Here is a 111615-nt window from a genome sequence, read left to right as displayed (position 1 = left end):
GCCTACTGGTTCTCGGACCGGTGGAAGGAAGCCTGGACCCTCACCATCGTCATCGCAGCCCTCACAACACTCCTCAGCAAAGCCGGGGTCTGGTTGGCCCTGATGATCGGGGAATTGACCTACTCGATCAATTACTATCATGACGCCGCCAACACCGCGCCACTTAGGACGCTGCTGACCGATGCGGGGCTCGTCGTGGTCCTGTTTGTGCTCAAGGATGCCGGCCTCGTTGGTGCGAGAAGTCTGGTGTCAAAGACTTTGCACCGCAAATGGCGCGGTTGGTTGAACAGCCAGTTCAATCAAGCGCTGCTCGATGGCAATCATAGCCATTTCCACGCCCAGCATGGTTCGGCCGGCAGCGGGGGCCCCGCACCGGACAATATCGACCAACGTATCCAGGAATCGATCAAAGGCATGACAGGCGGCGCGATCGGCCTCGCCATGGGCGTGCTTGGCGTTGCCACGTCACTCTATTTTATCGGCGAGAACCTCATCGAGACCTCCGTGGAGGTGGCCGGGCTGGAGTTCCTCGGGAGCTATGGCAGCGCTGTCCTCGCGCTGCTCGCCATCGCCACCTACGTGCCGTTCAACACCTGGATCGCGGTAAGACTTGGAAGAGTGCTGGAGCGGCTGAATGTGCGGCTGCAGCAGGCCGAGGGCAGCTATCGCGGCGAATTGACGACCTTTCTTCGCCGCAGTTTCCACGTCGCCGCGTCAAGCGCAGAAGACGTGCAGAAGACGGTGAACAACCGGCTCTATGGCGACATCGATCGGACCTGGGCACGGTTGAATATCGTCAACGTCTCTTACGACGCATTCGAGGCGGTCCACAATTTCATGGGCTTTCGCATCGTCGCTTATGCGCCCGGTCTGGTTTCCTTTATTCACAACAAACTTGACCTCAAAGGCTACGTGACCGGCGCCGAGATGATCAATCAGCTGATCGGCCAGTGTTCCTGGCTCATCCGCGTGATGCCCGACATCGCGACCTTGCGCGCCAACAGCCAGCGCGTCACCGAATTGGCGAACGCCATCGAGAACGTCCAGCAGCCGCAGGAGTTCTACAGCCAGACCGGCCGCTCCGACTTCCACTATGCCAGCCAGAACCCGGTCTTCGGCCTGACCATCCAGAAGCTCGAACTGGCGCATCAGGGCGAAGATGCCACGCCGTTCCTGAGCGCTGCCAATCTGCGCTTCCGGCGTGGCGAGTGGACGTTCCTCAAGGGCGAGTCCGGCTGCGGCAAGACTTCGCTGATCAAGGCGATCAACGGCCTGTGGCCCTATGGCCGTGGAACCATCGTCTTCCCCGACGGCGTGAAAAGTTTCTATGCCGCCCAGGAGGTCAAGCTGCAGCAGGTGTCACTGAAGCAGCTGGTGTGTCTGCCCGGCTCCGAGCAGGACTATAGCGATGCGCAGGTGGCGTCTGCCCTGCACAAGGCCGGCCTTGGCGACTTCATCGAACACATGGCCGACGAAAGCCGCGAGGGAAAGATCTGGGATCAGATGCTTTCCGGCGGCCAGAAGCAGAAGCTGGTGGTGGCCCGCATCGTGCTGCAGCAGCCTGGGCTTCTGTTCCTCGACGAAGCGACCGGCGCGCTCGATCCGGATGGCAAGATCGCTTTCCACCAGGCGATCAAGGACAACTGTCCCGATGTCACGGTGATCAGCATCATGCACGAGGCGATTGCGCCACGATCAGCCACGGGCGAGGAATTCTACCACAGCGTGGTTGCGATCGCCGACGGTGTCGCCACCAAGAAGCCGCTTGCTCCGAACCTGCCGCGCGAACTCACCACCATCCTTACGCAGCCGCGACCGGTCGAAGACAAATGGCTGCGCTTCTCGCGCCGGCTGAAGCAGAAATAGCAACCACACCAAGCTCTTGCCGGGTCGCAACAGTGCGGCAACGACGGCGGTCGATCACAGTCTCGCGATTGGGCCTGTTCCCGGCAGTTTTCCGCCGTTCCTGCGATTGACTCGCCAAAACGCGCTCCTATGTTGCGCCCGGCTTGCAGCATTCCAAATCGAACCCGCAAGCAGAAAGGTCACCGCGCCATGCCTGGCGACAGTCACAGTCGAACGCAACCGCCGTCCGCCTAGACGTGACCTAGTGGCTCACGTCCTGCCGGACGGCAAGGAGTGAGCCATGAACGAATTTTCCCCCGTCGTAGCGGGCGACGATGCCGTCGCGATCGCCCGTATCCTTGCCAATGATCACGTCGCCGATGTCGTCGAGGCCCTGAACCGGGAACCTCGCGAGGACGCGATCGAACTGCTTTGCGAAGTGCCGTTCGAGCGGCTGGTCGAGATCTTCGACCAACCGGAACTCGACGGCGCGTCCGAACTGGCCGAGGCGCTGCCGCGCGCCAAGGCGTGCAAGCTCCTCACCGCCATGTCGGTCGACCGCGCCGCCGATATCCTGCGCGAGCTGGACGAGCCGGCGCGTTCCGAGCTGGTCGGCGGGCTGGCACCGCCGCTGCGGGCGACGCTGCTTTCCATTCTCGGCTACCCCGAAGGCAGCGCCGCCTCGATCATGACGACCGAGTTCGTCAGCGTGCCTTCGGATTGGACCGTCGGCCGCACGCTGGACTACATCCGCAAGGTCGAGCGGACGCGCGAGACCGTCTACGCCATCTACATCGTCGATCCTGAGACGCATGTGCTGGCGCGTTCGACCGGCCTGCGCCGGCTGATCACCGGCGAGCCGGACGATCCGATCCTGTCGGTGGCGCCGGACCGCGTGCCGGTGACGGTGACGCCGCTGACCGATCGCGAGACCCTGGCGCAGACGATCTCCAAATACGATCTGCTCGCGGTTCCCGTCGTCGACCACGGCAAGATCCTCGGCATTGTCACCATCGACGACATCATCGACACCATGATCGAGGAGACGACCGAGGACGTGCACCGTTTCGGCGGCATGGAGGCGCTGGAGGAGCCCTATATGAAGATGAGCTTCCTCGCCATGATCAAGAAGCGCGGCGGCTGGCTATGCGCGCTGTTCATCTCAGAGATGCTGACCGCCAACGCCATGCAAAGCTATGAGGGCGAGCTGGAGAAGGCGATCGTGCTCACTCTGTTCATCCCGCTGATCATGAGTTCGGGCGGCAATTCCGGCTCCCAGGCAACCTCGCTCGTCATCCGCGCGCTGGCATTGCGCGAGATCGGCCTTCGCGACTGGTGGCGGGTGGCATTGCGCGAACTGCCCACCGGCCTCGTGCTCGGCGGCATGCTTGGCGTGGTCGGCATCTGCCGCATCGCACTCTGGCAATATATGGGCTTCTACGACTATGGGCCGCATTGGCCGCTGATCGCCACGACGGTGGGAGCAGCGCTCGTCGGCATCGTCACCTTCGGTTCGCTGTCGGGCTCGATGCTGCCGTTCGCGTTGAAACGGATCGGCTTCGATCCGGCGAGTGCTTCGGCGCCGTTCGTCGCCACGCTGGTCGATGTGACCGGCCTGGTGATCTATTTCTCGGTGGCGCTGGTCATCCTGCGCGGCACCCTGCTGTAGCAGCCGCTAGACATCCTGCCGCCGGCAATGACCGGCGGCGGGTTCGCCTTGCTCAGGCTTCACCTCGAGGAATGATGCCGGGCATCAATCGACGCGCACGCCGTCCTTCACGCGGTAGGTCGGCTTGTACATGGTGACCAGTTCTTCCGCCGCCGTCGGGTGGACGGCCATGGTGCGGTCGAAATCGTCCTTGGTGACGCCGGCCTTCAGCGGAATGCCGAGAAGCTGCGCCATCTCGCCGGCGTCAGGTCCCAGAATGTGGGCGCCGAGCACTTTTCGCGTGGCGCCGTCGACCACCAGCTTTGTCAGCATCTTTTCGTCGCGGCCCGACAGCGTATGCCGCATCGGCCGGAACGTGGCGCGGTAGATCTCGATGTCGGAGTAGCGCTTGACGGCATCGTCCTCGGACAGGCCGACAGTGCCGATCTCCGGCTGTGAAAACACGGCGGTCGGGATCGTGTCGTGGTCGGGCGCCGTCGGATTTCCCTTGAAGGCGGTCTCGATGAAGCACATCGCCTCGTGGATCGCCACCGGCGTCAACTGCACACGGTTGGTGACGTCGCCGATCGCCCAGATGTTGTCGATGTTGGTGCGGGAATACTGGTCGACAACGATGGCGCCGGTCTTGCCGAGCTCGATGCCGACGCCTTCCAGGCCCATATTCTCGGTGTTGGGGATGCGGCCGATGGCGAGCATGACCTGGTCGACCGTCAACACCTTGCCGCCGGTGACCAGCGCGTCCAGCCGCCCATCCGGCCGCTTGCGCACCCATTCCGACACGGCGTGGCAGAGGATCTTTATCCCCTTCTTTTCCATGGTCTCGTGCAGCATGCGCCGCAGATCCATGTCGAAACGCGACAGGATCTCCTTGCCGCGGTAGACCAGCGTGGTGTCGACGCCCAAGCCATGGAAGATGTTGGCGAATTCGACGGCGATGTAGCCGCCGCCCTCGATCATGATCGCCTTCGGCAGCCGCTTGAGATCGAAGACCTCGTTGGAAAAGATGCAATGCTCATGGCCGGGAAGTGCTGGATGCGGCGCCGGCCGGCCGCCGGTGGCGATCAGGATCTGGTCGGCGGTGACGGTGCGGTCGTCGCCCAAGAGATGCACGACATGCGGGTCGACCAGCATGGCGCGCGAGTGGAACGTCTCGCCGCCGGCGCCCTGCACGTTTTTCTCGTAAATAGCTTCCAGCCGGGCGATCTCGCGATCCTTGTTGGCGACCAGCGTCGGCCAGTCGAAACTCGCCTCCGGCACCGTCCAGCCATAGCCGGCGGCATCAGTGAAGTGCTCGGGAAATTGCGAGGCGTAGACGTAGAGTTTTTTCGGCACGCAGCCGCGGATAACGCATGTGCCGCCATAGCGGTATTCCTCGGCGATGCCGACGCGCTTGCCGAGTGCCGCCGCCACGCGCGCCGCCCTCACCCCGCCGGAGCCGCCACCGATGACGAAGAGATCGTAGTCGTAACCGGCCATGCTGCCGCTCCTTGCCTCAGAAATGTTTGAGACAGGTAGGCTGCATGAGGCCAAAAGAAAAGCCCGGTTTGCACCGGGCTTTCTTGGTCCAGCGGCGACGATGCCGGTTAGTTCTTCGGTGCTTCCGGCTGGTCGCCGTCAGCGGGTGCGGCGCCGTCAGCAGGTGCCGCACCATCAGCCGGGGCAGCGCCATCGGCGGGTGCCGCGGGAGCCTTGGCCTTCGCGGCCGCGGCCAGCGTCTCGCCGACCTGCTGGGCGAGATCGCGCGCCAGGCCATTCTGCCAGATGTCGGCCGCCTTGACCAAATCGCGCGTCACCGTCGGGCCGCTGTCGAGCAGCTTCTTGCCAGCTTCGGAATTGTAGAAGGCAGCGATGTCGGTGAGGTCCTTTTCGGAGAACACCTTGGCATAGGCCAGTGCTGCCTCCTTCTCCAGGTCGGCACGGCGTGAGGCCAGCGCCAGCGCCTTCTCGCTGATGGTCTTGCCGATCAGCTCCTGCATGTCGGGGTTCTTCTGGATAAGCTGCTGCTCTAGCGCGGCAGCCGCCTGCGGCAGGATGTTGTCGAACGGGTCGGTCGCGTGGATGGCAGCGACCGCGGCGCGCGCCGCTTTCAGATGCGATTCGGTGACATCCTGCGAAAACGCCGGCGCGGTGAACGCCAGGACAGCCGAAGCCGCCAGGATGGCGGAGAATTGGCGAACCCGTTTATGCAACATCATGATCGGTAGAACTCCCTGGTTTTCGGGCGGCATGGACGGTTTGGATGCCGTCGCCGCCGGCGATGATGGCCGCTGACGCCAGCCCGATGAAAAGACCATGCTCGACCACGCCGGGGATGGCATGGAGAGCATTCGAAAGCGCTCTTGTATCCGGAATGCGGCCAAAAGATGCATCGAGGATAAAATGGCCGCCGTCTGTAACAAAAGGCTGGCCCCCCGTCATCCTCAATGTAATAGGCCCGGAAAGGCCGAGACTTTTGGCCGCTGCCGCGACCGCGATTTCGGTGGCGCGCAGGCCGAATTGATTGACTTCGATGGGCAGCGGAAAGCGGCCGAGCGTCTCGACCATCTTCGACTTGTCGGCAATGACGATCATGCGCCCGGAGGCCGCCGCGACGATCTTCTCGCGCAGCAGTGCGCCACCGCCGCCCTTGATCAGCGTCAGCGCCGGATCGACCTCGTCGGCGCCGTCGACGGTGAGATCGAGATCGGGCGTCTCCTCCAGCGTCGACAGCGGCACGCCGAGTTCCCGGCAGAGGGCCGCGGTGCGCTCCGAGGTCGGCACGCCGATGACGGTCAGCCCGGTGGCGACCTTCTCGGCCAGCAGCCGCACGAACTCTTCCGCCGTGGTGCCGGTGCCGATGCCGAGCCGCATGCCGTCGCTGACATGGGCAAGGGCTGCCCGCGCGGCCTCGACCTTCAACTGCCTCGCATCCATGCTGCTGCCCCGGAACCTTGTGTCTCGGGCTCCTAACATTTTTGCCAGTCTGGTCAAAGCCCTTGGCGGCAGCGGAACGCCTGGCGATGCGCAGGGTGGGATGCGTGGGCCTTCCGTAGGAATATTTTCTTGGATGCCGTTGCCCGATGGCGGCAGGTATGCTACATTTCCGTTTAGAGTGCTGACTTGCGTCAACGACCCGCCGCCGAGGCGGGTTTTCATTTCTTGGCGGCTCGCCACGCCTGCTTGCCTCGACGCGCCGCAGCGGCTATCGCCTGCCGACAAAACAATCGCCACAGGATAGGCCATGACCAGACCGATCATCGTGTTCGACCTCGACGGGACGCTGGTCGACACGGCGCCGGACCTGCTCGACAGCCTCAACCACAGCCTTGCCGCCAGCGAGCTTGCCGCTGTCGACGAGGCCGGCTTCCGGCGCTTTGTCGGCCATGGCGGGCGGGTGATGATCGAGCGCGCGCATACCGCGCAGCAGAAATCGCTTGGCGTCGAGGAGCACGACCGGCTGCTGAAGCTGTTTCTCGATCACTACACGCTCAACATCCCCGGCAAGTCGCGTCCCTATCCCGGCGTGGTCGAAGCGATCGCCCGCTTCGAGAAGGCCGGCTACCTGCTCGCCATCTGCACCAACAAATATGAGGGCAATTCGAAAGCGCTGATCGAGGCGCTCGGCCTGTCAAGGCATTTCGCCGCGATCGCCGGCCAGGACACGTTCGCCTTCCGCAAGCCCGATCCGCGACATCTGACCGAAACCATCAAGCTGGCCGGCGGCGATCCGCATCGCGCGCTGATGGTCGGCGATTCGCAGACCGACATCGACACCGCCAAAGCCGCCGGCATTCCGGTGGTCGCCGTCGATTTCGGCTACACCGACCGCCACGTGCGTGAATTCGAGCCGTCGGCGGTGATTTCGCATTTCGACGCGCTGACGCTCGACCTGGCGGAACGGCTGATTGCAGCGGCAAGCGGTTGAGAGAAACGGGCGATTGCGCCGCCGCCCTGCCCTCGCCTATTTCAGGCACAGAAGGCAGGCGCATCGCCTTGACTTCACCAGCCTGCCTCCCTTATATCGCGGCTCGCTTGGCCTTCGGGCAACGAGCGGGCGATTAGCTCAGCGGGAGAGCACACCCTTCACACGGGTGGGGTCGCAGGTTCAATCCCTGCATCGCCCACCATTTTTTCGTGGAATTCCCATCATATTTGCTCTTCAGCGAGGTTTGTCGGCTTCGGCCACTCGGGACGGATACTCAATACCGGGGCCTTTTGTCGGAGACCACGACCAGCCTCCCTCCAACATTCTGGCAGCGTCTGCAGACAAGCTTCGATGCCAACCGCTTTTCGGCGATGAAATCATAGTGCGTTCCGTAGGTCTCGATTAGGCCATCGAGATGGAGCGAGCGTAGATGACCGCATCGGGGATTGCCGCAATATACGCTGAGGCCCATGCCTTGATCGCGAAGCTCGCCAAGCTTTGCGGGCTGAGCGATCGACAGAACAATAGCTGCCGGGTCCGCCGGATTTGCCACCACCACGAGGATAGGTCTTCGAACCGCTGCCCGATCAATGGCTCCGATTGCCTGGACTGCCTTATCTTGGGCGACGCCGATGAGGGAATCGATCTCTTCCATCGCCGCAGTATGGCCGCAGACAAACAGGGCCCTTCGCAGCAGGTGCAGTGCATCTCTCGTTTCGCAAAGTGTCGTCCGGAGGGTGAGAGGCATTTCGCGCTCAATTCTTCATGTAGCTGTCGGGAAGACATTCGGCTTCAAGTGCCGCTGCTATGAAGGCTCGGTGAACGTCCCTTGTGCTGCAGCACCCCGTCCGTTCCCCCACCAAGGCAGCAAGCGCGGCCAGAAACAGTGGGCCATCGGATGGCCAGTCGTTCGCCAAGGCGTCGGCCATTTGAGGCAGCGTAGCAAGGACTGAGATCGTGCCGTCCCTGTTCGCGATCGGGATCCCCGAAAACATGTTAGGCTGGCTGTTTGTCACTGCATAGCTCCCGCTGGGGCGGGAGAATGTTATGCTCTCTCAAGCACCAGCGCCCGTACAATGGCTGATGACAAAGCTGTTTGAGCACTTAAATAAGTCCATGTCCATTAACTATGACGCACAAGACGAGCGATATTCGAAATTTAATATCGGGTCGTATTTACTTGATCTGGCGTCTGCTCGCGTCGAGTGACTCGACTCATCGCTCCAGCATCGGAGAAAATCCGCGCAAGCGGTATCTATCACTGCGGCACGAGGCTCGAGTCGGGACTGCCTCAGCAACTACAACTCGCCCCCCTCGCCACCAAAATTCTTCTGGGCGAAATTCAGGGCCCTTGAGTAGCTCGTATAGCTCTGGAACTGGCAGACATTGGAGCCGCGGCGCACTTTCATCTGTTCGAGATCCCAGAACGAGACCTCGATGCGGTCGTCGGCGCAGTAGACCGTGTATTTTTCAGGCTCCAGCGCGCGCGCCTTCTCAAGCGGGATGGAGACGGCAGGAATGGAAAGCGCGGAAAGTGCAAGCATGACGGCGTGACGCGCGCGCATGGAAAAGCCCAGAGTGAAAACAGCCCGTAGTATCGCCGCTGCTTTGAAGCGGTGCATCACGGCTTTTTGACGAATGGCCTTTTTCCTGCAGTCCGGGCTTCGGCCGTGCCTATATGCTGATCCAGATCTCCAGTGTGTTGGCGCCGATAACAGGGACAGCCCTTGCGGTCACCGGTTGGCCGGCGGCGGTGAGGTCGGCGGCCAGCAGTTCGGCGGCACGCCGGTCGGCATCGACGTCCGAATTATAGCGAACCTCGTTCTTGCCGGCGGCAGCGGCCACACGTTCCTCGCCCGGCGTCGGGATGCCCCAGCCCAAGGCGCGCATTTTGGCGGAGAGCGCCTGGGCATCCTCGCGCTTCATGCCGGCGAACTGGACGTAAACCGTCTGCGGGCTCCGCTGGATATGCAGCCGGTCGTTCAACGTGTTGAGCGCTTCGCGGTCCTGGTCGCCGATGATTGCCTGCCCATCGACCTCGGACAAATGGAGATCGGCGACGGCGCGGCGCGCGGCGGCGAGCACCGGCAGCCAGTCCGGGCGGCTCCACAGGTCGGGCGTAACCCCGAGCAAGGTTTCGAGCACGTTGCTGCGCCCGGCAGGCGTCAATCCGGTCATGTTTTGGAGGCCGGCCATCTCGACGAGAGCCGCCACGATCTTTCGCCGTTCGGGCACCGGTAGGTCCGGATTACCGAGGACGGCACTGAGTTCATCCTGTACCCGCTGCGCATCATTGCCGCTGTCGAGCAGCTTGACACGTTTCGCCAGATCGTCGGCCGCGGTTCCGTTCGGGCCTGCATTCCTCACCGAATCCGTCCATTCGATGAGCGTGCCAAAATTGAGGCTGGTGCGTTTCTCGAGTTCGACAACCGGAAGCCGGTACTGCTCGACGTCGAATGCGCCGGCAGCATCGCCCGGAACGAGGAACGCATCGACGACAAATTCGGGGTCCTTGGTCTCCCCTTTCACAGCAGCCGGCACGGCAGAAACGGCAAGTTTCCAATAGGCATAGGGGACTGGCACGCCGTCGATCGGCTCGTCGGCCGGCCTGAAGACCGGGCCGCTGAAAATGGTCACCCGGTCGGCCAGCGGATTGTGCTGCGTGCGCACCCAGTTTTCGAGTGGGGCCCACAGATTGCCGTAGAAAGCGCGCGCCTGCGGCATCGTGTTCGGCAAGATACGGGTATACTGCGCCAGTTTGAGCGCTGCCGCGGCCGGATCACCTGCGAATTCGGGACCCCATGCAATGTCATTGGCGCTTGCCAATCGCGCCGGCCGCCAGTTTCGATCCTGACCAAGATACCAGTTGAGATCCGGCTGCTCTGAAGTCGGTAGGCGGACATCGTACCGCAATCCGCTGCCGCCGGTGATCTGGAGGCTCACTCTTTGCGAGCGGTCCAGGTTGACCGCTGAATAGATGGCCATGCGGTGACTTCGGCCCATGACCAGCGAATAGTTGATGTAGGCCAGCGGCGGCGTCGAGACGTCGCTGGCCAAATCGCCTGCTAGCCTGGGCAAACCGATCGTGGCCTGGATAAAATCGGTCTTGTATCCCGTAAGGCCGCTGGGCAGGTTGTCGGTAACTTTGCCGAGCAGCGGTTCGAGTGCACTCTGCAGCGGTGCCGGCAACTGGGCGAGAGCGACCGCGCCGCTATCGACCTGACCAGCCAATTCCACAAGCACGGTCTGGCGCAGACTGGGAGGCAGCTCGTCGATGGCCATTTTGCCAAGTTTGAGCTGTTTGATCACCAGCACGGTCGCGGACCGCAAGGTGCCCTGCAGGGCTTGCTGCTCGGCGAGCCTTTTGGCGGCGTCATCGACACTCTTTCGCGCGACGTCAAACGCAGCCTCGGCCTGCTTGGACGCGGCCTCGGCCTGCGCGCGCGCGCGTTTTGTCTCTTCAAGGGCGGCGCGAAGGTCCATGTTGAGCGCATCTGCGTTTTTGAGCGCAGCGTCGGCCGTCCCGCGCGCAATGATAGCTTCATTTCTCTGGTAAAAAGCGAAACAGGTCACCGCTGCGAGGATTGCCCCCAGCGCGGCAAACGCCAGGATCAGCTGGGTCTTGCGACGATCGCGCGATTTCCTCTCCGTCTCCGCCTTGACGCTCGCCTCGACAAACTCGGCGATATCTGGACCTTGCGGAAGTTCTGACGCCTCATTCAGCGCATCGCCACGCAGCAGGTAGCCGGCGTAACCGGTGGACTTCCATTGCCGTGCCTGGGCGGCAACGCGGATGCGAAAGCGCTCGGTCTGTTCGTCCGGGCTCAGTTCGTCGTCGGATGCGAAGCCGTCGCCGGACGCGGCGATGTCCTTGGTAGTGACGGTGGCCGAATCGGCGCCGACTCCGGCATCGGTGATTTCATGCGGTGCGGATTCGTCGTCGACCGCGACGGCGATCGGCTTGGCGGTTTCGAGGCCACCTGCGAAAGCCGCGAGACGCGCCGGGCTGACATCGGCGGAGGTGATGCCCGGCCGCGTGACCAGTTCGGCGGACCAATAATCGAGTATGCGCTGCGCCGCGCGGCGGTCGGATTCGCGCGCAATCGTGCTGCCCCCGCGCCTCGCCTTGGCGAGGAAGTCACGGATGGTGCGGGCATCGGGAACCGTATTGTCGATGCTGGCTTCCGTCGTCTCGGCGCCGGCCTTGTCGCTGCGCTTCATTGAGGGATCGCCCGCTTCGTTGGCGCTGGCGATGCGCATCAGCTCGAGATGCGCGATGCGGATGTCGCTCAGCGAGACAAACTCGGCCGAGGTTTCGGTGCCTGTCACTGTTTCTTCGCTCATGACCCAAGGTCCTCAATGATCTTGTGCAAAGGCGTGCTGACGCGGACGATCGAGGCGCATTCCGTTTTCAGCGCCAGATCGACCTGGACGAAGCGTTGCTGGGCCTCGTCCCGATAGGCTTCGAAGGCAAGGATGAAGGCGGTGTCGACGGTCTCGCGCGACAGCTGGTCGTTGACGTCGGTAGAGTAGCCGGCGAGCATTGCCCGCCATTGTCCGTTCGGGTCGAGATCGGCAAGAACCTTGACCTTCACTTCCAGATTTCGCCACAGCGGCGAGAACTGGAACGGCAACGACTTGTCCGCCGCAGCACCCCCTTCTATCGGCTCGATCATGTCGGTGAGGCTGGCCAGCTTGTTGTCGATGTCCTGCCAGAGCTTGTGCTCGACCACTCGCGCATAGATGGTCGAGGAGAGTACCTTGATCGCGTCCTGCGCGGCTTTTATTGCCGGCACGGAAGGCTCATCGGCAGGAAGTTTGCCGGCTATTGTTTCGAGCCCCGCGGCCAGGATGCCGAAAGGCAGATTCTTGGCGGTGACGAAGATCTGCTGATTCAGCCGCGAGGGTACGACGCGCAGCACGGTGCGCACATCCAGCAAGGCGTCGTAGGCGTCAGCCGACGTGTCGGGGATTGCGCCCTGCAGTTTCGTCGCGGCGGACCCGAGATCGTCGAGCCACGCCTGCTCGATGTCGCGAAGCGCCGGTCCGGGGGGCAATACTGTGATCTTGTCGCCGGCGGATGCGCAGAAGAGTCTCAACTGGTTGAGGAATTTGCGCAGGACGCGGACTTGATTGAGATCCGCGCCCATGTCCCGCCCGGCGATCATGAGGCTCTGGAAGCTGCCGATGCCATATTGAAAGCTCTGCAAGCCGTCATGCAGGTTCTTGTAAGTCGCAAGAACATCGATCTGGCTGGTGACGGCGGTGAGCCCATCGCCGGCGGCGAGCACCGCCTGGATGTCCTTGGGCTGCTGGTTGACGGCGTTGAAGCCGGCAACCGCGGTGTTGACCCGATCGTCGGTGGTCAGGCCCGGTAGTTCAGGCGTCGGCTTCGCACCTGTTGTCAGTTCCTGGAGGTAGGCGGTGCACAGGGCCGCGCATTGCGGATTTTGCGCAGCGACGGTGGCCATCAGCGGCTGCGACAGTTTGTTGGCCTGCGCATAGTCAAGGATGCTGAACCAGACTGTGAGAGCCGGCCCCTGCAGGTTGACCGCACCGGCGAGAATACCGGCGTCCTTGGTCACCCTCAACCAATCGGTAGGCAACGGGTAGAGATCAGCCAGTTGAAGCCTGAGGTCGAAATAGGCGCTGATCTCTGAACTCCCCTGGCGCTCGGTGTGGCCTTATGGTCCGTCACATCCGAAAGAATTCACATGGCATAGTCTTAAATCGTCGCGCATCTCGTTACACCATCGGTCTGCGTACATCACCACTATACAGGCTTGGCCGCGAGGTCCTGGATGATGGTGTCGATCGCGATGCCCTCATTGCGGTAGTACGTGCTCTTGGTAGCCGCGTTGGGTTCAGTGAGCCAGCCGCCGCTGTGATGCAGCGCAATCAGGTTCCAGTCGGTGTCGAAAACTGGCGAGCCCGACGAGCCCGGCAGCGTGTCGGTGAGATATTGAACGCGGCCGCCGCCGACGAAGGCCACGACATTGGCCACGAATGAAATCTGTTTTTGCGCGCCGCCGGGGTGCTGGATGATGTTGACACGGTCGCCGACCTTGACGGTCATGGGCTTCATGTTCAGCTCGCCCCATTTGGACGCGTCGCCCTTGATACGAACGGCCGACCAGTCATTGTCCTTGGAGGTGCGAAGCGGCACGGCGGTGTCGATGCTGAATTCCTCGAATGGCGCGTCGAGCCCGGCGACAGTCCGCTGATAATTGAACTGGACCACGGCGCCCGCCATGGAAGCATCGTCGGGCAACACGTGGTTGTTGGTGATCAGGATCCCGCCCGCGGTCATGAAGCCGGTGCCGGAACTGCCATCGGCACGCTTGATGCGCACCACCGATTTCGCCCTGATAACGCCGAGTTCAAGATAACTGATCGGCACCAGCGTGCTTTTGTCACCAAGGATCTTTTCGAGCTGGCCCGGCGCGCCGCTCCACTTGGTGGTGGCGGGCCCTTCGACCGGTGGCGGCGGGGCATGCTGCTTTGCCTGCAGCAATGCCTCGTCGCCGGGATTCTCATCCAGCGCAAAGGCCACGAGGGCGTCGGCCTTGGTCTCCTGCTTTGCGCGCTGGACAATCGCAAACCAGTTGTTGATCGCCTTGTTGTCAAAGGCGATTTGCGACGTGGCCAACCCAACCCCTTTGGCGACACGCACGCCGTCGCCGATCATCGGGTAGAGATTAGCGAGGATCCGGTTGAGGCTGGTCAGCTCGGATTGCGTCCATTCGGTCATTGGACGTCTCTAGCCCTTCTTCTTTCGCTTCCGCGACCCGGCCCGCATGGCAATCTCGGCACCGCGCACCGTGTCATATTGATCGGCGTCGATCAGCGACTGGTCGAAGGTGACGCCGGTCATTTCGGAGATTTCGGAGAGTGGATACATGGCGCCGATGAACTCTTCGGAGACCGTGAATTCGAGCTCCGTATCGGTGAGGTCCTGTTCGAGCACAAAGCCGTAGCTGGCGAGGCCGTCATTGACGCGGGCGACGACCACCTTCCAGAAGCGGCGCGGCACCGGTGCGCGAAGGCTGGTGCCTTTGGGACCTTTGCCGGCGAAAATGCGGTCATCATCGGCCAGAATCGGGCCGGCGAAGACACAAAGCCGCTCGCTCGCCGCCTCGGACAGGACGTGGTTCTCGAGGTCACCCCAGTTCTTCTCGCCGCTGTCGGAGCGGTTGTAGCCTTCGACCTGGGGCGAGCAGTTGGTGACGTGGAAGGAGCAGACATTGCCCCGGAGCAGAAGTTCGAAGGTGCTGCCCCAGGCCACATCATCGCGCCTGACGATATGGCCCTTGTCGAAGGCGCCCTGATCCTTGACATAGAAGACATCGGGGATCTGGTACTTGTCGTCGAGCCGCAGATCCGGGAACCAGCGCTCGCTGAACAGGCCGCCGCGCGAATAGTTGCGGCCCTTTTCCGGCTCGCGCAGATTGCTCTCCTCGGTGACGTTGGAGGCGGTGAACAGGGCCAGCCGCCGCTTGGCGTGCATCTTGAGCGAGAAGTTCTGGTAGTCGAGCCGCGTGCCGCCGGCCTTGAGCGGCGCCAGCACGGACGGGTCGGTGGCCTCCGGCATCGGCACCACGACCGGCGCGAGCTTGGTGCCGCCGGAGAGGAATTTTTCGTCGTAGCCCTCATAGCCGTCATAGTCGGCGACCGATTTGGGAACGAACGCGCCGCCGGGGGGCGTCGGTTTGGCCGCTTCGAGCTCGACCGATTCCGTAACCGCTTCATGGGCAGGAGTTGCGCCGAGCGAGACGGTGATGCGCAACGGCACTTCGAAGGTGACACTGCCGCCGGGCGAAACGACGACGCCTCCGCCGGTGGGTGGCGGCGCCTGGGTGACGACACCCGGGATCCGCTTTACGCCGCCGACCTCTATCAGGTTTACGCCCTCGGCCGGCGAGGCGCTGTCGGCCTTGTTCCACCAGGCGCCCCAATCGTTGGGGCCGCCGCTGGCGGCGCTGGTGAAGTTGAGGCCGAGGTCGACGACACGCTGGTCTTTGGCCAGCGCGCCGGTGGGCACGGCGTAGTTGCGCTCGAGATAGCGGCCGGCGAAATGCAGCGCCACGACCTCGCCGGTGGCGAGGTTGATCATGGCGGTACCGGAGTTGCCGCCAGTCGTCGAACAATCATGTGTGGCCGCGTTGACGATCTTGCCGAAACTCTCGGTGCCGAAGCCGCCCTGCAGCATGCCCGGCTGCAGGCGCTTGACCTGGAAGCGGTTGCGCATGAGGTCGTTCTGGACATCGACCGCGTTGCGGTTGTCGAACGCCGGATAGCCGATGGCGACAACTTCCTGACGCAGCATGTCGCGCGCGTCGGCGACGGCAAGCGACAGCGGCTTGATGTTGTCGGGGAGGCCCTCGACTTCGAGGATCGCCATGTCCCAATAGGGATGGATCATCCGGACATTGTGGATCTTGAAGACGTTTCCTGCTGCCGAATCGCGCTTGAAGTCGATACCGGCGGCACGGCCGTTGATGAATTGCAGATTGCGGTCGCCGAGCCCCTCGGCAAAGATCTGCGCGACATGCCGGTTGGTCATCAACAGGTTGCGGCCGACGACGAAGCCGGTGCCGCCATAGGGGATGTTGGTGTTCCACAACAGTTCGATGCGCCCGATCGCCGGCAGGGCGGCTTCGATGCGCTGTTTCAATGCGGCCTCGCTGGTCAGCTTCGTCCACAGCGAGTGACCTGGTGTCGGAGCCCCGTCGAAAGTCAGCGTCGTAAAGGTGCCGTCCTTGATGTCGTAGACGGGTCGCAACTCCGGGATGATTATGGCTTCCAGATCGGCAAGCTGGTCGGGCGCGACTTCGGCCCCTCGCGCCAGATTCTCCGCACCCGCGCGCGCAGATTCAAACGCCGCTTCCGTCTTGCCGCCGTCCGTGGGCGCAAGCGATTCCGAGGCGCCATCGGCCATCGTCTCCATGTTTGCGAGGACCGATTCCGTCCCCTCGCCCCCGGTGACGAGATCGAGATATTGACGGATACGCTGCTCTCTGCTGACCGGCATGGTCGCCCCTCGCCCAAAGGTTCTGCCAAAGTAAAGAACTGTATTGCCCCATTTTAGACTGGCGCAATTCTGGATGGCACGCAAGGAAACAAATCAACACGCGTCTAATATGACTGAGGCGTGACGCTGGCATTTCTCTTCGCCCGCAGTCGCTCGCGCGATGTATGACGCTCGCATTATTTTAGCCCCGCCGTATGTGATCTCGATCACAGACGCTCACGCCGCTTGCGCCCACCAATCGCAGCGGCGGAAACAGGCATTGCGGCTCATGCCGCCTTTTCGCGATTTCGACAGTTCTGCAAGGATCAGCAGGCACCAGGAATTTTCATCACCTAATTCTTTTCATCAGTTGCCGTCTGCACGCCTCCGGCTCCTCCCGCCGGGCGTGCAGACGGCTTTCCGCCTGGCGCAAGCCAGCACTGGGCGCAACCACCGCTCAACGCCTTTAGAAGGCGTAATGGCAAGGGATGAACACCGGGCTTTGATGCGGTGCACTCTTGCCGTAAACTTTGCTGATTGCGGCAATTGGGAAGTTCAACATGGCTTTTGGCGGCGCGAACGACAGAAACGATCTGCCGCGCCTGGCGCGCATCGATCCAAAGCTGTTCGATATTCTTTTCAGCGGTTGCAAGGTCGAGCGCTACGCCGCGGGCCAGCATCTGTTTGTCCAGGAAGATGCCGCCGACCGCATCTATGGGGTGATGAGCGGCACGGTGGAAATCTCGATCTATTCGCCCGGCGGCCAGAAGCTGGTGGCCAATATCGAGCTGTCGCGCAGCCTGGTCGGAGAGATCGGCGCGCTTGACGGACGGCCCCGCACCGCCACCGCCATCTGTCTTACCGCGTGCGAGCTGGTCTCGCTGAGCAGGACACAACTCTTTGATCGCATTGAAAGAAATCCGCCACTGGCGCGCGCGATGATCGAACTTCTGTGCGCCAGGCTGCGCTGGGTCAGCGGCGAGCTCGGCGATCAGGCCTTTTTCGGCATCGAGGCAAGGCTGGCCAAGCGCCTGGTCTTCCTGGCCGAGGTGATGGCCGACAGCGCCGGCTGGATACCGATCTCGCAATCGGAGCTCGGAGAGTTCCTCGGTGCCACGCGCGAGTCTGTCAACAAGGCGCTCAATGACTGGCGCGCCCGTTCGTTCATCGCCATCAAGCGCGGCGGCCTGCGCATCACCGACACCGGCGCGCTGCGCCACATCGCCGACTCGCACGACGACGACTGACGCCGAATCAGAGCCGCGAAATCAGGTAGCGCAACGCCGAGCGACTGGGCATGAAGAAATACCCGCCTCCCTTGGTGGTGACGAATTGCGGCATGTCACGGAGCGTCGTGACCTTTTCCCATGACGGAATGGTGAACCTGCCATCGCCGTCGCGCGACCCAATCGTCGGGTCTTTTTCAGCGACGAGGCCTTGGAACGTGGCCGACGAAACCCAGGTTTGCTGGATGAATTCGTACTGGCGCTCGATGTCGGCGTTAAGGCACATGAAGAGCAATCCCTTTTCGACCTTGCCATTCTTGCCGTCCTGCTTCTGGTAGGTGCGGCCGACCCGCAGGATACGATGGCGCTTGCCGATATTGATCTGCGTATCGCGGTCCTCGCCCAGCGAATCGCGCGGGTTGGAGCGGCGTATGTGGGCACCAAGCGGGCACCGATGGCCTTGCGGATCCTCGGCGCCAGTGGCGAAGTTGTTGTCGATGATGCGCCCCGGATGATCAGGGTTGCGCACCAGCGAGCTACCGTTCTGCCAGCGGCCGAGCATCTTGGCGGCAATCCAATCTTGAGTGATGGCTTGGTTGCCGAGTTGGCTCGCGACCAAGGCTGCAGCCTTTTTGCAGTAGTCGTTGAAAACGTCGACATGCTGTTCGAACTGGCGAATAACCAGGAATGAGCCGTTGCGGCCGAAATCACGCGGCGGTGGCGGCAGGCCCGGAATCAGCCGGCTACGGCGCACCTGCGAAAGGATTCCGGTCCGATCGCGCGATGCGCTTACCGAGGGCGAGGCTGGATAGAACCCATGCTCGTCACGATAACCGAACAGGAACTCGCCGGGCGCGACCAGATGCATGGGCGCGGCGCCCCTGCTGGCGCGGGTCGTGCCGCGGACAATCGGCTGCGAAATCCCGTCCGCGAAACCGAAATGCTCGTAGGCTGGCCCACGTTCCGCCCGGTCGGACGATTTCGTATTCGTGTCGGTCGGACCCCGATTTACGGCGAGCGGCAGTTCGGCGACGACCTGCATGCCCGCACCGGTCGTCTTTCGTTTCACGGCCGCAATCTCGGTCTTCAACCTTCCCGGTTCTTCGGCATAGCAGACGATGACCACGTCCACCGGGTTCTCCAACGACCCCCACTCCCATTCGTCCGGGCCGTCGCGGCCTCGGTCGTCCAGAATGCGCCCACGCTCGGGATTGCCCATGCCATGGCGAAAGGCGATCGGAAATGTCTCCAGTGGATCGTCCCCCACACTCTCGTCGAGCCCAAGCTGCCGCAGGCCATCGGGACCAAAGGCTACTATCATGGCTCGCCCGGCGGGCCTGCCTTCGCCGAAACTCGTCTGCTCGACAACGAAATCGAGCCAGGCTCTGCGCTTGGGCGCCGGCAACTTGTCCGGCACCCGGATCGCAAGCATATGCGAATAACCGAGAGGGCCGAGCGGGCCGAAGAAGATGGACTGGATCTCGCCGGTTTCCAGCTGCTGCTCGAGAGGTGCCGGAAAAGCAGAGCTGATATTGGCCAGCAGCGAGGTGGTCTTTTGAACGGTTGTTGTTTCGCTCGCCGGGCGCCGTAGCGAACCGAACAAGCTCAGCCAGTCGCGCGCCTCGTTGCCGACGGCGGAAGCAATGCCGCGCCTGATCCGGGAATTGATCCGGATGCGCGTTGTGTTGATTTGGGGATAGGCGGAGTACCAGAACAGTGTCGGCACCTGCTGGCGCCGCGCCCAGCGCTTGAAGCGATCGCCGTCGCGCGCGCCGTCAAGGAACAGCCATCGTGTACGTGGATAGCCTACGGTGTTGCTCCACACTCCGGTCAGGCCAGCGGATGCCTTGGCGATGAAGTCCTCAAGATAACTTTCCCAGCTGCCACCGTAGTTGGAGAAGAACATCAATCTGTTGGAGCCGGGCAGGAGTATCCAGCGGGCAAAATGGATGGTGTTGATGGTGTTGAGGAAGCCTGGCTTGAACACCTTCTGGGCAGCTATCGAGATCAGGTAGAAGGAAAACCTGAGCGCGAGCCGCCGCAAGATGCCAGCCTTCATCGTCGAAATCGCGGTCAGATGGTTCTGCGCCGCGTGGTCCTCCTTGACGAGTATCGCGTTCAATTCAGATATGCCGATCGATGTGCTTTCCGGCTGATCGCTGTCCTCGCGGCGTCGCAGCGCCAGCAAGCAAGCAAACACCAGCAGCACCGCTGCCACCAACACTCCAAGCCCCGACAGCAGAAGTGAGGTGATTGCTACGGCTATGGCGGTGAAGGAGATTTCGTGGGAACTGATGTCGGTGGATCTGCCGAACACCACACTATAGGTCATGTACCAGCAAGCAGCCCAGATGATCGCCACCGTGGCGAAGACCGGCGGGACCAGCAAGGTCGTCATCAGGGCACGACCCCAATGGCCCGGCGGCTTTTCCAGCAGGCTTTCGGCCGGCTCGAACGCCCAGGCAAACGTCCCCAATGACTGAAGATGCTGGCGCGCTTCGGCGAGCACGGCGGGAGCGTTGCCGGTGCCTTGGCGTGGCCGCTCCACGATGCCGCGCACAGCTTCGAAAAGCTCTGCCTCGGCCATGATGCGCTGGACCGAGTGACCGGGCGTGCCCGAAAACACCAGTCCGGCGTTGCTGCCGAAGGACGGCGAGATGTCGACATTGTGCTTGCGCAGGAAATCGTTCAAGGCGCCGCCGTCGCGCAGGTCGCAGACGTCCTTGAAGATCGGCCGCAGCCGGTGCCCGATGGCATGCGTCACGGCATTGATGACATCATCGATGCTGCCGTCGCCGGAAATCTCGAGAACCAGAGCTCCTTTTTCCTGCCCGGAATCAGCGTCCGTCTCGCCCGTACCGACTACGGCCAGGCTGGTGAAATGGATGGTGCCGACAATGTCGAGCGCGGTGCGGATCTCTTCGCCGGCCGGGTTGCCGAGGCTGGCAATCTTGTCGCGGACAGAGTCCAGCGATCCGGACCGGGTGACCGGACAGACCACCGTCACCATCGACTGCGTAACTATGCGGCAGAGTGCTGCCGGTTCGAAATCGACCTTGAGGGTTTCGGGATAAGCGCCGATGCGCGTCATCCGCCCGGCCTTGCCCGACATGCGGCGCAGGTTCTGCTTCTGGAACAGAGCGCGCAGGCTTTCGCCGATCTGGATCCTGGCGATCTCGGCGCCGATGCACTGATGGATCCCGTGGCCGAAGACCATGTAGTCGCGATGCGGGCGCGATGTATCGAATTGGTCCGGGTTCTGCACGGCGTCTGCGTCGAACATCGCCGACAGCGTGGCCGGCATCACCACGGTGCCCGCCTTGACGAGGCGCTCGCGTCGCGTGCCCTTGCCGATGATCGCGTCGCGTGCGGTGTAGCGCCACGGGCCGATCCAGATCGGCTTGAAGCGCATGGCTTCAAGGACGGCCTTGTCGAGCTTGCCGGTGTCGTTTTCGGCAAGTGCGGCGTCGACGGCTTGCCGTGCATCGGGCCGCGACAGGATCACGTCGAGGCAATTGCCGCTGGCCAGAACATTGGTCGGGACGAAGCCCGCGATCATGCCCAGCATGATCGAGTTGAGGTCGTCCCGCGACAAGCGGCCCTGGTCCATCTGGGAAACCAGCCTCGCCAGCGGCTGCTCGGTCTTCAAGCCCCGGTCCCTGACCGACAGGATGGAGCGGTCGATGACTTTGAGAAGACGATCGCCCGCCACCACTGCGAGCTCGCGCATGACGGGGCTCGCCCCCGGGTCCGAAAAGAACAGCGCGCTGAGCGCGATCGACCAATCGGCGAATTCCGATTCGTCGTCGATCTCGATCCCGAAATAATCGCGGCAGATGTGCACCGGAACGAGCTTCAGCAATCCGGAGATCGCATCGAAACCGGGGCGGGCGCGCATCATGATCTCTTGCGAATGACGCGCGGCGATCGGCCTGACGACGGCTTCGACTTCGGCTGGCGGAAAGGCGCTCAGCACCGACGATTTCATGCGGCGGTAGTCGGCGCCGTCCTGCATGCCGAGGATGAAATTGGAGCCTCGCGCGAACTCGGTCATTTCCGGGCCGTACGGGGTCTGGAATTCGTCGCCGCGCTCCAATATGTCGCGGACATCGGCGTTCTTGGTGACGAGCAGAACCCCGAACAGTTTGCCGGTCGGGCGGAAGCGCCGCAACAACGCCAACCACACGCGCGGATGATCTTCGACGATAAATTCGGCGATGCGCGCAATCATGCCTGTCTTGCGGATCCGGCCGAGATCGAAAGGCGGCATTTCCGATAGCGGTCGCTGGTTTTTCTGGGCCTCACGAATGCCGTCGAAATACTTCAGTTTGGTCATGCGCGTTCAAGCCCCCCGGCTGTCCACGTTATTGCGATGCCGGCCCTTCAACGCCTAGGTTTGCATCGATTGTACGTATGTGAATTTTTTCACAGTTAATCCGTGTTCGGCCAGCATTGAACGCCATGCTCATTTGGCCAGTTGGAAATTGGCGACGAGGAACTCGTTCGCGGTCTTGTCGGTAAACGGTATCCAGCGCACGCGCTCTTCGGAAAAATCGGGATGCCGGGTGGCGAAAATGGCCATCTCGCGCCGTGCCTGTTCCGGCCGGCCGCTGCGCATCAGGGCGCCGATTTTCAGGAACCTGGCGTAGAAATAGCCCGGAGACAGGTTGAGCGAGCGGTCGGCGGCGGCGATCGCCGCCGGCCAGTTCTCGACGAAACTGTAGGCTGCCGTCAATTCCCCCAGATTGTGGAAGCGGTAGAGGTCGAACGGGCTCAGTCGCTCGGTGTCGAGAAAGAACGGAATCGCCGACGCGGCATTGCCGAGCAGCAACTGGGCGCTGCCCATGGCCGAGCGCGCAAAGGCAAAGCTCGGATTGATGTGGATCGCTTCCTCGAGATGGTCGACCGCCGATCGCGGTTCGCCTCGCATGATGTCGACGGCGCCGAGGTGGGCGTGCGGACGCGCATCCAGGCTGTCCATCAGCAAGGCCTTGCGGGCAAACTGCTCGACCTTGTTCAAATCGTCGCTGTCGCCGAACCGCAGCCATGCCCGCCAGAAATACCACCACGCCAGTTCGTTGAGCACAGCGCTCGAATTGGGGTCCTCGCGGTAGGCCTTCTGGAAGAATTCCAGCGCCATTTCGGTGTCGCCGCGGGTGCGCCGGTTCATATGCCAGCGTCCGCGCCGGACCAACTGCCAGGTCTCCAGGCTCTCCCAGGGCACCTGGAAGGTGCGCGCCTGCTCCGCCCGGTCGACCTCCTTGTCGAGGATCGAAACGATCTCGGCGCCGATCTGGTCGCGCAGGTTGAAGATATCGACCAGGTCGCGATCGAAGCGCTGCGACCAGACCAGCCGCCCGTTGGACGCGTCCGCCAGTGAGGTGTTGAGGCGGATCTGGCCACCATTGCGCATCAGCGTGCCGCTGACGATGTAGCGCGCGCCGAGCGCGTTGCCGATCACCCGCGTGCCCAGCGTATCGTCGCGAAACTGGAAGCTGGAACCCTTGGCGATGACCGAGAGCCACTTGGTGTTGGAAAGACCGTAGATGATGTCCTCGGCAATGCCATCGGCCATATAGCCGATGTCGTGCTCGCCGCCATTGCCCTGAAAGGGCAGCACAGCGATCGCCGGCGGGCCCTTGGATGACAGTTTCTGCTGGGCGTTGACCTGAGGGATGGCTGCGAACGATGCCGCCGGCGAGGATCCGTTGCCGCCGCGCCCGGCGATCAGGACGCGCACCGGCAGGGCAATGTTCTTCAGCATGAATTCGCCGAGATCGGTGAATTCGGCCGCCGTCTTGTCCTTCACATGGTGCCAGGTCGTCTCCGAAACGGCGAGACCGTCACCCGGCGCGAACTCCTGAATGCGAGCAGCGATGTTGACGTCGTCGCCGTACAGTTGCCCGCCACGCACGATGACGTCGCCGGTGTTGATGCCGGCGCGAAACGGCATGCGCATGTCGTCGGCGACCGAAGCGTTGAGCGCGACGATGCGGCCCTGGAAATCGAAGGCCGCGCGCAAAGCCTCGATCGGGTTGCCGAATTCGGCCATGATGCTGTCGCCGGCGTCGCCGAACGTGCGGCCGCCAAACGTGCCACAGCTGTCGGCGATGATGTCGCGCCGCTCCTCGAATGCCGCGACAGCGGACTCATCGTCGATGCCCATCAGCCGTGAAAACCCGACGGCATCGATAGAAATGATTGTCGCCAGCTGACGGGTGTAGTTCCGTACAGCCATGTTGGAGCCCCGGTCCCTTCTGGTTCTGGTCTAGCACAGGCGACGACCCGTTGCTGAAACGCTTCGCCGTGCGCTGAGAGAAGAAGATCCCGGCAGGTCTGGCGCGCCATGCCACCCTGCCAGGACCAGAAGTCTAGCAGGGTCTAGGCGAAAGCTCTACCACCATCGGGTTGTCCGGCGCAGGTCACGGCAGCGGCCATGGTTAGCCGCCGGTTACCGCAAATGCGTGGGGGAATTCGCCCCTCTGACCTCGTTTGCCGTGGGCGGAACAAATTGGCCTGCGAGCGAGTTTCCGGTGCGATCCATGCCAACATGAAATGAGGGCAATCATGCGATATCTTGTTTTGGCGACCGGCGCTGCACTTCTTCTCGCCGGCTCAACGGCCTTTGCCGCGGATGATGACAGGCCATTGCCGCCGAAGAATGCCCAGAAACTGTCGGCAATCATCGCCAAGGTCGAACAGCGCGATGGCTTCCTCTATGTCAAGGAAGTCGACTGGGACAAGGACGGCTACACCGTCACCTATTACACGGCCGACAAGGCGAAAGTCGAAATCACCTTCGATCCGGTGACCGCCGAACCAAAATAGCGCTGCTGCCCCTTCGGCAATTCCTTACAGCGAAACTTTTTGCCTAGAGTGATGGGCAAACTGGTGCGTGAAAGTGGGGCGGTCATGCTTTCTTCCAGCCGGGGTTCCAAATGGCTCGTGCCCGCCATTGCCTTGGCCTGCGCGATGATCTGCGGGACCGCGGCGCGTGCCGAGGGGCCGTCCTTCGATTGCCGCAAAGCCAGCCTGCCGGCGGAAAAGGCAATCTGTGCCGATCCACAGCTTTCCGCCATCGACGCGCTGGTCGCGAAGGCCTTTACGGGTTTCGAACCGGCCTTTGGCGGCGACAAGCGCAAGATCGCACGTGCGCTGATCGCCGACAGGAATGCCTGCGGGCAGGACGCCGCGTGCATCGTCAGCGCCCAGAACAACGCCCTGCAGACCTACGGCAATGCGCCATCCTGGGTGCAGGACTACAACATCGCGTTGATCGGCAAGAAGGCGCTCGACATCGCTGCACGCCATTCGGGCAGCCCCGACCAGCCCCTGCCCTCGTCGATCGGGCAATGCGCCTTCACCCACATCACGGCGCTAACGACGCGGCTCGGCGACGACCCGCTGGAAACCGCCAGTCCTGAAGCCGGCAGTCAGGCGCGATTCAGCAATGATGGTGCTGGCGTCTCCTATGAGCGTGAGCCTGGCCTCGCCAGTTCGAAGGTCGGCGACCCGGTCATAATGTGCCTGATATCGATCCCGCGCGACTGCCCGGAGGGCGACGACCGCGGCCGGGTCTATTACGGCGTGGACCTGACCCTCAAGGGCATGTGGGTGCTGCCGGATTCGCAGCATATGTGCGGCGGGGCCTGAAGATTCGCCGCAAAGCACTGCTGGATGCACTCTTGCGCCGATACGCCTTTGATGGCTGAGTGCGCGCAACGATTGCAGGGCACGGGGGTGCATGGCGATGGTAAAGCACGTTTTGAAGCGCATCCTGATGATGTTTGCCGGCTTCTTCGTTTCGGTGCTGATCGGGTTGATCGCGGTGGTGGTGATCTACAGCGCGCTCGCCGCGCTGCCCAACGCGCCGGACTATTTCGGCGCCATGGGGGTGACACCCGTCGTGGTGCTTTTGTGGCCGCCGCTCGGCATGTTCGTCTATTTCCTGACGATCATACTGACCGGTCTGCAGACGCTGATCTTCGCACTGATTGCCGAATTCTTCGCGCTGCGCAATTTCCTGGTCCACATGCTGTTTGGCGCTGCCGCTGCCGCGGCCGGCTTCTTCCTGATCTGGCCAGGTGCCGAGGAGGATGTCGAGCGTTGGGCCGATATCGGCATCATTGCCGGCGCCGGCCTGGTCGCGGGTCTCGTCTATTGGCTGATCGCCGGCCGTGACGCCGGCTTCCGGCGTCCGCTCATCCAGCGCTGATCGCACGAATCGCGCGACCGTCTATCGAACAAAACCTAAAGAAACCAAAGAGATAGGAATGGTTCCTCGTTTGGACGAACGAGGAACCATTGTGGGATCAGCTCGTCGGCGAACGCACCGCCTCGGTCGCGTCCAGTGCCTGCATCAGCCGCGTGTCGCGGTCGTAGACGTCGTTGAAATATTCGACGTTGCCGGACAGATCCGGCCAGGCGGTGAAGTACGCGACGTAGACGGGAATCTTGCGCGTCACGTCTTCGGTCGCATGGCCGTGCTTCAGCTTCTCGGCGATGTCGTCGACCGAGGTGCCGAGCACCGCCGCCGCCATGCCGCGCGGGTCCTGCAGGCGAATACAGCCGTGGCTCAGCGCGCGCATGTCGCGCTGGAAGAACGATTTTTGCGGTGTGTCGTGCATGTAGATGGCGTGCTTGTTGGGGAAGAGGATCTTCAACTCGCCGAGCGCATTGGCTTCGCTCGGCTGCTGGCGCACGCTGTAGGGAATGTTGGCACCGTAGGCGCCCCAATTGACGGAGGACGAAGGAACCCGCCTGCCGCGCGAATCGGTCACCTCGTAGCCGGCACGGTCGAGATAGCCCGGATCGCCGCGCAGCCTGGGCAGCATCTCATTGACGATGATCGACTGCGGCACGCCCCAATAGGGATGGAAATCGACCTGCTTGATCTCCTTGAAGAAGAAGGCGGTCTGGTTGGTGGTCCGGCCGATGACGACACGCGTCTTCAGCTTCTCCTCGCCATTGTCGATATAGCTGGCGGTGAAGGCGGGCTGGTTGATGAAGACGCGCGGACTGCCGAGATCGGACGGCATCCAGCGCAGCTCTTCAAGTGCTACCTGCACCTTCTGCAGCCGGTCGGCCTTGGAGGCGCCGGCGAGCGAGGCGACGGTGCGCGGGCCGATGACGCCATCGCCCTTCATGCCTTCCTTCACCTGCACGGCCTTGATGACCGGCACCAGTTCGGGAACATAGACGTCGCTGGTGCCGAGCCGGGCCAGGATCTCGCCATAGGCACCGCCCATCTCGTCGTCGAGATTGCGCGCGATCAGCGTCAGCAGCTTCGGCAGTTCGGCGCTGGTCTCGCCGGGCTTCAGCAACAGCTTGGGATCGACGACGATTTCGTTTTCGGCACTGGCCTGCAGTGATTCCAGTTCGACGCGCAGCGCCTGATATTCCGCATTCTGCGGATGGCGCGATTCGAGATAGGTGCGCACTTGCTGGGTGTGGGCGAGCGTCTTCAGCACGCCTTCCATGTCGACCGGCTTCGGCGGAAATTCATAGTAGCCGGTGATGCGGTTGGGATCGACGCGGCCGCTCTGCGCATCATGGGCATAGCGCAGCACGCGCGCCGACAGCGCCATCTCGAAGCGCACGAGTTCCTTCAGATGCGCGTCGGCATCGATCGCCGATGCGTTGGCAGCCGGTATCTCGACCGAGTAGTCGGCCGGCGTGAGGCCATAGCTCGCCGCCTCGCCCAGCACCCGTACCGCATCCTTGGCGCGGGCATTGGGACCCGCGTCGGCTACCCAGATGAAGTCCGGATTGGCCGAGTAGTAAGCGATCAGCGCCTTGGCGACGTCCGGCTCGGCATAAAGTTCGTAGTCGCTGAGGCCTGCAACCGCTTCGCGGAAGGCGGTGCTTGTCGCTGACGGCACAAAGGCAGCGTCCTGAGCTGTGGCCACCTGGGGCGGTGCCGCCACCAATGTGGTGAAGTCGACGCGTACCAGCCGGTCGGCCTTGTAGGTGTAGTAGCTCGGGCTGCTGATTTTGGTACCACCGCCCGACACTGCGGGCTTCGGCTTGCGCTTCGGTGGTGGTGGGAACTCGCCCTGCGGATCGTGCCTGACGCCGCCGCCGAACAGCATGTCGAACAGCCCCTGCGCGCCTGCCTGCGGTACACCGAAGGCCAGCGTTGCCGCAACCGCAAGCGGCATCACAGTGGCTTTATTTCCGAGGAATTTCATTAATCACCCGCTCCGGCTGCAAGCCGGCTCCTGTTCCGCGCCGCTAGACGATCTTGCCAACCGCATGGCGGATGTAAGGCGCTACTATACTGATTCATACTGATTTCGTTAAGCTTCCATAAATTTTGACGGGCCTGTTGCAGAACGGTTTCACAACATAGTGACGGCTGGAGCGGCGTTGCCGCCGCCCCAGACCGGTCAAAGCGGGCTGTTGCGTCAGGCGTTGGCGCCGCCGTCGATGGTCAGCGCCGCGCCGGTGACGAATCGCCCTTCCGGACCGGCGAGCCACGCAACCATGCCGGCGATCTCGTCAGCCTTGCCGAAGCGGGGCGTCGCCATCTTCTGCCGCTGGTGTTCGGCATGCGGGCCTTCGGCCGGGTTCATGTCGGTGTCGGTCGAACCGGGGTGAACGACGTTCGCGGTGATGCCGCGCGAACCGAGGTCGCGTGCCAGCGCCTTGGTCAGGCCGACCAGCGCCGCCTTGCTGGTCGAATATGCGCTGAGGCTGGTGTCGGTAACGCGCTCCGCCAGATTGCTGCCAATCGAGATGATGCGGCCGCCCTCGCCCATATGAGCCGCTGCCGCTTTCGAGGCGACGAACGGGGCTCTGAGATTAACCTCCATGGTTTCATCGAAGTCGGCCAACGACATTTGCTCGATGGGGGCGGCACGCCAGATGCCGGCGCTGTTGACGAGGATGTCGAGCCGGCCGAAGGCATTCACTGCCTCGGCGACCGAACCTTCGATTGCCGCGGCGTCGCGATTGTCGGCCTGGATGGCGATGGCGCGGCCGCCTGCCGCAATGATCTCGGCAACGACCGCCTGGGCCGGCGCCTCGCTGTTGACGTAGGTGATGGCGACATCGGCGCCATCGGCCGCAAGCCGCTTTGCAATCGCAGCACCGATACCGCGGCTGCCGCCGGTGACAAGCGCTGCCTTGCCGTTCAATCCGTTCGATGACATGTCATTCTCCTTTATGTAACGATCAATACATAAATACCTGGCAGCCTTGCCCGGCCAGGTCAACTGAATTATGTATCGATCAACACAGAAAAGAGCGCCATGCCGGAAAGAGGCCGTCCCCGCACCTTCGATCGAACCGCCGCCTTGCGGCAGGCGATGGAGCTGTTTTGGGCCAAAGGCTATGAAGGCACCTCGATGGCCGAGTTGACCGCGGCGATGGGGATCAGCTCACCCAGCCTCTATGCCGCCTTCGGCAGCAAGGAGGCGCTGTTTCTGGAAGCGACCGACTATTACACAAGGACCGAAGGCACCGAGATCTGGACCGCGCTGGACGAAGCGCCGACGGCCTGCCAGGCGATCGAGAATTTCCTGCGCCAGACAGCCAGGGCCTATTCGCAGAACGACCGACCGCAGGGCTGTCTGATCGCGCTTGGCGCGTTGCACAAGGACTCAAGCAGCGGCGCGATCTGCGATGATCTGCGCCGCCGGCGCGCCGAAAACCATACCCTCTTGCTGAGACGACTGGAACGCGGTGTGGCGGAAGGCGAATTGCCGCCAGGCTTCGACAGCGATGCGGCGGCGACCTTCTATGCGACGGTGCAGCACGGCATGTCGATCCAGGCCCGCGACGGCGCCTCGTGTGACGCGCTGATGGCTACCGTGGCCGGAGCGATGGCGGCGTGGCAGGGGCTTGCCGGAACGGCGTGACAAAGCGCTGGCGTTGTGCTGGAAATCCGGTGAGCGGCTGAAACGTGCCGGGAGGGATTGTCCATGAAAAAAGGCTATCGCGAGCTGCTCGACGAGGCCAATGCCGAGATCGAGGTGGTGTCGCCTGAGGAAGCGGCCGGGCTGCTCGACGACGAAGACACCATTTTTGTCGATCTGCGCGATCCTCGCGAAGTGGAGCGGGACGGCCAAATTCCCGGCGCCAAGCATGTCACGCGCGGCATGCTGGAATTCTGGATCGATCCCGAAAGCCCGTACCACAAGCCGTTCTTCGCCTCGGGCAAGAGCTTCGTCTTCTTCTGCGCCGGCGGCTGGCGCTCGGCGCTGGCCACCAAGACGGCGCAGGATATGGGGCTGTCGCCGGTCAAGCACATCCTCGGCGGCTACACCGCCTGGAAGGCGGCCGGACTGCCGGTCGAACCGGGCGGCAAGAAGAAATAACCAGTCAGGTCAGTGCAAGGATACTGCGTCCTGGTGACCGGTCACAAAGCCGACTGCACGTTCGACGACGCCTTTGTCGGCGAGAATGCGGCGGTGGCCGAGCCCGTCGGCCCAGTGCAACCGCACATGGCTGCCGGCGCCGGCATAGCGCCTGGCATGGTCAGCAGGAACCTCGCGGTCATCGGGCGCGTGGATGACCAGTGTCGGCACCGGCGCTTCGGCCAGCTGGCGGTCGCCGGTGAATTCGTTGAGCGGCCGGCCGGACAGCCGCTTCACCTGATCGGCCATGGAAACCTGCGAACGCGGGCCGACATTGAGCATGCGGCTGAAGTCGGCAAAGATCGCCGGCAGGGAGCTGGGTGCTGCGACCAGCACCAGCCGCTGGGCCGCCACCGGCTGGATGCCGGCGATGGAACCGGCAATGGCGTTGGCGGCGACGGCGCCGCCGAAGGAATGGCCGACGATCGCCTTAAACGGCCCGAACCAGTCGCTGGCCACCCTGGCCGCCTCGACCGCATTGACCATGTTGAGGCGACGGCCCAGCGACTGGCCGTGGCCCGGCAGGTCAAGCGAGGCGACCCGGTAGCCGGCATTGCGAAAGCCTTCGATCAGCGCACGCATATATTCGGTGCGCGAGCGCCAACCATGGATGACCAGCACTGTGCCGGCGGACGCCCTGCCCGGCTCCGGCCGGAATTCGTGCACCATGACGCAGCCGGCCTTGGTCTTCAGCCGGTGGTGGCGCGCCTCGGCCATGAAGCCGGCGGCGCGGTCGACGGCGCGCCGCTCGCCGTCGCTCAGCGCCTTCACGCTGGGCGTGCGGCAGAACAGTTCAAAGGCGGCGCGGCCGCTCAGGCGCGGCGCCACATGCTCGGCGGCGCCGAACACGCCCCGGATGACCTTCAGTCCAAATGATGCCATAGTGGCGATCCATCCATTCCGTTCAAGCATGAACATAATAGTTCAAACATGAACATTAAACAAGAGCTGCCCTGGGACAACCCGCGCTTTCGCAACTGGGTCGCGGTGGCGCGCGCTTGCCATGTGCTGGAGCGTGCGCTGGCGGTGAAGCTGGCGCCGCTGGACCTGAAGCCGGCGCAACTCGACGTGCTGATGAACCTCTATCGCCACCCCGGCATGTCGCAGCACGATCTCGCCCGCAAACTGCTGGTCGGCCGCTCCAACATCACTATGCTGTTGCCGCAACTCGAGGCGCGCGGCCTGCTCGTCCGTGAAGGCGACGAGAAGGACAAACGCGTGCTGCGGCTGACGCTTACCGAGGCCGGCACGGAGCTGCTTATGAAAGCGCTTAAGGTGCATATGGCGCTGATCGAGAAGGCGATGAGCCAGTCGACACCGGAACAATGCGACATGATCGGCGAACAGATGCGCAAGATCTACGATGTGCTGAAGGATACCTGAGCGGTTCGATCCGCACCTCGCACCTTACCACATCGTCTTCTTCGCCCGCTCCGGCCATTCCTTATCATAGGTTTCCGCGTCGATATTCTTGTGGCTGGTAACCTCCAGGATTTTTCCCGGCGTCGGCAGCGACTTCGGGTCGACATGCTTGGCCGGGTTCCACAGTTCCGAGCGAACGATGGCTCGGGCGCACTGGAAATAGACCGAATCGACATCGACTACGGTGACCGATCGCGCCGGCTTGCCTTCGACGGTGAAGGAGGCGCACAGCGCGGCGTCAGTGCTGATTCGGGCGCGGCCATTGACACGCAAAGTCGTGCCCGAGCCCGGCACCAGGAACAGCAGCCCGACGCGCGAATCCCGGATGATGTTCTTCAGCGAATCGGCGCGGTTGTTGCCGCGCCGATCCGGCATCATCAGCGTCTTCGGATCATGGATGCGCACGAAACCGGCGAGATCGCCACGCGGTGAACAGTCTAAGCCCTCCGGCCCACTCGTTGCCAAAGCGACAAAGGGCGAAGCCTCGATGAAGGCGGCATATTCGGGAATGACATGGTCGAGTTCCTTGACCGTCGACGCTTCGCCGGGCAGGCCGTAGAGCGCTTCGAGCTGTTCAACCGATGTGATCTCAGACATTTTCCCGTCTCCGAACCTTTGCCGGCGCTACTCCCAATCAATGACGTTTTGACGACAACGGCGAGCTAGCGGTCGCGGCTCAGCCCCTTCTCCTGGAGTTCCGCAAGATAGGCATTCCAGCGCTCTTCCTTTTCATGGCCGAGCGTATGCAGATAATTCCAGGTGAAGATGCCGGTGTCATGGAAATCGTCGAAGGTGATGCGCACGGCGTAGTTGCCGACCGGCTCGATCTTGAGGATGGCGACGTTGCGCTTGCCCGGCACCGTCACCCGCTGCTCCGGCGAGTGGCCCTGCACTTCGGCCGAGGGCGAGGCGACGCGCAAAAGTTCGGCCGGCAGTTCGAACGGTTGGTGACCGGGAAAGGTGACGGACAGCAGTTTTCTGTCCTTCGAGACCCTGAGTTCCTTCGGCGCCGTCATTGTCGTCCACCCTGCATCGATCCACCCTTCCCTACGCTGCTTCGCTCAGCCGGAAAAGGTCATTTAGACGCTGCCGACATCGGATGTCGGCCAGGGAATGTTACCAAAGATCATGAGCGGCTATCTTGAATGGTGGGTTGGTTCGTATCACATAGCCGTATATAACGGCGCCACTAGCAGCCATTGGAAACGCTTGACGCATGGACATGATCGATCCTTTCGGTCGCACGATCAGCTACTTGCGCGTGTCGGTCACCGACCGCTGCGATTTCCGCTGCACCTATTGCATGGCCGAGGACATGGCATTCCTTCCCAAGAAGGACCTGCTGTCGCTCGAGGAACTCGACCGGCTCTGCACCGTCTTCATCGAAAAAGGCGTGCGCAAACTGCGCCTCACCGGCGGCGAACCGCTGGTGCGCAAGAACATCATGCATCTGGTACGCCAGCTCTCGCGGCACCTGAAAAGCGGCGCGCTGGAAGAACTGACGCTGACCACCAATGGTTCGCAGCTGTCGCGTTTTGCCGCCGAGCTCGCCGATTGCGGCGTCGAGCGCATCAATGTCTCGCTGGACACGCTCGACCCCGACAAGTTCCACGCCATCACCCGCTGGGGCCATCTCGACAAGGTCATGCAAGGCATCGACGCCGCGCAGGCGGCGGGGCTGAAGGTCAAGCTCAACGCGGTGGCGCTGAAGGATTTCAACGACGCCGAGATTCCTGAGATGCTGCGCTGGGCGCATGGCCGCGGCATGGACCTCACCGTCATCGAAACCATGCCGATGGGCGAGATCGACGCCGACCGCACCGACCAGTATCTGCCGCTGTCGCTGCTGCGCGCCTCGCTGGAGCGGCAGTTCACGCTGAGCGACATCCCCTACAAGACCGGCGGCCCCGCCCGCTACGTCCATGTCGCCGAGACCGGCGGCCGGCTCGGCTTCATCACGCCGATGACGCATAATTTCTGCGAAAGCTGCAACCGCGTGCGGCTGACCTGCACCGGCACGCTCTATATGTGCCTCGGCCAGGAGGATGCAGCCGACCTGCGCGCGCCGTTGCGTGCGTCCGAAGGCAACGAACTGGTCGCCACCGCAATCGACGAAGCGATCGGCCGCAAGCCGAAAGGCCATGATTTCATCATCGACCGACGCACCAGCCGCCCCTCGGTAGCGAGGCATATGAGCGTCACCGGCGGCTGATTTTCCGCGTTCTCGTGCGAAGGATGACTCCACTTTTTGATCGGAGGCATGGCATGAAGCGTTTTTTGTCAGGTTTGGTATCGGCAGCATTGATCGCGGCAAGCAGCGCCGCTGCCGCGCCGTTCACCTATACCAATGCGCGCTTCGGCACCGTCTGCACCTTTCCCGACGAAATCTTCACAGACCGCCAGCCCGAGCCGGACAATGGTGACGGACAGCAATGGCTCAGCGCCGACGGCGCCAGCCTGATCTGTTCCGGCATCTTCAACGTCAGTGAGGACACTCCCAAAACCTTCGTTGCCGAGGAGAAGGCCAGCAAGGAGGCGGGCTACGAGATCAGCTACAGCAAGACAGGCAAGAACTGGGCGGTGCTGTCGGGGCTCAAGGATGGAAAGATCTTTTACGAGCGGCGTCTGTTCGGCAAGGAAGGCGTCATTCACACCATATGGATCGACTATCCGCCGGCGGTGAAAGCGAAATACGATCCGCTGGTCGGCGCCATCGCCGGCAGCCTCAAAGCCCGTTGAGCATTTTCGGACACATCCCAGAAAAGTCCTCTGCGCAAAACGGCCGGCGGATTTACCGCAAGCGCGATCAGGCCTAGCTTCCCGCCTGTAGCGGTTCTTTGCTCACTGGGGGAATACGACATGCGCAAACTCTTACTTTCACTTGCGGTGGTTGGGCTTGCAGCCGTGCCGGCAGCAGCACAATCGATCGGCGGCAAGTACACCGTCGCCGGCACCAATTTCGACGGCTCGAAATATGGCGGCGAAGCAACCATCACGCTGACCAGCGAGACCACCTGCACCATCCACTGGGAAACCGGCGGCTCCTCCTCGGACGGCATCTGCATGCGCAACGACAATGCCTTCTCCGCGGGCTATGTCATGGGCGAAGAGATCGGCCTCGTCGTCTACAAGGTGGAGGATGACGGCTCGCTGCACGGCCTGTGGACGATTGCCGGCAAGAACGGCAGCGGCACCGAGGTGCTGACGCCGAAATGACGCTCCCGATCATCTGATCGGCCCTCTGACAGATTTTACAGGCCACGGGTGAAAATCCGTGGCCTATTTCTTTGACGTTGCTGTCTTGCCGCCGACTGCTACAGGCTTGAGCGGTTCACCGTTTCACCGAAACGTCGAACCGCTCCATTCTTTGTTTTCACGCAATTCCGGACGGAAAACCGTTTCACACTTTTCCTGGAATTGCTTTTGCAAAACCGGTAACGCCCTTGCCTCTTTCTCCAAATCTTCGCGGTGCGCTGTTCATGATGGTGGCCATGATCGGCTTCACCCTCAATGACGCCATCACCAAGTTCTCGTCGGAATCGATGAACATGGCGCAGGTCATGCTGGTGCGCGGCGCCTTTGCGTCGGTGCTCGTGGGCCTGCTCGCCTGGCAGCAAGGCGCGCTCGCACGCCCGGGCTCGATGCTGCAGCCGCTGGTGGCGTTGCGCGTCGTCGGCGAGGCCGGCGCTACCGTCGCCTTCCTTGTCGCGTTGGCGCATTTGCCGATCGCCAATGTGTCGGCGGTGCTGCAGGCACTGCCGCTGGCGGTGACGATGGGCGCGGCCCTTGTGTTTGGCGAAGGCGTCGGCTGGCGGCGCTGGCTGGCGATCGCCGTCGGTTTCGGCGGCGTGCTGATCATCGTGCGACCGGGCTTCGAAGGGTTCAGTGTCTATTCGCTATGGGCACTCGTCAGTGTCGCCTGTTGCGCGGTGCGCGATCTCGCCACCAAACGCATACCGCAGGCCATCCCGACCTTGCTGGTGTCGACGGCAACCGCGATCGCCATGACCATTGTCGGCGCAGTGTTGCTTTCGCCGATGGGCGGCTGGACGCCGATGTCGGGCAAGGGAACCGCGCTGCTGGCGCTGGCGGCGGTGCTGGTGCTGATCGGCTACCAGTTCATCATCATGGCGATGCGGGCCGGCGACATCTCCTTCGTCGCGCCTTTCCGCTACACCGCATTGTTGTGGTCGATCCTGCTTGGCCTCAGCATTTTCGGCGACATCCCAGACCTGCCGATGATCGTCGGCTCCGCCATCATTATCGGGTCCGGTCTTTACGCGCTCTATCGCGAGCGGGTCGTCGGCCGGCAGAAGCCGGCGGCCGAAAGCGCTGGACCCGACATGGCGCCGGACGGCATATAGGGTCATGAGCCGAGACATTGCAGGGATCATCCTGGCCGGAGGCCTGTCACGGCGCATGGGCGGCGGCGACAAGACCTTGCTCGCCCTTGGCGGGCGTCCGCTGCTCGGCCATGTCGTTGCCCGTTTGGCGCCACAGGTCGGATCGCTGGCGCTGAGCGCCAATGGCGATCCGGCACGCTTTGCCGCAATCGGGCTTTCGGTTCTCGCCGATACGGTCGAAGGCCATGCCGGACCGCTGGCCGGGATCCTCACCGGCCTCGAATGGGCGGCGGCAAACACCGCGTGCAAATCCTTGGTGACGGCCGCCGGCGACACGCCGTTCCTGCCGGCCGATCTGGTCGCAATGCTGGCCTCCGCCGCAGCCGGTCGGCCGGGTTCGGTTGCGGTTGCGAGCTCCAGCGGCAGGAGGCATCCGACCTTCGCGCTGTGGCCGATCGAGATGCGTCAGGCCTTGCGCCATTTTCTGGTCGACGAGGACAACAGGCGCGTCTCGGCCTTCGTCGAGCACCATGATTTTGTCGAGGTGGAGTTTCCCTTGTCCACTCTTGGCGGCAGTGAGATCGACCCGTTCTTCAACATCAACACACCAGACGACCTTGCGGTGGCCGAACGTCTGTTGCAGAGCATCGGGCCATGAACATCTTCGGCATCACCGGCTGGAAGAATTCCGGCAAGACCACACTGACCGAGAAGCTGGTCACCGAGCTCGTCCGGCGCGGCTGGACGGTGTCGACGGTCAAACACGCCCATCATGAGTTCGACATCGACAAGCCGGGAGCCGACTCCTTCCGCCACCGCCAGGCGGGGGCCACGGAAGTCGCGGTGGTGTCGGGCGTGCGCTGGGCGCTGATGCACGAATTGCGCGGCGAGGACGAGCCGACGCTGGAGGCGATCCTGTCGCGGCTGGCACCGTGCGACATCGTGCTGGTCGAAGGCTACAAGCGCGAGGCGCATAGCAAGATCGAGACTCGGCGGCTGGAGGCCAAGGACCGCTCGCCACTCTCGGCAAATGACGCGCATATCGTGGCGATTGCCGCCGACTTTGCGGTCACGGGCGAAAGCCTGCCGGTGTTCGATCTCGACGACACCGGATCGATAGCCGACTTCATCGAGCGTGCCACCGGCCTCAAACCCTGAGGCCCCTGCCCGAGCCCGGTTCAGCCGCCCTCTTCAGCTGTTTCATTGTCTGACCCGGCGTCAGCATTGGCTGGACCTGCAAATCCCGCAAGCAACGGTTTTACAGTTGCTTTTCTCCCGAAAACAGTGGGAGTATCGCGCCAGCGGGCGGTCAAAAGCACCGCCCCACAGAGCCGTTTCGGAACGACGGCCGGGAGCCATAAAGAGAGGACTATCATGCGTATTGCACTGCGTATCGCGCTCGCCGCATCGGCTGCGCTGCTGACGCTCGGCGTCGCCCAGGCTCAGGAAACCCTGAGGATCGGCACCGAAGGCGCCTACCCACCCTTCAACAATTTGACCTCCGATGGCCAGCTCGTAGGCTTCGACATCGACATCGCCAAGGCGCTCTGCGACGAGATGAAGGTCAAGTGCACCTTCGTCGCCCAGGATTGGGACGGCATCATTCCGGCGCTGCAGGCCGGCAAGTTTGACGCTATCGTCGCCTCGATGTCGATCACGCCCGAGCGTCTGGAAAAGGTCGATTTCACGCACAAATACTACAACACGCCATCGGCGATCGCCGTTCCGAAGGACTCGACCCTCAAGGGCGTGACCAAGGAAGATTTGGCCGGCAAGACCATCGGCGTGGCAACGACGACGACGCATTTCAATTATGCCTCGAAGACCTATACGGACAGCACGATCAAGGGTTATCCGAGCAGCCCCGAAGAGCAGGCCGATCTCGCCAATGGCCGTCTCGACGCGATCGAGGACGATATCGTCGTGTTGCAGCAGTTCCTGGATTCGCCTGATGGCGCCTGCTGCAAAATTCTCGGCCAGCCCTCGCCGCAGCCGGTCGAGATCTTTGGACCGGGCGCCGGCATCGCCGTGCGCAAGGGCGAGACGGATCTGGTCAACAAGTTGAACGCCGCCATCGACGCCATCCGCGCCAATGGAAAGTACAAGGAAATCAACGACAAATACTTCAAGTTCGACGTCTTCGGCGCTGAGTCCTGATCACCTGAAACAAGGCGGCAGGGGAGATTTCTCCTGCCGCCTTGCCCTGACAGAAGTGGAGACAAGACCCGTCAATGCCAAGCCAGAACATATGGATACTTCTGAGTTGGGGACCCGATGGCTGGATTGACGATATTGCCTATGGCGCACTGGTCACCATCGCGCTTGCGCTGGCGACACTGCCCATCGGTCTGACGATCGGCTTTTTCGTCGCCTGGGCCAAACAATCCGAAGAGCCGTCGCTGCGGCTTGCCGCCAACATCTACACCACCGTCTTCCGCGGCTTGCCGGAACTGGTGACGCTGTTCCTGTTTTTCTTCGGCGTACCAATCCTGTTGCAGCACCTCGTGCGATATTTCCGACCAGATGCGACCATCGACGTCAACAGCTTCGTCGCCGGCATGATCGTGCTGTCGCTGATCTTTTCATCCTATGCCAGCGAGGTGTTTCTTTCAGCCTTTCGAGCCATACCGAAAGGTCAGTACGAGGGCGGCTATGCCATCGGCCTGTCGAACTGGCTGACCATGCGCAAGGTGATCTTGCCGCAACTCCTTCGCATCGCGTTTCCCGGGCTTGAGAACTGCTGGCTTAGCCTGCTCAAGGATACGTCGCTGGTATCGGTCGTCGGCCTCGCCGAGACGCTGCGCAATGCTTACACTGCTGCCCGCGTTACCAAGCACGCTTTCCTGTTTTATGGCGTTGCGGCCATGGTCTTCCTTGGTCTGGCTGTCGTTTCATCCTTTGCTACCAGCGCGATCCTGCGCTCGCTCGGCCGGCGAGAGGCGCAACGATGAGCGTCACCGCCACCCTTGTAGAACGACCGCCACCACGGGCGCGCGGCTGGCCGCGCAGCCGTGTCATCGGCTATGCGATGGTCGGCTTCTGGATCCTGTTTGGCCTCGGCATCGTCAGCTATCTGATCTTTGCCTGGAACGCCGACTTCTTCGCCAAATATGCCCTGGCCTATCTGAAGGGCCTGCAAACCACGCTGTTACTGGTTTGCATATCGATGGTGCTCGGAGCGATCCTGTCGGTGCCGGTCGCTTATGGGCGCATGTCCAGCAACCGGCTCCTGTCCGGCCTCGCCTATTGCTATGTCTATTTCTTCCGCGGCACGCCGCTGCTGGTCCAGACCTATCTGGTCTACTACGGATTGGGATCGTTCAGGACTGAGCTTCAAACGGTTGGTCTCTGGGATTTTTTCAAAGACGCTTTCAATTGCGGTGTGTTTGCCTTCGCACTCAACACCGCCGCCTATCAGGCCGAGATCCTGCGCGGCGCCATCGAAAGCGTGCCAAGAGGCCAGTGGGAGGGTGCTGCCTCGCTTGGGCTGCACAAGTTGCAGACGCTGCGAAAGATCATTCTGCCGCAGGCGTTGATCGTCGCCTTGCGTCCCTATGGCAATGAGTTGATCCTGATGGTCAAGGCTTCGGCCATCGTCGCCATCATCACCGTTTACGATTTGATGGGTCAGGCCAAGCTTGCCTTTGCCAATTCGTTCGACATCCAGGCCTATATCTGGGTCGCTCTTGTCTATCTGGTGATGGTCGAGATCTTGCGCCATGGCGTTGAATGGATCGAACGCCGGATCACCATACATCTGAAGCGTTGACTGGTTCCATGTGCCTGTGCCAGTCGATCTGCCCACGCGCGTCTTGACGAATTGAGTGCAGGGCCTAGAGAGCTTTGCCAACAATTCCGTTTCCATCTGAAGGGCAAACCTATGGCATCTGTGGCATTTCTCGGTCTTGGCGTGATGGGCTATCCCATGGCCGGGCACCTCAGGAACAAAGGCGGCCACGAGGTCACCGTCTACAACCGCACCGGGGCGAAAGCCGAGCAATGGGTGGCCCAGCATGGCGGCAAGCTTGCCCTGACGCCGGCCGAGGCATCCGAGGGCCAGGATTTCGTCTTTTCCTGCGTCGGCAATGACGAAGATCTGCGCTCGGTGACGACCGGAGCCAACGGCGCCTTCGCCGCGATGAAGAAAGGTTCGATCTTCATCGACAACACCACCGCTTCGGCCGAGGTCGCGCGCGAACTGGCCGAAGCTGCTGAAAAGGCCGGCTTTTCCTTCCTCGACGCGCCGGTCTCCGGCGGCCAGGCGGGCGCCGAAAACGGTGTGTTGACGGTGATGGTCGGCGGTGACCAGACTGCCTTCGACAAGGCCAAACCGGTCATCGATGCCTTTGCCCGCATGGTAGGGCTGATGGGGCCATCGGGCGCCGGTCAGCTCACCAAGATGATCAACCAGATCACTATTGCCGGGTTGGTGCAGGGACTGGCCGAAGGCATCCATTTCGGCAAGAAGGCCGGGCTCGACATTGAGAAGGTCATCGAGGTGATCTCCAAGGGTGCTGCCGGGTCCTGGCAGATGGAGAACCGCCACAAGACGATGAATGCCGGCAAATATGATTTCGGCTTTGCCGTCGACTGGATGCGCAAGGACCTCGGCATCTGTCTTGATGAAGCCGACCGCAATGGCGCGAAACTGCCGGTGACGGCGCTTGTCGACCAGTTCTACAAGGATGTGCAGGCGATGGGCGGCAAGCGCTGGGACACGTCTTCGCTGCTGGCGCGCCTGGAGAAATAGGCTGGGATGGTCGAGCTATCGCCCCAATCCAGCGCCGACGACATCGTCGCGCATTTGCGGTCGATCGGCTCGGAAGAAAATCGCTGCGGCATGCTGCGCTACGGCATCAAGATCGAGCGGGCGCTCGGCATTTCGCATGGCATGCAGCGGCAGATCGCCAGGAAGATCAAGCGCAACCACGAACGAGCTTTCGAGCTTTGGCAGACCGGCATCATGGAGGCGCAGTTCATCGCCTCCGTCACGGCCGACCCGAAGCGCTTTTCCGCAGCGGATGCAAGGCAATGGGCGGCATCCTTCGATTCCTGGGACATTGTCGACGGCGTCTCCGATCTGTTCGTCGACACGGACGCCTGGAAGGAACTGATCGAAGAGTTCGCGGCGGATGAGCGGGAGTTCGTCCGACGCACGGCCTTTGCCATGATGGCCTGGTCCGTCGTGCACCGGAAGCAAGAGCCGGCAGCGACCTTCCTCGGCTTCCTGCTGATCATTGAAGCGCATGCCACCGACAGCCGCAATTTCGTGAGGAAGGCGGTAAACTGGGCGCTTCGTTCGATCGGCAAGGGATCGGTGGAGATGCACGGTGCTGCCCTTGTCGTGGCCGAACGCCTGGCGCAGTCGACGGACAAGACGGCGCGCTGGATCGGCAAGGACGCAGTTCGGGAACTGACCAATGCCAAGACGCTCGAGAGGATCGCCGCCAGAAAAGCCTGATCTCGCCAAACTGTGTTTTGCCGAGGTAACGCAGCAAACGCGTTCCGATTTCGAGAGCCTCTTCGAAACCCAGGGCGGTTCAAAACATTGCTGGTGCCTGGCGTGTGCCGGGTGCTACTGGCGCAGGTCTTGAACCTTAAGTTCCCTCCACATCCACTCGAAACTGTAAGTGGCTATGGGATGAGTGGGGTCGGAATGCCGCGCGGTCTGGTTTTCCATATATTTCAGCCAATCGGCGACCTTTTGGCGGCCGGTTGAGGTCTTGGCCGCCTGACGCGGCGTCTTGTTCCCAAGCATCCCGATCGGTTGATCGAGGGCTTCCCTGTAGTGTCGGTCCAGATACTCGCGAATGGCTTGCTCAGCGAGGTCCGCTGGCATCTCGGGTGGCAGCGTCGTGCTTTTCGTTGTCGGCTGTTCGGCGATGATCTGCTGCATGGTGCGGATTTCCGTTAGAGGTGTCCGGACCAGATCGCCAACGGCTTGTCGGATCAGGACCGTGCCTTTTTCCGCTCGCGTGGCGGAATTGGTGGATAGGCACAGGAAGCCGCCTTTCAATTCGACATTGCCCAAGACGCGCAAGCCGTTGTCCATCACTGTGTCCAGGGAAAGCGTGCCCATCTCTTTGGAGCGGTTCTCGCGCTGCGGCATGTCTTCAACCCAATTCCAGAACTTCGCGTTCTCCTGCGACATGGCCGGAATACTGTTCAACCGGGCGACGATGTCCACCTGCGATACGCCCGATGCCAGAGGGAAGCGAACATCATGGAACATGAATTGATCGCCTTCAGCATTTTGCAGGATCTGCATGTCCAACGCCTTGCCGAGGGCGTCGAACAGCCAGGCGAGCGTGAACATGGACGCCACCGCGCGCAGGTCTTCATCCTTGATGGTAGGCAGCTTCCTTGATTTCTTTTTGCTGAATACGCCCGATAAGCCCCCGAGCAAGATTTCAGTGGCTTCCCGGTTGAAGGGGAGAAGACCGCCGGCAAGAACATTCTTGCCTTGGACCGACACGATCCGCGCCGCAATCTTGTCCCACTGCTTCAACATCTTGGTGGCGGTGCCCTCATTGACGCTAATCGGTTCGCCTCCGCGCAACAGATCGCGCGCCACAAGAGATTGTCCCGGCACGACATCACTTATCTCATACAGGCTGATGACGGAGGTACGCAGTGCCGCCATATAGGCCCTCGATCGCGGGTTTTCCTTCCAGCCTCGGCGCTTGAGATACTCGTCGACGATGTTGCTGGGTTCGCCCTCGAAATCCTGGGTCAGGAAATCCTCGAAGGCGCACCCCCAGAGGTTCATTGCATAGTCGGCGCCGAGGATTTCTGCCAGGTCCTCGAATTCCATGTCCTCGTCATTGAGGATCGGGCCGAAATGATCGTTGAACACCTGCTCGAAACATTCGCGCCATTTGTCACGATCGACGAATTTCATCAGCCCGCTGAGATCATTGCTGGCTGGCATGGGATTTCTCCAAGCTGTGGCGACATTCGGCTAAGATGTGGCTGTTCATAAAGCAACTCATGGCCGGGTTATTTTGCGATGCTGAGGCGATCGGGCAAGGCGCTTTCGGCGATTTCCTTATATTTCTTCGGATCGAACAACGATGCCGCTCGACGCGCTTTTAGATCGCGGCATGCTCCGGGTTGCATTCTGCGATGCAACCTGATCATTTTTGGCGGCTGCGTCAGCGACGCAGCATGCGTCCGAGATCACGATGGATTATTCAATCCCTGCAACCGACCGCAAACAATGGAAGTGCCATGGCCAACCGTCTCAAAGCGATTGCGCTGCTCGCAGCCATCCTCGCGCCAACTGCATCCGGCGCCAACGCTTTGGCACAGACCGCGCACATCTTCTGGAAGGATCTGCGGCCGGCGACGCAGGCGGTTGCCGAAGATGCCGGCCTGCCGATGATCGCGGCAAAACTGCCCGATCATGGCGAGACGCTGTCGCTCAATCTACAGGACAAAACGATACAATTAGCCGGCTATGCATTGCCGGTCGACCGCGATGGCGATCTCGTCTACCAGTTCCTGCTGGTGCCGTGGACAGGCGCCTGCAGCCATATGCCGACGCCGCCGCCGAACCAGATCGTGCTGGTCACGCCGGCCCGTCCCTACAAGATGTCGAAGGCCTATGAGTCGGTTGCCGTGACCGGCGCTTTGCAGCCCGGCATGGAGAGGAGCCAGCTGTTCATTCTCGACGGCGTCTCGATCATCCAGTCCGGCTACACCGTGCGCAAAGCCGAGGTGGTGGCTGTCGACAACGTGCCGGATACGATCACGCTGCCGGTCAACTCGCCCTGGACTTTTCTCAACAAAAAGAAGAACTAGCGGGTTTAGCCTTAAGCCGCGTTGGCCCCGGATTCCTTGTCCAGCACCATGTAGTCGAGCGGCATTTCGGTCGTGTACTTGATCTGCTCCATGGCGAAGGACGACGACACGTCGCGGATCTCGATCTTGGCAATCAGCCGCTTGTAGAAGGCATCATAGGCGGCAATGTCGGGCACAACCACGCGCAGGAGATAATCGACGTCGCCGCTCATGCGGTAGAATTCGACCACTTCGGGAAATTCCTGGATGACTTCGGAAAAGCGCCGCAGCCATTCATGGCTGTGCGAATTGGTGCGGATCGACACGAAGACGGTGACGCGCACATTGACCTTTTCGTGATCGAGAATGGCGACGCGCCGCTTGATGACGCCCTCTTCCTCGAGCTTCTGGATGCGGCGCCAGCAGGGTGTCGTCGACAGGCCTACCTTCTTGGCAACATCGGCAACCGCGAGCGTCGCGTCCTCCTGCAGGAGGCGGAGAATTTTTCTGTCGAGGCGATCCATTGAGATGCTCCCTGGTGCAGGCCGCGTTCCCTCGGGCGCGGCGCGCTTTGGGAATAGATTGGCTATACTCCCTCTTATTTTGGCCTTTCACAAGAAAGAAATTCTGCCGAATGGCACAAAAGCGAGTGATATCTTGCTTAAAGCTTAAGCAATGCGATAGCGGATTTCCGATCTCAGGAAGGGCAGCAAATCCATTTCAAACCATGGATTCTGCTTCAGCCAGCCGGAGTTGCGCCAGGATGGATGCGGCAGCGGCAGCACTTTCGGGCTGGCCAGCGTATTCCAGATGGTGCGCCAGTCCTTCACGGTTTCGGTCAGCGAAGGCCGCCTTGCTTCACCCATATGCCAGGACTGCGCGTAGGAGCCGATGGTCAGAACCAGATCGATCTGCGGCATCAACGCCATCAGCGGCGCGCGCCAGGCCGGCGCGCATTCGCGGCGTGGCGGCAGGTCGCTGCCCTTGGCGTCCTGGCCGGGAAAACAGAACCCCATCGGCACGATGGCGAATTTCTCGGTGTCGTAGAATTCCTCCGCGCTGACACCCAGCCAGCTTCGCAAGCGGTCGCCGGATGCGTCGGTGAACGGCATGCCGGACAGGTGAACCTTGGTGCCCGGCGCCTGGCCGGCGAGCAGGATGCGGGCGCTGGATGACGGCAGCAGCACCGGGCGCGGCTCATGCGGCAGCGGCCGTCCCACAGGATTGTCGACGCAGATGCGGCAGGCGCGGATCTTTACCGTCAGGCGTTCGAGGTCCGCCTCCATCTCAGGCGGAAGCGCTCGGCCGGCTGGTGACGGCGCTGTACCAGCGCAGCACGTTGGAGCACTCGTCCGGTACCTTGATGCGCGCCGGTTTCATGAAGTCGATGGCGATCATCCCGGTGATATCGGCGATCGAATAACTATCGCCGGCGGCGAATTCCCGGTTTGCCAGTTCGGTGTCGAGCAGGTTCAGGAATTCGACCGCTTTCGTCTTGTTGGCTTCGCCCCATTCGGGGATTTGCGGAATTTCCCATTCCTTCATTGCCGGATGGATGTGGCGAAAGGCCTGAGCGACACAACTGAGCAGATTGAACTCCATGCGCCTTTGCCACATCTCGACCTTGGCCTTGCCAAGCGCGCCTTGCCCGAACAGCGCCGGCTCTGGCTGCAATTCCTCGAAATAGCGGCAGATGGCGACGGATTCGGTGAGGATGGTGCCGTCGTCGAGCTCAAGCACCGGCAGCCGCTGCAGCGGGTTGCGTGAGCTGACCGGCTCCTGTTTGTGCCCCATGGCACCCATGTCGACCGGCACCAGTGGCACTTCGATGCCTTTTTCGGCGAGGAAGACCCGGACACGCCGCGGATTGGGGGCGCGGCCACCGTCGAACAGTTTCATCTCAATCCTCCCGATCTTTGCCCGCAACCACAGGCTTGCAACTATAGGACACGGCCTGCCTCTCACCGGAAGCGAAAGATTTCGCGCAAGGCGTCACCGAACGAAGCCAGTGTGCCGTGCCGTCTTTCGACCGGGCCTTCGTGGTGGCTTTCGCGCCAGTCCTGCGGCTGGTCGAACGTGCCGGCCCAGATGCCGGCCCTGCCGGCGCGGGCAACGGCCTGCTCGGTTTCGTAGTCGCCATAGGCGATGGCCCAGCCGGCCTCGACCTGGGCGCGGTTCAAATCCTTGCCGCCGGCCTTGCAGTCCCCGAGCAGGCGGCCGTAACGGTCGCGCTGCCAGCCGCTGCAGGTAACCGGATTGCCGGATATCAGCCGCACCAGCGCCTGCCGCGCCAGCCTGCCGCAGGCATAGTCGGCGCCGTCCTTGCGGCAGATCTGCTGGTATTCCGGAGCATCGATGCCGCGCATACGGATGCGTTCAGTGCCAAGGGTCAGCGAATCGCCGTCATTGACGATCGCGGCGCCCTCCGCCTTGCGCGTCTCGAAGCGGTCGAGCCGCGCGGCGAGCAGGATCAGCAGGCCGAGCACGAGAACGGTCAGCGCGTAATCAAGCAGTCTGCGCCACAGGCTTCGCGGCTGCGGCGGATAGTATCGCCGGCCCGGCCTTGGCGACCACGAGCGGCTCATATGGCAAACAGTCTCTTAATCATTCGAACGTAGCTTAACGAATTGAGATCGCTGCGCGCATAAATTGAAGTTTCCATGCCTCTGCTACGCTCGAACACAGCGGATAAATTCATTGTGGACCGCAGGAAACCGCACCGCAACAGCGATGTGGCGCGCGCGGTGCGCAGAACGCGCGACCGTCTTTCGCAACAGGTCGGCAATCTCGACTTCGACCGCGAGCTCCTGAGGCTGCATGCCCGCGCCATGGTTAGGGGTGCGACCGTCATTCCGCTTTTGGTGCTGGCGATCGCGGCGACCGGGATTCTGGCGGGCATGGACAAGCAGATCAGCATCTGGGCGCTGTTCACGCTCATCTGCTATTCGATCGTTGCCTTCATGGCGCGGCGCGTCGAACGCACCGAAGCGGCCGAACTCGACCCTATTTTGACACGCCGGGATTTTCTGATCGGCCATTCGCTGTGCGGCCTCGGCTGGGCCTGGTTCGCCTGGCTCGGCTGCGCCTCCTGCCAGACCGATTATTTCCCGGTGATCAAGGCGATGGTGCTGCTGCTGGCGATGGCAGCGACCGCCATTACGGCGTCGTCCTTGCGCAGCGCGCTGCTCGCCACCTTCGTCATTCCGGTGGCGGTCTATGCCTATGCCGAATCAAAACTGTGGGTGTCGGTCGAGACGATGATGGTCGCACTGCTGGTCGCGGCTCTGCCGTTCTTCGCCTATTTCGCGCGTCATCTCAACCACTCGTCGCTGATGCTTCTATCGTTCCGCTCCGAGAAGGATGCGTTGCTCGCCGAAGTAGAGACAGCAAAATCGATGTCGGACGAGGCCCGTCGGCGGGCCGAAGATGCCAACCTGGCGAAGTCGCGCTTTCTCGCCTCGATGAGCCATGAGCTGAGAACACCGCTCAACGCCATTCTCGGTTTTTCCGAGGTGATGGCCAATGAGGTGCTGGGGCCGATGAGCAACCCAACCTACCGCGACTATGCCCGCGACGTGCACGATTCCGGCCAGCACCTGCTCGACCTGATCAACGAAATTCTCGACCTGTCGCGCATCGAGGCCGGCCGCTACCAGCTCAACGAGGAGCCGGTGATGCTGCTCCACATCGCTGAAGATTGCTGCCACATGATGGAGTTGAAGGCGCGCAACAAGGACATCCGCATCGTCCAGGACTTCGAAATCGCCTTGCCGCGCCTGTTCGCCGACGAACGCGCGGTGCGGCAGATCACCCTCAACCTTCTGTCAAATGCCATCAAGTTCACCGCCACCGGCGGCGAAGTCCGCGTGCGCGTCGGCTGGACGGCGGGCGGCGGCCAATACATCTCAGTCAAGGACAATGGGCCGGGCATACCGGAAGACGAAATCCCGATCGTGCTGTCGGCCTTCGGCCAGGGCTCGATCGCCATCAAGAGCGCCGAACAGGGCACCGGGCTCGGGCTGCCGATCGTGCAGGGCCTGCTCGCCATGCACGGCGGCGAATTCGAACTTCTTTCCAAATTGCGCGAAGGGACCGAGGCGATCGCCATCTTCCCGCTGAGCCGGGTGATGGAGGAATTGCCAGCGCTGCCGACCAAGGCGGTAGCGGCGCGGCGGCGCTAGCGGATGTTTGTTAGAGCATGATCTTTTCCGAAAACCGGCCTCCACTTTTCGGGATCATGCTCTCTATGCTTTGACCGCAGCCGCCATGCCCGAACTGGTAAGCGCGGCGGCCTTGACCAGGCCGGCGGCAAGGGCTGCCCCTACCCCCTCGCCGTGGCTGACACCGAGATCGAGCAGCGGAATGAGGCCGAGCCGCTCGGCAGCAAGCCTTTGGCCGGGCTCCGGCGACAGGCTGGCCAACAGACAATGGTCGAGCGTCGCGGGATTGGCGGCGTGCAGCACCGCCCCCGCGGCGGTCGCGGCAAAGCCATCGAGCAGCACCGGAATCTTCTGCATCCGGGCAGCGATGATGGCGCCGGCGATGGCAGCGAATTCGCGGCCACCGACCCGGCGCAGTGCCTCCAGCGGATCTCTCAGAGCAGTGCCGTGGAAAGCAAGGGCTGCATCGACCACTCCCGCCTTGCGCGCCTGCATGGCCACATCGGCGCCCGATCCCGGGCCGACCCACTCCGCGCCGCTACCGCCGAACAGGGCCGCGCACAAGGCTGCCGCGACAGTGGAATTGCCGACGCCGAGATCGCCGAGGCAGATCAGATCGGCGCCGCCGGCAATCGCTTCCATGCCGAAGGCCATGGTGGCGGCGCAGCCGCGCTCGTCGAGGGCTGCGTCCTCGGTGATATCGGCGGTCGCAATGTGCAGCGCCAGGTCGAACACCTTGAGGCCAAGGTCGTTGGCGATGCAAACCTGATTGATCGCGGCACCACCGGCAGCGCAAAACTCGACGGCACTGGCGGTCGCAGCGACGGCGCGCGGCGAAATGCCGTGACGGGTGATGCCGTGGTTGCCGGCGAAAATCGCCACCAGGGGCCGGTTCACCGCCGGCGGCGCACGGCCGCTCCAGGCGGCAAGCCAGGCCGCGATGTCCTCGATGCGGCCGAGCGAACCCTTCGGCTTGTCGGCCCTCGCAAACAGCGTGCGCACGCGGGCCTCGGCCGCCTCGTCAGCCGGCGGCAGGTTCGCCAGCAGATCGCGGAAATCGTCGAAAGGCAGTGTGCTGGTCATGACGTCGGTGCTCATCTCCAAGATTGCCAAGCGGCATAGCCGCCTTGCCCGGCCGGCACAACCATCAAGCCGCAACCACAACCATCAAGCCGCAACACTGGGCCGTTCCGCAAAAGCGGCTGCCGGTGGCGAAATCCGGAGGGCTTGCATTGGCTTTGCCGTTGCACCATGTGGAAGCGAGACAAGGGATTCCGCAAAGGGATCTCACGAGAACATCATGACGGGCATCGAATCCCCCTGCATCCTGGTCTGTTCGATCGACATGAAAACCGGCTTCTGTTTCGGGTGTGGTCGCACGCGCGATGAAATTGGCGCCTGGATGGGCATGACGCCGGAAAACCGCCGCAGCGTCATGGCCGAATTGCCGGCCCGGCTGGAGACGGTCGAGCGCCGGCCGCGCCGGGAAACACGCCGTAGCCGCATGGCGCGCGAGCGCGACGTCCTCTCGTGAAACGGCAGGTCCAATGAACCGACTGTTCTGGATCGTGATGGCGGCAATCGGCGTCGGGCTGGTGCTGCTGATGATCAACAACGACGCCGGCAGCACGTTCGGCATCGAGAACTACGATTTCAGCCGGCTGGTCTGGCTGGGCGCGATCGGCTTGCTGGTCAGCGCCGGCCTGATCCGATCCGGCAGGCCGCTCGGCGCGATGGCCCGCAATCTCGGCACCTGGGCCGCGATCGTGCTGGCGCTCGTCGCCGGCTACCAGTATCGCTACGAGTTGCAGGATTTCGCAAGCCGGGTGACGGCAGGCCTCATTCCCGGCAGCCCGCTGGCGCTCGGCGTCGAGGATGGCCACGCCACGGTGACCCTGGACAAGGCCGACAGCGGCCATTTCGAGGCCCGCATCACGATCAACGGCGCGCCGATCCGCGCTGTGGTCGATACCGGCGCGACCAGCACGGTGCTGACGGCCGAAGACGCGCAAGCGGCCGGCTTCAATCCGGCTGCATTGAGCTTCACCGTCCCGGTCTCGACCGCCAACGGCATGGCGCGCGCAGCGTCGGTGCGCACCGACGAACTGGCGATCGGTGGCATCGTGCGCAAGAACATGCAGGTCATGGTCGCCGCACCGGGCGCGCTCAGCCAGAGCCTGCTCGGCATGAATTTTATTGGCTCGCTGTCGGGTTTCGACGTGCGCGGCGACCGGATGATTTTGCGCGACTGAACCGCCTAGGCGGCCTGTTCGGTGCGGTCGAAATCGACGGCAGCGAACGCCACCTTCAACACATCCGGCCCCGCGCCGGGCTTCGTCGCATCGGTCGACAGGATCTGCCGGAAGCGGCGCGCGCCGGGCAGACCGTGGAACAGGCCGACCATGTGGCGGGTGACATGGCCGAGCCGCCCACCCTGCTCGATATGGCGCGCGGCGTAATCCGCCATCGTGTCGATCAGCGCGGCAAAATCGAATGCGCCGGGTTCAGCCCCGTAAAACGCAGCATCGACACCGGCCAGAATGCCAGGCGTGTGGTAGGCGGCGCGGCCAAGCATGGCGCCATCGACATGGTCGAGGTGGCGAGCAGCCTCCTCGAGCGATTGAATGCCGCCATTGATGCCGATGAATTTGTTCGGTTTTCCGGCCTTCAGGCGATAGACCCTATCATAGTCGAGCGGCGGGATATCGCGATTTTCCTTCGGGCTCAATCCTTCCAGCCAGGCCTTGCGCGCATGCACCCAGAGCGCGTCGGCGCCGGCCGCGAAGACGCCGTCGGCCAGCGCATCGAGCGCGGGCTCAGGATCCTGCTCGTCGACGCCGATACGGCATTTGACCGTCACCGGGATCTTCACCGCCACCTTCATCGCCGCCACGCTATCGGCGACGAGATGCGGCACTTTCATCAGGCATGCGCCGAACGCGCCCGACTGGACGCGGTCCGACGGGCAGCCGACATTGAGATTGATCTCGTCATAGCCGAAGGCCTCGCCGATGCGCGCCGCCTCGGCCAGCTTTTGCGGATCGGAGCCGCCGAGTTGGAGTGCTACCGGATGTTCGGTGGCGTCGAAGCCAAGCAGGCGTTCGCGTGCACCATGGATAACGGCATCCGCCACCACCATCTCGGTGTAGAGCAGCGCGCGACGCGTCAGCTGGCGATGGAAGAACCGGCAATGCCGGTCCGTCCAGTCCATCATGGGGGCAATGGCCACAACTAGAAGCCCGGAATTCCGGCCTCTTGCGTACATCTCTGCGGGTTTCATGCGCATCATATGTTGTAGCTCATTGCAGGCGATTGTTGCGTTTTGCAGCGTTTTGTTGTAGCAGATACAACATTGTTGTAGGCGACAGGGGCGATGTTGTAGCGATGGGCACGATAGTTACCAGAACGCGCACCGACGGGAAACCGTCCTACCTATGTCAGATCGTCAGGAAAAGCGACGGCCGGACAATCCGAGAAAACCGAACCTTCCGCGATCACAAGGCGGCGAAGGCGTGGCTGCGGCAACGAGAGGCCGAGCTTGATAACCCGAAGACGTTCAAGGCTGCGACGCAAGAGGTCAAGACGCTCGGCGACGCGATAGGCCGATACCTCGAAGAATATGGCGGCGAGATTGGCAAGACCAAGGCCGCCTGCCTGGCGGCAATCCAACGACACTCTATCGCCGGCATGTCGTGCGCGGACATTGGCAGCGACGATATCGTTTCCTTTGCCAGGACCATTCATACGGTCACCGGCTTGGCAAATCCCGGCCCGTCGACGATCAACAACTACCTCTCCCACATGGGTAGCGTGTTCGCCATCGCCAAGAAGGCTTGGGCATACCCGCTCGACCCTGAGGCAATGTCAGACGCTATGTTTGTCCTGCGGAAGCAGAGAGCAATAGCCAAATCGGACAAGCGGGAAAGGCGCCCTACCCTCGATGAGCTTGACCGGCTGCTGACGTTTTTTCAGGAGCGCGCAGAACGTGCGCCGCATTCCGCGCCAATGGTCGAGATTGTGTTGTTCGCTACATTCTCGACGCGCCGCATGGAAGAGATCACCCGCATCCGGTGGGCCGATTTCGAGGCGACGACGGCCAATCATGCCGGCCGCGTGATGGTCCGTGACATGAAGAACCCCGGCGCGAAGCGTGGCAACGACGTTTGGTGCGAGTTGCCGCCGGAGGCTGAAGCCATCGTGTTGCGGATGAAACCGACGACTGGCGGCGGCGAATACATTTTCCCCTATACTACCGATGCCATTGGCGCGGCCTTCACCCGCGCGTGCAAGCTGCTTGATATCGAAGGGCTACATTTCCACGATCTACGCCACGAAGGCGTTTCCCGGCTCTTTGAGGCCGGCTGGAACATCCCGCACGTCGCATTGGTGTCTGGTCATCGCTCTTGGGCTTCACTGCAGCGCTATGCGCAGCTACGGCAACGAGACGACAAGTTTGCCGGCTGGAAGTGGAGGCCGATGTGATGGCCAACAAGATCCAGAGCCCCAAGGGCATGATTTCCGTGGCTAAGGAGAAGGCTTCCATCGAGCTCGAATCTATCGGCAAGGGCAGCAAGGTGATGCAGTCGCCAGGACCGAAACCGATCGTAGACGATCTATTGCGCAACATGGCCGAGATGGGACAGGAGGCTATCAGTATCGCCGGCAAAGATCCGGCCGACTGGTTCAAGATCAAGCGGAATTCCACCGAAGCGGACGCAGCCTATTTCGGCGCAAGGCTCCTTGGCGAGGTCTTGCGCCTCAATCGGGGCATCACGGACGTTGACGGCAAGGTGTTGGAATTGGTCCGGCAGGCGCTCGTCGTTGGCGTACACTATCATTCGCTTGAAGTCGTGCTGCACGAGTCCACGGTGTTGAACGAAGCAAAGTTCCGGGAAGCGGCGAAGCAAGCCCATACCGCGACACACGGCACGGAAGCCAAAAAGCGCTCGCGTTGGCGGCGGATCTATGACGACTGGCAGGCCGAGAAAGCCAAGGGAACAAAAAAGGCTGCAATGGTAGTTGCCAACCGTCATGGTGTCGCGGAGCGCCAAGTCTATCGCGCCAAAAAATACCTTTCAGAAATCGGCTGACAGTCCCGCCACTGTCACTGAGAGCCATCGCTAAATCTCCTTGCAACGCGTCGCAATTGTGCGGCGCGGGTAGCAAGGGAAACACTTTATGCCCCTCCTTAAATCTGAAGTGGTCGCCGCGAAGATCGACAAGTCGATCTCATGGTTGAACCACGCGCGCCAGACAGGCACCGGCCCGCGCTATTTGAAAATCGGCCATCAGGTCCGCTATCGCCAGGAAGACGTAGACGCCTGGCTTGAGCAGCAGGCACGCACCCGCATCTGGGAATTTGGTGGGGAGGCCGCATAAATGCAGCGCGACCTCGAACCCGACATGAACATCCAGATGGCCGCCGAGTTCCTGGCCGGTCCATATGAACGGCAGGGCGGTCGCGCGGCAGTGCCCGAACTCCGATCCCGTTTCGGGCTGTCTGCCGCTGACGCCATCGAGGCGATCAGGATTGCCCAGGCCATTCGACTGGCGAGGGCTGGCTGATGGCAAATCCTGAAATCGAAACCGCCGCCCCGATTGCAGTCGGGAACGGCGGAAAGGAAGAAACATCACACCGCAAATTTAACCGTTCGGGCACAACTCCGCAAGCCCGATGGAAGGAAGCTAACCCTCAGAAAGTCTGGGCGCACCAGTGCCTGCGGAGCGCTCTCAAACGTGGCCTTGTCATCCAGGAGCCCTGCGAGGAATGCGGCGCCCTCGACGCCGAGGCGCACCATCCTGACTATGACCGGCCTATGGATGTTCGCTGGCTTTGCCGCCTGCACCATCGCCATGAACATGGCCGTCTCCGCCGCCGGCAGAATGGCGGTGGCTGATGGCGGAGAAGACCGGGCGCGCTCGTAGGGGCAAGCGTACAACGATCGGCGGCCAGTTCTCCTGGCGGCTGATCGAGATGGAGGAGTCGCCGGCGTATCGGACGCTTTCATTGTCGGGTCACCGGGTCCTGTCCCGATTGGAAATTGAAGTCGGCCGGCATGGCGGCAACGACAACGGCAAGCTGCCGACGACCTTCGACCAGTTCGAGGAATACGGAATCCACCGGCATGCCATTGCACCAGCAATCCGCGAAGTCGTCGCGCTCGGCTTTGTCGAGATCACGCAGGAAGGCCGGGCCGGAAATGCAGAATGGCGCCGCCCGAATTTCTTCAGGCTCACCTATCGACCGACAGATTTGACAGAGCCGACCGACGACTGGCGGAAAGTCGAGACCAGGGAGGCGGCGGAAGCAATCGCCGACGCCGCCCGAAAGGCTTCTGAAAAACAAAAGTCCAGTGGCGGAAAACGCCAGATTTCCGTGCGGAAACCGCACCACAAACAGGAAATCCTTAGTGCGGAAACCACCACTACAGGCCTTAGTGCGGAAACCACCACTACATCTATATCTCGGGGGCACAACGGTAATGCTCTGCCCGGTGCGCGTCGGCCCATCAAACAGGCCAGCGCATCCGGGCAGCTAGACGACGACGCCAAGCCCATCGGAGAAATCAGCATTGCACTTGCTCGTTCTCTGGACCGGCGCGGCTGGTCGAAAAAAACGGCGGCCGCGAAATGAGCGGCGCCAGCACAAATCGGGTGGGACAAACTGTCCAAGCCGAACTCGACCCGATCGCCAAGGCCATTGCAGTCTTGCGAGCGGACCCTGATCCAGACTGCCAGTCCGTCGGCGCCGAGATGGCGAGGCTGTATTCGTCCAATGCCAGCCGGTTCGGTGCGCGTGGCGGCACCTCGCTCGCCTATGCCACGGCACTGTCTGACCGCAACCGGCTTCTACGCGCCTTGTGGCGGACGCACGACAGATGGCGTGGCCTCAAAGTTGGATCTGCTGCCAGGGCGATGCTGCTCGCGTTCCAGCGGTACCAATCCACGCGCTGGCCGCACGACGCCCGGTCGCTGTCAGCACCACCACAGGAACCAGCGGCGACGTTCTGGCGGCTGCTCCGGGCAGAGCATTCCCTGCCCACTTCCCACAAGCAGATGAAGCGCATCCTTCAGGAAAACGACCACTGAAGAAAAGTGGACATGCACGTTTTGAATGTCCACTCGCCCGGCTGATATTCGGCAAGACAGGAACCGAAACAGGAGTGCAGCACTTGCCAAATCTTGAAGACCAGCGCCGCCAGTTGAACGCATCGTTCGATGCCGTGGAGGCCAAGCTCGACAAGCTGGACGCGCACCAGGACCCGCCCGGCTTCATGCAGGGATATGACCAGGCGTGGGCATCGGCGGCGGAAATCGCCACCATCGGCGCAATTGCCAACGCCCCGTCCGAACAGGTTTTGGACCTTGTGCAGGCAAAGGCGACCGCGCCGGAAGCGATGGCCGCCCTCCGCGACCGGAGGCATTGATGCACAAGCTCGACATGAACCGCCTTGCAGTGCTTGACCGGATCAGAGGCCGCAATCTCGGCGCCGCGCGTGATGGCACCGAAAGCCAGAACGAAGCGAACCGGGCGCGCATTGAAGCGCAGGCCGAGCTCACAAGGCTTCAGGAGCATGCAGCGAGGCGGCCGGGCTTGGACTTCACCGACCAGATCGACGCCGCCAAGGTCGCCCTCCAGGCCGCAGAGCAGCGATTGGCCGAGGCAAAGGCCACGAACGAAATCGCGCACGAACGCTTCAACGCCGCCGGCAATCTGGCCAAGGCTTGCCGCGATTGGGCGACAGAGAAGAGGTTGGTCAAGTGATGTCGATCGCATCGAAAATCAAAACTGCTCTGACCGCCAGCCGCAAGGCTACCAACGAACTGGCCGGCGGCTTGACCACGGTGCGTGATCGTATCGCGAACCTGAGACAGGAGCGGCAAGCTATAGAGGATGCCGACTGCTCGCTCGACCAGGCACTCGAACGCCTTGAACAGCATCGCCGATTTCTGAGGCAGCCGCTGGACACCTACTATGTCAGCGTCGCCGCATTCCTGGCGCCGCCCGGCAGGCAAACGGGATCACCCGGCTTGAACACCGACAACAAGGCGAGCCTTGCGCTCGCTCTCGGCGCTGACATCTGGGCCAAGGAGATGGAGGCCAAGCTAAGGCAGGCTCACGCCATCCGCCCTGGCTATACCGACGAAGAGCGCAAGGCCAAGCTTGAAGCCCTCGACGCCGAAATGCTCGAACTCGAACTGGTAGAGGAAAGCCTCATCCGCAATGCCGAGGTGGCGGGCTTCGATGTTCAGCGCCGGCATGACGCCAATCCCGCAGCCGTCCTCGCACATGAGAGCGTGCTGCCCGCATGATCCAAGGCATGTTGGATACCCTTCAATGCTATTGGACCGGACGGCGGAAGCTGCCCGGTCTCATCTCTGTTTCAAGAAAGGCGCGGCCATGTCTGGGTTTCTTCATGGCTTTGCGTCGCGAGCAGGCTGGCGTCCGGGTCGGCCTGCTCGCACCGGGCACGACGGCGGGTCCCATTGGGCGGCTGACTAACAAGGGGTGGGCGACAGCGTGTAACGCCTCCAGCCATAGCTTCGAAAGTTTCATTTCCGTTTCCGGTTCGAGGGCAAACCCTTGGATTTCCTGACCTCGACAGTCACGGCAGCGGAACTCGGGGATGTTTTGAATCTCACCGATCGGCGCATCCGGCAGCTCGCCGAAGAGGGCGTCTTCGAACGCGCCGGCCGTGGCCGCTACCCACTTGCCGGTTCGGTGCAAGCCTACATTGCCGCGCAGGAAACCGACGAGTCGGACGAACTCCGCAGGGAGAAGATCGCGCTCATGCGGGCGCAACGGCGGCGCATCGAACTCGACAACTTGGTCCGCGAAGGCACCGAAGCCGATTTGGATTTTCAGGATATTTTTATCGGCACCATCTCGACTTGGTGGCTGCTGCACATTCGACCGATTGCCACATGGCTTTTCGAAGATCTTCGCCGCCGGGGCGTGAAAGACGACCATCTGATCGCGGGCGAGGTTCAAGGCTGGATCATTTCTCTGAGACATGAGGGCGAGCAGATGATGCTCGCGGCCGCCGCCAAGGCCCGGAAGCAGGGCATCGTCATTTCTGACTACGAAACGCTAACCCGGATGATCGGCGGGGAATCCAAAATCGACAACGACAGCGCGGACCAGGGCGAACCTCCGCCTGCTCGCCGCCGGCGCAAAACTTTGAAGGAAGACAAACCATGATGACTAAACCCCACCTCAAAAAATACAGGGCAATGCTCGCAGACCCCGCTCTGCCGGACGCGCTTTCTCAGCCTCTGATCGATGCAATTTCATTCGTCTGGCCGGAAATCCGGGCGGCGCAACGGGCTGGCGATTTCGATCTTGCCGAGAAACTGGCGCTTAAGGCGCTTCAAGGTGCAACGCCGCAGTCGATTGCAATCTTTGAAAGCCGCGTCTCGGCCATCAACGGGGGAATGCAATGAACGTTCTTATCGGAAGCGAAATCTGGCTTTACGGCACTGTAGGCGAAGGCGTCGCCATGGGCATCGAAGGCTTTACGCCTATCAACGTGCGTGACGCGCTCGTGAAGCTCGGCCCAACGGCCGACGTGACGGTTCGGATCAACTCCGGCGGCGGATGGTGCGAAGACGGCGTGGCGATCCACAGCATCTTGGCTGCGCACCGCGGCAAGGTGACAGTGTGGATAGAGGGCGTTGCGGCCTCTGCCGCGTCGGTTCTTGCCATGGCCGGGCGCGAGATAATCATTCGACCAGGCGCTTACATGATGATCCACGAACCGGCAGGAGTGACTTTCGGCACAGCCGCCGACCACGCCAAGACGATCGAGTCGCTGAAAACAATCAACGAGTCCACGGCGCGCATTTACGCCGATCGAACCAAGCGCCCGCTCGCTGAAATCAAAAAGGAGCTTGCGGCCGAGACGTGGTTCACGGCCGACGAGGCGGTGGCGAGACGCTTTGCTGACAAGGTTGTTGATGGGCGGGCTACATTGCCGAAAGCGTCCGCGTTCAACTGGTCCGTTTATTCCAAGGCACCGGCGCAACTGGTAGCGGTCGCTGGTTCGGTGCGCAACGCCGCTGCATTCGAAGCCGCCCAACAGCGCCATGCAGCCGCCCGCAAGGCAGCGACAGATGAAGCCGTAACGGCATTCCTTCGCCAATTCTGTCTCGGCCATGAGCGCGACGAGGACGTTGGCGAGAGTGTTCGCGGATTCATGGCGAGCCAAAAGGATCAACATCCCGAAGCCTATGCCAGGGCTGTGAAGCTCGGGCGAACGGCGCCGATCCAGCCCCGCCAGCAGCAGCAAGAACTCAGCGCACGCCACAGCGTCAACGTTTGGGAGCCCGCCATCGACCGGGCCAACAAGCGATGGAAGCTGTAGGCAACCGCACAAACCTTTGGCCCTTCGAGAGCAAGACCAATGACCGCCGATCACGTCGCCTTTACCCTCGCAAGCTCAGTCATTTTGGTGCTGGCTTGGTGGCCGCTATGAAACGGCGCGGGATGTTAAAAACGACTGCGAACCAGGAAGCTTCAATGCTATTAATATCTTTGGGCGTCAGTGTCGATAAATCGAGCGCCACAAGGCAAGCATTGATGGGCTCAGGAAGGTTTGCCGCAGTTCGGCAAATTGTTCACGAGCGCGCAAAAAATGACGCTCACTCAAAGGAGCGCGCATGGCGGCGTCGCGGAAGCCTTCGTGTCCAGTTTCTTCGTAAATTTCCATGTTTTGCTCTTCGAGTCCTGCGGGCGGCACGAGAACGATTTCAATGACACCGATGAGCTGCCCGCATCGATAAGCTCTGTGAGAACCTGACACATCAAGTAGGAAATCCTTAAGGAGTTGAACGTGGTCCAAGGTCCCTAGTTCGACAAAGTCTGCAGCTTCGACCCACCAGCAGCATTGGTGAAGTACCGCGTCCCGAATCGTAGTTGGCAGCCCGTCGAGAAATTCGATGAGGCGTTCGTCGGGCGGTATCAGGTGATCGTTGTCAGCCATGGCCCACTGGTAAGTCCGCCTCATCCCCAAGCGTAGCATCCGGCAACGGTCGGTTTTGCGCAAGAGGAGGTCCGCATTGAGGCTGCGGTTAGCCAGCAATTCGCCATCCCGATGCCGACGCCAAGGGCCCCATGGCTGGATCGGCAGGAAGGTCCTTTTGGACGCGCGAGGCACTTCGGCGATGTAGTGTGAAGAGCGGCCGGCAAGAACGCACGCTGGCGGGGCGGCTTGGCGATCTATCATCCAATTCGTCTAAAATGTTCCGGAACTATTTAAGCGCATGCTAATTGAATCCCGTCGCTGGAGTGTGTGTGCATGCGTAGAAGTCCCAGCCTTGGGAGGCTGAAATTCGTCCCGCCGCAATTGCCGCGCCTGGTCGAGACGCCGCCCGAAAGCGATGATTGGATCCACGAAATCAAGTACGACGGGTACCGGACGCAGCTTATCATCGATTGGGACGGCGCGCGGGCCTACACGAAGACCGGGATTGACTGGACGTCGCGCTATTGGCCGATCGTGACGGCCGCAGAGGCGCTTGGTGCACGGTCGGCAATCATTGATGGCGAGGTCATTGCACCGACACCAAACGGCGCCCCGGATTTCCGTGCGCTGCGGTCGGCAATGGCCTGGAATGCCGAACGGCTGGCTTTCGTAGCCTTTGACCTCCTGCACCTCGACGGTAAAGACCTTCGGCCGCTGCCGATCGTTGAGCGGCGGGCGATGCTTTGGGATCTGGTCCAGCCGGCAGACGGTATCATCCAATTCAGCGAGCATGTTGACGGCGGCGGCGCTGCATTCTTCCACGGCGTTGAGAAGCTGGGCCTCGAAGGCATGGTGTCGAAGCGCCGCGGTGCGCCCTACAGGAGCGGCGAGTCCGACGCCTGGCTGAAGATCAAATGCTACGAATTCAGCGAACTCGACCTGCTTGGCGTCAAGCGTGAGCCGGGCAAGCCCGCCATGGCCTTGATGGGGCAAGGCGGCAAGTATGCAGGGTCGGCGTTCATCACGTTGCCGAACGATGTCCGCGAACGGCTTTGGAAAAGGGTGCAGGCCGCGCGAGAGGCGCCGGTGGGTGTTCCCAAGTCGATGACCGGCGTCGAGTGGCTGAAGCCCGGTGTCAGGGCGAGAGTGAAGCATCTACGGGGCGAGGCGAAACTGCGACATGCATCGGTAAAGGGCATTGTCGACGAAGGAAGCTAGAGGCGGGCCATGAGCACACGCGGCACAGATTTTTTGTACAAATGGATTGGCGCCAACGTTCCCGCAACGGCCGACGTCATCTCAGCTGCCGAACTGGCCCAAAAGCTATTCGAAGATGCCAAGTCGGTAGGAATCAGCAGCGTCGAGATCGAAGAGGACACCGGCAGCGTGTATGAGGCAATCCTCAACGCAATTTTGCACCGTGATGCCGGCGTGGCGGACTGACCGCAGCGGCGCTATATATCGACGCTATGGCAAAGTGGACGATCCAAGGTCTCATTGACGAGAAGATGAAGCTGCACGCGTACTGCCAACATGCTAGCCTGTGCTTCCACAACCAGCCTATCGACCTTGAAACCCTGAAGGCCAAGCTCGGCCCGGATGCGCCTGCAATGTCGGATGATCTGATTCCGAAGATGAGATGCTGCGGCGGGTTTCTGATCAGTCAAGAATTAGCGGAACCTAATTTGCTGCCGCAACTTTAGCTCCCCATGGATGAACGGCCGAACCCCAAAAAACTCGTCCCTGACCCTCAGCCGAGGCGGGGGACCAGCAAAGGGGTGTTGGTGGCCGTTGCGGTGCTGCTCTTTGCGTTTTTTGCCCTATTCGCATTTTGGCTCCTTCAATGAGCAAGCGCGGCGTCGACTTCCTCGACAAATGGATGGCGGAGCATCTGCCGAACGCCTTCACTGACGATCCAGCGGCAATTACAGACCTTGCCGATCAGGCTATTAAGGCGGCGGAAAAAGAGGGCATCAGCCTGGACGAGATCAGCGAAGAAGTCGGCAGTGTGTTCGACGTTATCTTCGATGCAATGCAGCATCGTGCCGGCGGCGAGGGTGGATGACCGTGCCGAAATCAAAAAGGTTCTGGATCGCCGCAGGGATTCTGGCAACGCTCGTCATCGTTGCTCTGGTGCTGTCGCTGTCCCTTGCCGCGCTCGCACCTCATTGACGGCCTTCATAGGCTTCACCGGCCCTGTCATGTTCGGCTGGATGAACGGCGCCCGCTTGCCGGTGATGGTCTCGATCGACTTCAACAACGGTCCGTGGACCTCACGAAGCGCTTGGTAGTGCTCGCTGTGGTACGCCAGGAGGGGACCGACGATGCTCTTGTGCAGCGCTTCTGCTGCCACGAGGAAGCGCTCGATTTCGTTCTGCGAAAGCTGCTTTGAAGCTTTGGTTCTGGCCATTGGCGATCTCCGTTGAAGGGGTTCGCCGCAACGAGGACAATAATCCTATATGCTGCGCTGTATAGCAAGCGCCGTCGAATGAAAAAGCCCGTCGCAGCTAATGAGCGTAAGCGACGGGCCTTTTTGCGATTCGAAGCGGCTACACCCTAAAAGGATCGACCACCTGCTTTATACAACTATAGGTTGCAACCAATTTTAACGATAACGGCCCGCCCCGACTGAGGCTTCAGGTTGCGTCGTGCGCAATCCATGCCCTTCGGATATCTGCAAGGGCGTCAATATATTGGTCGAGACCATCGTTGTCGGCGAGAAACCCGATGTTGTCGGGGACCCGTATCGCCGTTAGCGTCATGTCGTATCCTGGCAGAGTGAAAGGCACACGATCGCTAAAGAAACTCTCAGGGACGACTGCAACGAACGGCCGCGTTTGAAAGGTCTCGCCTGGCGATGTTCCCCAAATGCCAAAATTGCCAGCCGGGAACGTGACCTCAAGTGACACATGCAAACCAGTGTCTCTCTGAATGACTGTGCCGCGGTAGCGCGCTCCAGACGTATCGTTGCCTTGGATGATGCCGTTTTCAATTCTCAGCACCAAGATAGACGCGCCACTCTCTGCCGTCGCCGCGATTGAATAGATGCCGTCTTCCAAGATCATCACTCCCACTGTTCTTTCCAGACTGTCGGGTATCGCCCGCACGCCTCGCCACTGCAAGGGCGTGCTATGACGAAATCAGGAACAGCCTGTCTGCCTCCGCCATGAAATCGTAGCGCTATGGAAAAATTCACTGGATTCGTATATATCGCGGGGCATGAAGTTCACAGTCGACAAGCCCAAGGCTATCGAAGCGATCGTGTATGTCGCCAGTCGGATGCCGGGCATTGGCCGCTTTCACGCTTCAAAAGCCCTATATTTTGCAGAGTTCGAGCATCTGCGGAACTACGGGCGGCCGGTGTTTGGCGACCGCTACATAGCGATGGACAATGGACCGGTGCCGTCGTTCGCATATGATGCGCTGAAAGGCACCATCGGACCTGACGACAAGGCTCTGATCGACGGTGCCCTTGTCGTCGATAACCAGTCCACCTATCCGAAATACAAAGCCGGCCGGGAGCCCAATCTGGGCTTGTTCAGCCAGTCCGATATCGAGTGTCTGGACAAGGCCATTGACCATGTGAAGGGCCGGTCTTTCGGCTCGATTTCCGACGAAACGCACGGCCATGCCGGTTGGAAGAAGGCGAACCTCAATGCGCCGATAGCCGTCGACGATATGCTAGAGGGCGCCAGCCCCGAGATCGTCGAAAGCGCGGAAGAGTTCGCCGCCTATGGCATCCTGTAAGCTCGGTCACGTCTACATTGTCCCGACAGTTCTGACCAAGCCTGCCAAAAGCAAGTATGCTATTTGCGTGTGCCCGGCGAATGGTTTCTTTGTCTGGATAAATTCCAAGCCAAGACCGCACGGGAAAGACCAGATGCCATTGGCCGCCGGCTGCCACCCGCTGGTGACGAAGGACTGTTTTCTCGATCTGTCGCGCGTCGTGCAGCATCCTGGTTTCGAACTTGATGAGGCAAGGGAGTTCGATCGAATCAGTGTTGATTTTGCCTCATCAATTATTAGCATGATCGCGGCCGGCCTCTTCGTGATGCCGCCGGCTCATTCGCAGGTAATTTTCGAGAACCTGGTCGGTTTGTGAGTTGGCAAAAGGGCTGGACAATACCAATCGCTGATCGATGACAAAATGTCGGTGACGGCGTACTGCCACAACCCGGCCTGTCACCATAAGCAGGAACTCGACCTTGCGAAGCTCCGCGACCGATTCGGCCCGGATGCGCCGGCCATGGAATGGGACATCCGGCCAAAGCTTCGCTGCAAGAAATGTGACGGGAACAACGTCGGTCTGATCTACACGCCGGACACCACTCCGAACGCCTACGGCAAGGCCAGCCAATGACCGACAAGCCGGTGACGACCTACATCGTGAGCGTGTTCGATAAACCGCATTGGCGGTCGATCCTGACCACGAAAGACAAGGCAGCCGCAGAGGCGATGGAACAGGCGATGGTGCAGGACGGCTTTAAGGCGCAGATCGAGGAGATCACGCCGAAGGTGAGGCGCTAAGTTACCGCCCGGCTGAAGCAGTAGAAGGCAAGTTGTCCAGAGCCCAACGGACAGTCTATGGTATCGCTAATAGCTCGAAAGTGCCTTTCAGGCCGGAGTTAACGAGCGACGTGACTTCTGCTTGGCCTACAAATCGCATGTCAACACAATTGCCCCCTCTCAGCTTAAACGCATTCGCCGAATTGCCGGTATCCGTGATCTTAAGTACCGGGGCGTAGACATTTCCCCCGAAACCAATACATATCCGATAGACGGCATTAATTCCGAGTGTTGAAAACGGACGTGTCTCCTTCGGTAGCAATTGAAGTAGACCTGGCTGCTCCGCCGGCACCAGACTTGCGGCGTAGGAACAAGTCGGCGTAAAGCAGAGAAGTATAGCTGCAAACCTCATCATGTCTCCATCCCCTCCTAGGCGCCATTGAGCATGAGGTATAAGGCGATGGCAGGCAAGACCAGACTAGGTTAGGGACCACCCAGCCAACGCACAAAACTTCGACCGCGCAATGCGGGAGATCGGGCAATGAACACCTAGGTCCGCATCTTAAAGCCGCTTGGCCATGCCGAAGGGGATGGACCCGCGCAAATGGCGCCAGTCGGTCCAAAAGCGTCTGAACGATCACCTTGACCGGGCCATGTCGCTGATCACCGCGCTGGATCTCATGGAGGCCGATTGCGACCTGGAGGATATGGCAGACGACGAGCCGTCACTCGGCTGCCTCGATGATCTAAAGCAAGACAACTGCGACGACGAGGACGGCCACGACGCGGAATCGGATCAATGTGACGGCGAGCCGGTCACTTGGGAAACCGACCAAAGCCAGGAAGTTCTGGTGTTCCCTTTTAAATATCTGAAATCGCTTCGCTTTTAGCCCGCTTCCTAACTGGTGGCGGGCTTTATCTATGCCCGCATTACAACATTACCTACAACATGAGGCTTAGACCCGCACGTTTATAAGGTTGTCCGTCCAGTCCATCATGGGGGCAATGGCCAATCTATGGTCTTGATTTTTCAGCATTTTGTCTTTAACATCAATTCGTTAGGCGCAAGCGTAGCCACGCCACCTTACGCCAGAATACGACCCTTTTCGCCACGTTTCGATCTCTCACTGCACACGGAGCGCACACGAAAAAATGGCCACCTGCACAAAGCTCTCGTCCGGCTCCTGGCGTGTCCAAGTGCGTCGCAAAGGTCGCAACGCCAGCGAGACGTTCCTGCGCCGAGACGACGCACGACGCTGGGCGACCGATGCCGAGCGTCAAGTCGATCGAGACGCCGACCAAGTCCCGTACAGCGCGTCTGAAGACCTTCGGCGAACTCATCGACCTCCATATCGACGACATGTGCGATGTAGGCAAGTCCCCTCGCCGCTCCAAGGCCGCGACACTCGACATGGTGCAAAGACATCTGGGGAAGTGCAACATCGCGGCTCTTGATCGCGAACGCCTCATTCGCTTTGGTCGTGATCGAGCTCGAGGAGACAATTCTCATGAAGGCAATCGTCGTAACGGACCAGGCCGCGGGAACGGTCGGGATGACGCTGGTGCAGCGGCCGGAGCCGCAGGCAGCGATAAATGACGTCGTCGTTCGGGTACATGCGTCGGGATTCGTCCCGACTGAGCTGACGTGGCCCTCCACCTGGACCGATCGACACGACAGTGACCGAAAACCGTCGATCCCTGGGCACGAGTTGGCCGGAGTGGTCACCGCGCTCGGCTATGGCACCACGGGTCTTTCAGTAGGACAGCGCGTGTTCGGTCTCGCAGACTGGTATCGCGACGGCACACTGGCGGAGTATATAGCCATGGAGGCACGCAACCTCGCGCCGCTGCCAGGCGACGTCGAGTTCACGGTGGGCGCGAGCTTGCCAATTTCGGGTCTGACCGCATGGCAGGGACTATTCCAGCACGGCCGTCTTCAGGCGGGGCAGAGCGTCCTTACGCACGGCGCGGCCGGCGCAGTCGGTTCGATGGTGACGCAACTCGCACGAGAGGCCGGCGCTTATGTCATCGGCACGGGACGCGCCGCCGACCGTCAGAAGGCGCTGGATTTCGGCGCAAATGAGTTCATCGACCTCGAGAACGACGCCCTGGAAGACGTCGGTGGAGTCGATCTGGTGTTCGATGTCATCGGCGGCGACATTCAGAAGCGGTCCGCTGCCCTGATCCGAACCGGAGGAACGCTGGTGTCCATCGTCGGACCGACCGAGGTTCGGCCCTTCGATGGCCTGGCGATCGACTTCGTTGTCGAGTCCGATCGTGCCCAACTGAGTGAGATCGTCCAGCGGGTACGGGACGGGCGACTGCGGACGAACATCGGAACCGTCTCGACTCTCGACGATGCCGTCGCCGCCTTCAACCCGACCGAGCGGATCAGCGGGAAGACGATCATTCGCGTTCGTCCGTAAACCAGCTGCCATGGGCGCATTGCTGTCCGGCAGGGTCTTGTACGTGAGCGGACTGGCGGCTTCCCAACGGTTAGACAGGCGACCGCGGGAGATCCGCAGGGGTCAAGCTTGTGTAGAAACGCCGTGCCTCGCTCCAATAAGACCCGTGGTGTACTGTGACGAGACGTCGGGACCGAGGATCAACAGATATGGACAAGGAGGGCTTGGCCGAGATCTCAGCTCGATATGTTCACTTCGCCGATACGGAAGCTCGCGGCCGCTCGCCGCTCTACGAAGCGTTGGCTCGTGCGGCCGCTGAGGACTGGGAGACGCTCGACTTCCTGTCGACCCTCCCGGACCTAAAGCGGCAACCGAACCTTCTGCTTGCCGCGGTGCGTCACCTGTTCGGCACTCCGACAGGGTGGGCCGAATTTCGCCAGGCGCTCCTGGCGCATCTCCACGCTGTCCGCTCTCTCATGCTGGAGCGCTCGACCCAGACCAATGAGCCGGGAAGGTGCGCCACGCTGCTCCCCGTCCTGTCGCGTTTGCCGCAGCCGCTGGCTCTCATCGAGGTCGGGACCTCCGCAGGGCTCTGCCTCATGCCCGACCTCTATGGCTATGACTACGGACGCAAGGCGATCCGCGCACCCACGATGGCCTCGGAGCCACCTGTCTTCCGATGCCTGGCCAGCGAGATGACGCCCTTGCCGGCTGCCTTGCCGCAAGTCGTTTGGCGAGCGGGATTGGACCTGAACCCGATCGATGCTTCGGACGATACGCAAGTCGCATGGCTTGAGACACTGGTCTGGCCGGAACAGACAGCACGGCTCGCCAATCTGCGGGCGGCGCTAAAGATTGCCGCGACAGTCAAACCTCGAGTGGTGAAGGGCGACCTGCGCGGGAGCGACCTCGTGCAACTCTGCAGCGAAGCGCCAAAGGACGCTACGCTGGTCATCTTTCACACAGCCGTCCTCGACTATGTCTCCGACCCTGCAGACAGAGAAGCTTTCGCCGAGCAGGCTATGCGTCTCGCTCCTTATTGGGTATCGAACGAGTTCCCGCGCGTATTCCCATCCATCGCCACACGCGCCGGTACAAGCCGGCCACCAGGCCGCTTTCTCCTATCTGTGAACCGCTCCCCTGTAGCCTGGACCGATCCGCATGGCGCCTCGATCGAGTGGATCACGGACGAGGCGTAGGCGGCTGATCGGGGACCGGCTGCTACAAGCGGCCGGCAGCTGATGGTCACGTTCTTGCCGACAACGCCTTCGACAGCATCGCAATCAAAAGACCGAATGTTTCGCGCTCATCGGGCGCGTGATCGGGATTGACTTCGGTCACCGTCAGCGCGCGCCAGTTCGGAGCCGCGACCAACGGTGCAAGCGCCGTTGAAAGCGCGTCGAAGCTCAAGCCGTCGCAGCGTCGGACATTCTCCGCGATCGGCAAATCGGTGAAGCTCAACACATCGACGTCGAGATGGATGAGAAGCCGGTCGTCGCGCGCGCCCCAAGCCACTGCGTCTCGGGCTGCTCCGATCGGATCTTCCTTGACCTTCGCGAGAGAGATCCTCTCCAGATCGAGCGAGCGCATAGTCTCCGCCTCGGCGGCTGTGATGTTGTCGGCAGCAAAGTATAGGATATCGGCCGGAGCGAGCATCGGCCGGCGTGGGCCGAGGCCGCTCAGCTCCGCCTCCGTGCCTGGCAGGTCGAGCAGATGCGCGACGCCGGTCCAATCGAGCGCGCCGTCGCTCGTCTCCGGGGTGTTCAGATCGACGTCGTGATCAATGTAGATGAGCCCGACCGAGCGTTCATCTCGCAGCGCCCCAGCCACAGTTCCAAGCTCGACTGTGCAGTCTCCGCCGAGCACGAGCGACGCGTCGCCGCCAGCCAATGCTTCTTCCACCACGTCGCCACGGCGGCTGCCACCCCACGGACAGCGTCGACATTCATGGCCTTCGGCCGTTGCGGGTCCAGCCGCCAGCGGAAGCCTGGTATGTCTCCACGGTCATCCACGCGCCGGCCTGATCGCGTCAATGCCGGGACCAGCCCATGCCGCCGGAAGGTAGCTGGGGCCTTCTCCTGCCCCGGCGCGTAGGCGCCGGCGCTTGAAGGTGCGTCAATGAGGCAGAGGTTGCGGACCATCATCACAACTCCTGTGTTCAATGACGGTGTGCTCTACGAGATATGGCGCAACCAGTTCTCGGGACAAGCTTGCTCGTCAGCCCCTGCTCCAGCGCTCCCCTGCGTCTCGACGCTCAGCAAGCTGACAGCCGTTATTCGGCCCATGTAAGCACTCGCCGTTTGCGACTAGATGCTTGCAACCGCGACGACAAGGTCGTCGTGAGGGCGCGACCGCTCGTGAGGGCATGCTTGCCCGAGCCGTATCACCTGCCAGCGCCGTTGACTCGGGGAGAGCGCGGGATCACTGTATTAGCACATTCAAATATTTATCGGTTCGGGCCATGTCAGGGGGAAACTCCTTTTGTCCAACGGCGCCGTGGTTGACTACGACCTGATCATTGTCGGCGGCGGTCTGGCGGGCTCCTCGCTTGCCATCGCCCTTGCCGGCTGCGGCATCAGGATTCTCATCGTCGAACAGCAGGAAGAGTTCAGGGACCGAATCCGTGGCGAGGTGCTAATGCCTTGGGGAAGTCTCGAGGCGAAACGCTTGGGCATATACGATTTGCTTCTTGAAGGCTGCGCCATCGAGGCACGCTACTTTTCAAATTTCACAAATGGCTCATCACCCGTTACGCGGGATCTGGCTGCGACGACTCCCGCTGGCACGTGCTGCGTGACCTTTCCCCATCCGAAGATGCAAGCCGTTCTTTTGAGACATGCCGAGGTGCTGGGAGCCGAGGTAAGGCGCGGAAACGGGGCTTCCGCGGTGACATCCGGAGATGTGCCACGAGTTCACATAGGCGGCGACATCAAAGGTCTCTCTGCTCGCCTGGTCATTCTAGCGGACGGTCGGGATTCGCGAATACGGTCGCTTCTTGGCTTCGAGCTGAGGCGCGACCCGGAGCAACTCGTCACGGCGGGCATGGTCCTGGAGGGCGACGTCAATTGCTCGGAGTTCCTCGTCGGCGACGTGAGGAGACCATCGGCAAATACGATCAACCTCTTTTACGATTCCACGGGCGGGCGAATGGTGATCGCCATGCGCATCGCGCCTCGGCGTAACCGCATCTATCTCGTCTACCACAAGGATATCCTGCCGAAGCGTCTGTCCGGCCGCCATTCGCTTGATGAAATGATATGGCAGCTTCAGGCTGCGGGCGCACCCAACCATTGGTTCGACCAGGTACGTCAGGCAGGCCCGCTCGCGAGCTTCGACGGGTCGCATCGATGGGTAGATAGCCCTTTTCGCGACGGGGTCGTGCTGGTCGGCGATACCGCAGCCGCTTCAGATCCTGCCTGGGGCAGAGGCCTGTCAAGGACCCTTCGGGACGTCCGGTTGCTGAGAGATCGGTTGCTGGAGAGCTCCGATTGGCGTTCGGCGGCGGAGGCCTATGCCAGGGACCATGATGATTTCTACGGCCGGATGCGACGCCTGGAGGCAATGCAGACGTCGTTGCTTTTCGAACGCGGAGAGGTAGCCGATAAGCGACGTGCACACGCGTTCGCCCTCTTTGCCAGCGATCCGACACGCGTTCCGGACGCACTGGGATTAGGGCCAGAAGCGCCGTCAGACGACCAGGCGCGTGCCCGCTATTTTGGGGAGATATGAGATCGTCAGCGGCGTGGTTAAATAGGCCGCGACCGTAGTGCTGACGCTGCATCTCTCGCGCAGTCAAAGGAGGGAGACATGAGGCAGTTCGACTGCTTTTATTCCTCGGCAGTGGCTATGCCTACCTTTCAGTGATGCGCGTTGAAGCCATGGCGAAGCAGGCGGGTGTTGCCGTCCGGTGGCGACCTCTCAACGTCCGCACGGTCGACCCTATGAGGGCACCTGTGGCCGCCCGACAGACAGGAACAGCTCAATTCGAGCGCCTGTCGACGTAGGTGTAGACGCCGGCCCCTATGGCGACCGCACCGACCGTGATCACGATCGACGGCGCGCCCATCAAACTGGCGAGGACCGCCCAGACAAGGGCGATGACGATAGCGCCGAGTGTTCCCAGGATCAGTCTCGGCAATGTCTGCCCCTCCACGTGCGGACCGTCCGTGGATTGGTCATCAACCACCGGTCACGCGCAGCATGAAAGCACAGTATAGGCCGTGAGGTGAAGGGCCGGGTGGGTATAGGCTGGTGCGACAAACAGCGGCCCGAGCCACTACGGCGCAGGCGTTCAATCACAAAATAACCGGACTGGACCCTAACGTCTCAGCGCGTAGACTTCGGCCGTGCTTTCGCCGCCCATTGGCAGCGCCATGTCGTCGTCGAGCAGCCGGGTGATACGGGCAAAACCGGTGAAGGCCTTCCTTGCCTCCTCAGGCGACATCCGGCCCGACAGGGCCGCGGAGCAGCAATTCAGGGCACATTGATACACAGGCCCACGCCGGCCCGACGGCCATTTCTGCAGAAAGACCATCGCTTCGGCAACGCTATCGATTTCCTCGACGGGGTGTCCCTGCCCGCGCGCAATGCGCACCGGCGTAAAGAACTGCAAGCGGTCCATTTTGTTCTCTCCCTGGTCGGCCGCAGTGCGAACCAACCTTATTCAATTCGCGAACGGCGAGTTGGTTCCCGCTTCTTGCAAAAAAATTGTGCGGATTGACTCGGGATTGTTGGCGGCCGGATTTTATCCGGAACGTTACGCCCGCTGACGCATTTCGCTCTCGTGTTCGCCTTTGAGGGACAGTCCAAATCATGCGCATAGCCCACGTCGCCCCCCTGCACGAATCCGTGCCGCCCAGGCTCTATGGCGGCACCGAGCGGATCGTTTCCTATCTCACCGAAGGGCTGGTCGAACTCGGCCATGAGGTGACCTTGTTCGCCAGCGGCGACAGCCACACATCCGCCAGGCTGGTTCCGGGCCGCGAACGCGCACTGCGCCTCGATCCGCGCCCGCTCAAGTCGGACACGGCGGCGCATCTCGCGATGCTGGCAGATGTGAGGAACCGAGCTCAGGACTTTGATATCATTCATTTTCACCTCAGCCACTTCCTGCATTTTTCGTTCTTCGACCATATGCCGGACAAAACGGTGACGACGCCACACGGCCGGCTCGACTATGTCGATCTGGCGCCGGCCTATGAGCGCTTTCCACGCTTTCCCCTGATTTCGATCTCACGCAGCCAGAGAAGCGGGCTTGCCAACGCCAATTGGCTGGCGACCATCCATCACGGGCTGCCGATCGGCCTCTACCAGCCGACCTTCGAGCCGGCGGCCGACGAACCATATCTTGCCTTTCTCGGCCGCCTGTCGCGCGACAAGCGGCCGGACCGCGCCATCGACATCGCCTTGCGCTCGGGCATGAAGCTCAAGCTGGCGGCCAAGATCGGCGATGACGACCGCGCCTATTTCCACGAGACGATCGAACCGCTGATCGACGGCGACCGCATCGATTATGTCGGTGAGATCGCCGAGGACGAAAAGGCTGAATTCCTCGGCAATGCCGCCGGGCTCCTGTTTCCGATCGACTGGCCCGAGCCATTCGGCCTTGCCGCGATCGAGGCGATGGCGTGCGGTACGCCAACCATCGGCTGGAACTGCGGTGCGTTGGCGGAGGTCATCGACCATGGCGTTACCGGCTTTATCGTCGATTCGCTCGACGACGCAGTCGCCGCCGTGCCGGCCTTGCTGCAGCTCGACCGGGGAAAGGTGCGCGCCGTCTTCGAAAAGCGGTTCTCCGCCAACAGGATGGCCCGTGATTATCTCTCTGCTTATACGCGCCTGACCGGCAATTCAGCGGAAAAGAAAGCGTCTTGAACGACGGCCGACGCTCCGAGCCCGAAAACAGAGATCTGTGACTGATGACTGAACTTGACGAGCGCAAGCTCGACCCTGCCGTGGCCCTCGCCTCCCTCGACGAAACCGCGCCGCGCGAGCCGCACCGGCTGTTCGCCCTGAAACAAGGCGACTGTTTTGTGGTGGCCGATGCCTATGGCGACATCCGAGGCGCCGGTGACGGCTTCTTTCGCGACGACACGCGTGTGCTGTCGGAGTTTCGGCTGACCGTCGGCGGCCGGCAGACATCGCTCCTCGGCGCCTCGCTCAGTCAGGACAATGTGCTGTTCTCCAGCAATTTGACCAACCTGCCGATGCAAAGCGTCGGCGGCCGCGACATCCCGCAAGGCGCGATCCATATCGAACGCGTCAGATTGCTTTGGCAGGACCGGCTGTTCGAACGCATCACCCTGTCCAACTACAGCCAGGAGCATTCGGCAATCCGCATCTCGCTGCACTTCGCTGCCGATTTCCGCGACATGTTCGAGGTGCGCGGGTCGACCAGGCCAAAGCGCGGCACGGCGCATGCGGCCGAAATCGACGCGACGTCCGTGCTCTTGCGTTACGACGGACTGGACGGTCTGGCGCGGCAGTCAGCGATCTCGTTTTCGCAGGCGCCGGACCAACTGAGTGCCGAGCGCGCGGATTTCCTGATCGCGGTGACCAAGCGCAGCAGCAAGGTGTTCTATGTCGAGGTCGGTCCGGAACCGGCCGAGCCACCCGACCGCGACCGGTTTCGCGCGGCTGCGGCGCGCGCCCGCTTCGGCATGCGGGCCAAGCGCCGTCATGGCGCGACGGTGCACAGTTCAGGCCGCGTCTTCAACGACTGGGTCGAACGCGCCCGCGCCGATGTGGCCTTGCTGACCACCGAGCTTTCGACCGGCCCCTACCCTTATGCAGGCATTCCCTGGTTCTCGACTGCATTCGGCCGCGACGGCGTTATCTCGGCGCTGCAGATGCTGTGGCTCAACCCCGGCCTGGCGCGCGGCGTGCTTTCCTTCCTCGCTCAGCATCAGGCGACCGAGACATCGCCGTTCAGCGACTCCCAACCCGGCAAGATCATGCACGAGACCCGCAAAGGCGAGATGGTGGCGCTGCAGGAGCTTCCCTTCGGCCGCTACTACGGTGGCGTCGACACCACGCCGCTCTACATCCATCTCGCCTGCGCCTATGCAGAGCGCACCGGCGACATGGACTTCATCGCCAGCCTGTGGCCGTCTCTGTGCGCCGCCGCCGAGTGGACCGAGGAAGCCAGCCGCGCGACAGGCTTCGTCACCTATCAGCGCGCCGCTGAATCCGGCCTCGCCAACCAGGGCTGGAAGGACAGTTTCGACTCGGTGTTCCACGCCGATGGCCGCATTCCCAAAGGACCGATCGCGCTGGTCGAGGTGCAGGGCTATGTCTTTGCCGCCTTCAGGGGCCTGGCGGCACTTGCCCGCCGCCGGGGCGAGTTCGCGCAAGCCGAGCATTGGGAAAACCGCGCCGAAGAGATGCGGATCGCCGTTGAGCGCGATTTCTGGCTCGACGATCTGGGTTTCTATGCGCTCGCCATCGACGGCGCCGGCGAACCCTGCAAGGTGCGCACCTCCAATGCCGGTCACCTGCTCTATGTCGGGCTGCCCGAGCCGGCGCGGGCGCAGATGGTCGCCGACCAGTTGCTATCGGCGTCCTTCCAGTCGGGCTGGGGAGTGAGGACGCTTGCCGACGATGCGGTGTTGTTCAATCCGATGTCATACCACAACGGTTCGATCTGGCCGCACGACACGGCGATTTGCGGCGCCGGCCTGGCGCGGTTTGGCGAGCGCGACAATGTGGTGCGGCTGATGAGCGGCACGTTCGAATCCGCCGTGCATTTCAACATGCGGCTGCCGGAATTGTTCTGCGGCTTTACCCGCTCGGTCGGCGAAGCGCCGATCGCCTATCCCGTCGCCTGCCTGCCGCAGGCGTGGTCGGCGGGTTCGGCCTTCATGCTGATGCAGGCTTGCCTCGGTCTGGAAATCGACGGCTGGAATGGCGAAATCCACGTCACCCGCCCAAGGCTGCCGATCGGCATCGACACGCTGACGCTGAGGCATCTGGGCGTCGGTGAAAAGAAAGTCGATCTCACTTTCCAGCGCGTCGGCGACCGCGTCGTCGCCTTTCTCGCCGACCGCCATGAAGGGTTGGTTCCGCTGATCGTGCGAAGCTGAACTGGTCATTTCTGTTGGAACCGATCGCGGTTTTGTGCGTTGCGAAATGACAGCTGCCGGCGACCAGGCTGCCAGCGACAGGTTCAAATTAGAAACAAGAAGAATGACCGCCGAAGGCGGAGATTGGCACTTCAATGACAAATTATGGCGTCGAGATGCTCTGGATCGTGATCCTGGCAAGCCTTGGCCTATCCGCCCTCGCCGTCCTGTTTTCGATATCCCGGCGCGGCGACGGCCACGCACCGGCCGTTGCCCGCGCGGCTGGTGAGGATGTGGCGGCGGAAGCGGCGCGCAAGGTCATGCGCGAGTTCGAAAAGAACGGCCAGTCCGCCGATGCCGCACTGGTCACATGGTCACCCGAGACCTTGCGCAAGATCCTCGCCGACGACCTCCCGGACGCCCAGGTCATCGTCATCTCCAACCGCGAACCTTACATCCACAACGTCAAGGACAATGGCGTCGAGCTTGTAGTGCCTGCCAGCGGGCTGGTGTCGGCGCTGGAGCCTATCACACGCGCCTGCGGCGGCACCTGGATCGCCTATGGCGGCGGTAGCGCGGACCGCCTCACTGTGGACGACAATGACCGCGTGCCAGTGCCGCCGGACAAGCCGTCCTACACGCTGCGCCGCGTATGGCTGAGCGAGGAGGAATATCAAGGTTATTATCTCGGATTTGCCAATGAAGGCCTGTGGCCGCTCTGCCATATCGCCTTCACCCGGCCGATCTTCCGCGCCTCGGACTGGGAAGCCTATGAGGCCGTCAACCGCAAGTTCGCCGATACGGTTGTGGCAGAGGCGCGCAACGAGCGGCCGATCGTGCTGGTCCAGGACTACCATTTCGCGCTGCTGCCGCGCATGATCCGCGAGCGCCTGCCGGAGGCGATCGTCATCACCTTCTGGCATATCCCCTGGCCGAACTCCGAAGTCTTCAGCATCTGCCCATGGCGCGAACGCATCCTGGAGGGGCTGCTCGGCAGCTCGATCATCGGCTTCCACACCCAGTTCCACGCCAACAATTTTACCGAAAGCGTCGATCGCTTCCTGGAAAGCCGTATCGAGCGCGCGGATGCGGCGATCTCTTACGGTGGCCAGACGACGCTGGTGCACGCCTACCCCATCTCGATCGAATGGCCGGCCGAGTTGCTGGCAAAGCTGCCCACAGTCGAGGAATGCCGAACCCGCCTGCGCGACAGGTTCGGCCTCAAGGCAGACGTCAAGCTCTGCATCGGCGTCGAACGACTGGACTACACCAAGGGCATTCTCGACCGTTTTCAGGCTTTGGACGAATTGTTCACGCGCCATCCCGAATGGATCGGCAGACTCGTCTTCCTACAGATCGCGGCGCCCAGCCGCGGCACGCTGCCGGCGTACCAGCAACTGCATGACGAATGCATGCGCTATGCCGACGAGCTCAATCAGCGCTATGGCAGCAGCGACGGCTACAAGCCGGTCATCATGGTGGCCGAACATCACTCGCAGGAACAGGTCTACGAGAGCTATCGCGCTGCCGACATCTGCATGGTCACCAGCCTGCATGACGGCATGAATCTCGTCGCCAAGGAATTCGTCGCCGCACGCGACGACGAGCAGGGCGTGCTGTTGCTCAGCACATTTGCCGGTGCGTCGCGCGAACTGCTCGAGGCGCTGATCGTCAATCCCTACGATGCGGCAATGATGAGCGATGCGCTGCTGCAGGCGCTGACCATGTCGCCGGACGAACAGCGCGAGCGCATGCGCCCGATGCGCGAAATGGTGCGCGACAACAATGTCTATCGCTGGGCCGGCAGCATGCTGCTGGACGCGGCGCGGCTGCGCAAACGCAGCGACCTCGACCGGGCGACGGGTGTCACCGAACGGCCTGCAACCACCGACAGCAACATCGTCTCGCTTTTCGATCGCATGCGGAGGGTGGCGTCATGAATAGTCTACCGAAGGCATTGGGCCTGCCAGCAGCACCCGACCTGCCGGAAGGACAATGGGCACTTTTCCTCGACATTGACGGCACCTTGCTCGAACACGCCGCCCACCCGGACGCAGTGTCCGTCAGCGACGAGTTGCGCAGTCTGCTCGGCGTCATCGACGAACGGCTCGGCGGCGCAGTCGCCTTCATCACCGGCCGCTCGGTCGAAGTCGCCGACAGATTGTTTCATCCGCTGAAGCTGCGCGTTGCTGGTCTCTATGGGCTGGAACACCGGCTGACGCCGGACGGCCCGGTCGTTGCCGCGGACGCTCCCGCCGATATGGCCGCCCTTGCCGACGCCATTGAAGCCGAATTGGACGACGGCCAGGTTCATATCGAGCGCAAGGGTCCGATCCTTGCCATTCATACGCGTGCGGCGCCGCATCTGCTGGCCAGGGCGACGGAACTTGTCGAGCAGGCCTTGGCCGAGCTCCCCAAGGGCTACCGCGTCATTCCGGGAAATGCCGGTGTCGAGCTGATGCCGCTCGAGGCGGCCAAGGGCGCTGCCGTTCGGCGTTTCATGGCGATCTCGCCCTTTACCGGAAGGCGGCCGGTTTTCCTCGGTGACGACACCGCTGATGAAAACGGTTTCGAGGCGATCAACGAAGCCGGCGGCATCTCGATCCGGGTCAGGCCGCGCGGCCCCACCGTAGCTCAGTACCAGCTCGATGACGTCACCCGTGCGATAGCCTGGCTTGCCGCCAATTTCGAAGCGTCACCGGCCCTCGCCCGCAAAGCATCCTGATCGCTGGCGCCAGCGGATCGAATCAAGACCGCCGGAATTGCGGCCCGTCTCCGACAAACGCCGATCGATAAGCGCGATTCTCATTGAATATCTTTAAGGTCAAAGCCGGCAAATGGATTGCTTGCCGGTTCCCCTGCGTCAGGCCTAACCTGCGTGGCACCGCGTGGAGGCGCGTTCGGCTAGCAAGGGGAGGACATCGCAGTGACAATACAAGGGGCATCGCCTGGCCTTTACAATGAGGACCTCGCTCCGGCAAAGGTGCGGAACTGGGGGCCATTCTCGATCTTCAATGTCTGGACGTCGGACGTCCACAGCCTTTGGGGCTATTATCTCGCTGCCAGCCTGTTCTTGTTTTGCGGCGGCTTCGTCAATTTCATCATCGCCATCGGCATCGGTTCGCTGATCATCTACGCGCTGATGAACATGGTCGGCTATGCCGGCGTGAAGACCGGCGTGCCCTACCCCGTGCTGGCCCGCGCCTCGTTCGGCATCTGGGGCGCCAACATTCCGGCGCTGGTGCGCGCCATCGTCGCCTGCTTCTGGTACGGCGCGCAGACTGCCGCCGCTTCCGGCGCCATCGTGGCGCTCTTGATCCGCTCGCAATGGTTCGCCGATTTCAACGCCAACACGCATTTCCTCGGCCATACCGGCCTGGAGGTGATCTGTTTTGTGGTCATCTGGGCACTGCAATTGCTGATCATCCAGAATGGCATGGAGACGGTGCGCCGCTTCCAGGATTGGGCCGGCCCGGCGGTGTGGGTGATGATGCTGATCCTGGCGATCTATCTGTGCGTCAAATCCGGGAGATTTGCGTTCACCAGCGATATCCCGATGGATGTTCTGCTCGACAAGACCAAGGATGCGGGCGTACCAGGCACTCCTGGCTCCTGGACGTCGCTGTTTGCGGTGGCGGCGATCTGGGTCACCTATTTCTCGGCGCTCTATCTCAATTTCTGCGATTTCGCCCGCTATGCCCCAGACAAGGCATCGCTGCGCAAGGGCAACATCTGGGGCCTGCCGGTCAATTTGATCCTGTTCTCGCTGGTTGCCGGCGTCACCACCATTGCCGCCTATGACGTCTATCACGAAGTGCTGCTGCACCCCGACCAGATCTCGGCCAAGTTCGACAGCTGGTTCCTGGCCGCACTTGCCGCACTGACCTTCGCGGTGGCGACGCTCGGCATCAATGTGGTGGCGAACTTCGTCTCCCCGGCCTTCGACTTCTCCAACGTCTTTCCCCGGCAGATCGACTTCAAGAAGGGCGGCTACATCGCAGCCTTGATTGCGCTGGTGCTCTACCCCTTCGCGCCGTGGGAAGGCAGCGCCGCCTCCTTCGTCAACATCATCGGCGCGACGATGGGCCCGATCTTCGGTGTGATGATGGTCGACTACTATCTGATCCGCAAAGGCGAGGTCGACGTCGAGGCGCTCTACCGCGAGGACGGCGAGTTCCGCTTCCAGGGCGGCTGGCACGTCAATGCCTTTATCGCCGCTGGCATCGGCGCCATCTTCTCGTCGATCCTGCCCAACTTCACCAGTTGGCTGCCGGCCTGGTGGGGCGTCTATGGCTGGTTCTTCGGCGTGGCGATTGCCGGCGCCATCTACTACGTGTTGCGCACGATGGCACTGGGTGCTGGAGCGAAGACGGCGAAGGCATGAAATGGAGGGAATAAGGCAGTAGGGCAGTAAGGGAGTAGGGGAATAGGAGCCCTACTGCCCTACTGCCCTACTGCCCTACTGCCCTACTGCCCTTCTGCCTATTCCTCCCACCATCTCAGCCAACCTCCGCACCGTGTTCCAGTTGCGTGCGGTGCCGATGCCCATGCGCTTGTGGTTCATCGCCGCAAGCAGCCGCGAGCTTGGCCGCTCGCGCGAAAAGACAACCCAGATGTCGCCTTCGACCGAAGCCACCTTCTCATCCTCGGCGGCATAGGCGTGGAGCGCTGCGACGCCATCGGCGGGCGCAGGCTTGCGCATCACCCGCACCGCCACCTGATCGCCGGTTTCAGCCGACTCGGCCGGAAACGGATTGCCGGCGGCGAGTTTCAGCCAGTCCTCGGCAGTGCGCACGATGATGACAACATGGCGGCCGAAGGTTTTTTCGAAGGCCGTTTCGAGCCGCTGTTCCAGCCTGGTGATATCCGCCGCGCGCGCCTCGAAGACGAGATTGCCGGTCGCTACCAGTGTGCGAGGATTCTTCAACCCGAGGCCTTCGGCCATCGCCTTGAGGTCGGACATAACGACCCGGCGACCTTCGCCGAGGATGATGCTGTAGAGCAGCGCGACATAGGTTTGCATCAGCTGCTAAACCCGCAGGCAGCTAGACCAGCCGCGACTGGTCCACCGCAGCCGAGATGAAGCTGGCGAACAGCGGATGCGGCTCAAGCGGCCGGCTCTTCAGTTCCGGGTGATACTGGACGCCGATGAACCAGGGATGGTCGGGGTATTCGACCGTTTCCGGCAGCACGCCGTCGGGCGACATGCCGGCAAACACCAGGCCGCAATCTTCCAGCCGCTCCTTGTAGTCGACATTGACCTCGTAGCGGTGGCGGTGGCGCTCGGAAATCTGGGTGTCACCGTAGATCTCGGCGATCTTCGAACCCTTGGTGAGCTCGGCCTGATAGGCGCCGAGCCGCATGGTGCCGCCGAGATCGCCGGTCTCGCGGCGCTTCTCCAGCATATTGCCTTTCAGCCATTCGGTCATCAGGCCGACCACCGGTTCGTCGGTCGGGCCGAATTCGGTCGACGAGGCATGTTCGACGCCGGCCAGCGACCGCGCCGCCTCGATGCAGGCCATCTGCATGCCGAAGCAGATGCCGAAATACGGCACCTTGCGCTCGCGGGCGAATTTCGCCGCCAGGATCTTGCCTTCCGAGCCGCGCTCGCCGAAGCCGCCGGGCACCAGGATGCCATGCACCTTTTCCAGCCACGGCGTCGGGTCTTCCTTTTCGAAGATCTCGCTTTCGATCCAGTCGAGCTTGACCTTGACGCGGTTGGCCATGCCGCCATGCGACAGCGCCTCGATCAGCGATTTGTAGGCGTCCTTGAGGCCGGTATATTTGCCGACGACGGCAATGGTGACCTCGCCTTCCGGATTGTGGATGCGGTTGGACACCGCCTGCCAGGGCTCCATGCGCGGTTTGGGCGCCGGGTCGATGCCGAAGGCGGCCAACACTTCCGAATCGAGCCCTTCCTTGTGATAGGCCATCGGCACGTCATAGATGTGCGGCACGTCGAGCGCCTGAATGACGGCGCTTTCCCGGACATTGCAGAACAGCGACAGCTTTCTGCGCTCTTCCTTGGGTATGGCGCGGTCGGCACGCACCAGCAGGATGTCGGGCGCAATGCCGATGCCGCGCAGTTCCTTGACCGAATGCTGGGTCGGCTTGGTCTTCAGTTCGCCGGCCGTCGGGATGTAGGGCATCAAGGTCAGATGGACATAGACGGCGTTGTTGCGCGGCAGGTCGTTGCCGAGCTGGCGGATCGCCTCCAGGAAAGGCATCGCCTCGATGTCGCCGACAGTGCCGCCGATCTCGCACAGCACGAAATCGTAGTCGTCATTGCCGTCGAGGACGAAATGCTTGATCTCGTCGGTGACGTGCGGAATGACCTGGACGGTCGCGCCGAGATAGTCACCGCGCCGCTCACGCTCGATGATGTTCTTGTATATGCGGCCGGTTGTGATGTTATCCTGCTGGTTGGCCGAGCGGCCGGTGAAACGCTCGTAATGGCCCAGATCGAGATCGGTCTCGGCACCGTCATCGGTGACGAAGACCTCGCCATGCTGGTAAGGCGACATCGTGCCGGGATCGACATTGAGATAGGGATCGAGCTTTTTGATGCGTGCGCGATAGCCTCGCGCCTGCAAGAGAGCCCCAAGGGCCGCTGCGGCAATGCCTTTTCCAAGTGAGGAAACCACGCCGCCTGTGATGAATACATATCGCGCCATGGGAGTCATCGCTTAACGCGGCCGAATTGATTCCGCCAGAGAAAAAACCGCCGCTGAGGCTTTTTCCAGAGAAGGCGCGATAGTCCCGAGGCTCGAGACTGTAGTTCTTGGTCAAAACAAAAGGGCCGGCAGAAGCCGGCCCTTTCGGCAGAATTGAAAGAACGTCAGATGATGACGACCTTGGTGCCGACCCGGACGCGGCTGTAGAGGTCCATGACGTGCTCGTTGATCATCCGGAAGCAGCCATTGGAGGCGCTGGTTCCGATCGACTGCGGCGCGATGGTACCGTGGATACGCAGATGCGTGTCCTTCTTGCCGTCATAGAGATAGATGGCGCGGGCGCCGAGCGGGTTCTGACCGCCGCCGGGCATGCCGTCCTTGTACTGGCCATAGTGCTTGGGCTCGCGCTTCTGCATGTCCAGCGTCGGGATCCAGCGCGGCCATTCCTGCTTGTCGCCAACCGCAACCGTACCCTTGAACTGCAGGCCTTCGCGGCCGACCGCAATGGCATAGCGGCGGGCGGTGAAAGCCGATTCGACGAGGTAGAGACGGCGTGCGCTGGTATCGATGACGATGGTTCCCGGCTCATAACCGGTGAATTCGACGTCCTGCGGCACGAATTCCGGCTTCACCTTGAACTGCTTCTTGGCTTCGCGCTTGGCGAGCGCCTGATCGAGTGCCCGCGTCTCGGGAAGATAGGCAATCGAGGAGGCAGACGATGTGCCGCCGAACAGGCCGGCGAAGAGCCCCCCGCTCCTCGGCTTCTGGCCCGGGGCCTCGCTGCGCAATTCGCCATTGTTGCCGGTCAGCGCGACGTTCATCGCTTCGGCCGGGAGTGGTTCGGCCGACTCGATCGGCGCGAGCGGCGCAATCGGGTCAACTGGCGAGATGATCTTGGTGGCCTTCTTGGCCGGCTTGGCGTCGGCGACCACGACCGGCTTACCCTTGCTGGCCAGGAAGGCCTGGCGCTCTGCGTCGGCCTTGGCCTTCGCCGCCTCGCGCATGGCCAGCTTGCGGGCCTCGAGCGCCTTGGCGCCGGCTGCCGCCTTGTCGGCCGCGATCTTGTCTTCGAGCTTGCTGATCTGGGCCAGATCATCCGAGCTCGGGTTTTTCTTCTTCTTAAGAAGCTTCAGCTGCGCCGCATCGCTTTTGGCGGCGACGTTGATGATAGCGGTGTTGCCAACCGCCTGCGGTGAGGTCATTGCCGGAGTGCCGGCGAAGGCCGCGGAGCTCATGCCGAATACGGCACAAAACCCCATGAAAATGAAGCTGCGAAGCTGCATAGCGAAGATCCGATCGTTCAGTGCTTGTTGCCCACGGCGTCGCCCGGCGCCCCCCAAGGGCGCAGAAAGTGCCGCGCGCAATCTATAATCGAAGTGCCGGAGCGGCCTCAAGCGGAACGCATGGTCGAATCTTCGTGATCAAGTGCATTTGCCGCGACTGTGTTGAAACAACAACAGATCGCGGCACTTGACCCCATCCAACTACTGGTTTGGAACCTGCGGCGTGACCGGCAAGGTGACGCCGTTGGCAGCCGGCGGCGTGGCCGAATCGGTCGCAGGCGATGTTGCCGGAGCTGGGGCCGGAGCCGTCGCCGGGGCTGTGGCAGGAGCGGTCGCCGGCGGCGTCGTGGCGGCGCCATGGCCCGAAGGCGGAGCCGGTGCGGTGGTGCCGGCAGGTGGCGTCGGCGCCGTCGTGCCGGGCAGTTGGTTGAGCACGCCGTTGCCGCTGTCGGCCGGCACACGGTCGAGAATGTCGATCGGCTTTTCGCCGTAGCGGGCAACGATCGAGAGTGTCAGCGACGTGACGAAGAAAGCCGCGGCCAGGATCGCCGTCGCCCGCGTCAATGCATTGGCCGCACCGCGCGCGGTCATGAAACCGGAACCGCCGCCAATGCCGAGACCACCGCCTTCGGAGCGCTGCAGCAGCACCACGCCGACAAGGGCGAGCACGACCATGAGGTGGATGACGATCAGTACGGTTTCCATATTTTATCCTGGCAAGCCCTGCCGCTCCCTGGCGATCAGGGCCGGTGATTTGGAGGCGGCTCCATACAATGCTTTAACGGCATTTCCAAGCCCGTGGCCGGAATATGGGAAGCAATGCGCCCTTTGCAACGATTTCGGCCGCGGCGCGGCGTTTCACAAGTCGGCGAGGAGCGGCCGAGCCTACGCGATATTCTGGTAGGCTTCGGCGATGGCGAGAAAATCCGCCGCCTTCAGGCTTGCGCCGCCGACGAGCGCGCCGTCGACGTTTTTGACGCCGAGCAGTTCGACCGCATTGGACGGTTTGACCGACCCGCCATAGAGGATGCGGATCTTGCCGGCCGCTGAGGCCCCGAGTCCCTCCGACAATTTTTCGCGGATATGCGCATGCGCCTCGGCCACGTCGTCGGCGGTCGGCGTCAGGCCGGTGCCGATCGCCCATACCGGTTCGTAGGCGATGACGGTGTTGGCCGCCGTCGCGCTGGGCGGCACCGAGCCGGCGACTTGGCGCGACAGCACGTCGAGCGCGGCGCCCGCTTCGCGCTCGGCCTTGGTCTCGCCGATGCAGATGATGGCCACAAGCCCGGCGCGCCATGCGGCAGACGCCTTCGCCTGGACAGTCGCATCGTCCTCGCCACGCTGTTCCCGGCACTCGGAGTGGCCGACAATGACGTGGCTGGCGCCGGCATCCTTCAGCATCTCGGCCGAGATACAGCCGGTGAAGGCGCCGCTTTCCTTGATGTGGCAATCCTCGCCACCGGCCCGCACCGGCGTGCGCGACAGGATTTCGGCCGCGCGCGACAGCAAGGTCGCCGGCACGCAGACCAATGCCTCGGTCTCGGCATCGAGCCCGCTCATGAAGCCGTTGCCGATCATCCTGAGCTCGTTCAGCGAGGCGCTGGTGCCGTTCATTTTCCAGTTGCCGGCAACAAGCGGTCGAATTCCTGGCGTCATGGGATCTGGTTCTCCGGGCGACATTGGGGTCTCGCCCTCCCTACCAAAATCAGGCCACAAAGCAATCGACAGTGAGCCGGAAGGGCGCTATTGCGCTTGTTTCAGACTCGGGCGCACACGAAAGTGCGGAAAAATCGGAAGTAACAATGCTTGGTATATTGAGAAGCGCGGCGGGGACCTGGGTCGCGAAGACCCTGCTGTTACTGCTGGTGGCGAGCTTTGCCGCCTGGGGCGTTACCACCCGCTTGGCGGGCGGCTTCATGGCCGGCCATCACGCGGTCATAACCGCCGGCAGCACCACCGTGTCGATCACCGAATACCGCCTCGCCTACGATCGCCAGATCAACATGCTGCAGCAGCAGATCGGCCAGCGCATCAGCCGCGAGCAGGCCAAGGCCTATGGCATCGACAACCAGGTGCTGGCGCAGCTGGTGTCGGGCGCCGTCCTCGACGAACAGGCGCGCAAGCTCGGACTTGGCTTCTCCAAGGACAGGCTGGCCGAACTGACGCGCCAGGAACCTGCCTTCCAGGGCCCGAATGGCCAGTTCGATCGCCGGCTGTTCGAATCCCGGCTGCGCGAACTCGGCATGCGGCCGGAGGACTATCTGAAGAACCGGGCTCAGGTGGCGGTGCGCCAGCAGATCGTCGAGGCGGTTTCGGACGGCCTCAAGGCTCCGGACACCTTCTTCAAGGCGGTCGCGCTCTATCGCGGCGAAGACCGCACCATCGACTATTTGACCTTGCCTAAGGCGCTGGTCGAGCCGATCCAGGCACCATCCGACAGCGCGCTTCAGGCCTATTTCGAGACCAACAAGAAAACCTACGCGGCGCCGGAATACCGCAAATTCTCCTATGTCCGGCTCGAGCCTGAAGACATCATGGATATCAGCGCCGTGACCGACCAGCAGGTCAGCGACGACTACAACAAGAACAAGGGGCGCTACACCACGCCGGAAATGCGCACCATCGAACAGCTGGTGTTTCCGACGCTGGACGCCGCCAAGGCCGCGTCCGATTCGCTGAAGACGGGCGCCACCTTCGACAAGATCGTCACCGCGCAAGGAAAGACCCAGGCCGATACGCTGCTTGGGACGCTCTCCAAGGACAAGATCAGCGACAAGGCGGTCGCCGATGCCGCATTCGCGCTTGCCGTCAACGAAATCAGCCCGGTCGTCCAGGGCACGTTCGGCCCTGTGCTTTTGCGCGTCACCGAGATCAAGCCGGAAGTGGTGAAGCCGCTGGCCGAAGTGTCTGACCAGATCCGCAAGGATCTGGCGCTGGGCGAAGCAAGCCGCATCCTGCTCGACGTGCACGACAATTACGAAGACACCCGCGCCGCAGGCAGCACGCTCGCCGAAGCCGCCGCCAAACTGAAGCTCAAGGACGTCACCGTCGAGGCCATCGACCGCACCGGCCTCAAGCCGGACGGGACCATCATCAAAGACCTGCCGGCATCGCCTGACCTGATCAAGGCGGTGTTCGAGGCTGAGCCCAACACCGAGAATGAAGCCCTGACCACGACCAACAATGGCTTCGTGTTCTACGAGCTGACATCGATCACGCCGGCTCGCGACCGCACGCTCGACGAGGTTCGCCAGAGGGTGGTGGCCGACTGGACGACCGAGGAAACGACCAAGCGGCTGACCGCGAAGGCAGACGAGCTCGACAAACGCCTCAAGGCCGGCACCACACTCGACGTCATCGCCGGCGAACTGAAGCTCGAAAAGCAGACCAAGCGCGGCGTGAAGCGCGAGGCCGACGACGTCGATTTCGGCAAGGACGGCGCTGCAGCGATGTTCGGCGTCGGCGAAGGCGGCACCGGGCTGATCCCCTCGCCCACCGGCGAAGGCCAGATTCTGTTCAAGGTGGCCGAGGTGTTCGAGCCGGCCGGAGCCGACGCCAGTTCGGTGCCCGACGACGCGCAGAAATCCTTCACGCAAGGCATGTCCGACGATCTGCTCGACCAGTTGGTGGCGCAATTGCAGACGCAATACGCCGTCAGCATCGACCAGGCCGCCGTTGCCCAAGCCGTAGCCCAATGAACGTTTTGGCCCCATGAGCGCCCTCAAGATCCATATCGCCAAGGTCGCCAGCGGGACCGCGCTTACCTTCGAGGAAGCGCGCGAAGCCTTCGACATCATCATGTCGGGCGACGCGACGCCGGGCCAGATCGGCGGCTTCCTGATGGCGCTGCGCGTGCGCGGCGAGACGGTGAGCGAGATCTCCGGCGCCGTTGCCACCATGCGCGCCAAGATGCTGCGCGTCGAAGCGCCTGAAGGCGCCATCGACATCGTCGGCACCGGCGGCGACAACTCCCATTCGGTCAACATCTCGACGGCTTCGGCCTTCGTCATCGCCGGTTGCGGCGTGCCGGTGGCAAAGCATGGCAATCGCGGCCTGTCGTCGCTGACGGGCGCCGCCGACGTGCTGGTTGCGCTCGGCGTCAAGATCGATATCCCGCCGGAGACGATCGGCCGCTGCATCCATGAAGCGGGCGTCGGCTTCATGTTCGCGCCGGCGCATCATCCGGCGATGAAGCATGTCGGCCCGACGCGCGTCGAGCTCGGCACCCGCACCATCTTCAACCTGCTCGGACCGCTGTCCAATCCGGCCGGCGTAAGCCGCCAGATGGTCGGCGTGTTCTTGCCGGAATGGATCGTGCCGGTGGCCGAGACATTGAAGGCGCTGGGTACAGAGCATGCCTGGGTCGTCCATGGCGACGGCTATGACGAAATCACCACCACCGGCGAAACGCAGGTTGCCGAACTGGCCGGTGGCGAGATCCGCCACTTTACGCTGACCCCGGAAGCAGTCGGTTTGCAGCGCCACACCAAGGACGAGTTGCGCGGCGGAGACGCCGCCTACAATGCCCAGGCTTTGCGCGACATGCTGGGCGGCGCCGCCGGCGCCTATCGCGACACGGTGCTGATGAATGCCGGCGCCGGCATGGTGGTGGCGGGCAAGGCAACAACGCTTGCCGACGGCATGGCGGCGGCGGCACAAGCCATCGACAGCGGCCGGGCGCTAGGCGTGCTCGACAGGCTGGTCGAGATTTCGAACGGATAGGGCCGTGGCTGACATTCTGCGCAAGATCGAGGCCTACAAGCGCGATGAGATCGCGGCGGCAAAGGCGCTGATACCGCTGGCCGAGATCAAGGCACAGGCGAAGGATGCCGACGCGCCGCGCGGCTTTCTCGCGGCGCTCGAGGCGAAGCGCAGATCGGGCAACTTTGCCCTGATAGCCGAGATCAAGAAGGCGAGCCCTTCCAAAGGGTTGATCCGTGCCGATTTCGACCCACCGACGCTGGCGCAGGCCTATGAAAAAGGCGGCGCCGCCTGTCTTTCGGTGCTGACCGATGCGCCGTCCTTCCAGGGCGCGCCGGAATTTCTAACCAACGCCCGCAAGGCGGTGTCGCTGCCCGCGCTGCGCAAGGATTTCCTGTTCGATCCCTACCAGGTCTACGAGGCGCGCGCCTGGGGCGCCGACGCCATCCTGATCATCATGGCCAGCGTCGACGATGCCTTGGCGAGCGAATTGGAAGCGACCGCATTCGAACTCGGCATGGATGCGCTGATCGAGGTGCACGACGAGGCCGAGACGCAGCGCGCGGTAAAACTGTCGTCGCGGCTGATCGGCATCAACAACCGCAATCTGAGGACGTTCGAGACCAGTCTTGAAACCTCCGAGCGGCTGGCGTCCATGGTGCCGGGCGGCCGCTTGCTGGTCAGCGAGAGCGGTATTTTCACCCATGACGATTGCCTCAGGATGCAAAAGGCCGGCATCGAAACCTTCCTTGTCGGCGAAAGCCTGATGCGGCAGCAGGATGTGGCGGCTGCAACGCGCCTGCTTCTGACAGGCAAGGCGACAGCCGAGGCGGTCTGACGATGACAGCCGCCCTCACCCATCTCGGCGCCAAGGGCGAGGCCAACATGGTCGATGTCGGCGACAAGGCGGAGACGACGCGCACGGCAGTCGCCGAGGGCTTTGTCTCGATGCGGCCTGAAACCCTGAAAATGATCCTCGACGGCGACGCCAAGAAGGGCGATGTGCTGGGCACAGCGCGCATCGCCGGCATCATGGCAGCCAAGAAGACGCATGAGTTGATCCCGCTCTGCCATCCCCTGCTGTTGACCAAGGTGTCGGTCGACATCGAGCCGGACGCGGCGCTGCCCGGCCTCAGGGTCACCGCGCTCGCCCGCGTCACCGGCAAGACCGGGGTCGAAATGGAAGCGCTGACCGCGGCCTCGGTGGCATGCCTGACTATTTACGACATGGCCAAGGCGGCCGATCGCGCCATGGTGATTTCCGGCATAAGGCTGGTGGAAAAGACCGGCGGCAAGTCCGGCGACTACAAGGCGGGCGCCTGATGGCGCTGGTTCCGGTGGCCGAGGCGCTGGAGCGCCTGCTGGAAGGCGCTGCGGCGCTGCCGGGTGAAAGCATCGCCCTGGCGGATGCGGCCGGCCGGGTGCTGGCGGAACCTGTCGTGGCGCTGCGCACTCAGCCGCCTTTCAACGCGTCCGCCATGGACGGCTATGCGGCGCGGGCGCAGGATGTGGCATCCGCCCCGGCGCGGCTTTCGGTGATCGGCATGGCGCCGGCCGGACGCGGCTTTGACGGCTCGGTCGGCAGGGCGGAGGCTGTCCGCATTTTCACCGGCGCGCCTCTGCCCGAAGGTGCCGACACGATCGTCATCCAGGAGAATGTCCGCGACCTTGGCAATGGCCATATCGAGGTCACCGAGCCGACCGCGAAAGACCGTAACATCCGCCGCCGTGGACTGGATTTCTCGCAAGGCGACCTGCTCCTGCAAAAAGGTCGCGCGCTCGATCCGGCCGCATTGTCGCTTGCGGCGTCGGCCAATCATCCGATGCTCAACGTCGTGCGCCGGCCTCTGGTCGCGATCATCGCCACCGGCGACGAATTGCTGCCGCCGGGGCGTGACCCCGGTCCGGATCAGATCATCTCCTCCAACGCTTACGGCGTTGCGGCCGCCGCGCAGTCTGTCGGCGCCAAAGCGCTTGATCTCGGCATCGCGGCAGATCGCAAGGCCGAGATAGCGGCGCTGGTGCGCAAGGCTGTCGCGGCAAAGGCCGACGTCATCGTCACGCTCGGCGGCGCCTCGGTCGGCGACCACGACCTTGTGCACGATGTACTGACCGGCGAAGGCATGAAGCTCGATTTCTGGAAGCTCGCCATGCGCCCGGGCAAGCCGCTGATGTTCGGGCGTCTCGGCGACATCAGGTGCATCGGCCTGCCCGGCAATCCGGTGGCGAGCCTGGTCTGCTCGCAGCTGTTTTTGAAGCCGCTTTTGGCGCAGCTCGGCGGCCGCACGCACCGGCAGGACATCCGCCCGGCGCAGCTTGGCGCCGCGATGCCGGCCAATGACCTGAGGCAAGACTATGTGCGCGCCGTGGTGAGCGAAGAAACCGGCGCACGGGTGGCGACGCCGTTCGGCATCCAGGATTCCTCGATGCTGAGAATGCTGGCCGACGCCAACGGCTTGATCGTGCGCGAGCCCTTCGCTCCGGCCGCCGCCGCGGGTGCCGCCTGCAGCGTCCTGATGTTACGCTGAACAAAACGTCAACACATTCATTAAACTTTAAAAGGTTGCGGAACACAACTGGAACAGATAGTGTTTGTTCTGGGTTTGTTTTTTCTGATTCTGGTTTCAGGACCCGTGGGGGCCGCGATGCTGACGCGCAAACAACATGAACTTCTGATGTTCATCCATGAACGCCTGAAGGAGAGCGGAATCCCGCCGTCTTTCGACGAGATGAAGGAGGCGCTCGACCTCGCGTCCAAGTCCGGCATTCACCGCCTGATCACGGCGCTTGAGGAGCGTGGTTTCATTCGCCGGCTGCCAAACCGGGCGCGCGCGCTGGAAGTGCTGCGGCTGCCCGACTCGATCGCGCCCGGCCTCAATGCGGCGAAGAAGTTCTCGCCAAGCGTCATCCAGGGCAGTCTCGGTCAAGGTGGTCAGGGGCAAGGCGGTATCGGCCGCCAGATCAAGCCGGCCTCCTCGTCTCGTTCGATGTCGGCCGGCAATGACGACGCCGTTTCCGCGGTGTCGATCCCGGTGATGGGCCGCATCGCCGCCGGTGTGCCGATCGACGCCATCCAGCACCAGACGCATTCGATCTCGGTGCCGCCGGACATGATCATGGGCGGCGAACACTACGCGCTCGAGGTCAAGGGTGACTCGATGATCGAGGCCGGGATTTTCGACGGCGATACGGTGATCATCCGCAATGCCGATACGGCGAGCCCCGGCGAGATCGTGGTGGCGCTGGTCGACGAGGAGGAAGCGACGTTGAAGCGCTTCCGCCGCAAGGGCGCCTCGATCGCGCTGGAAGCCGCCAACCCGGCCTACGAAACCCGCATCTTCGGGCCGGACCGGGTCAAGGTGCAGGGCAAGCTGGTCGGCCTGATCAGGCGTTACTAGAGCCGGCTACTTTTCGCGCTGCTTGTAAGGCGGCAGACCGCGTGCTTCGCGTGAGAAGCGGCGTTGCTCGTGCCAGGGACGATAGGGCTTGTCGACGGCGAAACGGATCATTGGCGCTGTCGCGGCCGATTGTGGGTCGAAGAAGACGGCGGCACTGCCATCGCGGGCAAGTTGCTTCTTGGTCACGACCAGCACCAGCGAGTCGCGGCACGGATTGTAGGCGGTGGCGTCGTCGATGACGATCAGGCTGGCGTAGGCGCAGGCTGGCCGCGCTGTGTTGCGGTCTTTTGCCAGCGCGATGATGGCTCCGGCCGGGTGCCGGGCAATGCAGAGATTGCCTGTGCAATAGAAGGGCGAGCCGGGCGGCAGGTCCAGCGGGTCTAGATCGAACCGCGTGTCCGTTGCCTCGAAAATCTCGGGCGGGATTATGGTTTCCGCCCTCAGCGCGCGTTTCCAGTTGTCTGTGGTGAATTCGTTGGAGCGTTCCCGGTTGAGCGCGAGTTCGCCGCCACCAATCGGCAATGCCACCAGATGCGCATCCTCGGAGATGAGCACATCGGGCGTGCGCACCTGTGGCACAGTCAACAGGCCGGCCAGCGCGAAAGGCACGGCCGCCAGCCTCAGCCAGGTGGTGGCCATGGTGGCGATGACCAGGGCGACCGCCACCAGCAGCACCGAGCGGATAGAGATCAGCCCGACGGCATCGATCGGCGAACGTTCGGAAATCCAGGCGGAGATGGCGATCATCGCCGCCAAGCCCTTGCCCATGACATAAAGGAACGGTCCATCGGCGCCGAACGGCATGGCCAGCGCGCTGAGCACGGCGAAGGGCATGACGATCAACGACACAATCGGCATCACGGCCAGATTTGCGAGCAGGCTGAGTGGCGACACGCGCTGAAAATGCCAGATGGCAAACAGCAAAGTGGCGCTACCTGCGATGATCGATGTCATGGCGAGGCCGCCCATGGCCAGCACGAATTTTCGCGACAGAAAGCCGACGAACGAGCGCCTTGCGGGCGGCGTTCTCACCTTGTCGGCGCGGTAGTCGGCCCAGCCGGCATAGGCGCCGACAAGGGCGGCGGTGGCCGCAAACGACATCTGGAAACTCGGGCCGACAACCTCATGCGGCGACACCAGGATGACGGCGATGGCCGAGATCGCCAGATTGCGCATGGTCAGCGCTGCGCGATCAAACAGCACCGCGACAAGCATGACCGCCAGCATGATGAAGCTGCGCTCGGCGGCAACCACGATGCCTGAAATGACGAGATAGGCGGCGATGGAAACAAGCGCCGCGGCGGCGGCATATTTCTTGACAGGCCGGCGCGAGGAGAAATCGGGAAACAGCGCGAAGGCGCCGCGCAACAATGCCATGATGGTGCCGGCGACCAGCGCCATGTGCAGGCCCGAAATGGAGATGATGTGGTAGATGCCGGTGCGCCGCATAGCCTCGTTGACCTCGTCCGGAATGCCGGCGCGAACGCCGACAATGAGCGCCGCGGCAATCTCGCCTTCGGCGCCGCCGATTTTGCCCCTGATATGGTCGGCAATGTTTTCGCGCGCATTCTCGATTGCCGAAGAGAGCCGTGCGGTCAGCGGCGGCGGGCCCGGCGAAGCAATGGTTTTCGGATTGCCGAGAAAGAAGCCGCTGGCGCCGATCCCGGCGAAATAGCTGTCGAAGGAGAAATCGTAGCTCTCCGGCCGCACCGGACCCGTCGGCGGCAACAGCCTGGCATAGCCGATGATGAGGGAGCCGGCGGTCGTATCGGCCGGAATCCCACGCGCCGAGAGCCTGACCCGCTCCGGCGCGTAGCGCAGCTTGGGGTGAGCGGTGGAAGTAATGTCGAGCGTCAGCCTGACGCGGCCGTTTTCCATCTCCTCAAGGCTGACGACGCGTCCGGTCAGCCGTGTCTGGATCTCGGAGCCCAGCATTTGCGTTCCGGCGCGCCAGGTCTCTACCTTGGCGGCGACCACCCCAAACGCGCACAACATCGCGGCCACGCAGAGCAGATGCGTCTTCGGCCAGGACCGCGCGACGGCTGCGCAACAGGCCATGAGCAGCACAATCGCGATTGGTTGGGCAAAGCCCGGCTCGCTGGCCAGCGAGAAATAAATGATGACGCCGGCCGCCAGGAAAACCGGCATAAGCAGGAAGGCGACGCCGCGGTCGAGTTCGGTGCCGGCGGCCACGGCAAGGCTGCGACGGATTGCTGGCCATGTCGAACGGCGTAGCAGCCTACGCAAACGGATGGCGGATCCGGGCACGGCGACCGGCACCGACGCAGTGTCATCCGGAGACAAAGGCCGGAGGCCAGGCCGCGTCTCGGGCAGCGCGACGGGCATCGGCTCGGCATAGGGACTGTCGGCAAACAGGGAGCCTTCGTTGACGCTTGTCGCAGCGCCCTCGCCTTGATCCTCGCCCCGGCCACGTACAGCCATCGGGTCTGCCCCTTGCGCCCCAGACCCCCTATGCTACATGAACGCGCAAAGCGCGAAAGTCCGCGCGATCACGCCCCCCGTTTTCTAGCCTTGCCCGAGAATTGCAATGTCCAACAAAATTGCCATGTCCAACAGGGTGGTCACCCGTTTTGCCCCCTCGCCCACGGGCTACCTGCATATCGGTGGCGCGCGCACCGCACTGTTCAATTGGCTGTATGCCAAGCACACCGACGGCACGATGCTGCTGCGCATCGAGGACACCGATCGCGAGCGTTCCACCGAAGCGGCAACCCAGGCCATTCTCGATGGGCTGACCTGGCTCGGCCTGTCCTGGGACGGCGAGGCCGTCTCGCAGTTCGAGCGTGCGCCGCGCCACCGCGAGGTGGCCGAGGAGCTGGTGCGCCTGGGCAAGGCCTACTACGCCTACGAGACTCCGGCCGAGCTCGAGGCGATGCGCGAGGCGGCGCGCGCCAAGAGCCTGCCGCCGCGCTATAATGGTGCGTGGCGCGACCGCGACCCCTCCGAGGCGCCCGCCGGACTCAAAGGCGCCATCCGCATCAAGGCGCCGACCGAGGGCGAGACCGTGGTGCATGACCGCGTGCAGGGCGAGGTGCGCTTTCCCAACAAGGATCTCGACGATTTCATCATCCTGCGTTCGGATGGTGTCCCGACCTACATGCATGCCGTCGTCGTCGACGACCACGACATGGGCGTCACCCACATCATACGTGGCGACGACCATCTGACCAACGCCGCGCGCCAGACGGTGATCTACAACGCCATGGGCTGGGAGGTGCCGTCCATGTCGCACATCCCGCTCATCCATGGCGCCGACGGCGCCAAGCTGTCGAAGCGGCATGGCGCGCTCGGCGTCGAGGCCTACCGCGCCATGGGTTATCTGCCCGAGGCGCTGCTCAATTATCTCGCCCGCCTCGGCTGGAGCCATGGCGACGACGAGGTGATGTCGATCAAGGATATGATCTCGTGGTTCGACATCGGCGACGTCAACAAGGGTGCGGCGCGCTTCGACTTCGCCAAACTCGACGCACTGAACGGCGTGCATATGCGCAAGATGGATGACAAGGCGCTGCTCGACATCTTCATCGCCACTCTTCCCTATCTCGAAGGCGGCCCGGCGCTCGCCGACCGCCTCGACGACACCAGGAAGGCGCAGCTGCTGGCCGCGCTGCCTGGCCTGAAGGAGCGTGCGAAGACGCTGGTGGAGCTGGCCGACGGCGCCGGCTTCCTGTTCGTCGAGCGGCCGCTGCCGATCGACGAGAAGGCGGCCGCACTGCTCAATGCCGATGCGCGCACGATCCTGCGTGGCGCCCATGCGGCATTGCAGACAGTTTCTGGCGAGTGGACGGCCGCTGCGGCGGAAGCCGCGGTGCGCGAGTTCGCGACGGCTGGCGGCCACAAGCTCGGCGCCGTGGCCCAACCGCTGAGGGCAGCCCTTACCGGCCGCAGCACCTCGCCCGGCGTGTTCGACGTGCTTGCCGTGCTCGGCCGCGACGAAAGCCTGGCCCGGATTGCGGATCAAATCGATTAGGAGCGAACTGGCCCAAGAAGATTGGCATTGAAAGGCGCGTTTCGCAGTGCAACATTAGGCCCTGGCCCAATCTGGCACGCACCTCCCAAAATGCGGTGGCGAGTTCGCGCATTCCGGTGATTTCGACGTGTCGTTAGCAGGAATTGCCTTGCCGGCATGAGGAACATGAAGGAGTTTGAGAATGAGCGAAGCTGCGACAAAACTGGAAACCGGCAGCAAGACGACGCACCCGTCTACTGCCACGCTCGAACTGGCCGGCAAGAGGCACGAATTCAAGGTGCGAAGCGGCTCGGTCGGGCCTGACGTCATCGACATCGGTGCGCTCTACAACACCACCGGCGCCTTTACCTACGACCCTGGCTTCACCTCGACGGCGAGCTGCGAGTCGGCGATCACCTTCATCGACGGCGATGCCGGCATACTGCTGCACCGCGGCTATCCGATCGACCAGCTGGCCGAGCATGGCGACTTCCTCGAAGTCTGCTACCTGCTGCTCTACGGTGAACTGCCGACCAAGGCGCAGAAGGACGATTTCGACTACCGGGTGACGCGCCACACCATGGTGCATGAGCAGATGTCGCGCTTCTTCACCGGCTTCCGCCGCGACGCGCACCCAATGGCTGTGATGTGCGGCGTGGTCGGCGCGCTGTCGGCCTTCTATCACGACTCCACCGACATTTCGGACCCGTATCAGCGCATGGTCGCCTCGATGCGGCTGATCGCCAAGATGCCGACGATCGCGGCCATGGCCTACAAATACCATATCGGCCAGCCCTTCATTTACCCGAAGAACGAGCTGAACTTCGCCGCCAACTTCCTGCATATGTGCTTTGCCGTGCCGTGCGAGGAATACAAGATCAACCCGGTGCTGGCGCGCGCCATGGAGCGTATCTTCATCCTGCATGCCGACCACGAGCAGAACGCCTCGACCTCGACGGTGCGTCTTGCCGGCTCGTCGGGCGCCAATCCGTTCGCCTGCATCGCCGCCGGCATCGCGTGCCTGTGGGGCCCTGCGCATGGCGGCGCCAACGAGGCGGCGCTCAACATGCTGGGCGAGATAGGCCATGTCGACCACATCCCGGAATTCATCGCCCGCGCCAAAGACAAGAACGACCCCTTCCGGCTGATGGGCTTTGGCCACCGCGTCTACAAGAATTACGATCCTCGCGCGAAAATCATGCAGAAGACCGCTCATGAGGTGCTGGGCGAACTCGGCATCAAGGACGATCCGCTGCTCGACATCGCCATGGAGCTGGAAAAGATCGCGCTGACCGATTCCTACTTCATCGAGAAGAAACTCTATCCGAACGTCGACTTCTATTCCGGCATCACGCTGAAGGCGCTGGGCTTCCCCACCACCATGTTCACCGTGCTGTTCGCGGTCGCCCGCACCGTCGGCTGGATCGCGCAGTGGAAGGAAATGATCGAGGATCCACACCAGAAGATCGGCCGCCCGCGCCAGCTCTATACCGGCGCGCCGGAACGCGACTACGTGCCGATCGCAAAGCGGTAATCGAAGCCGCATGCGGCTTCGCCATGACACTGCAAAAAGCGCCCGCAAGGGCGCTTTTTAGTTGGAGTGACGAAGCTTGATGTGGCGAAGAACGACATCCGCCGCGATATCGCCGGAGGGCTTGTCAGTGGCCATGCGCCTGGCAACCTCGGCAAAACCGTCCTTTTGCCACTTGCGATAGGCAGTGTCTGAAAACAGAGCCTCGAGCTGCCGCGCCAGATAGCGCGGCCGCACGTATTGGTTGTAATGCTCCGGCACAATCGCCTGGTCGGCGATCAGATTGGGCAAGGCGGCGCTCCACACCGTGACCAGCCCCTGGACCATGCGCATCACCGGATCGAGCCGGTAGCATGAGATCATCGGCACACCAGACAGCGCCAGTTCGAGCGATACCGTTCCCGAGGCGATCAGCGCCGCATCGGCCTTGCCGAAGGCCTGCCATTTGCGCTCGGCATCGAGGATGATCTCGGGCTTCTCATCCCAGCGCGCGACCGACGTTTTGACCAGGTCGGCGACGTGCGGCACCGTGGGCAACAGCAGGCGCAGGCGGTGTCCGCGCGCGCGCAGCGCCGAGACCGTCTGGCCGAATGGATCGATAAGCCGGCTTACCTCGCCGCGCCGCGATCCGGGCAGCACAAGCAGTGTCTTGACGCGGTCCCCTGAGAGATCGCGCGGCTGGCCTTGCGCCCTTGCCGCGCTGAGCACACCCGGATCATGCGTGAGGCGGTGTCCGACATAGGTGCCGGGCGGGCCGCCGAGCCGGCTGAGCTCCTTCACCTCGAAAGGCAGGATGCACAGTATGTGGTCGACATAGGGCTTCATCGCCACCGCCCTGCCGGGCCGCCATGCCCAGACACTCGGGCAGACATAATGGACGATCGGGATGGAAGGATCGGCAGCGCGGACCTTTTTGGCCACGCGCAAAGAAAAGTCAGGGCTGTCGATGGTGATCAGACAGTCGGGTTTCTCAGCAGCGACCGCATTAGCCGTCTGGCCGATGCGCCGCATCAGGCGCGGCAGGTCGCGTAGAATGGCGCTGAGCCCCATCAGCGCGATCTCGGCCCCGTCGAACAGCGGCACCAGCCCGAGCGCCTGCAGATGCCGCCCGCCAATGCCGACCAGCCTGACATCGCGCCCGGTCATGCGTTTCAGCGACTGCACGATGTCGGCGCCCAACAGGTCACCGGACTCTTCGCCGGCAACGATGGCGATTTTCAGCGGCTTCTCAGTTGCCATGGCCAGCCTCCACGGCCGGCAGGCCATACACAAACAGCCCAAGCGCATTGGCGCGCGCGAGAACGACGGGGCCTTCGAGGATCAGCGAACGGCCGGCCTCGACGGCAATGCCGGCAAGCCCAGCGGCGTGTGCTGCCTCGACCGTCTGCGGGCCAATGGACGGCAGATCGGCGCGCAGTTCCTGGCCGGGCTTTGCACATTTGACCAAGACACCGCGCGTCTTGCCGGCGAGCCTGCCATGGCCGCGCAGCTGCTGCGTCCGCTCGAGCAGTCCGTGAGTGCCCTCGACGCCTTCCAGGGCAATAGTGCGGCCACCGATGGCGATGGCCGCCTGACCAATGTCGAGCGCGCCGATGGCCTTTGCCGCCGCATGCGCCGCTTCGATATCGCGCCAGTCAGACTTTCGCGGCACTGCCTTGGTCAGCGGGCCTTCGGTAGCGACAAGTTTCGGCACGACCTCATGCGCGCCGACAACCTTGACGCCGCGGGATTCCAGGCCGCGGGTCAATATCTTCAACAGGCCGTCATCGCCGCGCGCAAGCGCCATGGCGACCGAGGGTATCAGCGCCACCAGCCCAAGGGTCGGGCGCATGTCGACGAGCCGCGGCCTGCGCCTGATCTCGCCGGCAAGCACAAGATGGGTGATCCGTCGTCGCCTCAGCAACGCAACCAGCGAGCCGATGTCTTCCAGGGCGAGGCTTTCATGCTCATAGATGGTGAGCTCGGACTGACGGTCGGCCTGACCGTCAACCAGGATGATGACAGGCAGATGTCCGGCCTCTGCCAGGCCGGCGGCAACTTCGACCGGCAGGCTGCCGCCGCCGGCAATGATGCCGACCCTGGCGTCCGGCGCGAGATCGAGGCCCGTTGAGCTGGCCTCAGTCTTCGTCATCGGCATCGTCGCCGGCGCCACCTTTAAGCGACGGGACGGCATAGTGCCGCTTGCCGCGACTGGTGATGAAATCGATGATTTTCATTGCGGTCGGCGACGAGGCGAACTCGGCCTTGGCGAATTCGATGTTTTCACCCACGGTGCGGGAGCGGTCGAAGATCGTCTTGTAAGTCTTGCGCAGCACCTGGATTTCGGCGCGCGCCAGGCCGGAGCGCTTCAGGCCGATGATGTTGAGGCCGCGCAGGCTGGCGCGGTTGCCGACGGCAATGGCGTAGGGGATGACATCGCCGACAATCGCCGAGCAGCCGCCGAGAAAGGCGTTGTCGCCGATACGCACAAACTGATGAACGGCCGTCAGGCCGCCGATATAGACATTGTTGCCGACCTCGCAATGGCCGCCCAGCGTGGCCCCGTTGGCGAAGGTAGCGTTGTTGCCGACGACGCAGTCATGGGCTATGTGGGCATAGGCAAGGAAATTGCCATTGTCGCCGACGGTCGTCTCGCCACGGCTGGAATCGGTGCCGAGATGCATGGTCACGCCTTCGCGGATCGTGCAGTTCTGGCCGATAACCAATGTGGTGCGGCCACCCTTGTGCTTGGTGTTTTGTGGCGGCCCGCCCAGTGTCGCCATTGGATAGACCTTGGTCCCGGCGCCGATGGTGGTCGCACCCAGCACCGAGACATGGCTGACCAGTTCGACCCGGTCACCGATCACCGCGTCAGCGCCGACAAAGCAGAAAGGTCCGATAGAGGCGCCTTCGCCGATTTGGGCACCGGCCTCGATAACGGCCGAGGGATGGATTGAAGTCTGTATTTTCATAAGCATTTCGAACCGTCAGCCGGTAACCATCATTGCCGAGATCTCGGCTTCGGCGGCCTTTGCGCCTTCCACCATGGCCTCGCAGGCGAATTTGAGCAGGTTGCCGCGCATCTTGATTTTCTTGACGTGGATCTTCAACTGGTCGCCCGGAACGACCGGTTTGCGGAATTTCGCGTTGTCGATGGTCAGGAAATAGACCAGTGACGGCTTTTCCGTGTTGAGACTGCGAATGCAGATCGCGCCGGCCGTCTGTGCCATGGCCTCGACGATCAGCACACCCGGCATCACCGGCTGGTCCGGGAAATGGCCCTGGAAATGCGGCTCATTGATGGTCACGTTCTTGATGCCGATAGCCGAGTCGTTGCCATCGATCTCGACAATTCGATCGATCATCAGGAAGGGATAGCGATGCGGCAAAAGCTTCATCAACCCCAATATATCGACCGCCTCGAGCGTCGCCGGCACCATCTCAGCTACTTCCCCCCTCGCCCTGCTTGCGCGTCCTGGCGAGCTTGCGCAGCATGGCGATCTCGCGCATGGCTTCCGCCATCGGCTGCGCCGGATAGCCTCCCCAGATCTCGCCCGCCGGCACGTTGCTCATGAACCCGCTTCTCGCCGCAAGCTTGGCCCCCGATCCTATGGTCAAATGATCGGCAAGGCCAACGCCGCCACCCATGGTGACACCATCGCCGACGACGACGGAGCCGGAGATACCCGAAAGCCCTGCTATAATGCAATTGCGGCCGATGCGAACGTTATGGGCGATCTGCACCAGATTGTCGATCTTGGTGCCCTGGCCGATGATTGTATCCGACATGGCGCCGCGATCGACTGTCGTGTTCGAGCCGATTTCAACATCGTCCTGGATGATGACGCGGCCGATCTGCGGCACACGCTCGGGCCCTTTGGCACCGCCGACGAAGCCGAACCCGTCCTGGCCGATGCGGGCGCCACCATGGATGATGACGCGGTTGCCGATCAGCGCATACTGGACGCTGACGCCTGGACCAATATAGCCATCGCGGCCGATCTGGCAGGAAGGGCCGATAACGGCGTGGGGCGCAATGACCGTTCCGCTGCCGACGGAAGCGCGTGGGCCGATCACCGCTCCGGCTTCGATGATGGCACCGGCCTCAATGTGCGCGGAGGCATCGACATGGGCCTGCGGGGAGACCCCGGTTTCGCTGGTCATCGGCCCAGGTGTGGCCGCCATCGGGAACAGGAGCCGACCGACCATGGCGAAAGCCTGTTGCGGTCGAGGATGGACCAGAACCGCGATACCGGCCGGCGCCTTGGTGGCGAATTCGGCCGGACACAGCACGGCCGCCGCCTTCAGCGACTGCATCAGCGCGAAATTGCGCTTGCCGTCGACGAAGACGAGCGCAGCCTCCCCGCCTTCACTGGCTGGCGCCAAGGCGTCGATCGATATGTGGGCAAGGTCGGAATCGACAAGCGCCGCGCCGGTCAGATTCGCGACTTCGCCGGCCGTATACCGGCGTGATGGCGCGAAGAACACCGGATCGGTCATTCCAGAAGCAATATCCAGCTAGGTCGGATCAGTTTCTTCCGGACCCCAACGGCCCGGAAGCATCGTTACCCGAACGTCAGAAGCGGCTCGACATGCCGAAGTTGAATTCCTGCACGTCGTCGGTCGACTCTTTCTTGACCGGGATCGCATAGTCGATGCGGATCGGGCCGAAAGGCGACGACCACAACAAGCCGACACCAACCGAGGCGCGCAGCTTCATGTCAGTTGAGGTTTGGGTAACACCAGTGGTGTCAATCTTGCTGCCATACAGTGTGGCGGCATCCGCAAACACTGCGCCACGCAGGCCGAAGCTTTCCGGAATGACCGGTACCGGGAACTGGGCTTCCGCCGACGCATTGAAATAGGTGGTACCGCCGAGATGGTCACCCGTATTGATGTCCGCAGGGCCAATGCCACCATACTCGAAACCGCGGATCATACGGTCGCTGCTCTGGAACTGATCGAAGATACGCAAGCCGTTGTCGCCGTAGCCCGCTATATGGCCGGCGCCGCCTGAAATCAGGCCGACCAGGTCCAGCTGTTCGGACAAGGTCTGGTAGACAGTGCCTCGACCGGTAACCTTGACGAACTTGGCATCACCACCAAGGCCGGCCACTTCCACGGTCGTCGTGGCGTAGATGCCTTCATGCGGGCTCTTCATGTCGTCGATGGTGTTGTAGACCAGCCCAAGGCTGACCGACGACTTGATCCAAGGGCTTTCGTCAATTCCCTCGACGATCGCCGGAGATATGTTGCAGTCGGCATCCGGAATCCCGTCGCCAGGTGCGTTGCCCGGGACAGCAGGATTGTTATCGCAACCGTCGTCGAGCTTGTACTTCTCCTGGGCGATATTGTACGCCAGCTGCGTTGAGATGTTGTCGGTGATCGGCAGGCCGAAGCGGACCGTCGCACCGAGCGTCTCGGCGTCATAGTGGTCGTAGTTGCGCGTCTGCTGGAAGATATCGAAGCCAGCTGCGATACGGCGTCCGAGGAAATACGGCTCGGTGAAGGAGAGGCTGTAGTCGCGCGAATTCTTGCCGCCGCCGGCCGAGACCTTGATGTACTGGCCGCGACCGAGGAAGTTGCGCTCCGCGATTGAACCTTCGACGGACGGACCTGCAGTCTCGCCACCGGTCGAATAGCCGGCGCCGACCGAGAACTCGCCGGTCGACTTCTCGACCACGTCGACCACGAGAACGACCTGGTCAGGCTCGGAACCGGGAACAGTCGAAATGTCGACTTTTTCAAAATAATCCAACGCTTCCAGCCGCTTCTTCGCGCGCTGGATGAGGACTTGATTGAAGGCGTCGCCTTCGCTGACGTCGAATTCGCGGCGAATGACATAGTCGCGCGTGCGATCGTTGCCGCGGATCTCGATGCGCTCGATATAGGCCTTGGTGCCCTGGTCGATCGTATAGACGACCGAAATGGTGTGGTTCTCGAAGTTGCGATCGCCGCGCGGCGTGACCTGGGCGAAGGCATAGCCCGAACCCGCGACTTTCTCGGTCAGCGCGATGATCGTGTCCTCGACATCCTTGGCGTTGTAGACGTCGCCCTTGTGGGTCTGAACCACCGATTCCAGCGACTTCGAATCGACTTCCGGAATGGTGCTCTCGACGCTGACATCGCCGAACGTGTAGCGATCGCCTTCCTGCACGGTGATGGTAACGGTGTACTGGTTGGTGGTGTCGTCGAGCTCACCGACAGCGGAAACCACCTGGAAGTCAGCATAGCCGTGATTGTAGTAGAAGCGACGCAGCGTCTCCTGGTCGGCGCGCAGCTTGTCCTCGTCATAGACGTCATCACGCAGCACAAACGACAGGAAGCTTGAGCGCTTGGTGGCGATGACGTCGGACAGGCGGCGGCTCGAATAAGCGCTGTTGCCGACGAAATTGACCGCAGCGATCTTGGTGCGGCCGCCTTCGTTGATGTTGAAGACCACGTTCACGCGGTTGTCGCCGAGATCCATGATCTGCGTGGTCACAGCGGCATCGTCACGACCGATGCGCCTGTAGGCAGCCTTCACCGCCTCGACGTCGGAATCCAGCGTTGCCTGCGAGAAGGTGCTGCGCGGCTTCAATTGCACCGCAATTGCCAGCGCGTTGTCCTTGAGCTTCTTGTTGCCCTGGAACAGGACCTGGTTGACCACCTGATATTCAGACACCTTGACGACCAGCGCCGAGCCGACCTGGTTGATCTGGACGTCCGAGAACAGCCCGGTGCCGAACAGCGCCTTGACCGCATCGTCGATATCGGCGCTGGAAAACGCCTTGCCGGGCTTGATCGAGATGTAATTGCGGATGGTGTCGGCGTCGACACGCTGGTTGCCGCTGACCTCGACTCTCGAAACAACGGCTGCTTGCGCCGCAGATGTGGCAACGAACTGCACGGCGAGCGCGCCTGGCACAACCAGAGCGGCGGACATAGCCACCGCGGACGCGGCGCTCAAAAACTTGGATGCTGCCTTCATCGGGCTTTTGTACCTTTTCTCGAAGTCCCCACGGCGAGAAAACCGGACGTGCGGTAATTTCCCCTACCGTATTAACCGGATTTTCCCTACACGCAAGGCTTCTGGTTAATTTGTAATTACTTAACCCTGATGCGTGGCTTTCGCGTCACGCATACCCCCGTGCATGGTAAACGGCGTCTCAACATTGCCGGTGCCGAAGCCGAATTTCTTCATGATTTCAGCACCCAAACAGATCGTTCCAGAAAACGAAGCCCATAAATCCCAGCACCAGAAAGAGGCCGGCCCGGTACCCCATTTCCATCATCCGCTCCGATACCGGACGTCGGAAAACGGCTTCGATGGCGTAGAACAGGAGATGGCCGCCGTCGAGGGGCGGAATCGGCAAAAGGTTCAGAATTCCGATCCCGACTGACAGCAATGCAACAAGTTGCACCAGCCATTCGAAGCCGAGTTTGGCCGCCTGGCCCGACATCTTGGCGATCTTGATCGGACCGCCCAGCTGGCATTTGTCCTCGCGGCCGACAACGAAACGTTGCAGGAAGTGGCCAGTGCCCTGAATGGCCTGCCCCGTCTGCTCTACCGCCGCTCCGAGCGCACCAATCGGACTGTAGGTGATCACTCTCGGCTGGCCGAGCTCCTTGTTGTTGACGACGCCGATGACGGCCACCCTGGTTTTGTTGCCCAGCGCGTCCTGCTGTTCCATCAACTCCGGCGTCGCGGTGACGGTGATCTCCTTGCCATCGCGCAGCATGGTGAAGGTAAGCGAGTCGCCGGCGCGGCCCTGCACAAGGCGCTGGACGTCGGCGAAGGTCTCAACCTTGCTGCCATTGACGGCGACGAATCGATCGCCGGGCAAAATGCCGGCCTTTTCCGCCGGGCTACCGGCGGTGACTTGAGCCACCATCGGCTCCAGCACCGGGCGGCCATAGAGAGAAAACATCACGGTGAAGACGGCGATGGTCAAAAGGAAGTTGAACAGCGGCCCGGCAACCACCGTGGCCGCGCGCTTCCAGATCGGCCGTGTGTGGAAGGCAACTTCGCGTTCGGCATCGGTCAGCTTCTCCAGCTCTTCCGTGCCGGGCTGGCTCGATGTGACGCTCATGTCGCCGACGAATTTGACATAGCCGCCAAGCGGTATGGCGCAAAGCTTCCAGCGCGTTCCGTGGCTGTCGTTGAAGCCGAAAAGCTCGGGGCCGAAGCCGATCGAGAAGGCTTTTACGCCGATGCCGCACCAGCGGCCGACGAGGTAGTGGCCCATTTCGTGAACGAAGACGACGACGGTCAGCACGAACAGAAACGGCACCAGCGTGCCGAGGACAAAGCCTTGCGTGCTGAAAAACGCGTGAAGTATCTCGTTCAAGTCGTGCCCTCAAATTCACCCACGGCGAAAAGGTGACGCCGCGACTGTGACATCAATCCAGGCGAATCCGTGGCACGCGCCAATTCTTCGCCGTCAAATGCCGCTCAAGCCGGAAAAAGCCCCTGCGCCGGATGATCGGCGCCCGCCGAAATCCAACCGATGACGTATAGGGCAAAAGCCGCCGCGACAAGCCCATCCACCCTGTCCATGACGCCGCCGTGCCCTGGTATCAACGCGCTGGAATCCTTGCGGCCGTGCCGGCGCTTGACCCAGGATTCGAAGAGGTCGCCAGCCTGGGCGACAATAGACAACACCAACGCGACCAAAGCGAGGACGCCAAGATTGCCGGCTCCGGCGGCGGCGGCCAGAAGCACGCCGGCGACCACGCCGCCGACAGCACCGCCAAGCGCGCCGCTCTGCGTCTTGCCGGGTGAAATCGATGGCGCAAGCTTAGGCCCGCCGACGGCGCGGCCGACGAAATACGCAAAGATGTCGGTCGCCCAGACCACGGCGAACAAAAACAGGATCGCGACCAGGCCGGAACGGTCGCCGTCGCGCAATAGCGCCAGCGACAGGCCGGACAGCGCTGCGTAGGCAAGGCCGGCGGCATCCCATTGCGCGGCTCCGCGCATGCGTGCGCCGACCGCCGCAACGACAACCATGGCCAGGACAAGAGACAGCAGCCACGACGCCGGCACGCCGGCGATCAGGGCGCCGACGAAAACCAGAAGCAACGCCTCTGGAACGAATCCGAGGGCCGCACCGGCCGCAGGGCGCGACATGCGCGCCCATTCATAGAAGATAACCGCCGCCATGCCGGCGCAAAGCAAGCGGAACCACAGCCCGCCCAACCAGGTCAGGCCAAGTGCTATTGCAGCCAGCACCAGCGCCGAGACGATGCGAAGCTGAAGATTGTTCATCCCGCCGCCGGTCACGAGGCGGCGACATCTTGGGCGGCGAGCCCGCCGAAGCGGCGCTCGCGGCCGGCGAAGTCGCGCAGTGCGTCGGCCAGGTGTTCGCGGCTGAAATCGGGCCAATAGCACGGCAGGAAGACCAGTTCGCTGTAGGCTGCCTGCCACAAAAGGAAGTTCGACAGCCGAAGCTCGCCGCTGGTGCGGATGACCAGCTCCGGGTCGGGAATGCCCGCGGTATCGAGGGCGCCGGCAAACGATTCCGCCGTGATCGCCTCGCTGTCGATCTCGCCGCGCGCCACGGCGGCTGCGAGCTTGCGCGCCGTGCGCACGATCTCGTCGCGCCCGCCATAGTTGAAGGCGATGATAAGCGTCAGCGCTTCATTGCGGGCGGTCAGCGATTCGGCCTCTTCGAGCAGGCCTCTGATGTCCGGCTGCAGCCCTGCCCTGTCGCCGATGATCCTGACGCGCACGCCGCTCTGGTGCAGTTCGGCCAGATCGCGGCGGATGAACAGCTTCAGAAGCCCCATCAGGTCGCTGACTTCGGATTTTGGACGCGACCAGTTCTCCGACGAAAAGGCGTAGACAGTCAGGAAGGAAATGCCCAGACCGGGCGCAGCGCGCACCGTCTTGCGCAGCGCCTCGACGCCGGCGCGATGGCCAGCAAGCCGCGGCAAGCCGCGCGCCTTGGCCCAGCGTCCGTTTCCATCCATGATGATCGCGACATGCGCGGGCGTTGCCATGGTCTCGCTTTCGGGCCGGTGTGGGCCGACCCTAAACCTGCATGATTTCAGCTTCCTTATCGGAAAGCAGGTGATCGATCGTACTGATCGTTTCGTCGGTCAGCTTCTGGACCTGATCGGAGCGCTTGCGATGATCGTCCTCGCTGATATCGCCGTCCTTTTCCGCCTTCTTCAAGAAGTCCATGCCGTCGCGGCGGACATGGCGCGCCGCAACGCGGGCGTTCTCGGCGTAGCCGTGCGAAATCTTGACCAGTTCCTTGCGGCGCTGCTCGTTGAGCTCGGGCAGCGGAATCCTGAGATTGGTGCCATCGACGATCGGATTGAAGCCGAGATTGGATTCTCTGATAGCGCGGTCGACGGCGCCGACCATCGACTTATCCCAGACTGAGACCGAAATCATGCGCGGCTCCGGCACCGACACGTTCGCCACCTGGTTGATCGGCATGGTGGTGCCATAGGCCTGGACCTGGATGGCGTCGAGCAGATTGCTGGAGGCGCGGCCGGTGCGCAGCGAAGCCAGGTCGTGCTTGAAGGCTGCGATCGCGCCATCCATGCGCCGCTTGAGGTCGTCGAACTCACCACTCATCTTAGTCTCCTCGACCCGTTTGACCCGGGTTCACTGCTTAGGGCCCGAATAGCCCGCTTTCGAAAAACTGATCCCCTTTTCGGGAGAGTATACTCCGGATCACTCGTCGGCGACGATCGTGCAACGGCCGCCGCCCCTCAGAATATCGCCGAAACCACCTTTTTCGTGGATCGAATAGACGATTATCGGGATGTTGTTTTCGCGCGCAAGTGCAATTGCGGCGGTATCCATGATCGAAAGGCCCTTGTTGATGACCTCGGCGTGGCTGATGCGCTCGAAGCGGGTCGCATTCGGATCCTTCTTGGGATCGGCGGAATAAACACCGTCGACCTGGGTGCCCTTGAACAGAGCGTCGGCGCCGATCTCGGCGGCGCGCAAGGCTGCGGCCGAATCGGTGGTGAAAAACGGATTGCCGGTACCGCCGGCGAAAATGACGACCTTGCCCTGGTTCATATAGGCGGTGGCCTGGCGCTGGGAAAAACTCTCGCACAGTTCGGGCATGGCGATCGCCGACAGCACGACGGCATCGACGCCGATCTTGTTCAGCGAGGTGCGCAGCGCCAGCGAGTTGATGACCGTGGCAAGCATGCCCATATGGTCGCCGGTAACGCGGTCGCCACCCTTGGACGCCACCGCCACGCCGCGAAAGATATTGCCGCCACCGATGACGACGCCGACCTCGATGCCGAGCGCGCGGGCTTCGGCGATGTCGGCCGCGATGCGGTCGACGACCGAGACATCGATGCCGAAATGCTGCTCGCCCATCAACGCTTCGCCCGACGCTTTCAGCAAGACACGTCGATAGAGGGGCTTTGCCGTCATCTGGACCTCGTCATTATTGCGTGTGGCGCGCCTGGGCAGGCCGCCCTCGCGCGGGCGCCGCCGCTGGCGCGATGCGAGTTCCGATACACGAAGGGCGCCGCGATGTCACGCGGCGCCCCTCGCCCAATTCGCGTCCCCGTCGCGGCCTGTCAGTTGCTGGTGATGCTGACGGCGGCGCCTTCGACAACCAACGGCGGCGCATAGCCAGACGGCTTATCGCCGGTCACGGCGCCGCCGGTAACCCGGGCCTGAATCTCGGAACCGAAAAAGGAATAGGGGAATGGCGGCGGCGTCCTGCTGACCGTATCCAGTCGTGCGCGCAACTCGGCTGGGATCTCAAAATCCAGCGCCGCCAGATTGTCCTGCAACTGCCCCAGTTTGGTGGCGCCAAGGATCACGGTGGCAATGCCCGGTTGCGTTGCCGCCCAGTTGACAGCGACCTGGGGCATGCTGCGCCCGAGCTCGGCGGCGACCTTTTCGAGTTCCGCCACGATCGCCCAGTTTCGGTCGGTGAATTTCTGGAACCCCGGATGGGTGGTGTTGCGAAAGCCGTCGAGCCGGCCGGCATTGCCATCCTGCGTCGGTCGATATTTGCCGCTGAGCAGGCCGCTGGCCAGCGGGCTCCACACCATGATGCCGGCGCCATGGCGAGTGCCGAAGGGCACGAATTCATGCTCGATCGAACGCTCGGCCAGCGAATATTCGAGCTGCAGGGCCGACACCGGCTCGTAGCCGCGCCATTCGGCGATCGTTTGCGCGCGGGCAGCATACCAGGCCGGCACGTCGGACAGGCCGACATGGCGAATTTTGCCTGCACGCACGAGATCGTCCATCGTGCGCATGACCTCTTCGGCTGGCGTCAGGCCGTCCCAGACATGCATGAGATAAAGGTCGATATAGTCGGTGCCTAACCGCTTCAGCGAAGCATCGACGGCGCGCAAAATGTTCTTGCGCCCATTGCCGCCGGCGTTCGGGTTGCCGGGTTCCGCGTTGAAGGTGAATTTTGTGGCGATCACTGCCTTGTCGCGCAAGCCGCGCTCGGCGATGAATTCGCCGAGCCAGGTTTCGGCGGTGCCCCCGGTATAAAGGTCGGCGGTGTCGAAGAAATTGCCGCCGGCCTCGACATAGGCGTCGACCATGGCGCGCGCCGTTTCCCTGTCCGCCCCCCAGCCCCATTCGGTGCCGAAGGTCATGGTGCCCAGCGCCAGCCGGCTGACGCGCAGGCCGCTGTTGCCGAGCGTGTAATAGGTCATGGTCATGATATTTCTTCCGATGCTGATCTGAATGATGCCGACTTACTGGCCGGGGGTTGCCTTGACCCAGGGATTGCCGCGCTCATGCGTGGCGCGGAAAATGAAGCCGTCGACTTTCCAGCCGGCGCCGGAGCGGACCAGATGATGCTCGTAGGTGCCCCAGACTTCCCATAGCGGGTCGCCATTGCCTTCCATCCGATTCCAGGCATAGCCGTTCGAAGAGACGGTTGCCGCATCCGCCTCTAAAACCACCTGGTGGTTGGTGCGCAGATGCAGGCTGGTCTTGCTGCCGCGGAGGTTGCCGGCCCAGGTGCCGATCAGATCGTCGGAGGGGATGTTGGCCGCGGGCTGCCCCGACAGGCTGCTGAAGTCGACGGTGACGCGGTCGGCGAAATAGGAACGGGCAAGCTTCCAGTCCTGCGCATCGACGGCACGGTCAATGGCGTCGGCGATGCGGATGACGGCGCGTTCGTCGGCGAGCGCGCGCCAGCCGGACGGCTCGGTGCCGCCGGCATCGGCCGGCGCCAAAGCAAGGCCTGCGGCGAAGGTCATGTGTTTCAGGGCGTTCATGCTTCTTCTCCTTGGTGTATCGGCCACTGCCACCTGTTGGCGACAATGTGGGCCGCGCAGCCGGCACCGTGAAGATTGAATTGTTTGCAAGGACTATGCGATATCATTCATGAATGGACCGCGAGCTGCTCACTCATCTGCCTGTCATCGTCGCCGTCGCCCGACGTGGCGGCTTTGCGCTTGCCGCAGCCGAACTCGGCATGTCCCCATCCGCGGTCAGTCATGCGGTGCGCCTTGTCGAGGAGCGCATCGGTCAGCCGTTGTTTGCACGCACGACGCGCAGCGTTTCATTGACGGAAGCCGGCAAGGCGTTGGTGGAGACGGCGGCCCCTGCCCTTCAGGACATTGCCGAACGGATGGACCGCATCCGCGCCATCAAGGGCCGACCCTCGGGTCTGCTCAGGCTCAACGTCCCCAACATCGCTATTCCGCTTGCCGTCACGCCTGTGGTCGCTGCGATGGCGGAGCGCTATCCGGATGTGACTGTCGAATTGCTCACCGACCAGGGACTCATCGACATTGTCGGCGAAGGTTTCGATGCAGGCATCCGGCTGGGCGAGATGATCGCGCAAGACATGGTGACGGTCCGGCTGACGCCACCATTCAGGGCCGTCATCGTTGCCTCTCCCGCCTATGTCGGCCGGCATGGCCGCCCGCGCAGCGTGGCCGATCTCGCCAATCACAATTGCATCGGCTACCGGCTCGTCCGGTCCGGCGCGCTCTACCGCTGGGACCTGACCGAGGACGGCAAGGATGTGTTGGTTGAGACGAAGGGCAATGTCATCGTTACGGATTCGCTCGCCGCGATCGACCTTGCGCTTGCCGGCGTCGGGCTGACCTATGTGTTCGAGCCGCTGGTGCGCGCGGAATTGGCCGCCGGCCGCCTCGTGCAGATCCTGCCGCAAACGGCGATCGAAGAGCCCGGCCTCTTCCTTTACTTCCCGCGCCGGGCGTCGATGGCGCCGAAGCTCAGGGCCTTCATCGATACCGCGCAAGAAATCGGCCGAGCATCCTTGCGGACACCCGGCCGAGTTGCCTGAGCTGAGAAGCCCCTTTTCAGGGGCTATTTCCAAGGATTATTTCTTCACCGCAGCCGCGACTTCCGCCGCGAAATCGGTCTCTTCCTTTTCGATGCCTTCGCCCAACGCAAAGCGCAGATAGGCGGAGATCTTGGCCGGAGCGCCGATTTCCTTCTCGGCATCCTTGAGCGCCTTCTCGACAGTGATGTCGGGATTGAGCACGAAGGCCTGCTTCAAGAGCACGACTTCCTCGTAGAACTTGCGCAGGCGGCCCTCGACCATCTTTTCGATAATCGCTTCCGGCTTGCCGGACTGGCGTGCCTGGTCGGAGAAGATCGCCTTTTCGCGTTCCACCGCGGCCGGATCGATCTGCTCAGCCGTCAGCGCCATTGGGTTGGTGGCGGCGACATGCATGGCGACCTGACGGCCAAAGGCGTTGGCGGCATGTTCATTGCCCGTGGTTTCGATCGCAACCAGCACGCCGAGCTTGCCGAGGCCGTCGGCGACCGCGTTGTGGACATAGGTCGCGACAGCGCCATGCGGAACGGTCAGCTTGGCCGAGCGGCGGAAGCCCATGTTCTCGCCGATTGTACCGACAGCGTCCTTGATGGTGTCAGCAACCGACTTGTCCGAACCCGGGTACTTCGCGGCAGCCACGGCTTCGGTCGTGCCATAGGCGAGTGCAACCTTGGCGACATTGGCGACGATTTCCTGGAAAGCAGCGTTGCGGGCGACGAAGTCGGTTTCGGAATTGACTTCGACGACAGCAGCCTCGCGCACACCATTGTCGACACCGATCAGGCCCTCTGCCGCAGTACGGCCGGCCTTCTTGTCGGCCTTGGAGATGCCCTTCTTGCGCAGCCAGTCGACGGCCTCTTCCATGTTGCCGTTGGTCTCGGTCAACGCCGCCTTGCAGTCCATCATGCCCGCGCCCGTCAAGTCGCGGAGTTCTTTGACCTGTGCAGCCGAAATGCTCATTGTCGCCTCTTTGTTTTAAATGCACCGACGCACCACCGGTACTCGGTGATGCGTCCGTTTAGCCTGCCAAAATATTAGAAAGATGAAGGCCTGGACCGGCCTCCGCTATCAGGCTTCCGGGGTCTCGGCCGCCGGGGTCGGATCCAGCGCCGGTTCGACCGGAGCTTCGACCGAGGCACCGATGTCGACGCCGAGCGCGCCCTGCTGGCGAGCGATGCCGTCGATGGCAGCCTTGGCGATCAGGTCGCAATAGAGCTGGATGGCGCGCGCCGCGTCGTCATTGCCGGGGATCGGGAAGTCGATCTTGTCCGGATCGCAGTTCGAATCGATGATGGCCACGACCGGGATGCCGAGGCGCTTGGCCTCGAGGATGGCGATCGCTTCCTTGTTGGTGTCGATGACGAACATCAGGTCGGGCGTCGAGCCCATGTCCTTGATGCCGCCCAGCGCCTTGTCGAGCTTCTCGCGCTCGCGGTCGAGGTTGAGGCGCTCCTTCTTGGTCAGGCCCTGGGCTTCGCCGGCCAGCATCTCGTCGAGCTTGCGCAGGCGCTGGATCGAATTCGAGATCGTCTTCCAGTTGGTCAGCATGCCGCCGAGCCAACGCGAGTTGACGTAGTACTGAGCCGAACGCTGCGCCGCGTCGGCGACGATGTCCGAAGCCTGGCGCTTGGTGCCGACGAACAGCACGCGGCCGCCCTTGGCGACGGTGTCGGAAACCTGCTTCAGCGCCTGGTGCAGCAAAGGCACCGTCTGCGAGAGGTCGATGATGTGGATGTTGTTGCGGGCGCCGTAGATGTAGGGCGCCATCTTCGGGTTCCAGCGGTGGGTCTGGTGGCCGAAGTGAATGCCAGCTTCCAAAAGCTGGCGCATGCTGAAATCAGGCAGTGCCATTCTTAGTTCCTTTCCGGTTAGCCTCCACGGACACAGGCATTTTTGGACTTTGTCCTCGAACGCCACCGGAGGTTTCAGCCGGATTTCTCCCGGGCAGACACCAAAGTCCGTGTGTGGAATGAGCGCGCATATAGAGGGGAAGTGCTACAAACGCAAGCGGTGAGGCGCTTTATGTCGTAAGCACACGAGTTGTCCGGATTAGGTAGCACGCGAGTTGTCCGGTTTTATCGCCAGCGAATGGAGGCTGGGGATGAAGCGGGCAGCATGGCTACAGGACCGGAGAATGCAGAAGTTTCGGGATGTTTTGAGCCGCTGGAATGG

Annotated in this window: 113 protein-coding genes and 1 tRNA gene (1 of these 114 only partly in view); 64 read left to right on the top strand and 50 right to left on the bottom strand. The window is 62.3% G+C overall.

What is annotated here, in order from left to right; genetic code table 11:
* Together AC04SG_RS03585 and mgtE are read left to right on the top strand one after the other, a co-directional pair.
* Positions 1-1866 carry the 3' portion of an ABC transporter ATP-binding protein/permease gene (locus tag AC04SG_RS03585; RefSeq protein ID WP_488549965.1) on the top strand. It extends 27 nt beyond the left edge of the window, so the window shows 1866 of its 1893 coding nt (coding positions 28-1893); the start codon falls outside the window, past its left edge; the stop codon is at positions 1864-1866.
* Positions 1867-2146: 280 nt separating this feature from the next.
* On the top strand, positions 2147-3514 hold the full coding sequence (gene mgtE, locus AC04SG_RS03580; RefSeq protein ID WP_488549964.1) for a magnesium transporter: 1368 nt from the start codon (positions 2147-2149) through the stop codon (positions 3512-3514).
* An 84-nt stretch (positions 3515-3598) separates the two neighbouring features.
* On the opposite strand, the gene gor is transcribed toward mgtE, so the two are convergent.
* From gor to rpiA, 3 genes are all read right to left on the bottom strand, one after another.
* Entirely contained in the window at positions 3599-4990 is a 1392-nt protein-coding gene (gor, locus tag AC04SG_RS03575) for a glutathione-disulfide reductase (RefSeq protein WP_488549963.1), read from the bottom strand.
* 107 nt (positions 4991-5097) lie between these two features.
* Positions 5098-5709 (bottom strand): DUF2059 domain-containing protein, encoded by a 612-nt coding sequence (locus AC04SG_RS03570; protein ID WP_203278268.1) that lies wholly within the window; start codon positions 5707-5709, stop codon positions 5098-5100.
* Positions 5696-6427 carry a ribose-5-phosphate isomerase RpiA gene (gene rpiA, locus AC04SG_RS03565; RefSeq protein WP_488549962.1) on the bottom strand — a complete coding sequence of 244 codons (732 nt, stop codon included), beginning with the start codon at positions 6425-6427 and terminating at the stop codon, positions 5696-5698. Before rpiA ends, AC04SG_RS03570 begins: the two co-directional genes overlap by 14 nt.
* A 307-nt stretch (positions 6428-6734) precedes the next feature.
* Between rpiA and AC04SG_RS03560 the strand changes: the two genes are divergently transcribed.
* Together AC04SG_RS03560 and AC04SG_RS03555 are read left to right on the top strand one after the other, a co-directional pair.
* The gene (locus AC04SG_RS03560; protein ID WP_488549961.1) at positions 6735-7418 is read left to right on the top strand and encodes a phosphoglycolate phosphatase; all 684 of its coding nucleotides are present in this window, start codon (positions 6735-6737) and stop codon (positions 7416-7418) included.
* Positions 7419-7545: 127 nt separating this feature from the next.
* Positions 7546-7620, top strand: a tRNA-Val gene (locus tag AC04SG_RS03555).
* A 72-nt stretch (positions 7621-7692) separates the two neighbouring features.
* Here the strand turns inward: AC04SG_RS03555 and AC04SG_RS03550 are convergent.
* The 6 genes from AC04SG_RS03550 to AC04SG_RS03525 all read right to left on the bottom strand — a co-directional run bounded on the left by AC04SG_RS03550 (position 7693) and on the right by AC04SG_RS03525 (position 16449).
* The gene (locus tag AC04SG_RS03550; RefSeq protein ID WP_488549960.1) at positions 7693-8166 is read right to left on the bottom strand and encodes a hypothetical protein; all 474 of its coding nucleotides are present in this window, start codon (positions 8164-8166) and stop codon (positions 7693-7695) included.
* A gap of 550 nt (positions 8167-8716) precedes the next feature.
* Positions 8717-8983 (bottom strand): hypothetical protein, encoded by a 267-nt coding sequence (locus AC04SG_RS03545; protein WP_488549959.1) that lies wholly within the window; start codon positions 8981-8983, stop codon positions 8717-8719.
* Positions 8984-9092: 109 nt separating this feature from the next.
* Complete coding sequence (locus AC04SG_RS03540) at positions 9093-11762, bottom strand: DNA/RNA non-specific endonuclease (protein WP_488549958.1); 2670 nt, start codon at positions 11760-11762, stop codon at positions 9093-9095.
* Positions 11759-13003, bottom strand: a complete 1245-nt coding sequence (locus AC04SG_RS03535) for a hypothetical protein (protein ID WP_203278275.1) — start codon at positions 13001-13003, stop codon at positions 11759-11761. The genes AC04SG_RS03540 and AC04SG_RS03535 overlap by 4 nt, the downstream gene beginning before the upstream one ends.
* Positions 13004-13191: 188 nt before the next feature.
* Positions 13192-14169: a trypsin-like peptidase domain-containing protein gene (locus AC04SG_RS03530; protein WP_488549957.1), complete on the bottom strand. Its 978-nt coding sequence runs from the start codon at positions 14167-14169 to the stop codon at positions 13192-13194.
* Between the two features lie 9 nt (positions 14170-14178).
* Complete coding sequence (locus AC04SG_RS03525) at positions 14179-16449, bottom strand: DNA/RNA non-specific endonuclease (protein ID WP_488549956.1); 2271 nt, start codon at positions 16447-16449, stop codon at positions 14179-14181.
* A 539-nt stretch (positions 16450-16988) separates the two neighbouring features.
* Between AC04SG_RS03525 and AC04SG_RS03520 the strand changes: the two genes are divergently transcribed.
* Complete coding sequence (locus tag AC04SG_RS03520) at positions 16989-17675, top strand: Crp/Fnr family transcriptional regulator (protein ID WP_488549955.1); 687 nt, start codon at positions 16989-16991, stop codon at positions 17673-17675.
* Positions 17676-17682: 7 nt separating this feature from the next.
* Here the strand turns inward: AC04SG_RS03520 and AC04SG_RS03515 are convergent, their stop codons facing one another.
* Complete coding sequence (locus AC04SG_RS03515; protein ID WP_488549954.1) at positions 17683-21990, bottom strand: cytochrome P450; 4308 nt, start codon at positions 21988-21990, stop codon at positions 17683-17685.
* 129 nt (positions 21991-22119) lie between these two features.
* Positions 22120-23892: an adenylate/guanylate cyclase domain-containing protein gene (locus tag AC04SG_RS03510; protein WP_488549953.1), complete on the bottom strand. Its 1773-nt coding sequence runs from the start codon at positions 23890-23892 to the stop codon at positions 22120-22122.
* A 329-nt stretch (positions 23893-24221) separates the two neighbouring features.
* Here AC04SG_RS03510 and AC04SG_RS03505 point away from each other — a divergent pair, with 329 nt between their 5' ends.
* The 3 genes from AC04SG_RS03505 (at position 24222) to AC04SG_RS03495 (ending at position 25869) form a co-directional block, all read left to right on the top strand.
* Positions 24222-24482 carry a PepSY domain-containing protein gene (locus AC04SG_RS03505; protein WP_488549952.1) on the top strand — a complete coding sequence of 87 codons (261 nt, stop codon included), beginning with the start codon at positions 24222-24224 and terminating at the stop codon, positions 24480-24482.
* A 51-nt stretch (positions 24483-24533) separates the two neighbouring features.
* A complete protein-coding gene (locus tag AC04SG_RS03500) occupies positions 24534-25307 on the top strand; it encodes a lysozyme inhibitor LprI family protein (protein ID WP_488549951.1) in 774 nt (257 codons plus the stop codon).
* 91 nt (positions 25308-25398) lie between these two features.
* Positions 25399-25869: a hypothetical protein gene (locus AC04SG_RS03495; RefSeq protein WP_488549950.1), complete on the top strand. Its 471-nt coding sequence runs from the start codon at positions 25399-25401 to the stop codon at positions 25867-25869.
* Positions 25870-25966: 97 nt separating this feature from the next.
* Here the strand turns inward: AC04SG_RS03495 and AC04SG_RS03490 are convergent, their stop codons facing one another.
* On the bottom strand, positions 25967-27844 hold the full coding sequence (locus tag AC04SG_RS03490) for a L,D-transpeptidase family protein (protein WP_488549949.1): 1878 nt from the start codon (positions 27842-27844) through the stop codon (positions 25967-25969).
* A 216-nt stretch (positions 27845-28060) separates the two neighbouring features.
* Entirely contained in the window at positions 28061-28807 is a 747-nt protein-coding gene (locus AC04SG_RS03485; RefSeq protein ID WP_477349041.1) for a 3-oxoacyl-ACP reductase family protein, read from the bottom strand.
* A 99-nt stretch (positions 28808-28906) separates the two neighbouring features.
* Between AC04SG_RS03485 and AC04SG_RS03480 the strand changes: the two genes are divergently transcribed.
* Positions 28907-29515 carry a TetR/AcrR family transcriptional regulator gene (locus AC04SG_RS03480; protein ID WP_203278283.1) on the top strand — a complete coding sequence of 203 codons (609 nt, stop codon included), beginning with the start codon at positions 28907-28909 and terminating at the stop codon, positions 29513-29515.
* Positions 29516-29578: 63 nt separating this feature from the next.
* The gene (locus tag AC04SG_RS03475; protein WP_192254046.1) at positions 29579-29974 is read left to right on the top strand and encodes a rhodanese-like domain-containing protein; all 396 of its coding nucleotides are present in this window, start codon (positions 29579-29581) and stop codon (positions 29972-29974) included.
* A 9-nt stretch (positions 29975-29983) separates the two neighbouring features.
* Here the strand turns inward: AC04SG_RS03475 and AC04SG_RS03470 are convergent, their stop codons facing one another.
* Complete coding sequence (locus AC04SG_RS03470) at positions 29984-30895, bottom strand: alpha/beta hydrolase (protein WP_488549948.1); 912 nt, start codon at positions 30893-30895, stop codon at positions 29984-29986.
* 48 nt (positions 30896-30943) lie between these two features.
* Here AC04SG_RS03470 and AC04SG_RS03465 point away from each other — a divergent pair, with 48 nt between their 5' ends.
* The gene (locus AC04SG_RS03465) at positions 30944-31396 is read left to right on the top strand and encodes a MarR family winged helix-turn-helix transcriptional regulator (protein WP_112561703.1); all 453 of its coding nucleotides are present in this window, start codon (positions 30944-30946) and stop codon (positions 31394-31396) included.
* Positions 31397-31420: 24 nt separating this feature from the next.
* Here the strand turns inward: AC04SG_RS03465 and AC04SG_RS03460 are convergent, their stop codons facing one another.
* Both AC04SG_RS03460 and AC04SG_RS03455 read right to left on the bottom strand, forming a co-directional pair.
* Positions 31421-32032 (bottom strand): pyridoxamine 5'-phosphate oxidase family protein, encoded by a 612-nt coding sequence (locus tag AC04SG_RS03460; RefSeq protein ID WP_488549947.1) that lies wholly within the window; start codon positions 32030-32032, stop codon positions 31421-31423.
* Positions 32033-32097: 65 nt separating this feature from the next.
* Positions 32098-32451, bottom strand: coding sequence for a gamma-butyrobetaine hydroxylase family protein (locus AC04SG_RS03455; protein WP_488549946.1), 354 nt, complete (start codon positions 32449-32451; stop codon positions 32098-32100).
* A gap of 200 nt (positions 32452-32651) precedes the next feature.
* Here AC04SG_RS03455 and moaA point away from each other — a divergent pair, with 200 nt between their 5' ends.
* The 11 genes from moaA to AC04SG_RS03400 all read left to right on the top strand — a co-directional run bounded on the left by moaA (position 32652) and on the right by AC04SG_RS03400 (position 41239).
* Positions 32652-33647, top strand: a complete 996-nt coding sequence (gene moaA / locus AC04SG_RS03450; RefSeq protein ID WP_488549945.1) for a GTP 3',8-cyclase MoaA — start codon at positions 32652-32654, stop codon at positions 33645-33647.
* Between the two features lie 53 nt (positions 33648-33700).
* Positions 33701-34174 carry a hypothetical protein gene (locus AC04SG_RS03445; protein ID WP_488549944.1) on the top strand — a complete coding sequence of 158 codons (474 nt, stop codon included), beginning with the start codon at positions 33701-33703 and terminating at the stop codon, positions 34172-34174.
* Between the two features lie 120 nt (positions 34175-34294).
* A complete protein-coding gene (locus AC04SG_RS03440; RefSeq protein ID WP_488549943.1) occupies positions 34295-34651 on the top strand; it encodes a hypothetical protein in 357 nt (118 codons plus the stop codon).
* A gap of 275 nt (positions 34652-34926) precedes the next feature.
* Positions 34927-35799 (top strand): DMT family transporter, encoded by an 873-nt coding sequence (locus AC04SG_RS03435; protein ID WP_488549942.1) that lies wholly within the window; start codon positions 34927-34929, stop codon positions 35797-35799.
* Between the two features lie 4 nt (positions 35800-35803).
* On the top strand, positions 35804-36436 hold the full coding sequence (gene mobA / locus AC04SG_RS03430; protein ID WP_488549941.1) for a molybdenum cofactor guanylyltransferase MobA: 633 nt from the start codon (positions 35804-35806) through the stop codon (positions 36434-36436).
* Complete coding sequence (gene mobB, locus AC04SG_RS03425) at positions 36433-36936, top strand: molybdopterin-guanine dinucleotide biosynthesis protein B (protein WP_488549940.1); 504 nt, start codon at positions 36433-36435, stop codon at positions 36934-36936. The genes mobA and mobB overlap by 4 nt, the downstream gene beginning before the upstream one ends.
* A 216-nt stretch (positions 36937-37152) precedes the next feature.
* Positions 37153-37935 carry an ABC transporter substrate-binding protein gene (locus AC04SG_RS03420; RefSeq protein ID WP_477349060.1) on the top strand — a complete coding sequence of 261 codons (783 nt, stop codon included), beginning with the start codon at positions 37153-37155 and terminating at the stop codon, positions 37933-37935.
* A 74-nt stretch (positions 37936-38009) separates the two neighbouring features.
* The gene (locus tag AC04SG_RS03415; RefSeq protein WP_112561692.1) at positions 38010-38729 is read left to right on the top strand and encodes an ABC transporter permease; all 720 of its coding nucleotides are present in this window, start codon (positions 38010-38012) and stop codon (positions 38727-38729) included.
* Positions 38726-39547 carry an ABC transporter permease gene (locus tag AC04SG_RS03410; protein ID WP_488549939.1) on the top strand — a complete coding sequence of 274 codons (822 nt, stop codon included), beginning with the start codon at positions 38726-38728 and terminating at the stop codon, positions 39545-39547. Before AC04SG_RS03415 ends, AC04SG_RS03410 begins: the two co-directional genes overlap by 4 nt.
* A gap of 111 nt (positions 39548-39658) precedes the next feature.
* Positions 39659-40528, top strand: coding sequence for an NAD(P)-dependent oxidoreductase (locus AC04SG_RS03405; RefSeq protein WP_488549938.1), 870 nt, complete (start codon positions 39659-39661; stop codon positions 40526-40528).
* A 6-nt stretch (positions 40529-40534) separates the two neighbouring features.
* Positions 40535-41239 carry a DNA alkylation repair protein gene (locus tag AC04SG_RS03400; protein ID WP_488549937.1) on the top strand — a complete coding sequence of 235 codons (705 nt, stop codon included), beginning with the start codon at positions 40535-40537 and terminating at the stop codon, positions 41237-41239.
* 114 nt (positions 41240-41353) lie between these two features.
* Here the strand turns inward: AC04SG_RS03400 and AC04SG_RS03395 are convergent, their stop codons facing one another.
* Positions 41354-42709 carry a DUF7986 domain-containing protein gene (locus AC04SG_RS03395; protein WP_488549936.1) on the bottom strand — a complete coding sequence of 452 codons (1356 nt, stop codon included), beginning with the start codon at positions 42707-42709 and terminating at the stop codon, positions 41354-41356.
* Between the two features lie 299 nt (positions 42710-43008).
* Between AC04SG_RS03395 and AC04SG_RS03390 the strand changes: the two genes are divergently transcribed.
* Entirely contained in the window at positions 43009-43581 is a 573-nt protein-coding gene (locus tag AC04SG_RS03390) for a DUF3299 domain-containing protein (protein ID WP_488549935.1), read from the top strand.
* Between the two features lie 11 nt (positions 43582-43592).
* Here the strand turns inward: AC04SG_RS03390 and AC04SG_RS03385 are convergent, their stop codons facing one another.
* The 4 genes from AC04SG_RS03385 to AC04SG_RS03370 all read right to left on the bottom strand — a co-directional run bounded on the left by AC04SG_RS03385 (position 43593) and on the right by AC04SG_RS03370 (position 46145).
* The gene (locus AC04SG_RS03385) at positions 43593-44084 is read right to left on the bottom strand and encodes an Lrp/AsnC family transcriptional regulator (protein ID WP_006333679.1); all 492 of its coding nucleotides are present in this window, start codon (positions 44082-44084) and stop codon (positions 43593-43595) included.
* Positions 44085-44228: 144 nt separating this feature from the next.
* Positions 44229-44846: a uracil-DNA glycosylase family protein gene (locus AC04SG_RS03380; protein WP_488549934.1), complete on the bottom strand. Its 618-nt coding sequence runs from the start codon at positions 44844-44846 to the stop codon at positions 44229-44231.
* A gap of 1 nt (position 44847) precedes the next feature.
* Entirely contained in the window at positions 44848-45459 is a 612-nt protein-coding gene (locus AC04SG_RS03375; RefSeq protein ID WP_192254014.1) for a glutathione S-transferase, read from the bottom strand.
* 62 nt (positions 45460-45521) lie between these two features.
* Positions 45522-46145: a thermonuclease family protein gene (locus AC04SG_RS03370; RefSeq protein ID WP_488549933.1), complete on the bottom strand. Its 624-nt coding sequence runs from the start codon at positions 46143-46145 to the stop codon at positions 45522-45524.
* Positions 46146-46220: 75 nt separating this feature from the next.
* Here AC04SG_RS03370 and AC04SG_RS03365 point away from each other — a divergent pair, with 75 nt between their 5' ends.
* A complete protein-coding gene (locus tag AC04SG_RS03365; RefSeq protein ID WP_488549932.1) occupies positions 46221-47741 on the top strand; it encodes a sensor histidine kinase in 1521 nt (506 codons plus the stop codon).
* Between the two features lie 63 nt (positions 47742-47804).
* On the opposite strand, the gene AC04SG_RS03360 is transcribed toward AC04SG_RS03365, so the two are convergent.
* The gene (locus AC04SG_RS03360; RefSeq protein WP_488550052.1) at positions 47805-48803 is read right to left on the bottom strand and encodes a nicotinate-nucleotide--dimethylbenzimidazole phosphoribosyltransferase; all 999 of its coding nucleotides are present in this window, start codon (positions 48801-48803) and stop codon (positions 47805-47807) included.
* Positions 48804-49020: 217 nt separating this feature from the next.
* On the opposite strand from AC04SG_RS03360, the gene AC04SG_RS03355 reads away from it, so the two are divergent.
* Both AC04SG_RS03355 and AC04SG_RS03350 read left to right on the top strand, forming a co-directional pair.
* Entirely contained in the window at positions 49021-49254 is a 234-nt protein-coding gene (locus tag AC04SG_RS03355) for a DUF1289 domain-containing protein (protein WP_488549931.1), read from the top strand.
* A 13-nt stretch (positions 49255-49267) separates the two neighbouring features.
* Positions 49268-49972, top strand: a complete 705-nt coding sequence (locus tag AC04SG_RS03350; RefSeq protein WP_488549930.1) for a TIGR02281 family clan AA aspartic protease — start codon at positions 49268-49270, stop codon at positions 49970-49972.
* Positions 49973-49977: 5 nt separating this feature from the next.
* On the opposite strand, the gene dusA is transcribed toward AC04SG_RS03350, so the two are convergent.
* The gene (gene dusA, locus AC04SG_RS03345) at positions 49978-50985 is read right to left on the bottom strand and encodes a tRNA dihydrouridine(20/20a) synthase DusA (protein ID WP_488549929.1); all 1008 of its coding nucleotides are present in this window, start codon (positions 50983-50985) and stop codon (positions 49978-49980) included.
* 119 nt (positions 50986-51104) lie between these two features.
* Between dusA and AC04SG_RS03340 the strand changes: the two genes are divergently transcribed.
* The 12 genes from AC04SG_RS03340 (at position 51105) to AC04SG_RS03285 (ending at position 58084) form a co-directional block, all read left to right on the top strand.
* Positions 51105-52202 carry a tyrosine-type recombinase/integrase gene (locus AC04SG_RS03340; protein WP_488549928.1) on the top strand — a complete coding sequence of 366 codons (1098 nt, stop codon included), beginning with the start codon at positions 51105-51107 and terminating at the stop codon, positions 52200-52202.
* Positions 52202-52810: a hypothetical protein gene (locus AC04SG_RS03335; protein ID WP_488549927.1), complete on the top strand. Its 609-nt coding sequence runs from the start codon at positions 52202-52204 to the stop codon at positions 52808-52810. Before AC04SG_RS03340 ends, AC04SG_RS03335 begins: the two co-directional genes overlap by 1 nt.
* Before the next feature lie 88 nt (positions 52811-52898).
* A complete protein-coding gene (locus AC04SG_RS03330; protein ID WP_488549926.1) occupies positions 52899-53099 on the top strand; it encodes a helix-turn-helix transcriptional regulator in 201 nt (66 codons plus the stop codon).
* Positions 53100-53285 (top strand): hypothetical protein, encoded by a 186-nt coding sequence (locus AC04SG_RS03325; protein ID WP_488549925.1) that lies wholly within the window; start codon positions 53100-53102, stop codon positions 53283-53285.
* Positions 53286-53616: 331 nt separating this feature from the next.
* Positions 53617-54354: a hypothetical protein gene (locus tag AC04SG_RS03320; protein WP_488549924.1), complete on the top strand. Its 738-nt coding sequence runs from the start codon at positions 53617-53619 to the stop codon at positions 54352-54354.
* Positions 54351-54809 (top strand): hypothetical protein, encoded by a 459-nt coding sequence (locus AC04SG_RS03315; protein WP_488549923.1) that lies wholly within the window; start codon positions 54351-54353, stop codon positions 54807-54809. The genes AC04SG_RS03320 and AC04SG_RS03315 overlap by 4 nt, the downstream gene beginning before the upstream one ends.
* An 83-nt stretch (positions 54810-54892) precedes the next feature.
* Complete coding sequence (locus tag AC04SG_RS03310) at positions 54893-55147, top strand: hypothetical protein (RefSeq protein ID WP_488549922.1); 255 nt, start codon at positions 54893-54895, stop codon at positions 55145-55147.
* The gene (locus AC04SG_RS03305) at positions 55147-55485 is read left to right on the top strand and encodes a hypothetical protein (RefSeq protein ID WP_488549921.1); all 339 of its coding nucleotides are present in this window, start codon (positions 55147-55149) and stop codon (positions 55483-55485) included. Before AC04SG_RS03310 ends, AC04SG_RS03305 begins: the two co-directional genes overlap by 1 nt.
* Positions 55485-56033, top strand: coding sequence for a hypothetical protein (locus tag AC04SG_RS03300; protein WP_488549920.1), 549 nt, complete (start codon positions 55485-55487; stop codon positions 56031-56033). Before AC04SG_RS03305 ends, AC04SG_RS03300 begins: the two co-directional genes overlap by 1 nt.
* 271 nt (positions 56034-56304) lie before the next feature.
* The gene (locus tag AC04SG_RS03295) at positions 56305-56922 is read left to right on the top strand and encodes a hypothetical protein (protein WP_488549919.1); all 618 of its coding nucleotides are present in this window, start codon (positions 56305-56307) and stop codon (positions 56920-56922) included.
* Complete coding sequence (locus AC04SG_RS03290) at positions 56919-57164, top strand: hypothetical protein (RefSeq protein WP_488549918.1); 246 nt, start codon at positions 56919-56921, stop codon at positions 57162-57164. The genes AC04SG_RS03295 and AC04SG_RS03290 overlap by 4 nt, the downstream gene beginning before the upstream one ends.
* A complete protein-coding gene (locus AC04SG_RS03285; RefSeq protein WP_488549917.1) occupies positions 57161-58084 on the top strand; it encodes a head maturation protease, ClpP-related in 924 nt (307 codons plus the stop codon). Before AC04SG_RS03290 ends, AC04SG_RS03285 begins: the two co-directional genes overlap by 4 nt.
* Positions 58085-58261: 177 nt before the next feature.
* Here AC04SG_RS03285 and AC04SG_RS03280 read toward each other — a convergent pair whose 3' ends face one another.
* Positions 58262-58702, bottom strand: a complete 441-nt coding sequence (locus tag AC04SG_RS03280; RefSeq protein ID WP_488549916.1) for a hypothetical protein — start codon at positions 58700-58702, stop codon at positions 58262-58264.
* A 363-nt stretch (positions 58703-59065) separates the two neighbouring features.
* On the opposite strand from AC04SG_RS03280, the gene AC04SG_RS03275 reads away from it, so the two are divergent.
* From AC04SG_RS03275 to AC04SG_RS03260, 4 genes are all read left to right on the top strand, one after another.
* Complete coding sequence (locus AC04SG_RS03275) at positions 59066-59902, top strand: ATP-dependent DNA ligase (RefSeq protein WP_488549915.1); 837 nt, start codon at positions 59066-59068, stop codon at positions 59900-59902.
* 9 nt (positions 59903-59911) lie between these two features.
* A complete protein-coding gene (locus tag AC04SG_RS03270) occupies positions 59912-60127 on the top strand; it encodes a DUF768 domain-containing protein (RefSeq protein WP_488549914.1) in 216 nt (71 codons plus the stop codon).
* 65 nt (positions 60128-60192) lie between these two features.
* A complete protein-coding gene (locus AC04SG_RS03265) occupies positions 60193-60387 on the top strand; it encodes a hypothetical protein (RefSeq protein ID WP_488549913.1) in 195 nt (64 codons plus the stop codon).
* A gap of 140 nt (positions 60388-60527) precedes the next feature.
* Positions 60528-60749 carry a hypothetical protein gene (locus tag AC04SG_RS03260; protein WP_488549912.1) on the top strand — a complete coding sequence of 74 codons (222 nt, stop codon included), beginning with the start codon at positions 60528-60530 and terminating at the stop codon, positions 60747-60749.
* Positions 60750-60803: 54 nt separating this feature from the next.
* Here the strand turns inward: AC04SG_RS03260 and AC04SG_RS03255 are convergent, their stop codons facing one another.
* Together AC04SG_RS03255 and AC04SG_RS03250 are read right to left on the bottom strand one after the other, a co-directional pair.
* Complete coding sequence (locus AC04SG_RS03255; RefSeq protein ID WP_488549911.1) at positions 60804-61094, bottom strand: hypothetical protein; 291 nt, start codon at positions 61092-61094, stop codon at positions 60804-60806.
* Positions 61095-61320: 226 nt separating this feature from the next.
* Entirely contained in the window at positions 61321-61743 is a 423-nt protein-coding gene (locus AC04SG_RS03250) for a hypothetical protein (RefSeq protein ID WP_488549910.1), read from the bottom strand.
* A gap of 160 nt (positions 61744-61903) precedes the next feature.
* On the opposite strand from AC04SG_RS03250, the gene AC04SG_RS03245 reads away from it, so the two are divergent.
* The 7 genes from AC04SG_RS03245 (at position 61904) to AC04SG_RS03215 (ending at position 66794) form a co-directional block, all read left to right on the top strand.
* Positions 61904-62431: a Panacea domain-containing protein gene (locus AC04SG_RS03245; RefSeq protein WP_488549909.1), complete on the top strand. Its 528-nt coding sequence runs from the start codon at positions 61904-61906 to the stop codon at positions 62429-62431.
* Between the two features lie 133 nt (positions 62432-62564).
* Positions 62565-62786, top strand: a complete 222-nt coding sequence (locus AC04SG_RS03240; RefSeq protein WP_488549908.1) for a hypothetical protein — start codon at positions 62565-62567, stop codon at positions 62784-62786.
* A gap of 45 nt (positions 62787-62831) precedes the next feature.
* Complete coding sequence (locus tag AC04SG_RS03235; protein ID WP_488549907.1) at positions 62832-63044, top strand: hypothetical protein; 213 nt, start codon at positions 62832-62834, stop codon at positions 63042-63044.
* Positions 63041-63211, top strand: coding sequence for a hypothetical protein (locus AC04SG_RS03230; RefSeq protein WP_488549906.1), 171 nt, complete (start codon positions 63041-63043; stop codon positions 63209-63211). Before AC04SG_RS03235 ends, AC04SG_RS03230 begins: the two co-directional genes overlap by 4 nt.
* Before the next feature lie 569 nt (positions 63212-63780).
* On the top strand, positions 63781-64080 hold the full coding sequence (locus AC04SG_RS03225; RefSeq protein WP_488549905.1) for a hypothetical protein: 300 nt from the start codon (positions 63781-63783) through the stop codon (positions 64078-64080).
* A gap of 618 nt (positions 64081-64698) precedes the next feature.
* Positions 64699-65616: an NADP-dependent oxidoreductase gene (locus AC04SG_RS03220; protein WP_488549904.1), complete on the top strand. Its 918-nt coding sequence runs from the start codon at positions 64699-64701 to the stop codon at positions 65614-65616.
* Between the two features lie 188 nt (positions 65617-65804).
* The gene (locus AC04SG_RS03215) at positions 65805-66794 is read left to right on the top strand and encodes a DUF2332 domain-containing protein (protein WP_488549903.1); all 990 of its coding nucleotides are present in this window, start codon (positions 65805-65807) and stop codon (positions 66792-66794) included.
* A 46-nt stretch (positions 66795-66840) separates the two neighbouring features.
* On the opposite strand, the gene AC04SG_RS03210 is transcribed toward AC04SG_RS03215, so the two are convergent.
* Positions 66841-67497: an arginase family protein gene (locus AC04SG_RS03210; RefSeq protein WP_488549902.1), complete on the bottom strand. Its 657-nt coding sequence runs from the start codon at positions 67495-67497 to the stop codon at positions 66841-66843.
* Between the two features lie 579 nt (positions 67498-68076).
* On the opposite strand from AC04SG_RS03210, the gene AC04SG_RS03205 reads away from it, so the two are divergent.
* Positions 68077-69324 (top strand): FAD-dependent oxidoreductase, encoded by a 1248-nt coding sequence (locus tag AC04SG_RS03205; protein WP_488549901.1) that lies wholly within the window; start codon positions 68077-68079, stop codon positions 69322-69324.
* 250 nt (positions 69325-69574) lie between these two features.
* Here AC04SG_RS03205 and AC04SG_RS03200 read toward each other — a convergent pair whose 3' ends face one another.
* Positions 69575-69733: a hypothetical protein gene (locus AC04SG_RS03200; protein WP_162712116.1), complete on the bottom strand. Its 159-nt coding sequence runs from the start codon at positions 69731-69733 to the stop codon at positions 69575-69577.
* 180 nt (positions 69734-69913) lie between these two features.
* Positions 69914-70216: a DUF982 domain-containing protein gene (locus AC04SG_RS03195; RefSeq protein ID WP_488549900.1), complete on the bottom strand. Its 303-nt coding sequence runs from the start codon at positions 70214-70216 to the stop codon at positions 69914-69916.
* 191 nt (positions 70217-70407) lie between these two features.
* Between AC04SG_RS03195 and AC04SG_RS03190 the strand changes: the two genes are divergently transcribed.
* The 5 genes from AC04SG_RS03190 (at position 70408) to AC04SG_RS03170 (ending at position 78039) form a co-directional block, all read left to right on the top strand.
* Positions 70408-71469, top strand: coding sequence for a glycosyltransferase family 4 protein (locus tag AC04SG_RS03190; RefSeq protein WP_488549899.1), 1062 nt, complete (start codon positions 70408-70410; stop codon positions 71467-71469).
* Between the two features lie 44 nt (positions 71470-71513).
* A complete protein-coding gene (locus tag AC04SG_RS03185) occupies positions 71514-73676 on the top strand; it encodes an amylo-alpha-1,6-glucosidase (protein WP_352561608.1) in 2163 nt (720 codons plus the stop codon).
* 134 nt (positions 73677-73810) lie between these two features.
* Positions 73811-75595, top strand: a complete 1785-nt coding sequence (locus AC04SG_RS03180; protein ID WP_488549898.1) for an alpha,alpha-trehalose-phosphate synthase (UDP-forming) — start codon at positions 73811-73813, stop codon at positions 75593-75595.
* The gene (otsB, locus tag AC04SG_RS03175) at positions 75592-76380 is read left to right on the top strand and encodes a trehalose-phosphatase (RefSeq protein WP_436259891.1); all 789 of its coding nucleotides are present in this window, start codon (positions 75592-75594) and stop codon (positions 76378-76380) included. The genes AC04SG_RS03180 and otsB overlap by 4 nt, the downstream gene beginning before the upstream one ends.
* 201 nt (positions 76381-76581) lie before the next feature.
* Positions 76582-78039 carry an NCS1 family nucleobase:cation symporter-1 gene (locus AC04SG_RS03170; protein WP_352561602.1) on the top strand — a complete coding sequence of 486 codons (1458 nt, stop codon included), beginning with the start codon at positions 76582-76584 and terminating at the stop codon, positions 78037-78039.
* Positions 78040-78114: 75 nt separating this feature from the next.
* Here AC04SG_RS03170 and AC04SG_RS03165 read toward each other — a convergent pair whose 3' ends face one another.
* The 5 genes from AC04SG_RS03165 to tpiA form a co-directional block, all read right to left on the bottom strand.
* The gene (locus AC04SG_RS03165) at positions 78115-78678 is read right to left on the bottom strand and encodes a DUF1697 domain-containing protein (protein WP_488549897.1); all 564 of its coding nucleotides are present in this window, start codon (positions 78676-78678) and stop codon (positions 78115-78117) included.
* Positions 78679-78700: 22 nt separating this feature from the next.
* The gene (pyrG, locus tag AC04SG_RS03160; protein WP_112561656.1) at positions 78701-80338 is read right to left on the bottom strand and encodes a CTP synthase; all 1638 of its coding nucleotides are present in this window, start codon (positions 80336-80338) and stop codon (positions 78701-78703) included.
* A gap of 155 nt (positions 80339-80493) precedes the next feature.
* Positions 80494-81612: a L,D-transpeptidase gene (locus AC04SG_RS03155; protein ID WP_488549896.1), complete on the bottom strand. Its 1119-nt coding sequence runs from the start codon at positions 81610-81612 to the stop codon at positions 80494-80496.
* A 201-nt stretch (positions 81613-81813) separates the two neighbouring features.
* The gene (gene secG / locus AC04SG_RS03150; RefSeq protein WP_488549895.1) at positions 81814-82317 is read right to left on the bottom strand and encodes a preprotein translocase subunit SecG; all 504 of its coding nucleotides are present in this window, start codon (positions 82315-82317) and stop codon (positions 81814-81816) included.
* A 180-nt stretch (positions 82318-82497) separates the two neighbouring features.
* On the bottom strand, positions 82498-83268 hold the full coding sequence (gene tpiA, locus AC04SG_RS03145) for a triose-phosphate isomerase (protein ID WP_488549894.1): 771 nt from the start codon (positions 83266-83268) through the stop codon (positions 82498-82500).
* A gap of 146 nt (positions 83269-83414) precedes the next feature.
* Between tpiA and AC04SG_RS03140 the strand changes: the two genes are divergently transcribed.
* The 6 genes from AC04SG_RS03140 to lexA all read left to right on the top strand — a co-directional run bounded on the left by AC04SG_RS03140 (position 83415) and on the right by lexA (position 89711).
* Entirely contained in the window at positions 83415-85310 is a 1896-nt protein-coding gene (locus AC04SG_RS03140) for a peptidyl-prolyl cis-trans isomerase (protein WP_488549893.1), read from the top strand.
* Positions 85311-85323: 13 nt separating this feature from the next.
* Positions 85324-86334, top strand: a complete 1011-nt coding sequence (gene trpD, locus AC04SG_RS03135; RefSeq protein WP_192253906.1) for an anthranilate phosphoribosyltransferase — start codon at positions 85324-85326, stop codon at positions 86332-86334.
* 4 nt (positions 86335-86338) lie between these two features.
* Positions 86339-87151 (top strand): indole-3-glycerol phosphate synthase TrpC, encoded by an 813-nt coding sequence (trpC, locus tag AC04SG_RS03130; protein ID WP_488549892.1) that lies wholly within the window; start codon positions 86339-86341, stop codon positions 87149-87151.
* A gap of 2 nt (positions 87152-87153) precedes the next feature.
* Positions 87154-87636: a cyclic pyranopterin monophosphate synthase MoaC gene (gene moaC / locus AC04SG_RS03125; protein ID WP_488549891.1), complete on the top strand. Its 483-nt coding sequence runs from the start codon at positions 87154-87156 to the stop codon at positions 87634-87636.
* Positions 87636-88841 (top strand): molybdopterin molybdotransferase MoeA, encoded by a 1206-nt coding sequence (locus tag AC04SG_RS03120; RefSeq protein WP_488549890.1) that lies wholly within the window; start codon positions 87636-87638, stop codon positions 88839-88841. Before moaC ends, AC04SG_RS03120 begins: the two co-directional genes overlap by 1 nt.
* 117 nt (positions 88842-88958) lie before the next feature.
* Positions 88959-89711: a transcriptional repressor LexA gene (gene lexA / locus AC04SG_RS03115; RefSeq protein WP_192253888.1), complete on the top strand. Its 753-nt coding sequence runs from the start codon at positions 88959-88961 to the stop codon at positions 89709-89711.
* A 6-nt stretch (positions 89712-89717) separates the two neighbouring features.
* On the opposite strand, the gene AC04SG_RS03110 is transcribed toward lexA, so the two are convergent.
* On the bottom strand, positions 89718-92153 hold the full coding sequence (locus tag AC04SG_RS03110) for a ComEC/Rec2 family competence protein (RefSeq protein ID WP_488549889.1): 2436 nt from the start codon (positions 92151-92153) through the stop codon (positions 89718-89720).
* A 124-nt stretch (positions 92154-92277) separates the two neighbouring features.
* Here AC04SG_RS03110 and gltX point away from each other — a divergent pair, with 124 nt between their 5' ends.
* Together gltX and gltA are read left to right on the top strand one after the other, a co-directional pair.
* A complete protein-coding gene (gene gltX, locus AC04SG_RS03105; RefSeq protein WP_488550051.1) occupies positions 92278-93702 on the top strand; it encodes a glutamate--tRNA ligase in 1425 nt (474 codons plus the stop codon).
* Positions 93703-93883: 181 nt separating this feature from the next.
* On the top strand, positions 93884-95215 hold the full coding sequence (gltA, locus tag AC04SG_RS03100; RefSeq protein ID WP_488549888.1) for a citrate synthase: 1332 nt from the start codon (positions 93884-93886) through the stop codon (positions 95213-95215).
* A gap of 57 nt (positions 95216-95272) precedes the next feature.
* Here gltA and lpxB read toward each other — a convergent pair whose 3' ends face one another.
* The 13 genes from lpxB to AC04SG_RS03035 form a co-directional block, all read right to left on the bottom strand.
* The gene (gene lpxB / locus AC04SG_RS03095; protein ID WP_488549887.1) at positions 95273-96451 is read right to left on the bottom strand and encodes a lipid-A-disaccharide synthase; all 1179 of its coding nucleotides are present in this window, start codon (positions 96449-96451) and stop codon (positions 95273-95275) included.
* On the bottom strand, positions 96441-97343 hold the full coding sequence (locus AC04SG_RS03090) for an LpxI family protein (RefSeq protein ID WP_488549886.1): 903 nt from the start codon (positions 97341-97343) through the stop codon (positions 96441-96443). Before AC04SG_RS03090 ends, lpxB begins: the two co-directional genes overlap by 11 nt.
* Positions 97330-98163 (bottom strand): acyl-ACP--UDP-N-acetylglucosamine O-acyltransferase, encoded by an 834-nt coding sequence (lpxA, locus tag AC04SG_RS03085; RefSeq protein WP_488549885.1) that lies wholly within the window; start codon positions 98161-98163, stop codon positions 97330-97332. Before lpxA ends, AC04SG_RS03090 begins: the two co-directional genes overlap by 14 nt.
* A 15-nt stretch (positions 98164-98178) precedes the next feature.
* The gene (gene fabZ / locus AC04SG_RS03080; RefSeq protein WP_142865736.1) at positions 98179-98631 is read right to left on the bottom strand and encodes a 3-hydroxyacyl-ACP dehydratase FabZ; all 453 of its coding nucleotides are present in this window, start codon (positions 98629-98631) and stop codon (positions 98179-98181) included.
* A 1-nt stretch (position 98632) separates the two neighbouring features.
* On the bottom strand, positions 98633-99691 hold the full coding sequence (gene lpxD, locus AC04SG_RS03075; protein ID WP_488549884.1) for a UDP-3-O-(3-hydroxymyristoyl)glucosamine N-acyltransferase: 1059 nt from the start codon (positions 99689-99691) through the stop codon (positions 98633-98635).
* A gap of 76 nt (positions 99692-99767) precedes the next feature.
* Positions 99768-102161, bottom strand: coding sequence for an outer membrane protein assembly factor BamA (gene bamA, locus AC04SG_RS03070; RefSeq protein ID WP_488549883.1), 2394 nt, complete (start codon positions 102159-102161; stop codon positions 99768-99770).
* A 217-nt stretch (positions 102162-102378) separates the two neighbouring features.
* Entirely contained in the window at positions 102379-103521 is a 1143-nt protein-coding gene (gene rseP, locus AC04SG_RS03065) for an RIP metalloprotease RseP (protein ID WP_488549882.1), read from the bottom strand.
* Positions 103522-103625: 104 nt separating this feature from the next.
* A complete protein-coding gene (locus tag AC04SG_RS03060) occupies positions 103626-104441 on the bottom strand; it encodes a phosphatidate cytidylyltransferase (RefSeq protein WP_477232605.1) in 816 nt (271 codons plus the stop codon).
* Positions 104442-104452: 11 nt separating this feature from the next.
* Positions 104453-105226: an isoprenyl transferase gene (locus AC04SG_RS03055; RefSeq protein WP_352561640.1), complete on the bottom strand. Its 774-nt coding sequence runs from the start codon at positions 105224-105226 to the stop codon at positions 104453-104455.
* The gene (frr, locus tag AC04SG_RS03050; protein WP_192253868.1) at positions 105207-105761 is read right to left on the bottom strand and encodes a ribosome recycling factor; all 555 of its coding nucleotides are present in this window, start codon (positions 105759-105761) and stop codon (positions 105207-105209) included. The genes AC04SG_RS03055 and frr overlap by 20 nt, the downstream gene beginning before the upstream one ends.
* 99 nt (positions 105762-105860) lie before the next feature.
* Positions 105861-106583: a UMP kinase gene (pyrH, locus tag AC04SG_RS03045; RefSeq protein ID WP_023671026.1), complete on the bottom strand. Its 723-nt coding sequence runs from the start codon at positions 106581-106583 to the stop codon at positions 105861-105863.
* 149 nt (positions 106584-106732) lie between these two features.
* Positions 106733-107842, bottom strand: coding sequence for an aldo/keto reductase (locus AC04SG_RS03040; RefSeq protein ID WP_488549881.1), 1110 nt, complete (start codon positions 107840-107842; stop codon positions 106733-106735).
* 36 nt (positions 107843-107878) lie between these two features.
* Entirely contained in the window at positions 107879-108406 is a 528-nt protein-coding gene (locus AC04SG_RS03035; RefSeq protein ID WP_488549880.1) for a nuclear transport factor 2 family protein, read from the bottom strand.
* Positions 108407-108519: 113 nt separating this feature from the next.
* Here AC04SG_RS03035 and AC04SG_RS03030 point away from each other — a divergent pair, with 113 nt between their 5' ends.
* Positions 108520-109446 (top strand): LysR family transcriptional regulator, encoded by a 927-nt coding sequence (locus tag AC04SG_RS03030; protein ID WP_488549879.1) that lies wholly within the window; start codon positions 108520-108522, stop codon positions 109444-109446.
* A 36-nt stretch (positions 109447-109482) separates the two neighbouring features.
* Here the strand turns inward: AC04SG_RS03030 and tsf are convergent, their stop codons facing one another.
* Together tsf and rpsB are read right to left on the bottom strand one after the other, a co-directional pair.
* Complete coding sequence (gene tsf, locus AC04SG_RS03025) at positions 109483-110403, bottom strand: translation elongation factor Ts (RefSeq protein ID WP_181057059.1); 921 nt, start codon at positions 110401-110403, stop codon at positions 109483-109485.
* A 108-nt stretch (positions 110404-110511) separates the two neighbouring features.
* Positions 110512-111294: a 30S ribosomal protein S2 gene (rpsB, locus tag AC04SG_RS03020; protein WP_142865747.1), complete on the bottom strand. Its 783-nt coding sequence runs from the start codon at positions 111292-111294 to the stop codon at positions 110512-110514.
* Between the last annotated feature and the right edge of the window lie 321 nt (positions 111295-111615).

The sequence above is a fragment of the Mesorhizobium sp. CNPSo 4684 genome, from assembly GCF_057784315.1.
This window is presented reverse-complemented; position numbering and strand designations above follow the sequence as displayed.

What these genes read in the sequence shown, in the direction of transcription:
- AC04SG_RS03485 (WP_477349041.1), bottom strand. Translation starts at nt 28,807, where the DNA reads ATGTCATCGAACGGATTGAACGGCAAGGCAGCGCTTGTCACCGGCGGC.
- AC04SG_RS03355 (WP_488549931.1), top strand. Translation starts at nt 49,021, where the DNA reads ATGACGGGCATCGAATCCCCCTGCATCCTGGTCTGTTCGATCGACATG.
- tpiA (WP_488549894.1), bottom strand. Translation starts at nt 83,268, where the DNA reads ATGACGCCAGGAATTCGACCGCTTGTTGCCGGCAACTGGAAAATGAAC.
- AC04SG_RS03360 (WP_488550052.1), bottom strand. Translation starts at nt 48,803, where the DNA reads ATGACCAGCACACTGCCTTTCGACGATTTCCGCGATCTGCTGGCGAAC.
- trpD (WP_192253906.1), top strand. Translation starts at nt 85,324, where the DNA reads ATGAGCGCCCTCAAGATCCATATCGCCAAGGTCGCCAGCGGGACCGCG.
- lpxB (WP_488549887.1), bottom strand. Translation starts at nt 96,451, where the DNA reads ATGGCAACTGAGAAGCCGCTGAAAATCGCCATCGTTGCCGGCGAAGAG.
- pyrG (WP_112561656.1), bottom strand. Translation starts at nt 80,338, where the DNA reads ATGACTCCCATGGCGCGATATGTATTCATCACAGGCGGCGTGGTTTCC.
- AC04SG_RS03235 (WP_488549907.1), top strand. Translation starts at nt 62,832, where the DNA reads ATGTCGGTGACGGCGTACTGCCACAACCCGGCCTGTCACCATAAGCAG.
- AC04SG_RS03505 (WP_488549952.1), top strand. Translation starts at nt 24,222, where the DNA reads ATGCGATATCTTGTTTTGGCGACCGGCGCTGCACTTCTTCTCGCCGGC.
- mgtE (WP_488549964.1), top strand. Translation starts at nt 2,147, where the DNA reads ATGAACGAATTTTCCCCCGTCGTAGCGGGCGACGATGCCGTCGCGATC.
- AC04SG_RS03465 (WP_112561703.1), top strand. Translation starts at nt 30,944, where the DNA reads ATGAACATTAAACAAGAGCTGCCCTGGGACAACCCGCGCTTTCGCAAC.
- AC04SG_RS03290 (WP_488549918.1), top strand. Translation starts at nt 56,919, where the DNA reads ATGATGACTAAACCCCACCTCAAAAAATACAGGGCAATGCTCGCAGAC.
- lpxA (WP_488549885.1), bottom strand. Translation starts at nt 98,163, where the DNA reads ATGAAAATACAGACTTCAATCCATCCCTCGGCCGTTATCGAGGCCGGT.
- tsf (WP_181057059.1), bottom strand. Translation starts at nt 110,403, where the DNA reads ATGAGCATTTCGGCTGCACAGGTCAAAGAACTCCGCGACTTGACGGGC.
- AC04SG_RS03530 (WP_488549957.1), bottom strand. Translation starts at nt 14,169, where the DNA reads ATGACCGAATGGACGCAATCCGAGCTGACCAGCCTCAACCGGATCCTC.
- AC04SG_RS03165 (WP_488549897.1), bottom strand. Translation starts at nt 78,678, where the DNA reads ATGCAAACCTATGTCGCGCTGCTCTACAGCATCATCCTCGGCGAAGGT.
- AC04SG_RS03030 (WP_488549879.1), top strand. Translation starts at nt 108,520, where the DNA reads ATGGACCGCGAGCTGCTCACTCATCTGCCTGTCATCGTCGCCGTCGCC.
- AC04SG_RS03500 (WP_488549951.1), top strand. Translation starts at nt 24,534, where the DNA reads ATGGGCAAACTGGTGCGTGAAAGTGGGGCGGTCATGCTTTCTTCCAGC.
- AC04SG_RS03180 (WP_488549898.1), top strand. Translation starts at nt 73,811, where the DNA reads ATGACAAATTATGGCGTCGAGATGCTCTGGATCGTGATCCTGGCAAGC.
- secG (WP_488549895.1), bottom strand. Translation starts at nt 82,317, where the DNA reads ATGGAAACCGTACTGATCGTCATCCACCTCATGGTCGTGCTCGCCCTT.
- AC04SG_RS03255 (WP_488549911.1), bottom strand. Translation starts at nt 61,094, where the DNA reads ATGGCCAGAACCAAAGCTTCAAAGCAGCTTTCGCAGAACGAAATCGAG.
- AC04SG_RS03375 (WP_192254014.1), bottom strand. Translation starts at nt 45,459, where the DNA reads ATGAAACTGTTCGACGGTGGCCGCGCCCCCAATCCGCGGCGTGTCCGG.
- AC04SG_RS03365 (WP_488549932.1), top strand. Translation starts at nt 46,221, where the DNA reads ATGCCTCTGCTACGCTCGAACACAGCGGATAAATTCATTGTGGACCGC.
- dusA (WP_488549929.1), bottom strand. Translation starts at nt 50,985, where the DNA reads ATGTACGCAAGAGGCCGGAATTCCGGGCTTCTAGTTGTGGCCATTGCC.
- AC04SG_RS03185 (WP_352561608.1), top strand. Translation starts at nt 71,514, where the DNA reads ATGACTGAACTTGACGAGCGCAAGCTCGACCCTGCCGTGGCCCTCGCC.
- AC04SG_RS03140 (WP_488549893.1), top strand. Translation starts at nt 83,415, where the DNA reads ATGCTTGGTATATTGAGAAGCGCGGCGGGGACCTGGGTCGCGAAGACC.
- AC04SG_RS03470 (WP_488549948.1), bottom strand. Translation starts at nt 30,895, where the DNA reads ATGGCATCATTTGGACTGAAGGTCATCCGGGGCGTGTTCGGCGCCGCC.
- AC04SG_RS03570 (WP_203278268.1), bottom strand. Translation starts at nt 5,709, where the DNA reads ATGATGTTGCATAAACGGGTTCGCCAATTCTCCGCCATCCTGGCGGCT.
- gor (WP_488549963.1), bottom strand. Translation starts at nt 4,990, where the DNA reads ATGGCCGGTTACGACTACGATCTCTTCGTCATCGGTGGCGGCTCCGGC.
- AC04SG_RS03110 (WP_488549889.1), bottom strand. Translation starts at nt 92,153, where the DNA reads ATGGCTGTACGTGGCCGGGGCGAGGATCAAGGCGAGGGCGCTGCGACA.
- otsB (WP_436259891.1), top strand. Translation starts at nt 75,592, where the DNA reads ATGAATAGTCTACCGAAGGCATTGGGCCTGCCAGCAGCACCCGACCTG.
- AC04SG_RS03230 (WP_488549906.1), top strand. Translation starts at nt 63,041, where the DNA reads ATGACCGACAAGCCGGTGACGACCTACATCGTGAGCGTGTTCGATAAA.
- mobB (WP_488549940.1), top strand. Translation starts at nt 36,433, where the DNA reads ATGAACATCTTCGGCATCACCGGCTGGAAGAATTCCGGCAAGACCACA.
- AC04SG_RS03515 (WP_488549954.1), bottom strand. Translation starts at nt 21,990, where the DNA reads ATGACCAAACTGAAGTATTTCGACGGCATTCGTGAGGCCCAGAAAAAC.
- AC04SG_RS03340 (WP_488549928.1), top strand. Translation starts at nt 51,105, where the DNA reads ATGGGCACGATAGTTACCAGAACGCGCACCGACGGGAAACCGTCCTAC.
- AC04SG_RS03195 (WP_488549900.1), bottom strand. Translation starts at nt 70,216, where the DNA reads ATGGACCGCTTGCAGTTCTTTACGCCGGTGCGCATTGCGCGCGGGCAG.
- AC04SG_RS03455 (WP_488549946.1), bottom strand. Translation starts at nt 32,451, where the DNA reads ATGACGGCGCCGAAGGAACTCAGGGTCTCGAAGGACAGAAAACTGCTG.
- AC04SG_RS03120 (WP_488549890.1), top strand. Translation starts at nt 87,636, where the DNA reads ATGGCGCTGGTTCCGGTGGCCGAGGCGCTGGAGCGCCTGCTGGAAGGC.
- AC04SG_RS03435 (WP_488549942.1), top strand. Translation starts at nt 34,927, where the DNA reads ATGATCGGCTTCACCCTCAATGACGCCATCACCAAGTTCTCGTCGGAA.
- AC04SG_RS03420 (WP_477349060.1), top strand. Translation starts at nt 37,153, where the DNA reads ATGCGTATTGCACTGCGTATCGCGCTCGCCGCATCGGCTGCGCTGCTG.
- AC04SG_RS03520 (WP_488549955.1), top strand. Translation starts at nt 16,989, where the DNA reads ATGGCTTTTGGCGGCGCGAACGACAGAAACGATCTGCCGCGCCTGGCG.
- gltX (WP_488550051.1), top strand. Translation starts at nt 92,278, where the DNA reads ATGTCCAACAGGGTGGTCACCCGTTTTGCCCCCTCGCCCACGGGCTAC.
- AC04SG_RS03395 (WP_488549936.1), bottom strand. Translation starts at nt 42,709, where the DNA reads ATGCCAGCCAGCAATGATCTCAGCGGGCTGATGAAATTCGTCGATCGT.
- AC04SG_RS03220 (WP_488549904.1), top strand. Translation starts at nt 64,699, where the DNA reads ATGAAGGCAATCGTCGTAACGGACCAGGCCGCGGGAACGGTCGGGATG.
- AC04SG_RS03155 (WP_488549896.1), bottom strand. Translation starts at nt 81,612, where the DNA reads ATGCAGCTTCGCAGCTTCATTTTCATGGGGTTTTGTGCCGTATTCGGC.
- AC04SG_RS03385 (WP_006333679.1), bottom strand. Translation starts at nt 44,084, where the DNA reads ATGGATCGCCTCGACAGAAAAATTCTCCGCCTCCTGCAGGAGGACGCG.
- AC04SG_RS03040 (WP_488549881.1), bottom strand. Translation starts at nt 107,842, where the DNA reads ATGACCATGACCTATTACACGCTCGGCAACAGCGGCCTGCGCGTCAGC.
- rpsB (WP_142865747.1), bottom strand. Translation starts at nt 111,294, where the DNA reads ATGGCACTGCCTGATTTCAGCATGCGCCAGCTTTTGGAAGCTGGCATT.
- AC04SG_RS03405 (WP_488549938.1), top strand. Translation starts at nt 39,659, where the DNA reads ATGGCATCTGTGGCATTTCTCGGTCTTGGCGTGATGGGCTATCCCATG.
- AC04SG_RS03560 (WP_488549961.1), top strand. Translation starts at nt 6,735, where the DNA reads ATGACCAGACCGATCATCGTGTTCGACCTCGACGGGACGCTGGTCGAC.
- AC04SG_RS03370 (WP_488549933.1), bottom strand. Translation starts at nt 46,145, where the DNA reads ATGAGCCGCTCGTGGTCGCCAAGGCCGGGCCGGCGATACTATCCGCCG.
- AC04SG_RS03480 (WP_203278283.1), top strand. Translation starts at nt 28,907, where the DNA reads ATGCCGGAAAGAGGCCGTCCCCGCACCTTCGATCGAACCGCCGCCTTG.
- AC04SG_RS03540 (WP_488549958.1), bottom strand. Translation starts at nt 11,762, where the DNA reads ATGAGCGAAGAAACAGTGACAGGCACCGAAACCTCGGCCGAGTTTGTC.
- moaA (WP_488549945.1), top strand. Translation starts at nt 32,652, where the DNA reads ATGGACATGATCGATCCTTTCGGTCGCACGATCAGCTACTTGCGCGTG.
- AC04SG_RS03350 (WP_488549930.1), top strand. Translation starts at nt 49,268, where the DNA reads ATGAACCGACTGTTCTGGATCGTGATGGCGGCAATCGGCGTCGGGCTG.
- AC04SG_RS03315 (WP_488549923.1), top strand. Translation starts at nt 54,351, where the DNA reads ATGAGCGGCGCCAGCACAAATCGGGTGGGACAAACTGTCCAAGCCGAA.
- AC04SG_RS03460 (WP_488549947.1), bottom strand. Translation starts at nt 32,032, where the DNA reads ATGTCTGAGATCACATCGGTTGAACAGCTCGAAGCGCTCTACGGCCTG.
- AC04SG_RS03490 (WP_488549949.1), bottom strand. Translation starts at nt 27,844, where the DNA reads ATGAAATTCCTCGGAAATAAAGCCACTGTGATGCCGCTTGCGGTTGCG.
- AC04SG_RS03265 (WP_488549913.1), top strand. Translation starts at nt 60,193, where the DNA reads ATGAAGCTGCACGCGTACTGCCAACATGCTAGCCTGTGCTTCCACAAC.
- frr (WP_192253868.1), bottom strand. Translation starts at nt 105,761, where the DNA reads ATGAGTGGTGAGTTCGACGACCTCAAGCGGCGCATGGATGGCGCGATC.
- lpxD (WP_488549884.1), bottom strand. Translation starts at nt 99,691, where the DNA reads ATGACCGATCCGGTGTTCTTCGCGCCATCACGCCGGTATACGGCCGGC.
- AC04SG_RS03510 (WP_488549953.1), bottom strand. Translation starts at nt 23,892, where the DNA reads ATGGCTGTACGGAACTACACCCGTCAGCTGGCGACAATCATTTCTATC.
- bamA (WP_488549883.1), bottom strand. Translation starts at nt 102,161, where the DNA reads ATGAAGGCAGCATCCAAGTTTTTGAGCGCCGCGTCCGCGGTGGCTATG.
- AC04SG_RS03415 (WP_112561692.1), top strand. Translation starts at nt 38,010, where the DNA reads ATGCCAAGCCAGAACATATGGATACTTCTGAGTTGGGGACCCGATGGC.
- AC04SG_RS03410 (WP_488549939.1), top strand. Translation starts at nt 38,726, where the DNA reads ATGAGCGTCACCGCCACCCTTGTAGAACGACCGCCACCACGGGCGCGC.
- AC04SG_RS03215 (WP_488549903.1), top strand. Translation starts at nt 65,805, where the DNA reads ATGGACAAGGAGGGCTTGGCCGAGATCTCAGCTCGATATGTTCACTTC.
- AC04SG_RS03525 (WP_488549956.1), bottom strand. Translation starts at nt 16,449, where the DNA reads ATGCCGGTCAGCAGAGAGCAGCGTATCCGTCAATATCTCGATCTCGTC.
- AC04SG_RS03245 (WP_488549909.1), top strand. Translation starts at nt 61,904, where the DNA reads ATGAAGTTCACAGTCGACAAGCCCAAGGCTATCGAAGCGATCGTGTAT.
- AC04SG_RS03380 (WP_488549934.1), bottom strand. Translation starts at nt 44,846, where the DNA reads ATGGAGGCGGACCTCGAACGCCTGACGGTAAAGATCCGCGCCTGCCGC.
- AC04SG_RS03090 (WP_488549886.1), bottom strand. Translation starts at nt 97,343, where the DNA reads ATGACGAAGACTGAGGCCAGCTCAACGGGCCTCGATCTCGCGCCGGAC.
- mobA (WP_488549941.1), top strand. Translation starts at nt 35,804, where the DNA reads ATGAGCCGAGACATTGCAGGGATCATCCTGGCCGGAGGCCTGTCACGG.
- AC04SG_RS03300 (WP_488549920.1), top strand. Translation starts at nt 55,485, where the DNA reads ATGTCGATCGCATCGAAAATCAAAACTGCTCTGACCGCCAGCCGCAAG.
- AC04SG_RS03260 (WP_488549912.1), top strand. Translation starts at nt 60,528, where the DNA reads ATGAGCAAGCGCGGCGTCGACTTCCTCGACAAATGGATGGCGGAGCAT.
- AC04SG_RS03305 (WP_488549921.1), top strand. Translation starts at nt 55,147, where the DNA reads ATGCACAAGCTCGACATGAACCGCCTTGCAGTGCTTGACCGGATCAGA.
- AC04SG_RS03390 (WP_488549935.1), top strand. Translation starts at nt 43,009, where the DNA reads ATGGCCAACCGTCTCAAAGCGATTGCGCTGCTCGCAGCCATCCTCGCG.
- AC04SG_RS03545 (WP_488549959.1), bottom strand. Translation starts at nt 8,983, where the DNA reads ATGCGCGCGCGTCACGCCGTCATGCTTGCACTTTCCGCGCTTTCCATT.
- gltA (WP_488549888.1), top strand. Translation starts at nt 93,884, where the DNA reads ATGAGCGAAGCTGCGACAAAACTGGAAACCGGCAGCAAGACGACGCAC.
- AC04SG_RS03190 (WP_488549899.1), top strand. Translation starts at nt 70,408, where the DNA reads ATGCGCATAGCCCACGTCGCCCCCCTGCACGAATCCGTGCCGCCCAGG.
- AC04SG_RS03475 (WP_192254046.1), top strand. Translation starts at nt 29,579, where the DNA reads ATGAAAAAAGGCTATCGCGAGCTGCTCGACGAGGCCAATGCCGAGATC.
- fabZ (WP_142865736.1), bottom strand. Translation starts at nt 98,631, where the DNA reads ATGGTGCCGGCGACGCTCGAGGCGGTCGATATATTGGGGTTGATGAAG.
- AC04SG_RS03225 (WP_488549905.1), top strand. Translation starts at nt 63,781, where the DNA reads ATGGACCCGCGCAAATGGCGCCAGTCGGTCCAAAAGCGTCTGAACGAT.
- moaC (WP_488549891.1), top strand. Translation starts at nt 87,154, where the DNA reads ATGACAGCCGCCCTCACCCATCTCGGCGCCAAGGGCGAGGCCAACATG.
- AC04SG_RS03330 (WP_488549926.1), top strand. Translation starts at nt 52,899, where the DNA reads ATGCCCCTCCTTAAATCTGAAGTGGTCGCCGCGAAGATCGACAAGTCG.
- AC04SG_RS03445 (WP_488549944.1), top strand. Translation starts at nt 33,701, where the DNA reads ATGAAGCGTTTTTTGTCAGGTTTGGTATCGGCAGCATTGATCGCGGCA.
- pyrH (WP_023671026.1), bottom strand. Translation starts at nt 106,583, where the DNA reads ATGACGGCAAAGCCCCTCTATCGACGTGTCTTGCTGAAAGCGTCGGGC.
- AC04SG_RS03035 (WP_488549880.1), bottom strand. Translation starts at nt 108,406, where the DNA reads ATGAACGCCCTGAAACACATGACCTTCGCCGCAGGCCTTGCTTTGGCG.
- AC04SG_RS03320 (WP_488549924.1), top strand. Translation starts at nt 53,617, where the DNA reads ATGGCGGAGAAGACCGGGCGCGCTCGTAGGGGCAAGCGTACAACGATC.
- AC04SG_RS03240 (WP_488549908.1), top strand. Translation starts at nt 62,565, where the DNA reads ATGCCATTGGCCGCCGGCTGCCACCCGCTGGTGACGAAGGACTGTTTT.
- AC04SG_RS03335 (WP_488549927.1), top strand. Translation starts at nt 52,202, where the DNA reads ATGGCCAACAAGATCCAGAGCCCCAAGGGCATGATTTCCGTGGCTAAG.
- AC04SG_RS03325 (WP_488549925.1), top strand. Translation starts at nt 53,100, where the DNA reads ATGCAGCGCGACCTCGAACCCGACATGAACATCCAGATGGCCGCCGAG.
- AC04SG_RS03280 (WP_488549916.1), bottom strand. Translation starts at nt 58,702, where the DNA reads ATGGCTGACAACGATCACCTGATACCGCCCGACGAACGCCTCATCGAA.
- AC04SG_RS03270 (WP_488549914.1), top strand. Translation starts at nt 59,912, where the DNA reads ATGAGCACACGCGGCACAGATTTTTTGTACAAATGGATTGGCGCCAAC.
- AC04SG_RS03440 (WP_488549943.1), top strand. Translation starts at nt 34,295, where the DNA reads ATGCGCAAACTCTTACTTTCACTTGCGGTGGTTGGGCTTGCAGCCGTG.
- AC04SG_RS03550 (WP_488549960.1), bottom strand. Translation starts at nt 8,166, where the DNA reads ATGCCTCTCACCCTCCGGACGACACTTTGCGAAACGAGAGATGCACTG.
- rpiA (WP_488549962.1), bottom strand. Translation starts at nt 6,427, where the DNA reads ATGGATGCGAGGCAGTTGAAGGTCGAGGCCGCGCGGGCAGCCCTTGCC.
- AC04SG_RS03495 (WP_488549950.1), top strand. Translation starts at nt 25,399, where the DNA reads ATGGCGATGGTAAAGCACGTTTTGAAGCGCATCCTGATGATGTTTGCC.
- lexA (WP_192253888.1), top strand. Translation starts at nt 88,959, where the DNA reads ATGCTGACGCGCAAACAACATGAACTTCTGATGTTCATCCATGAACGC.
- AC04SG_RS03400 (WP_488549937.1), top strand. Translation starts at nt 40,535, where the DNA reads ATGGTCGAGCTATCGCCCCAATCCAGCGCCGACGACATCGTCGCGCAT.
- AC04SG_RS03285 (WP_488549917.1), top strand. Translation starts at nt 57,161, where the DNA reads ATGAACGTTCTTATCGGAAGCGAAATCTGGCTTTACGGCACTGTAGGC.
- AC04SG_RS03060 (WP_477232605.1), bottom strand. Translation starts at nt 104,441, where the DNA reads ATGAACAATCTTCAGCTTCGCATCGTCTCGGCGCTGGTGCTGGCTGCA.